This is a genomic window from Anoxybacillus ayderensis (genome assembly GCF_000833605.1).
GTDB lineage: Bacteria > Bacillota > Bacilli > Bacillales > Anoxybacillaceae > Anoxybacillus > Anoxybacillus ayderensis.
This window is the reverse complement of record NZ_JXTG01000002.1, coordinates 115,344-230,686: the sequence shown is the minus strand read 5'-3', so window position 1 is coordinate 230,686 and position 115,343 is coordinate 115,344. Positions and strand designations below refer to the sequence as shown.

122 protein-coding genes, 1 other RNA gene, 1 CRISPR repeat array and 1 other annotated feature (2 of these 125 cut by a window edge) are annotated in these 115,343 nt (G+C 42.2%); of the genes, 15 read left to right on the top strand and 108 right to left on the bottom strand.

What is annotated here, in order from left to right; genetic code table 11:
* The 25 genes from recO to gpr all read right to left on the bottom strand — a co-directional run.
* A protein-coding gene (gene recO / locus JV16_RS03435) for a DNA repair protein RecO (RefSeq protein WP_021095104.1) crosses the window boundary here: on the bottom strand, nucleotides 1–521 show its 5' portion. 241 nt of this gene lie to the left of the window's left edge; 521 of the gene's 762 nt are visible here — the first part of the coding sequence; its start codon is at nucleotides 519–521; the stop codon falls past the left edge of the window.
* A 19-nt stretch (nucleotides 522–540) separates the two neighbouring features.
* Nucleotides 541–684, bottom strand: coding sequence for a YqzL family protein (locus tag JV16_RS15095; protein WP_021095105.1), 144 nt, complete (start codon nucleotides 682–684; stop codon nucleotides 541–543).
* A gap of 99 nt (nucleotides 685–783) precedes the next feature.
* Nucleotides 784–1,692, bottom strand: coding sequence for a GTPase Era (gene era / locus JV16_RS03430; protein WP_042534255.1), 909 nt, complete (start codon nucleotides 1,690–1,692; stop codon nucleotides 784–786).
* Nucleotides 1,693–1,758: 66 nt separating this feature from the next.
* A complete protein-coding gene (locus JV16_RS03425; protein ID WP_042534253.1) occupies nucleotides 1,759–2,145 on the bottom strand; it encodes a diacylglycerol kinase family protein in 387 nt (128 codons plus the stop codon).
* Nucleotides 2,146–2,151: 6 nt separating this feature from the next.
* Nucleotides 2,152–2,619: an rRNA maturation RNase YbeY gene (gene ybeY, locus JV16_RS03420; protein WP_021095107.1), complete on the bottom strand. Its 468-nt coding sequence runs from the start codon at nucleotides 2,617–2,619 to the stop codon at nucleotides 2,152–2,154.
* A 60-nt stretch (nucleotides 2,620–2,679) separates the two neighbouring features.
* Nucleotides 2,680–3,642 (bottom strand): PhoH family protein, encoded by a 963-nt coding sequence (locus tag JV16_RS03415; RefSeq protein ID WP_042534251.1) that lies wholly within the window; start codon nucleotides 3,640–3,642, stop codon nucleotides 2,680–2,682.
* Between the two features lie 3 nt (nucleotides 3,643–3,645).
* A complete protein-coding gene (gene yqfD, locus JV16_RS03410) occupies nucleotides 3,646–4,833 on the bottom strand; it encodes a sporulation protein YqfD (RefSeq protein WP_042534249.1) in 1,188 nt (395 codons plus the stop codon).
* An 11-nt stretch (nucleotides 4,834–4,844) separates the two neighbouring features.
* The gene (gene yqfC, locus JV16_RS03405; RefSeq protein WP_021095110.1) at nucleotides 4,845–5,129 is read right to left on the bottom strand and encodes a sporulation protein YqfC; all 285 of its coding nucleotides are present in this window, start codon (nucleotides 5,127–5,129) and stop codon (nucleotides 4,845–4,847) included.
* Nucleotides 5,130–5,182: 53 nt separating this feature from the next.
* Nucleotides 5,183–5,515 (bottom strand): hypothetical protein, encoded by a 333-nt coding sequence (locus tag JV16_RS03400; RefSeq protein WP_035063273.1) that lies wholly within the window; start codon nucleotides 5,513–5,515, stop codon nucleotides 5,183–5,185.
* 7 nt (nucleotides 5,516–5,522) lie between these two features.
* Complete coding sequence (gene floA / locus JV16_RS03395; RefSeq protein WP_042534247.1) at nucleotides 5,523–6,512, bottom strand: flotillin-like protein FloA; 990 nt, start codon at nucleotides 6,510–6,512, stop codon at nucleotides 5,523–5,525.
* On the bottom strand, nucleotides 6,509–7,171 hold the full coding sequence (locus JV16_RS03390; RefSeq protein WP_021095113.1) for an NfeD family protein: 663 nt from the start codon (nucleotides 7,169–7,171) through the stop codon (nucleotides 6,509–6,511). The genes floA and JV16_RS03390 overlap by 4 nt, the downstream gene beginning before the upstream one ends.
* Before the next feature lie 92 nt (nucleotides 7,172–7,263).
* Nucleotides 7,264–7,707, bottom strand: a complete 444-nt coding sequence (locus JV16_RS03385; protein ID WP_003393899.1) for a GatB/YqeY domain-containing protein — start codon at nucleotides 7,705–7,707, stop codon at nucleotides 7,264–7,266.
* A gap of 14 nt (nucleotides 7,708–7,721) precedes the next feature.
* Nucleotides 7,722–7,895, bottom strand: coding sequence for a 30S ribosomal protein S21 (gene rpsU / locus JV16_RS03380; protein ID WP_003393897.1), 174 nt, complete (start codon nucleotides 7,893–7,895; stop codon nucleotides 7,722–7,724).
* Nucleotides 7,896–7,994: 99 nt separating this feature from the next.
* Entirely contained in the window at nucleotides 7,995–9,347 is a 1,353-nt protein-coding gene (gene mtaB / locus JV16_RS03375) for a tRNA (N(6)-L-threonylcarbamoyladenosine(37)-C(2))-methylthiotransferase MtaB (RefSeq protein WP_021095114.1), read from the bottom strand.
* 10 nt (nucleotides 9,348–9,357) lie between these two features.
* Nucleotides 9,358–10,107, bottom strand: coding sequence for a 16S rRNA (uracil(1498)-N(3))-methyltransferase (locus JV16_RS03370; RefSeq protein ID WP_042534245.1), 750 nt, complete (start codon nucleotides 10,105–10,107; stop codon nucleotides 9,358–9,360).
* 14 nt (nucleotides 10,108–10,121) lie between these two features.
* Nucleotides 10,122–11,060 (bottom strand): 50S ribosomal protein L11 methyltransferase, encoded by a 939-nt coding sequence (prmA, locus tag JV16_RS03365; RefSeq protein WP_021095116.1) that lies wholly within the window; start codon nucleotides 11,058–11,060, stop codon nucleotides 10,122–10,124.
* Between the two features lie 23 nt (nucleotides 11,061–11,083).
* Entirely contained in the window at nucleotides 11,084–12,205 is a 1,122-nt protein-coding gene (gene dnaJ / locus JV16_RS03360) for a molecular chaperone DnaJ (RefSeq protein WP_021095117.1), read from the bottom strand.
* A 131-nt stretch (nucleotides 12,206–12,336) separates the two neighbouring features.
* Nucleotides 12,337–14,154 (bottom strand): molecular chaperone DnaK, encoded by a 1,818-nt coding sequence (dnaK, locus tag JV16_RS03355; RefSeq protein WP_019416888.1) that lies wholly within the window; start codon nucleotides 14,152–14,154, stop codon nucleotides 12,337–12,339.
* Between the two features lie 13 nt (nucleotides 14,155–14,167).
* Nucleotides 14,168–14,749 carry a nucleotide exchange factor GrpE gene (gene grpE, locus JV16_RS03350; RefSeq protein WP_042534243.1) on the bottom strand — a complete coding sequence of 194 codons (582 nt, stop codon included), beginning with the start codon at nucleotides 14,747–14,749 and terminating at the stop codon, nucleotides 14,168–14,170.
* A gap of 66 nt (nucleotides 14,750–14,815) precedes the next feature.
* The gene (gene hrcA / locus JV16_RS03345) at nucleotides 14,816–15,850 is read right to left on the bottom strand and encodes a heat-inducible transcriptional repressor HrcA (RefSeq protein WP_021095119.1); all 1,035 of its coding nucleotides are present in this window, start codon (nucleotides 15,848–15,850) and stop codon (nucleotides 14,816–14,818) included.
* Between the two features lie 77 nt (nucleotides 15,851–15,927).
* Nucleotides 15,928–17,070, bottom strand: coding sequence for a radical SAM family heme chaperone HemW (gene hemW / locus JV16_RS03340; RefSeq protein ID WP_021095120.1), 1,143 nt, complete (start codon nucleotides 17,068–17,070; stop codon nucleotides 15,928–15,930).
* A 47-nt stretch (nucleotides 17,071–17,117) separates the two neighbouring features.
* Nucleotides 17,118–18,944, bottom strand: coding sequence for a translation elongation factor 4 (gene lepA, locus JV16_RS03335; protein WP_021095121.1), 1,827 nt, complete (start codon nucleotides 18,942–18,944; stop codon nucleotides 17,118–17,120).
* A 95-nt stretch (nucleotides 18,945–19,039) separates the two neighbouring features.
* The gene (locus tag JV16_RS03330; protein WP_021095122.1) at nucleotides 19,040–19,345 is read right to left on the bottom strand and encodes a YqxA family protein; all 306 of its coding nucleotides are present in this window, start codon (nucleotides 19,343–19,345) and stop codon (nucleotides 19,040–19,042) included.
* 9 nt (nucleotides 19,346–19,354) lie between these two features.
* Entirely contained in the window at nucleotides 19,355–20,524 is a 1,170-nt protein-coding gene (gene spoIIP / locus JV16_RS03325; protein WP_021095123.1) for a stage II sporulation protein P, read from the bottom strand.
* A 64-nt stretch (nucleotides 20,525–20,588) separates the two neighbouring features.
* Nucleotides 20,589–21,692 (bottom strand): GPR endopeptidase, encoded by a 1,104-nt coding sequence (gpr, locus tag JV16_RS03320; RefSeq protein WP_021095124.1) that lies wholly within the window; start codon nucleotides 21,690–21,692, stop codon nucleotides 20,589–20,591.
* A gap of 191 nt (nucleotides 21,693–21,883) precedes the next feature.
* Between gpr and rpsT the strand changes: the two genes are divergently transcribed.
* Entirely contained in the window at nucleotides 21,884–22,150 is a 267-nt protein-coding gene (rpsT, locus tag JV16_RS03315; RefSeq protein ID WP_021095125.1) for a 30S ribosomal protein S20, read from the top strand.
* Nucleotides 22,151–22,294: 144 nt separating this feature from the next.
* On the opposite strand, the gene holA is transcribed toward rpsT, so the two are convergent.
* Nucleotides 22,295–23,275, bottom strand: coding sequence for a DNA polymerase III subunit delta (holA, locus tag JV16_RS03310; protein ID WP_035063275.1), 981 nt, complete (start codon nucleotides 23,273–23,275; stop codon nucleotides 22,295–22,297).
* A 239-nt stretch (nucleotides 23,276–23,514) separates the two neighbouring features.
* On the opposite strand from holA, the gene JV16_RS15090 reads away from it, so the two are divergent.
* Nucleotides 23,515–23,649, top strand: coding sequence for a YqzM family protein (locus JV16_RS15090; RefSeq protein ID WP_003393868.1), 135 nt, complete (start codon nucleotides 23,515–23,517; stop codon nucleotides 23,647–23,649).
* A 48-nt stretch (nucleotides 23,650–23,697) separates the two neighbouring features.
* Here the strand turns inward: JV16_RS15090 and JV16_RS03300 are convergent, their stop codons facing one another.
* Genes JV16_RS03300 through JV16_RS03290 form a run of 3 tightly spaced genes read right to left on the bottom strand, consistent with a single transcriptional unit; the run spans nucleotide 23,698 to nucleotide 27,049 of the window.
* The gene (locus JV16_RS03300) at nucleotides 23,698–25,926 is read right to left on the bottom strand and encodes a DNA internalization-related competence protein ComEC/Rec2 (protein ID WP_042534239.1); all 2,229 of its coding nucleotides are present in this window, start codon (nucleotides 25,924–25,926) and stop codon (nucleotides 23,698–23,700) included.
* Between the two features lie 18 nt (nucleotides 25,927–25,944).
* Entirely contained in the window at nucleotides 25,945–26,412 is a 468-nt protein-coding gene (locus JV16_RS03295; protein WP_021095129.1) for a ComE operon protein 2, read from the bottom strand.
* A gap of 46 nt (nucleotides 26,413–26,458) precedes the next feature.
* Entirely contained in the window at nucleotides 26,459–27,049 is a 591-nt protein-coding gene (locus JV16_RS03290) for a helix-hairpin-helix domain-containing protein (RefSeq protein ID WP_042534237.1), read from the bottom strand.
* Between the two features lie 77 nt (nucleotides 27,050–27,126).
* Here JV16_RS03290 and comER point away from each other — a divergent pair, with 77 nt between their 5' ends.
* A complete protein-coding gene (gene comER / locus JV16_RS03285; protein ID WP_042534235.1) occupies nucleotides 27,127–27,957 on the top strand; it encodes a late competence protein ComER in 831 nt (276 codons plus the stop codon).
* Between the two features lie 52 nt (nucleotides 27,958–28,009).
* Here the strand turns inward: comER and JV16_RS03280 are convergent, their stop codons facing one another.
* The 8 genes from JV16_RS03280 to JV16_RS03245 are packed head-to-tail and all read right to left on the bottom strand — an operon-like array spanning nucleotide 28,010 to nucleotide 32,998.
* On the bottom strand, nucleotides 28,010–28,750 hold the full coding sequence (locus JV16_RS03280; protein WP_042534233.1) for a class I SAM-dependent DNA methyltransferase: 741 nt from the start codon (nucleotides 28,748–28,750) through the stop codon (nucleotides 28,010–28,012).
* Nucleotides 28,747–29,103 (bottom strand): ribosome silencing factor, encoded by a 357-nt coding sequence (gene rsfS, locus JV16_RS03275; protein WP_021095133.1) that lies wholly within the window; start codon nucleotides 29,101–29,103, stop codon nucleotides 28,747–28,749. The genes JV16_RS03280 and rsfS overlap by 4 nt, the downstream gene beginning before the upstream one ends.
* Nucleotides 29,100–29,675 (bottom strand): bis(5'-nucleosyl)-tetraphosphatase (symmetrical) YqeK, encoded by a 576-nt coding sequence (gene yqeK, locus JV16_RS03270; RefSeq protein ID WP_009374066.1) that lies wholly within the window; start codon nucleotides 29,673–29,675, stop codon nucleotides 29,100–29,102. Before yqeK ends, rsfS begins: the two co-directional genes overlap by 4 nt.
* Nucleotides 29,665–30,231 (bottom strand): nicotinate-nucleotide adenylyltransferase, encoded by a 567-nt coding sequence (locus JV16_RS03265; protein WP_042534231.1) that lies wholly within the window; start codon nucleotides 30,229–30,231, stop codon nucleotides 29,665–29,667. The genes yqeK and JV16_RS03265 overlap by 11 nt, the downstream gene beginning before the upstream one ends.
* Nucleotides 30,232–30,241: 10 nt before the next feature.
* Nucleotides 30,242–30,535, bottom strand: a complete 294-nt coding sequence (gene yhbY, locus JV16_RS03260; RefSeq protein ID WP_021095136.1) for a ribosome assembly RNA-binding protein YhbY — start codon at nucleotides 30,533–30,535, stop codon at nucleotides 30,242–30,244.
* Nucleotides 30,529–31,356, bottom strand: coding sequence for a shikimate dehydrogenase (gene aroE, locus JV16_RS03255; protein ID WP_021095137.1), 828 nt, complete (start codon nucleotides 31,354–31,356; stop codon nucleotides 30,529–30,531). The genes yhbY and aroE overlap by 7 nt, the downstream gene beginning before the upstream one ends.
* 20 nt (nucleotides 31,357–31,376) lie before the next feature.
* On the bottom strand, nucleotides 31,377–32,480 hold the full coding sequence (gene yqeH, locus JV16_RS03250) for a ribosome biogenesis GTPase YqeH (protein WP_042534395.1): 1,104 nt from the start codon (nucleotides 32,478–32,480) through the stop codon (nucleotides 31,377–31,379).
* 5 nt (nucleotides 32,481–32,485) lie between these two features.
* Nucleotides 32,486–32,998 carry a YqeG family HAD IIIA-type phosphatase gene (locus JV16_RS03245; RefSeq protein ID WP_021095139.1) on the bottom strand — a complete coding sequence of 171 codons (513 nt, stop codon included), beginning with the start codon at nucleotides 32,996–32,998 and terminating at the stop codon, nucleotides 32,486–32,488.
* 279 nt (nucleotides 32,999–33,277) lie between these two features.
* Here JV16_RS03245 and sda point away from each other — a divergent pair, with 279 nt between their 5' ends.
* Entirely contained in the window at nucleotides 33,278–33,418 is a 141-nt protein-coding gene (gene sda / locus JV16_RS03240; RefSeq protein ID WP_021095140.1) for a sporulation histidine kinase inhibitor Sda, read from the top strand.
* Between the two features lie 11 nt (nucleotides 33,419–33,429).
* Here sda and JV16_RS03235 read toward each other — a convergent pair whose 3' ends face one another.
* On the bottom strand, nucleotides 33,430–34,227 hold the full coding sequence (locus JV16_RS03235) for a phosphatidylserine decarboxylase (RefSeq protein WP_042534230.1): 798 nt from the start codon (nucleotides 34,225–34,227) through the stop codon (nucleotides 33,430–33,432).
* 124 nt (nucleotides 34,228–34,351) lie between these two features.
* Between JV16_RS03235 and pssA the strand changes: the two genes are divergently transcribed.
* The 3 genes from pssA (at nucleotide 34,352) to motB (ending at nucleotide 36,551) form a co-directional block, all read left to right on the top strand.
* On the top strand, nucleotides 34,352–34,891 hold the full coding sequence (gene pssA / locus JV16_RS03230; RefSeq protein WP_021095142.1) for a CDP-diacylglycerol--serine O-phosphatidyltransferase: 540 nt from the start codon (nucleotides 34,352–34,354) through the stop codon (nucleotides 34,889–34,891).
* Between the two features lie 120 nt (nucleotides 34,892–35,011).
* Entirely contained in the window at nucleotides 35,012–35,812 is an 801-nt protein-coding gene (gene motA, locus JV16_RS03225; protein WP_021095143.1) for a flagellar motor stator protein MotA, read from the top strand.
* Nucleotides 35,796–36,551 (top strand): flagellar motor protein MotB, encoded by a 756-nt coding sequence (gene motB, locus JV16_RS03220; RefSeq protein ID WP_009374083.1) that lies wholly within the window; start codon nucleotides 35,796–35,798, stop codon nucleotides 36,549–36,551. Before motA ends, motB begins: the two co-directional genes overlap by 17 nt.
* A 26-nt stretch (nucleotides 36,552–36,577) precedes the next feature.
* Here the strand turns inward: motB and JV16_RS03215 are convergent, their stop codons facing one another.
* Nucleotides 36,578–37,891, bottom strand: coding sequence for a TrkH family potassium uptake protein (locus tag JV16_RS03215; protein ID WP_042534227.1), 1,314 nt, complete (start codon nucleotides 37,889–37,891; stop codon nucleotides 36,578–36,580).
* A 178-nt stretch (nucleotides 37,892–38,069) separates the two neighbouring features.
* Here JV16_RS03215 and sigK point away from each other — a divergent pair, with 178 nt between their 5' ends.
* A complete protein-coding gene (sigK, locus tag JV16_RS03210) occupies nucleotides 38,070–38,783 on the top strand; it encodes an RNA polymerase sporulation sigma factor SigK (RefSeq protein ID WP_042534225.1) in 714 nt (237 codons plus the stop codon).
* Nucleotides 38,784–38,813: 30 nt separating this feature from the next.
* Here sigK and JV16_RS03205 read toward each other — a convergent pair whose 3' ends face one another.
* From JV16_RS03205 to cas6, 9 genes are all read right to left on the bottom strand, one after another.
* Entirely contained in the window at nucleotides 38,814–39,599 is a 786-nt protein-coding gene (locus JV16_RS03205) for a DUF4405 domain-containing protein (protein ID WP_042534223.1), read from the bottom strand.
* A gap of 143 nt (nucleotides 39,600–39,742) precedes the next feature.
* A CRISPR array of direct repeats spans nucleotides 39,743–41,762; the repeat unit is 29 nt; unit sequence CTTTACATCCCACTACGTTCAGATAAAAC.
* A 185-nt stretch (nucleotides 41,763–41,947) separates the two neighbouring features.
* Entirely contained in the window at nucleotides 41,948–42,211 is a 264-nt protein-coding gene (cas2, locus tag JV16_RS03200) for a CRISPR-associated endonuclease Cas2 (protein WP_012574449.1), read from the bottom strand.
* Between the two features lie 2 nt (nucleotides 42,212–42,213).
* Complete coding sequence (gene cas1b / locus JV16_RS03195; protein WP_042534220.1) at nucleotides 42,214–43,197, bottom strand: type I-B CRISPR-associated endonuclease Cas1b; 984 nt, start codon at nucleotides 43,195–43,197, stop codon at nucleotides 42,214–42,216.
* Nucleotides 43,198–43,695 carry a CRISPR-associated protein Cas4 gene (gene cas4 / locus JV16_RS03190; protein WP_042534218.1) on the bottom strand — a complete coding sequence of 166 codons (498 nt, stop codon included), beginning with the start codon at nucleotides 43,693–43,695 and terminating at the stop codon, nucleotides 43,198–43,200.
* A gap of 16 nt (nucleotides 43,696–43,711) precedes the next feature.
* Complete coding sequence (locus JV16_RS03185) at nucleotides 43,712–45,889, bottom strand: CRISPR-associated helicase/endonuclease Cas3 (RefSeq protein WP_042534216.1); 2,178 nt, start codon at nucleotides 45,887–45,889, stop codon at nucleotides 43,712–43,714.
* Nucleotides 45,889–46,605, bottom strand: a complete 717-nt coding sequence (gene cas5b / locus JV16_RS03180; protein WP_042534214.1) for a type I-B CRISPR-associated protein Cas5b — start codon at nucleotides 46,603–46,605, stop codon at nucleotides 45,889–45,891. Before cas5b ends, JV16_RS03185 begins: the two co-directional genes overlap by 1 nt.
* A gap of 2 nt (nucleotides 46,606–46,607) precedes the next feature.
* Nucleotides 46,608–47,513 carry a type I-B CRISPR-associated protein Cas7/Cst2/DevR gene (gene cas7i, locus JV16_RS03175; protein ID WP_042534212.1) on the bottom strand — a complete coding sequence of 302 codons (906 nt, stop codon included), beginning with the start codon at nucleotides 47,511–47,513 and terminating at the stop codon, nucleotides 46,608–46,610.
* On the bottom strand, nucleotides 47,510–49,288 hold the full coding sequence (gene cas8a1 / locus JV16_RS03170) for a type I-B CRISPR-associated protein Cas8b1/Cst1 (protein ID WP_042534210.1): 1,779 nt from the start codon (nucleotides 49,286–49,288) through the stop codon (nucleotides 47,510–47,512). The genes cas7i and cas8a1 overlap by 4 nt, the downstream gene beginning before the upstream one ends.
* The gene (cas6, locus tag JV16_RS03165) at nucleotides 49,285–50,010 is read right to left on the bottom strand and encodes a CRISPR-associated endoribonuclease Cas6 (protein ID WP_042534208.1); all 726 of its coding nucleotides are present in this window, start codon (nucleotides 50,008–50,010) and stop codon (nucleotides 49,285–49,287) included. Before cas6 ends, cas8a1 begins: the two co-directional genes overlap by 4 nt.
* A 248-nt stretch (nucleotides 50,011–50,258) precedes the next feature.
* Here cas6 and JV16_RS03160 point away from each other — a divergent pair, with 248 nt between their 5' ends.
* Entirely contained in the window at nucleotides 50,259–50,882 is a 624-nt protein-coding gene (locus JV16_RS03160; protein WP_042534206.1) for a thermonuclease family protein, read from the top strand.
* 507 nt (nucleotides 50,883–51,389) lie between these two features.
* Here JV16_RS03160 and JV16_RS03155 read toward each other — a convergent pair.
* From JV16_RS03155 to JV16_RS03135, 5 genes are all read right to left on the bottom strand, one after another.
* Nucleotides 51,390–51,620: a YrhC family protein gene (locus JV16_RS03155; RefSeq protein WP_042534204.1), complete on the bottom strand. Its 231-nt coding sequence runs from the start codon at nucleotides 51,618–51,620 to the stop codon at nucleotides 51,390–51,392.
* A 62-nt stretch (nucleotides 51,621–51,682) separates the two neighbouring features.
* Entirely contained in the window at nucleotides 51,683–52,816 is a 1,134-nt protein-coding gene (locus tag JV16_RS03150) for a bifunctional cystathionine gamma-lyase/homocysteine desulfhydrase (RefSeq protein ID WP_042534202.1), read from the bottom strand.
* Between the two features lies 1 nt (nucleotide 52,817).
* Entirely contained in the window at nucleotides 52,818–53,741 is a 924-nt protein-coding gene (locus JV16_RS03145) for a PLP-dependent cysteine synthase family protein (protein WP_042534200.1), read from the bottom strand.
* Nucleotides 53,742–53,785: 44 nt separating this feature from the next.
* A complete protein-coding gene (mtnN, locus tag JV16_RS03140) occupies nucleotides 53,786–54,484 on the bottom strand; it encodes a 5'-methylthioadenosine/S-adenosylhomocysteine nucleosidase (RefSeq protein WP_042534198.1) in 699 nt (232 codons plus the stop codon).
* A gap of 18 nt (nucleotides 54,485–54,502) precedes the next feature.
* The gene (locus JV16_RS03135; protein ID WP_021093759.1) at nucleotides 54,503–55,141 is read right to left on the bottom strand and encodes a class I SAM-dependent methyltransferase; all 639 of its coding nucleotides are present in this window, start codon (nucleotides 55,139–55,141) and stop codon (nucleotides 54,503–54,505) included.
* Between the two features lie 135 nt (nucleotides 55,142–55,276).
* Here JV16_RS03135 and JV16_RS03130 point away from each other — a divergent pair, with 135 nt between their 5' ends.
* Complete coding sequence (locus JV16_RS03130; RefSeq protein ID WP_021093932.1) at nucleotides 55,277–55,480, top strand: DUF2536 family protein; 204 nt, start codon at nucleotides 55,277–55,279, stop codon at nucleotides 55,478–55,480.
* A gap of 4 nt (nucleotides 55,481–55,484) precedes the next feature.
* Here JV16_RS03130 and JV16_RS03125 read toward each other — a convergent pair whose 3' ends face one another.
* The 28 genes from JV16_RS03125 to JV16_RS03000 all read right to left on the bottom strand — a co-directional run bounded on the left by JV16_RS03125 (nucleotide 55,485) and on the right by JV16_RS03000 (nucleotide 85,898).
* Nucleotides 55,485–56,087, bottom strand: coding sequence for a YrrS family protein (locus JV16_RS03125; RefSeq protein ID WP_021093931.1), 603 nt, complete (start codon nucleotides 56,085–56,087; stop codon nucleotides 55,485–55,487).
* Nucleotides 56,084–57,832: a peptidoglycan D,D-transpeptidase FtsI family protein gene (locus JV16_RS03120; RefSeq protein WP_021093930.1), complete on the bottom strand. Its 1,749-nt coding sequence runs from the start codon at nucleotides 57,830–57,832 to the stop codon at nucleotides 56,084–56,086. The genes JV16_RS03125 and JV16_RS03120 overlap by 4 nt, the downstream gene beginning before the upstream one ends.
* A 47-nt stretch (nucleotides 57,833–57,879) precedes the next feature.
* Complete coding sequence (greA, locus tag JV16_RS03115; RefSeq protein ID WP_009361671.1) at nucleotides 57,880–58,356, bottom strand: transcription elongation factor GreA; 477 nt, start codon at nucleotides 58,354–58,356, stop codon at nucleotides 57,880–57,882.
* A gap of 93 nt (nucleotides 58,357–58,449) precedes the next feature.
* Nucleotides 58,450–59,085, bottom strand: coding sequence for a uridine kinase (gene udk / locus JV16_RS03110; protein ID WP_006320548.1), 636 nt, complete (start codon nucleotides 59,083–59,085; stop codon nucleotides 58,450–58,452).
* Between the two features lies 1 nt (nucleotide 59,086).
* Nucleotides 59,087–60,340, bottom strand: coding sequence for a peptidase U32 family protein (locus tag JV16_RS03105; protein ID WP_021093929.1), 1,254 nt, complete (start codon nucleotides 60,338–60,340; stop codon nucleotides 59,087–59,089).
* A 19-nt stretch (nucleotides 60,341–60,359) separates the two neighbouring features.
* Nucleotides 60,360–61,289: a peptidase U32 family protein gene (locus JV16_RS03100; protein ID WP_021093928.1), complete on the bottom strand. Its 930-nt coding sequence runs from the start codon at nucleotides 61,287–61,289 to the stop codon at nucleotides 60,360–60,362.
* Nucleotide 61,290: 1 nt separating this feature from the next.
* Nucleotides 61,291–61,938: an O-methyltransferase gene (locus JV16_RS03095; RefSeq protein WP_021093927.1), complete on the bottom strand. Its 648-nt coding sequence runs from the start codon at nucleotides 61,936–61,938 to the stop codon at nucleotides 61,291–61,293.
* Between the two features lie 109 nt (nucleotides 61,939–62,047).
* Nucleotides 62,048–63,130 carry an endolytic transglycosylase MltG gene (gene mltG, locus JV16_RS03090; RefSeq protein WP_021093926.1) on the bottom strand — a complete coding sequence of 361 codons (1,083 nt, stop codon included), beginning with the start codon at nucleotides 63,128–63,130 and terminating at the stop codon, nucleotides 62,048–62,050.
* An 89-nt stretch (nucleotides 63,131–63,219) separates the two neighbouring features.
* Nucleotides 63,220–63,564 (bottom strand): DUF1292 domain-containing protein, encoded by a 345-nt coding sequence (locus JV16_RS03085; RefSeq protein ID WP_042534194.1) that lies wholly within the window; start codon nucleotides 63,562–63,564, stop codon nucleotides 63,220–63,222.
* A gap of 5 nt (nucleotides 63,565–63,569) precedes the next feature.
* Nucleotides 63,570–63,992, bottom strand: coding sequence for a Holliday junction resolvase RuvX (gene ruvX, locus JV16_RS03080; RefSeq protein WP_021093924.1), 423 nt, complete (start codon nucleotides 63,990–63,992; stop codon nucleotides 63,570–63,572).
* 4 nt (nucleotides 63,993–63,996) lie between these two features.
* On the bottom strand, nucleotides 63,997–64,263 hold the full coding sequence (locus JV16_RS03075) for an IreB family regulatory phosphoprotein (RefSeq protein ID WP_026011524.1): 267 nt from the start codon (nucleotides 64,261–64,263) through the stop codon (nucleotides 63,997–63,999).
* An 81-nt stretch (nucleotides 64,264–64,344) separates the two neighbouring features.
* Entirely contained in the window at nucleotides 64,345–66,978 is a 2,634-nt protein-coding gene (gene alaS, locus JV16_RS03070; protein ID WP_021093922.1) for an alanine--tRNA ligase, read from the bottom strand.
* Between the two features lie 307 nt (nucleotides 66,979–67,285).
* Complete coding sequence (locus JV16_RS03065) at nucleotides 67,286–68,350, bottom strand: AI-2E family transporter (RefSeq protein ID WP_084220257.1); 1,065 nt, start codon at nucleotides 68,348–68,350, stop codon at nucleotides 67,286–67,288.
* 88 nt (nucleotides 68,351–68,438) lie between these two features.
* The gene (locus tag JV16_RS15085; RefSeq protein WP_080730253.1) at nucleotides 68,439–68,579 is read right to left on the bottom strand and encodes a YrzQ family protein; all 141 of its coding nucleotides are present in this window, start codon (nucleotides 68,577–68,579) and stop codon (nucleotides 68,439–68,441) included.
* A gap of 10 nt (nucleotides 68,580–68,589) precedes the next feature.
* Nucleotides 68,590–68,781 (bottom strand): hypothetical protein, encoded by a 192-nt coding sequence (locus JV16_RS03060; protein WP_021093919.1) that lies wholly within the window; start codon nucleotides 68,779–68,781, stop codon nucleotides 68,590–68,592.
* A gap of 101 nt (nucleotides 68,782–68,882) precedes the next feature.
* A complete protein-coding gene (gene recD2, locus JV16_RS03055) occupies nucleotides 68,883–71,237 on the bottom strand; it encodes an SF1B family DNA helicase RecD2 (protein ID WP_021093918.1) in 2,355 nt (784 codons plus the stop codon).
* Nucleotides 71,238–71,248: 11 nt separating this feature from the next.
* On the bottom strand, nucleotides 71,249–71,905 hold the full coding sequence (locus tag JV16_RS03050; protein WP_021093917.1) for a tetratricopeptide repeat protein: 657 nt from the start codon (nucleotides 71,903–71,905) through the stop codon (nucleotides 71,249–71,251).
* Nucleotides 71,906–71,967: 62 nt separating this feature from the next.
* Nucleotides 71,968–73,083 carry a tRNA 2-thiouridine(34) synthase MnmA gene (gene mnmA, locus JV16_RS03045; protein ID WP_035062885.1) on the bottom strand — a complete coding sequence of 372 codons (1,116 nt, stop codon included), beginning with the start codon at nucleotides 73,081–73,083 and terminating at the stop codon, nucleotides 71,968–71,970.
* Nucleotides 73,080–74,225, bottom strand: a complete 1,146-nt coding sequence (locus tag JV16_RS03040) for a cysteine desulfurase family protein (RefSeq protein WP_021093915.1) — start codon at nucleotides 74,223–74,225, stop codon at nucleotides 73,080–73,082. Before JV16_RS03040 ends, mnmA begins: the two co-directional genes overlap by 4 nt.
* Before the next feature lie 15 nt (nucleotides 74,226–74,240).
* The gene (cymR, locus tag JV16_RS03035; protein ID WP_009361688.1) at nucleotides 74,241–74,657 is read right to left on the bottom strand and encodes a cysteine metabolism transcriptional regulator CymR; all 417 of its coding nucleotides are present in this window, start codon (nucleotides 74,655–74,657) and stop codon (nucleotides 74,241–74,243) included.
* A gap of 73 nt (nucleotides 74,658–74,730) precedes the next feature.
* On the bottom strand, nucleotides 74,731–75,978 hold the full coding sequence (locus JV16_RS03030; RefSeq protein ID WP_035062896.1) for a replication-associated recombination protein A: 1,248 nt from the start codon (nucleotides 75,976–75,978) through the stop codon (nucleotides 74,731–74,733).
* 41 nt (nucleotides 75,979–76,019) lie between these two features.
* Complete coding sequence (locus JV16_RS03025; protein WP_021093913.1) at nucleotides 76,020–76,829, bottom strand: TetR/AcrR family transcriptional regulator; 810 nt, start codon at nucleotides 76,827–76,829, stop codon at nucleotides 76,020–76,022.
* 76 nt (nucleotides 76,830–76,905) lie between these two features.
* On the bottom strand, nucleotides 76,906–79,965 hold the full coding sequence (locus JV16_RS03020) for an efflux RND transporter permease subunit (protein ID WP_021093912.1): 3,060 nt from the start codon (nucleotides 79,963–79,965) through the stop codon (nucleotides 76,906–76,908).
* Nucleotides 79,966–80,109: 144 nt separating this feature from the next.
* Complete coding sequence (locus JV16_RS03015) at nucleotides 80,110–80,874, bottom strand: tRNA threonylcarbamoyladenosine dehydratase (protein WP_021093911.1); 765 nt, start codon at nucleotides 80,872–80,874, stop codon at nucleotides 80,110–80,112.
* 112 nt (nucleotides 80,875–80,986) lie between these two features.
* Nucleotides 80,987–81,179, bottom strand: a non-coding RNA gene (gene ssrS, locus JV16_RS15080) — 6S RNA.
* Between the two features lie 50 nt (nucleotides 81,180–81,229).
* A complete protein-coding gene (gene aspS / locus JV16_RS03010) occupies nucleotides 81,230–83,008 on the bottom strand; it encodes an aspartate--tRNA ligase (protein WP_021093910.1) in 1,779 nt (592 codons plus the stop codon).
* Nucleotides 83,009–83,019: 11 nt separating this feature from the next.
* Nucleotides 83,020–84,291: a histidine--tRNA ligase gene (gene hisS / locus JV16_RS03005; protein WP_021093909.1), complete on the bottom strand. Its 1,272-nt coding sequence runs from the start codon at nucleotides 84,289–84,291 to the stop codon at nucleotides 83,020–83,022.
* Nucleotides 84,292–84,343: 52 nt separating this feature from the next.
* Nucleotides 84,344–84,573, bottom strand: a binding site (T-box leader).
* 53 nt (nucleotides 84,574–84,626) lie between these two features.
* Nucleotides 84,627–85,898, bottom strand: coding sequence for an N-acetylmuramoyl-L-alanine amidase family protein (locus JV16_RS03000; protein WP_021093908.1), 1,272 nt, complete (start codon nucleotides 85,896–85,898; stop codon nucleotides 84,627–84,629).
* 131 nt (nucleotides 85,899–86,029) lie between these two features.
* Between JV16_RS03000 and JV16_RS15740 the strand changes: the two genes are divergently transcribed.
* Nucleotides 86,030–86,203: a hypothetical protein gene (locus JV16_RS15740; RefSeq protein WP_009361696.1), complete on the top strand. Its 174-nt coding sequence runs from the start codon at nucleotides 86,030–86,032 to the stop codon at nucleotides 86,201–86,203.
* A 189-nt stretch (nucleotides 86,204–86,392) separates the two neighbouring features.
* Here the strand turns inward: JV16_RS15740 and dtd are convergent, their stop codons facing one another.
* The 7 genes from dtd to JV16_RS02960 all read right to left on the bottom strand — a co-directional run bounded on the left by dtd (nucleotide 86,393) and on the right by JV16_RS02960 (nucleotide 95,633).
* A complete protein-coding gene (dtd, locus tag JV16_RS02990; RefSeq protein ID WP_021093907.1) occupies nucleotides 86,393–86,833 on the bottom strand; it encodes a D-aminoacyl-tRNA deacylase in 441 nt (146 codons plus the stop codon).
* Between the two features lie 14 nt (nucleotides 86,834–86,847).
* Nucleotides 86,848–89,046: a RelA/SpoT family protein gene (locus JV16_RS02985; RefSeq protein ID WP_021093906.1), complete on the bottom strand. Its 2,199-nt coding sequence runs from the start codon at nucleotides 89,044–89,046 to the stop codon at nucleotides 86,848–86,850.
* A gap of 106 nt (nucleotides 89,047–89,152) precedes the next feature.
* Nucleotides 89,153–89,665: an adenine phosphoribosyltransferase gene (locus JV16_RS02980; RefSeq protein WP_003396235.1), complete on the bottom strand. Its 513-nt coding sequence runs from the start codon at nucleotides 89,663–89,665 to the stop codon at nucleotides 89,153–89,155.
* Nucleotides 89,631–91,991, bottom strand: a complete 2,361-nt coding sequence (gene recJ, locus JV16_RS02975) for a single-stranded-DNA-specific exonuclease RecJ (protein ID WP_042534189.1) — start codon at nucleotides 91,989–91,991, stop codon at nucleotides 89,631–89,633. The genes JV16_RS02980 and recJ overlap by 35 nt, the downstream gene beginning before the upstream one ends.
* 41 nt (nucleotides 91,992–92,032) lie before the next feature.
* On the bottom strand, nucleotides 92,033–92,935 hold the full coding sequence (locus tag JV16_RS02970) for a cation diffusion facilitator family transporter (protein ID WP_021093904.1): 903 nt from the start codon (nucleotides 92,933–92,935) through the stop codon (nucleotides 92,033–92,035).
* An 83-nt stretch (nucleotides 92,936–93,018) separates the two neighbouring features.
* Nucleotides 93,019–95,265 carry a protein translocase subunit SecDF gene (secDF, locus tag JV16_RS02965; protein ID WP_021093903.1) on the bottom strand — a complete coding sequence of 749 codons (2,247 nt, stop codon included), beginning with the start codon at nucleotides 95,263–95,265 and terminating at the stop codon, nucleotides 93,019–93,021.
* A 95-nt stretch (nucleotides 95,266–95,360) separates the two neighbouring features.
* Nucleotides 95,361–95,633: a post-transcriptional regulator gene (locus JV16_RS02960; protein WP_021093902.1), complete on the bottom strand. Its 273-nt coding sequence runs from the start codon at nucleotides 95,631–95,633 to the stop codon at nucleotides 95,361–95,363.
* A 91-nt stretch (nucleotides 95,634–95,724) separates the two neighbouring features.
* Here JV16_RS02960 and spoVB point away from each other — a divergent pair, with 91 nt between their 5' ends.
* On the top strand, nucleotides 95,725–97,248 hold the full coding sequence (gene spoVB, locus JV16_RS02955; protein WP_021093901.1) for a stage V sporulation protein B: 1,524 nt from the start codon (nucleotides 95,725–95,727) through the stop codon (nucleotides 97,246–97,248).
* Here the strand turns inward: spoVB and JV16_RS02950 are convergent, their stop codons facing one another.
* A complete protein-coding gene (locus JV16_RS02950; protein ID WP_420864981.1) occupies nucleotides 97,249–97,902 on the bottom strand; it encodes a DUF421 domain-containing protein in 654 nt (217 codons plus the stop codon).
* Between the two features lie 84 nt (nucleotides 97,903–97,986).
* Between JV16_RS02950 and JV16_RS02945 the strand changes: the two genes are divergently transcribed.
* The gene (locus tag JV16_RS02945) at nucleotides 97,987–98,361 is read left to right on the top strand and encodes a TIGR04086 family membrane protein (protein ID WP_021093899.1); all 375 of its coding nucleotides are present in this window, start codon (nucleotides 97,987–97,989) and stop codon (nucleotides 98,359–98,361) included.
* 24 nt (nucleotides 98,362–98,385) lie between these two features.
* On the opposite strand, the gene yajC is transcribed toward JV16_RS02945, so the two are convergent.
* The 14 genes from yajC to nadB form a co-directional block, all read right to left on the bottom strand.
* A complete protein-coding gene (gene yajC / locus JV16_RS02940; protein WP_009361707.1) occupies nucleotides 98,386–98,649 on the bottom strand; it encodes a preprotein translocase subunit YajC in 264 nt (87 codons plus the stop codon).
* Nucleotides 98,650–98,663: 14 nt separating this feature from the next.
* Nucleotides 98,664–99,803 carry a tRNA guanosine(34) transglycosylase Tgt gene (gene tgt, locus JV16_RS02935; protein WP_021093898.1) on the bottom strand — a complete coding sequence of 380 codons (1,140 nt, stop codon included), beginning with the start codon at nucleotides 99,801–99,803 and terminating at the stop codon, nucleotides 98,664–98,666.
* Nucleotides 99,804–99,822: 19 nt separating this feature from the next.
* Entirely contained in the window at nucleotides 99,823–100,854 is a 1,032-nt protein-coding gene (gene queA, locus JV16_RS02930; RefSeq protein ID WP_021093897.1) for a tRNA preQ1(34) S-adenosylmethionine ribosyltransferase-isomerase QueA, read from the bottom strand.
* A 26-nt stretch (nucleotides 100,855–100,880) separates the two neighbouring features.
* Nucleotides 100,881–101,087: a DUF2905 domain-containing protein gene (locus JV16_RS02925; RefSeq protein WP_021093896.1), complete on the bottom strand. Its 207-nt coding sequence runs from the start codon at nucleotides 101,085–101,087 to the stop codon at nucleotides 100,881–100,883.
* Entirely contained in the window at nucleotides 101,084–102,082 is a 999-nt protein-coding gene (gene ruvB / locus JV16_RS02920) for a Holliday junction branch migration DNA helicase RuvB (protein ID WP_021093895.1), read from the bottom strand. Before ruvB ends, JV16_RS02925 begins: the two co-directional genes overlap by 4 nt.
* Before the next feature lie 13 nt (nucleotides 102,083–102,095).
* Nucleotides 102,096–102,689, bottom strand: a complete 594-nt coding sequence (gene ruvA, locus JV16_RS02915) for a Holliday junction branch migration protein RuvA (RefSeq protein ID WP_021093894.1) — start codon at nucleotides 102,687–102,689, stop codon at nucleotides 102,096–102,098.
* Between the two features lie 100 nt (nucleotides 102,690–102,789).
* Nucleotides 102,790–103,245 carry an intercompartmental signaling factor BofC gene (locus JV16_RS02910; RefSeq protein ID WP_021093893.1) on the bottom strand — a complete coding sequence of 152 codons (456 nt, stop codon included), beginning with the start codon at nucleotides 103,243–103,245 and terminating at the stop codon, nucleotides 102,790–102,792.
* A gap of 64 nt (nucleotides 103,246–103,309) precedes the next feature.
* Nucleotides 103,310–104,047, bottom strand: coding sequence for a YebC/PmpR family DNA-binding transcriptional regulator (locus JV16_RS02905; RefSeq protein WP_009361714.1), 738 nt, complete (start codon nucleotides 104,045–104,047; stop codon nucleotides 103,310–103,312).
* Between the two features lie 84 nt (nucleotides 104,048–104,131).
* On the bottom strand, nucleotides 104,132–104,827 hold the full coding sequence (locus JV16_RS02900; RefSeq protein WP_042534184.1) for a YhcN/YlaJ family sporulation lipoprotein: 696 nt from the start codon (nucleotides 104,825–104,827) through the stop codon (nucleotides 104,132–104,134).
* Between the two features lie 79 nt (nucleotides 104,828–104,906).
* Nucleotides 104,907–105,647, bottom strand: coding sequence for an NAD(+) synthase (nadE, locus tag JV16_RS02895; RefSeq protein ID WP_042534183.1), 741 nt, complete (start codon nucleotides 105,645–105,647; stop codon nucleotides 104,907–104,909).
* A 75-nt stretch (nucleotides 105,648–105,722) separates the two neighbouring features.
* Nucleotides 105,723–106,658 (bottom strand): LysM peptidoglycan-binding domain-containing protein, encoded by a 936-nt coding sequence (locus JV16_RS02890; RefSeq protein WP_042534181.1) that lies wholly within the window; start codon nucleotides 106,656–106,658, stop codon nucleotides 105,723–105,725.
* Between the two features lie 138 nt (nucleotides 106,659–106,796).
* Entirely contained in the window at nucleotides 106,797–107,900 is a 1,104-nt protein-coding gene (gene nadA / locus JV16_RS02885; RefSeq protein ID WP_042534180.1) for a quinolinate synthase NadA, read from the bottom strand.
* A gap of 12 nt (nucleotides 107,901–107,912) precedes the next feature.
* Complete coding sequence (gene nadC, locus JV16_RS02880) at nucleotides 107,913–108,743, bottom strand: carboxylating nicotinate-nucleotide diphosphorylase (RefSeq protein ID WP_042534178.1); 831 nt, start codon at nucleotides 108,741–108,743, stop codon at nucleotides 107,913–107,915.
* Nucleotides 108,740–110,272, bottom strand: coding sequence for an L-aspartate oxidase (nadB, locus tag JV16_RS02875; RefSeq protein ID WP_042534176.1), 1,533 nt, complete (start codon nucleotides 110,270–110,272; stop codon nucleotides 108,740–108,742). Before nadB ends, nadC begins: the two co-directional genes overlap by 4 nt.
* A gap of 92 nt (nucleotides 110,273–110,364) precedes the next feature.
* Between nadB and JV16_RS02870 the strand changes: the two genes are divergently transcribed.
* Nucleotides 110,365–111,501 (top strand): IscS subfamily cysteine desulfurase, encoded by a 1,137-nt coding sequence (locus tag JV16_RS02870; protein ID WP_042534174.1) that lies wholly within the window; start codon nucleotides 110,365–110,367, stop codon nucleotides 111,499–111,501.
* Nucleotides 111,498–112,031 (top strand): transcription repressor NadR, encoded by a 534-nt coding sequence (locus JV16_RS02865; RefSeq protein ID WP_021093886.1) that lies wholly within the window; start codon nucleotides 111,498–111,500, stop codon nucleotides 112,029–112,031. The genes JV16_RS02870 and JV16_RS02865 overlap by 4 nt, the downstream gene beginning before the upstream one ends.
* A gap of 12 nt (nucleotides 112,032–112,043) precedes the next feature.
* Here the strand turns inward: JV16_RS02865 and pheA are convergent, their stop codons facing one another.
* From pheA to rpmA, 5 genes are all read right to left on the bottom strand, one after another.
* Nucleotides 112,044–112,907, bottom strand: a complete 864-nt coding sequence (gene pheA, locus JV16_RS02860; RefSeq protein ID WP_042534172.1) for a prephenate dehydratase — start codon at nucleotides 112,905–112,907, stop codon at nucleotides 112,044–112,046.
* Nucleotides 112,908–112,921: 14 nt separating this feature from the next.
* Complete coding sequence (locus JV16_RS02855) at nucleotides 112,922–113,362, bottom strand: ACT domain-containing protein (RefSeq protein WP_042534170.1); 441 nt, start codon at nucleotides 113,360–113,362, stop codon at nucleotides 112,922–112,924.
* Between the two features lie 22 nt (nucleotides 113,363–113,384).
* Complete coding sequence (gene obgE / locus JV16_RS02850) at nucleotides 113,385–114,671, bottom strand: GTPase ObgE (protein WP_042534168.1); 1,287 nt, start codon at nucleotides 114,669–114,671, stop codon at nucleotides 113,385–113,387.
* Nucleotides 114,672–114,699: 28 nt separating this feature from the next.
* Complete coding sequence (locus tag JV16_RS02845; RefSeq protein ID WP_084220256.1) at nucleotides 114,700–115,248, bottom strand: Spo0B C-terminal domain-containing protein; 549 nt, start codon at nucleotides 115,246–115,248, stop codon at nucleotides 114,700–114,702.
* 89 nt (nucleotides 115,249–115,337) lie between these two features.
* Nucleotides 115,338–115,343, bottom strand: partial view of a 50S ribosomal protein L27 gene (gene rpmA, locus JV16_RS02840; RefSeq protein ID WP_003396301.1) — the 3' end only. It continues 285 nt past the right edge of the window; only the last 6 of its 291 coding nucleotides appear in the window; the start codon falls outside the window, past its right edge — the gene reads right to left on this strand; it ends in the stop codon at nucleotides 115,338–115,340.

The following is a 115,343-nucleotide window of genomic DNA, read 5'->3' as shown; positions in this document are numbered from 1 at the left end:
TGACAAAGAAATCCTCCGTGTGCAATCGAAAAGGCAAACGTTCCTTCTTTTTCCCCACAAATAGCACAGCCATCTAACTTCGGATACAGTCCGAATGCCGGAAGCAATTTCATTTCATATATGTACGTTAATACTTCGGCATCGAGCCCTTCATTCATATACGTCAATGTTTGTAAAAGAAGTTCAAACAAATACGGATTTGGTCGTCTTTCTTCCGTTGCTTTATCTGTCAATTCAACAACGTATGAGGCGTATGCTGTTAAAAAAATGTCTTCGCGTATATGGCGCATCGTTGAAAGCAATTCCCCTTGATGTAAGCTTCCGACACCGCGACTTTTTTGAACGAGATATACGCCGTATGTAAATATTTGCGTAACAGAAGAAAGGCGGCTGCTTGGCTTTTTCGCTCCTCGTGCCATCGCAGCAACCTTTCCCCATTCGCGCGTAAATATCGTCACAATTTTATTCGTCTCTCCATAGTCAATCGTTCGAATAACAATGCCTTCACATTTTTCAAACATATAACATAACCTTCCAAAGTTAAAGGACGTGATAATCTCTTTCCGTTATATGATACGTGGAATCGTTGGCTTGCTCTTGCGTTTCGCGTTCTAGCTCCTTAAACAAAAGATACGTGTCAATATTCCCTGTTTGGCTGAACAGTTTCCAGGTAAAATCGAGCATCGAACCACACCTTTCTCTCGTTAGTTGACGGTGATTGAGCAGCTCACTTGTAGTTTGCCCTTTTTGCGCTGTCGCAATGTCTTTTAAAATTTTACAGCATTAATACTCATCTTCACGATAGCCAAGGTCTCGCAACTGTGCCATTTTATTGCGCCAATCTTTTTGTACTTTTACCCATAATTCTAAAAACACTTTTGAACCGAGTAGCGCCTCAATATCAGCGCGCGCACGTTGACCAATTTCCTTCAACATTTGACCGCGCTTGCCGATAATAATTCCCTTTTGCGAATCACGCTCAACGATAATGGTCGCTGCAACATATACCGTATCGCCATTTTCGCGCCGTTCAATCGAATCAATTACAACCGCAATCGAATGTGGCACTTCTTCTCGCGTCAAATGGAGCGCTTTTTCGCGAATGAACTCAGCAATAATAAATCGTTCAGGGTGATCCGTTATTTGATGCGCTGGATAATATTGCGGTCCTTCTGGCAAGTAATGTTTAATTTTCTGCAACAACGTTTCTACATTGTTGCCTTGCAACGCTGAAATAGGGATGACTTCGGCAAATGAATGGAGCGAGCGATATTGCTCAATGAGCGGCAATAAATCGTCCGGGTGCACTTCGTCAATTTTATTAATGACTAAAAACACCGGTGTTTGCACTTGTTTTAAACGTTCAATAATAAACTCATCACCGCGACCGAGCCCCTCGACAGCATTCACCATAAATAAAATTAAATCAACTTCTTGCAACGCGCTTTGCGCTACTTTTACCATAAAATCGCCAAGCTTATGTTTCGGTTTATGAATGCCCGGCGTATCAATAAAAACGATTTGCGCGTCATCTGTTGTGTACACACCTTGAATTTTATTGCGCGTCGTTTGCGGCTTATCGCTCATAATTGCAATTTTTTGACCGATGACGCGATTTAAAAATGTAGATTTTCCTACATTCGGTCTTCCGATAATTGCTACGAATCCTGATTTATATCCTTCTCGAACCATAAAAACCTCCATCGCATAAAATATGCTTGCTTTTTATTTTACCAAAATATGAGCGCAATTTCACTACTATTTATGAAAATGTAAAGAATTTTTAAAAAATACATACAGATAAGGAAGGAAAATGGAAAGCCCTATGATCACCGATATAAAAGCAAACACGAGTACAGCGCCAGCGGCTAAATCTTTCGCTTCTTTTGCTAACGGCCGATACTCATCTGTTACTAAATCAACCGCCCGCTCTATTGCGCTATTGACGATTTCTAAACTCATGACTGCTCCAATCGTCAAAAGCAACACGAGCCATTCCATTTTCGAGATACGAAACATCGCTGCAGCAACGATAACAGCAACCGTTGCCACGAGATGAATGCGCATATTTCGTTCATGGCAAACGGCAAGACGAATGCCATTTAGAGCATATAATACGCTAGCGACAAACCGCTTCCAACGCATCATCAATCATCTCGTTAAGCCAAATTGTTGTAATAGTTGTTCTTGTTTCGTAAACATCTCTTTTTCTTCTTCTTCTGTTTCATGATCATAGCCAAGCAAATGTAAAAAACCGTGTACAGCTAAAAAACCGAGTTCACGCATAAATGAATGACCGTATTGCTCCGCTTGCTCGCGTGCTTTCGGCACAGAAATAATAATATCCCCGAGCACAGGTGGAACATCTACACCGACAATTTCAATCTCTTCTTCGCCCATTTCTTCAAGGGCGAACGAAATGACATCTGTCGGCTGATCTTTTCCACGATAATCGCGATTTATTTCGCGAATTTTTTCATTGTCAACAAACGTAACGCTCACCTCTGCGCCATCTGGCACACGTTCTTCCTTTGCCGCATGTTGCAATAGTTTTTCAATCAGTTCTACTTGTTCTTCGGTCATCTCATTTGTTTCATCCATAAAATCAATCACTAACATAAAATCTCCCTCTTTCTTTTGTTAAAGTGCAAAAAGGACCCACATCAACATGGGTCACATTTACATTCCAGCATCTTCGTATGCAGCGATAATTTTGCCGACGAGTGGATGGCGTACAACATCAGCTTGCTCCAAAAAGACGAATGAAATTCCGCTTACATTCGTCAAAATGTCTTTTGCAATCGCAAGCCCAGAACGAACTCCTTTCGGTAAATCGACTTGTGAAATATCTCCCGTAATCACCATTTTCGAGCCGAAACCGAGACGTGTTAAAAACATTTTCATTTGCGAAGGCGTCGTATTTTGCGCCTCATCTAAAATGACAAACGCATCATCTAACGTTCGCCCGCGCATATATGCAAGCGGAGCAATTTCAATCGCACCGCGCTCAATTAATCGTTGGGTATGTTCATGACCAAGCACGTCATGAAGCGCATCATAAAGTGGGCGTAAATACGGATCGACTTTTTCCTTTAAATCCCCCGGCAAAAAGCCTAAATTTTCCCCTGCTTCCACAGCTGGACGCGTCAAAATAATTCGCTTAACTTGTCCGTTTTTTAACGCTTGTACAGCCATCACAACCGCTAAATACGTTTTTCCTGTTCCTGCTGGTCCAATGCCGAAAATTAAATCATGGCGCTGGATAGCGGAAACGTATTGACGCTGACCGAGCGTTTTAACACGAATCGCTTTCCCTTTTGCATTTTTTCCGATTTCTTCATTGTACAGTTCAATAAAGTAAGAAATCGTTCCATTTTTAGCCATTTGTAGCGCATAAAGCACATCACGCTCGCTAATGACAATGCCTTTGCGAATAACAAGCAACAAATGACGCAACAACTCATCAACAAGCTCAATATGTTGTTTGTTTCCTGACACGCTTACCGATTCGCCACGCGTCACAATCGAAACACCAAGTTCTTGTTCAATGCGTTTTAAATGAACATCGTGCGTACCGAACAAAGCGAGCGCTTCATCTGCATTTTGTACGTTAAGGTGAATCGTGACAAACTGTTCCGACATTCCTCAGTCTCCTTGAATAATTGGTTGTGGTATCGCAATGTTTTCAATGACTTGGTAATGCATTTCTACTTTTACTTTACCATTCTCCTTCGCCTCATGCAAAACTTTTTCACCTTGAATGTTCGCATCCGCAGGTAGTTGTCGCTGTAACTGCTCGCGCGCAATTTGTTTCGCTACCGCTTTTGCTTGTTCGTACGAATACTCACGAACAGCTACTTCTTTTTCACGCCACACGACTTTTTCATAAACAATCGGTAACGTCCATGTGAAAAAGCGAAACGTTTTTTCATCTACTTGTTTTTCAAATTGTGAAAACTGCTCTTCATGATCCCAAAAAATCGGAATTTTCCACGACCAAAAACGAACGTAATGTGTTTCACGCTTTTTTCCCGTCAACATATAAAACGTCGTTTTCATCGGAACAGCAACAGTAGACTTGTACCATGTCTCGCCTAAAATTTGACCGCGCGCTGGCACGATCTCTGTTTGCCCTTCTTTTCCAATAAAACCGGAAACGAGCAATTGCCCCGGAACGACATGATCATTCACTTCTACAACCGCCTGACCTTGTTCAACAAACATGTACGTAATGACTGCTTTTTTCTTCGCAACAAGATGCTGGGGGGTATTCGATTTCGTTTCTGTTGGCCGCTTTTTTTCAACGACTTGACAATATAACGTCGTTCCACGCCACTCCACACCAATCCACGTAATCGCGTCTATATTGTTCATTACCGTTCGCTGAATCGTCTCAGGAGACGGAATGACAAATTGCAATGCACCGCGCTCAACCCCTATTTTTTTCAACTGCTGCCTAACAGTATGTTCGACTTCTGGATTCGCCCCTGTGACTTCAATACGCCAAATCATGTTAGATAATATAAACACGATACATATAAATGTAACGACTCCGACAACGATACCGCTATTTTTCCACGATGCTTTTAACCAAAACGGCGCACCTCGTCGATCGAGAACATATAATTTACAACCGCTTTTTCTCATCGCTCCTCGCACATGATGAATATCGCGAAGGAGCATATGGCATGTTAGCGAATCGTCCCGCTCTCGCCTGACGTTCCATACATATATCCCACGGCGTGTAAATTCATTTAATAACCGCTCTAATCCTTTTCCAACGATACGTACCCGTAAATTTCCAGTTAACTGATACATCCATTCGTTTTTCACACCCGCCCCCCCTATTCTTCCAAATATAAAACTTGACTAATTTTCCCCTCGAGCAAAATTTCTTCTGGCAAAATAGTTTTAATGGTAAACGATTCCCCTTTGACAAGCAACTGCCCGTTTTTCAGCAACAAGCGCAATTCGCGATCTGTAAACAAAAGCAAACCGCGATGATTTTCTATGTAGATATGAATATGTCCAATCATCGTAATACGGGGGAGGTCAGCGACAACATCCGCAGGCAGTTCCATTTGATTCGTTAGCCATTGTCGCATTTTGTTTTTCCATTTTCTGATCATAAACAAAACCCCCTTTCATCTCATATGTATGAGTGAAATGGGGGTTATAGCACTTATTTTCTACCGAACGGACGCTTTGCCCGCGGTGGACCGAGCACTTCTGAAAAAATTACACCTTGTACGAGCGGGTGTTTAGGTAATTGTTTCCTCTCCACTCGTTGCTCTTCCGTTCGTTGTGACACAATCATTTGCTCTTTTTCTTTCTTCACTGGGCGTCTTGTTCGTGGTTCCTCTTCGGTCATAACGACTGTCGGCTTTTGTTCTTGTTGTTGTTTTTCAACTGTTTCTTCTGTCATTTTTATTCGTTTTCCAACCCACGAAACAAACGCCGCGAAAACAAAGACAAAAAATATGTTATTAAGGAGCCACTCAATTAGCGCCATCATGTATTCCTCACTTTTTCTCGTCATCCGGATGTTTTGTCAATTTCCCAATGGAATCACGCATGTTCGTATCTGCCATAATGTTTTTTAAGTTCATGTAATCCATCACACCAAGTTTACCGGAACGGAGCGCTTCCGCCATCGCAAGCGGCACTTGCGCTTCCGCTTCCACAACTTTCGCCTGCATTTCTTGCACGCGCGCTTTCATTTCTTGTTCAAGCGCAACTGCCATCGCCCGACGTTCTTCCGCTTTCGCTTGGGCAATCTTTTTATCTGCTTCCGCTTGGTCTGTTTGCAATTCAGCACCAATGTTTTTCCCGATATCAATATCAGCAATGTCGATGGATAAAATCTCAAACGCCGTTCCTGAGTCTAGCCCTTTTGCTAATACGGTTTGTGAAATCATATCTGGATTTTCAAGTACTTTTTTATGATCGTCCTGGGACCCGATCGTAGAAACAATCCCTTCCCCTACACGTGCAATAATCGTTTCTTCTCCCGCACCACCAACTAATCGATCAATATTCGCACGTACAGTGATGCGTGCTTTCGCTTTCACTTCAATACCGTCCATCGCTACACCAGAAATAAACGGTGTTTCAATGACTTTTGGATTGACGCTCATTTGTACCGCTTCTAATACGTTTCGACCAGCTAAATCAATTGCCGCACAACGTTCAAACGTTAAATTAATATTCGCTCGCTGCGCAGCAATTAACGCATTAACGACACGGTCGACATTTCCTCCCGCTAAATAATGGCTTTCTAATTGGTTCGTTGTGACATCAAGCCCTGCTTTTTTTGCCTTAATTAACGGATTAATGACACGCGATGGAATGACGCGACGCAACCGCATCCCAATGAGGGTAAAAATGCTAATTGGCACACCCGAAGCAAGTGCGGAAATCCAAAGCATAACGGGAACGAACGAAAAAAATACAGCTAGCAACACAAGCCCTAACGCAAGCGCAATAATAAATAAAAGTTGATCCGGTGTCATACGATTTCCTCCTCTTTTTTACATTCTCGAACGACAACTTTTAACCCATCTACATCAACAACTTCAATCGGACGATGTCGTTCAATATATTCCCCTTCTGTGACGACATCTACACGTTCGTCATCAATGAGCGCCGTTCCTGCTGGCCGCAATACAGTGATTGCCACTCCGCACTTTCCGATTAAATCAACGCGCGCTTCATGAGACACATACCCTTCTTCATTCCGTTGTTCATCAGTAAGCACGATTTTTTCAAAAAGCGCCATCTTTTTTTTGCTCACTCGACTGAGCCATATGCCCATCATAATCGCACTCACGACAGCTACGGCTAATGACACTGTAACGAACGGGGAATGTTTTGCGGCTAAAAATAAGCTCCAGACGAGCGTACCAAGCCCGAAAAAGCCAATGACTCCTCCCGGCACAAACAACTCAATGACTAACAAAATAAGGCCAATCGCAAACAACATCATCGCCCCAACGGTTGTTAAACCAGCTACTAAATGCGATGAGAAAAAAAGTAAAAAACAAATGATGCTTACAGTTCCTTTCCATCCCCAACGCGCATCGTACAGTTGCCAAACGAACGTGACGCTGCCGGCAATTAACAAAAGCGCGGCGAGAAATGGATGGGTGAAAACAACAATTGGACCGGCCATGCTTTTTCCTCCCTTCACACTTATTATGTACGTATGAAAGAAGAAAAAGTTTCAAAAATCAAAAAAACACCTTACGATATCGTAAGGTGTTTTTAGCTTAAATGTTGTTGAACAAGCTTGTTGACGAGCGAGCCGTCCGCTTTTCCTTTCACTTTCGGCATGATCGCTCCCATTACTTTACCCATATCCGCTTTTGAGGAAGCGCCGACTTCGGCAATCGTTTCTTTGACGATTTGCACTAGCTCTTCTTCGCTCAACTGCTTCGGCATGTAAAGTTCAAGAACCGTAATCTCTTCCTTGACTTTATCAACAAGGTCTGTGCGACCAGCTTTTTCAAATTCTTGGAGGGAGTCTTTACGCTGTTTTAATTCGCGAGAAAGTACGGTTAATTCTTCATCTTCGGTCAACGTTTTGCCAAGTTTAATCGCTTCGTTTTGCAAAGCGGATTTCACCATGCGAATGACCGACAATTTGTCCTTCTCTTTGTTTTTCATCGCTTGCTTCATATCATTGTTCAAACGTTCGAGAAGACTCATAAATACACCCTCTTTTAATATTTGCGCTTTCTAGCCGCTTCAGACTTTTTCTTACGTCTTACGCTTGGCTTTTCATAGAATTCGCGCTTTCTTGCTTCTTGCAACGTACCTGTTTTTGAAACCGCACGTTTGAAGCGACGAAGAGCATCTTCAAGCGACTCGTTTTTACGAACGATCGTTTTCGACATCCTACTTCCCTCCCTCCGAACAAAACCGCTAATCCTTGGTACATGTGGAACATGTACTTTCAAAGTATAATATAACCAAGTTCATAAGTCAACTTCTTTTTATGAGCTTAACCGAACGATCTCATGATGATCATTTATCACGCGCACAAATTCCCCTTCATTATACGGATAACCTGCTTTTGTAATTTTCACTTTAACAAGTTGACCGACCATCTCTTCTGTTGCTGGGAATTTTACTTTTAAGTAGTTGTCCGTATAGCCAACATATAAGCCGCTTGTTGGATCTTCTTTGTACAGCTCTTCTGGAATAACTTCAAGCACTTGTCCTTCAAACTTCGATGCATACTCTTTCGCTAGCTGATCAGAAAGTGTAATTAAGCGATGAACGCGCTCATTTTTCACTTCCTCATCTACTTGATCTGGCATTCTTGCTGCTGGCGTGCCTGTCCGCTTCGAATATGGGAAAACATGCAATTCAGAAAAACGTTGTTCACGAATAAACGTATATGTCTCCATAAATTCTTCTTCCGTCTCACTCGGGAAGCCGACAATGACGTCGGACGTAACAGCTAAATCTGGAAATACTTCACGCAAACGCGCTAACCGTTCCGCAAAAAATTCCGTTGTATATTTGCGACGCATCCGCTTCAATACCGTATTTGAACCCGATTGCAACGGAATGTGTAAATGGCGGACAATTTTATCAGATTGTTTCAATACCTCGATCACTTCATCGGTAATTTGGCTCGCTTCAATCGACGAAATACGCAATCGTTTTAATCCTTTCACTTGCTCATCAATATCGCGCAACAACATGGCGAAATTATAGTCTTTCATATCTTCACCATATCCGCCTGTATGAATGCCTGTTAGGACAATTTCTTTATAGCCTGCGTCAACGAGTTGTTGCGCTTGGCGAATGACTTCTTTCGGATCGCGTGAACGCATTAAGCCACGCGCCCATGGAATAATACAAAATGTACAAAAGTTATTGCATCCTTCTTGGATTTTAAGCGATGCGCGCGTTCGATCTGTAAATGCAGGCACATCCAATTCTTCATATACGCGCGTTTTCATAATGTTGCGCACACCGTTAATCGGCTCACGCTGTTGTTTAAACTGCTCGATGTACTCTAAAATTTTTCCGCGATCTTGTGTGCCGATGACGATATCGACACCTGGAATAGCCATCACTTCCGCTGGAGAAGTTTGCGCATAACAACCTGTTACACAAACGACCGCATCTGGATTGCGACGCACTGCACGCCGAATGACTTGGCGGCTTTTTTTATCGCCTGTATTCGTGACTGTACATGTATTAATAACATATACATCGGCATGGCTTTCAAAATCTTTTCGCTCATATCCTGCTTGTTTAAACAATTGCCAAATCGCTTCTGTTTCGTAATGATTTACTTTGCATCCTAACGTATGAAATGCAACCGTTGGCATATATATCACCTCACTTAAGTTCCCATTCATAAGACGCCGCTGACAACGCATATAACGGTGCCGTTTCCGCTCGTAAAATGCGCGGTCCAAGACTACATGTCATGAAACTATGTTGTTTTAATAACGTCACTTCTTGCTCGGATAAACCGCCTTCTGGTCCAAAAACAAGAAGAAGTGACTCACCTTCATTCATCGTTTGAAGAAGGTGGGCAAGTACACTGTGCCTTCCTTCTTTCGCTTCTTCTTCGTAAGCGATACATGTATAATCCATGTCGTTCGCCCACGCAATGAGTTCACGAATCGTCATCGGAGCATAAACAGACGGCATATATGCCCGGTGAGATTGTTCAGCTGCTTCTTTCACAATTTTTTGCCAACGTTCCACTTTTTTATCGCCTTTTTTCTCGTCCCATTTGACAATCGAACGGGATGTGATGAGCGGAAGGAAGCCTCTCGCTCCAAGCTCTGTTCCTTTTTGTAAAACGAGTTCGTATTTATCTCCTTTTAACAGTCCGCTTGCGACATAAATGTGCACAGGCAGTTCAACATTTGCCTCTATCCATTGTATAATACGGCATCGGACAAAATCATTGGAAATTTGTTCGATCTCACAAAGCATCGTTTCACTACGCTCATTACAACAAAGAAGACGATCACCTTCATTCATGCGCATGACCCGCCCAATATGATGGACGTCGTCGCCAGAAATCATGATGTGATCGCCAACGATTTGCTCGTTACGTACGAAATATCGTTGCAACGCGAACACCCTTTTTATTGTTTTTTCGCAATAAATGCGATCCAATCTTCCATCGTTAACGTTTCTTCAATTGTGAAACCAGCGCGAAGAAGACCTTCTTTCACTTCTTGTTTTTTCGTTTGAATAATGCCCGATGTAATAAATACGCCTCCCGAACGCAACAAACGATACGCATCATCGACAAAACGAAGAATAATTTCAGCTAAAATGTTCGCAACGATGACATCTGCTTGCTCATCGACTCGATCAAGTAAATTGTTTTGCGAAACGGCGACGACATCGTGCACTTTATTTAACTTCACGTTCAATTTTGCACTTTCTACTGCGACAGGATCTAAATCGAGCGCATGAACGCGTTTCGCTCCTAACATCGCAGCAGCAATACTTAAAATGCCTGAACCCGTACCGACATCGACGACCGTATCGCCTTCTTTGACCGTCTTTTCAAGCGCTTGAATACACATTACTGTCGTCGGGTGCGTCCCTGTGCCGAACGCCATGCCTGGATCTAATTCAATAATTAATTCGTCGCTTGAAACGGGTTCATACGTTTCCCATGTCGGAACGATCGTAAATCGCTCAGAAATTTTGACCGGATTGTAATACTTTTTCCACGCTGTCGCCCATTCCTCTTCGTTCACTTCGCTAATCGTAATTTTGTTTCGTCCAATATCGATGTTATATAACATTAAATTGTTAATCGCCTGTTTAATTTCTTCGACTGTTTCACCTAAAAAGCTATTTACCGGCAAATACGCTTTAATAATAACTCCTTCTTCGGGGTAATCGTCAGGATTGAGTTGGTAGATTTCCCCGTAAGTCGTTTCTCGTTCTTTCGTTAATTCAAACGGATCTTCAATGACGACGCCACCCGCACCTGCTTCGTGTAAAATATTTGAAATCGCCTCGACCGCTTCGTGTGTTGTATGAATGCTTATTTCAGACCATTTCATGATCTACCAACTCCTCCTTCACGTTACTCCCCTTTAAATGCTCGCTTCACTTTCGCAAAAAAACTATCTTCTTGTCCATTCCCTTGACTGAGTTGTTCAAACTCACGCAACAATTGTTTTTGACGTTCGGTTAACTTCGTTGGTGTGACAACACGAACGCGAATATGTTGGTCTCCTTTTCCATATCCATGCACATTCGGTACGCCTTTTCCTTTTAAACGGAATTTCGTACCTGTTTGCGTACCTGCTGGAATTTTCAATTTCACTTTTCCATACAACGTCGGTACTTCAATATCCGCACCAAGCGCGGCTTGCGTAAACGTAATTGGCATTTCACAATAAATATCATCGCCATCACGTTCAAAAAACTCATGCGGTTCGACATAGAAAACGATGTACAAATCTCCAGGCGGTCCACCGTTTATTCCTCGTTCACCTTGACCTGCTAAGCGCAATTGTTGACCGTCATCGACACCGGCAGGAATTTTGACGTGAATTTTTTTCCGTTTTTTCACACGACCTGTTCCATGACATGTCGAACATTTTTCTTTAATAAAGTGTCCTGTGCCACCGCAATGATGACACGGGCGACGATTTACGATGCGACCAAACGGCGTCGCTTGTTCAATCGTTAATTGACCTGTACCGTGACAATGTGCGCACGTTTCTTTTTTCGTTCCTGGCTTCGCTCCAGAACCATGGCACGTATCGCACGTGTCTTCACGTGGAATTTCAATGTCCGTTTCTTTTCCAAAAACCGCTTCTTCAAATGTAAGTCTCATCGTATATTGCAAATCTGCCCCTGCACGCGGCGCGTTCGGATCACGTCGACGCCCACCGCCAAAAAAGCTACTAAAAATATCTTCAAAGCCGCCAAACCCACCGAAGTCAAAATCAGCCCCGCCAAATCCACCAAACTGTTGATTCGGATCCGTATGGCCGAATTGATCATAGTGGGCACGCTTTTGGTCATCGCTTAACACTTCGTATGCTTCTTTAATTTCTTTAAACTTTTCAGCTGCATCGGGCGCTTTGTTAATATCTGGATGATACTGTTTTGATAACTTTCGATATGCTTTTTTAATTTCTTCTTTTGTTGCGTTTTTACTCACGCCGAGCACTTCATAGTAGTCTCGTTTACTCATGATCACCCACTCCCGACTCGTTCACATGAACGTAATTTTATCATTGTCTGAACTTGTTGCGCAATATATTTGATGTTTCCATAGCAAAAAAGTCAAAGCCAAGGCAGGCCTGACTTTGACTTTTTGTTTGTTTACTTATCTTCTTTCACTTCTTCAAATTCCGCATCGACGACGTTGTCGTCTTTTTTGCCTTCGCTTTGTTGTGCTTGCGCTTGTTTAGCCGCTTGCTCGTATAGCTTAACAGAAAGCTGTTGCACAACTTCTTGCAACGCGTTTTTCTTCGCGCGAATGTCTTCGATATCTTTGCCCTCAAGCGCTGCTTTTAATGCATCTTTTGCTTCTTGCGCTTTTTTCACATCCGCTTCGTCTACTTTTCCTTCTAATTCTTTTAGCGTTTTTTCTGTTGTGAAAATGAGATGGTCTGCTTCGTTGCGAAGTTCCACTTCTTCTTTTCGCTTCCGGTCTGCTTCTGCATTTTCCTCTGCTTCTTTAATCATGCGTTGAATTTCTTCTTCAGACAAACCAGAAGAAGATTTAATTGTAATCGATTGCTCTTTATTTGTACCTAAGTCTTTCGCGCGCACATGCACAATACCGTTTGCGTCAATGTCAAATGTCACTTCAATTTGCGGTACACCGCGCGGAGCTGGCGGAATGTCTGTTAATTGGAAGCGACCGAGCGTTTTGTTATCGGCAGCCATCGGACGTTCACCTTGTAAAACGTGAATGTCTACAGCCGTTTGGTTATCTGCTGCCGTTGTGAAAATTTGCGACTTGCTTGTCGGAATAGTTGTATTGCGTTCAATTAATTTTGTAAAGACGCCACCCATCGTTTCAATACCGAGCGAAAGTGGTGTCACGTCTAATAATACGACGTCTTTTACGTCCCCTGCGATTACTCCACCTTGAATCGCTGCACCGATCGCAACAACTTCATCTGGGTTTACCCCTTTATGAGGCTCTTTGCCAATTTCTTTTTTAATCGCTTCTTGAACAGCCGGGATGCGCGTTGAACCACCAACAAGAATGACTTTGTCGATATCTGCAGGCGTCAATCCAGCGTCTTTTAACGCTTGACGAACAGGTCCCATCGTGCGCTCAACTAAGTGCGCCGATAATTCTTCAAATTTTGCGCGCGTTAACGTCATTTCTAAGTGAAGTGGACCGTTTTCATTTGCGCTAATAAACGGCAATGAAATTTGCGTTTGCATCACGCCAGAAAGCTCTTTTTTCGCTTTTTCTGCCGCGTCTTTTAAACGTTGCAACGCCATTTTATCTTTTGATAAATCGATGCCATGTTCTTTTTTGAACTCCTCAACTAAATAATCAATAATGACTTGGTCAAAGTCGTCACCACCGAGGTGGTTGTCACCAGCCGTCGCTTTGACTTCGAATACGCCATCACCTAACTCAAGAATCGATACGTCAAACGTACCTCCACCAAGGTCGTATACGAGAATCGTTTGATCTTCGTCCATTTTATCTAATCCGTATGCTAACGCAGCCGCTGTTGGCTCGTTAATGATGCGCTCGACTTCTAAACCAGCGATGCGGCCAGCATCTTTTGTCGCTTGACGTTGCGCATCGTTAAAGTAAGCTGGAACAGTAATCACGGCACGTGTGACAGGTTCACCTAAGTACGCTTCCGCATATGATTTTAAGTATTGCAAAATCATCGCAGAAATTTGTTGTGGTGTATATTCTTTTCCTTCTACTTGTACTTTATAGTCTGTACCCATATGGCGTTTAATCGAAATGATTGTGTTTGGGTTCGTAATCGCTTGACGTTTTGCGACTTCGCCGACTAAACGCTCACCGTTTTTAAACGCAACGACAGATGGTGTCGTGCGACCTCCTTCTGGGTTTGGAATAACTTTTGGCTCGCCGCCTTCTAACACAGCGACGCAAGAGTTTGTTGTGCCTAAGTCAATGCCGATAATTTTGCTCATACGTAATCCCTCCTCATTGATTTACTTTGACCATTGCTGGACGAATGACACGATCTTTTAATTTGTAGCCTTTTTGGAATTCTTCCACAACTGTATTTGGCTCATAATTTTGATCATCCACTTGCATCACTGCTTGGTGCACATGCGGGTCGAACGGTTTTCCAACCGATTCAATGACTTCGACCCCTTCTTTTTTGAGCGCTTCAACTAATGAGCGATAAACCATTTCCATTCCTTGCAATAACGACTTTGCTTTTTCATCTTCTACTTGCACTTGTAACGCGCGTTCAAAGTTATCTAAAATCGGCAACAAATCGGAAACTAAACTTTGCGCGCGGTATTTTTCAGCAGCTTCCATATCTAAACGCACACGGCGACGATAGTTGTCAAAATCGGCATGCAGGCGAAGTAAACGATTTTCTGTTTCTGCTAACTTCGCTTCCAATTGAGCAATTTTTTCATATGCAAGCGCTAGCTCATCTTGCTCTTCTTGTTGTGTTTCTTCACTTTGCGCTTGCTCCTCTTGCGCTTGCTCGTCTTGTACGTCTTCCAATTGTTCAACCGTTTCATCATATGTACGCTGTTCTTTCTCCATCTTCTCACCTCCCTCAAGCACTTGAAAAGCGGATGGGGAAATTCCCCATCCATAATATTGACATCGCTAATCTTTTTGATACCACACCGATAACACCTTCGACAAATCCGTCGCAACAAGGTTTAATAGTGAAATGACGCGCGAATATTCCATACGAGTCGGTCCAAGAACAGCAATCGTACCAAGCTTTTCTCCATCGACAGAATATGTCGCTGTAATTAAACTGCAGTTTTCCATTCCTTCTACATCGTTTTCTGTGCCGATTTTCACTTGAATGCCTTGTTGCTTATGCTTTCTTAACAAACGATAAAACTCTTTTTCTTGTTCAATGACATTCAGCAATGCGCGAAGCTTATCGATGTCGCTAAACTCCGGTTGACGAAGCATGTTCATTTTTCCGCTTAAAAACATTTGCGCAGGCGCGTTTAAATCTAAAGAAGACGAAATCATTCGCAACATGTGGTCGTAGCTTTGGATATGTTCGCGAAGCACGTGCGCAACTTCTGTTTGAATTTTATCTGTTAAATCTTCTAAAGGTACACCTGTCAACCGCTCGTTTAAAATGTTAACCATCTTTTCGACGTCTGATGGCGGAATAGACGGTGGGAGCGTCACGACGTGCTTTTCTACATACCCCGTATCCGTCACAATAATGGCAACGGCTGTTTCTGCATTTAGCGGAACGATTTGAATCGTTTTTAATTTATGTTCTTTCACCGAAGGACCGAGAACAACGGTTGTATAGTTCGTCAAGTCCGATAAAATTTGCGCCGATTTTTCAATGAGCTTTTCTAATTCATATATTTGTTCATGGAAAATGGACTGGATCGTTTGTACATCTTTTTGTGTTAACTGGACAGGTCGCAATAAATGGTCAACGTAATAACGATATCCTTTTTGAGAAGGAACGCGACCAGAGGAAATATGCGTCTTTTCAATAAAACCTAGCTCCTCTAAGTCCGCCATCTCGTTACGAATCGTTGCTGAACTAAACGTAATTTGCTCTTTTTTCGATAACGTTCGTGAACCAACAGGTTGCCCAGAACGAATAAAATCATCGACAATAATTTTTAAAATTAACAATTGGCGATCTGTTAGCAACGCTCATCACCTCTGTTAGCACTCTAATGAAGCGAGTGCTAAATCTACTATTAAGGTATCAAATTGCACTTGTCGTGTCAAGATGAAACGCCAAGAAACGATTGAAATACTTCATTTCCAAGCAATTTGCCGCGATGAGTAAGGAAAATTGCTTCCTCTGTCTCTTCAAGCAATCCGTTTTGTTTTTGCAAGGCAATGGCTTCACCGAACACGTCATGCACCGTTTTTCCATATCGCATGAAAAATTCATTTTTATTAACCCCTTCGATTTTTCGTAAACCAAGAAACATATGCTCTTCCATTTGCTCTTCTTTTGACACAACATGCGTGTCCACATGTGGCAACTGCCCGTGCTCAATGAGCTGTATATATTTTTTAATCGGTCCAGCGTTTACATGTCTTATGCCGTTCATATAGCTATGAGCACCTGCGCCAAATCCGTAGTAATCGTCGTTATTCCAATATGTCATATTATGACGGCTATCAAACCCTTTTTGAGCATAATTACTTAGTTCATATTGTTTATATCCATGTTGCTCCATCTGTTCCATAATCATTTCATACATATATGCTTCTTCTTCTTGACTTGGCAACGGCAACGTCTGTCTTTTCATTAAGTTGTAAAATACTGTTTTTGGCTCAATAATGAGCGAGTAGGCAGACACATGTTGAATCGGCAGCGAAAACGTCACACGTAACGTTTCTTTTAGATGGTCGATCGTTTGTGTCGGCAATCCGTACATTAAATCGATATTTATATTATGAAAGCCGAGCTTGCGCGCGCGCTCAATCGTCTCGATCGCTGTTTCTTTCGTATGGGTACGTCCGATGCGTTGGAGCAGTTCACGATCGAACGTTTGCACGCCAAAACTGAGGCGGTTCACTCCCCACTGCTTAAGCACGTATAACTGTTCATCGCTCACTTCATCCGGATTCGCTTCAACGGTGAACTCGACATCAGAAGCGAGCGAAACGATGCGGTGAATGGCACGCAATAATCGATCGAGCTGTTTGGTGGTCAGCGACGTCGGTGTTCCTCCTCCGATAAATACCGTTTGCAATTGCGATGTCGGAACACGTTCAAACGTCCGTTCCATTTCGATAATTAACGCATCGATATAAGCGTCAACCGGTTGCTGATGTAAAAATACTTTATTGAAATCACAATAATGACAAATGTGCGTACAAAACGGAATATGAATATATGCTGCTTGAATCATTTGCTTCACCCTTTTCTATGCAAAAAACCGCAGAAACATTCTGCGGTTTATTTTTGATCGTCCATCTTTAACACAGCCATAAACGCTTCTTGCGGCACTTCAACGGAGCCGACTTGTTTCATGCGCTTTTTCCCTTCTTTTTGCTTCTCAAGCAACTTTCGCTTACGAGAAATGTCTCCACCGTAACATTTCGCTAATACGTTTTTGCGCAACGCTTTAATTGTTGAACGCGCAATAATTTTATTGCCGATGGCAGCTTGCACAGGTACTTCGAACTGTTGGCGCGGAATTAAATCTTTTAACTTTTCAACGATAACTTTTCCGCGATCGTATGCTGAGTCGCGATGGACGATAAACGATAAAGCGTCGACTTTTTCACCGTTTAATAAAATGTCCATTTTTACAAGTTTAGACGGCTTATAGCCAATCAACTCGTAGTCAAACGATGCGTATCCTTTCGTGCTCGATTTTAAAATGTCAAAGAAGTCGTATACAATTTCAGCAAGCGGCAATTCATATGTGAGCGTCACGCGCCGCTCGTCTAAATATTGCATATCGCCAAAAATGCCGCGTTTCTTTTGGCATAGTTCCATGACAGGACCGACGAAATCGTTCGGTACCATAATCGTTGCTCTCACGTACGGCTCTTCGACGCGGTCAATTTTTTGTGGATCTGGCATGTTTGACGGGTTATCGACCGCTAACTCTGTTCCGTCCGTTAAATACACTTTATAGATAACGCTTGGCGCTGTCGCAATAATATCAATGTTAAACTCGCGCTCTAAACGCTCTTGAATAATTTCCATATGCAAAAGACCTAAAAAGCCGCATCGGAAACCGAAACCGAGCGCTTGGGACGTCTCTGGTTCAAACTGCAACGCCGCATCGTTTAACTGAAGCTTTTCTAACGCCTCGCGCAAATCGTTGTACCGTGCTGTATCGATTGGATACAAGCCGCAAAACACCATCGGATTTAAACGACGATATCCTGGAAGCGGTTCGCTTGCCGGATTGTCCGCATGCGTAATCGTATCCCCGACGCGCGTATCACTTACGTTTTTAATCGATGCCGTTAAGTAGCCCACATCGCCAACGGTCAATTCGTCAACGATTTTCGCCTTCGGTGTAAATACCCCAACTTCAACGACTTCAAATTCTTTTCCTGTCGCCATCATTTTAATTTTTTGGCCCGCTTTCACCGTTCCTTCGACAACGCGGATGTATGCGACAACGCCGCGATACGGGTCATAAAGCGAGTCGAAAATAAGCGCTTTAAGCGGGGCATCTGGATCTCCAGATGGGGCAGGAATTTTTTGAACGATTTGCTCTAAAATTTCATCAATTCCAATGCCAACCTTCGCTGATGCTAATACAGCTTCTGATGCGTCAAGACCGATCACATCTTCAATTTCTTGGCGAACACGCTCAGGGTCCGCACTCGGTAAGTCAATTTTATTAATGACCGGCAAAATTTCTAAATTGTTATCAATCGCTAAATATACGTTAGCAAGCGTTTGTGCTTCAATGCCTTGCGCCGCGTCAACGACTAAAATCGCTCCTTCACACGCCGCTAAACTACGCGACACTTCGTACGTAAAGTCGACGTGACCAGGTGTATCAATTAAATGTAAAATGTAATCTTCTCCATCTTTCGCTTTGTAATGAAGTTGAACTGCATTTAATTTAATCGTAATGCCGCGCTCGCGCTCTAACTCCATCGAATCGAGCGCTTGTTCTTTCATTTCGCGTTCAGATAGCGCACCCGTCTTTTCAAGAATGCGGTCGGCAAGCGTAGATTTGCCATGGTCGATATGTGCAATAATCGAAAAGTTGCGAATGCGATCCCTTCTTTTTAATCTTTCTTCACGATTCATCTATGTTCCACTCCTATAATTTCCGAAATACGCTAGCTTTGATTATAGCAACAACGTTTGCAATATTCAACGCAAAATGAAGAAAAGGCGGATCGTTATCCTGCCTTTTGCATAAACGAAAGCATATGTTCAACGAGTGAATGAACGAATGTCGCAAGTTTTTGTCCTGCCTTTGAAAACATGTTAAATGCCTCAATTTGTTGTAATTTTTCTTTTTTTTCTTCAATCGATTGCCCGAGCACGATCGTTTCGTCTTTTGATACGTGTATGACCCGCTCAAGCGACGGATCGTTATACCCTTTCATTTTCCGCATTCCTTCGTTCGCTTGCTGCATGCCGAGCAATACACCTACTAAAAAAATGACGGCGATGAGTAAACTTTGAATCGTAAATTTCACCATCTTACCCACCTACTTTTTTTCTGCCGGTTGTGTCGCATTTACTTTTTCTGCTTGCCAATAATATTCGCTAAATACATCTGCCACAGCTGATGCCGTTCGATACAATTCTTGAAACGTATTATCGACTCCGCCAAACTCGATTAAAATCGCGTTCTCCGATAAATCTTGATTAAACTTTCCATTTGTTCCGACCCCTTTTTTCTCAAATGTTCCGCGGCTTAACCCAGGATATTTTTTTTCAAGCAGTTCGTGCAATTTTGTCACAAGCTGTAAGTTTTTTTCATACTTTGCGTTCTCCCCACCGATAATAAACGACACTCTCGCATAGTCAACGCCGTTAATCGTCACGGTCGTATCATTGCGACGCCGGGAATCACGGTGAATGTCAATGAGATATTGAACGTCTCGATTGTTTGCCATCGCTTCGACAACTGTTTTACGCGACATATCATACGCTTGATAATATTGCATATTATTTTTTAACAACTTCCCGATAAAATCGGTCGTATCAACGACAGCACCGATGCCGCGCTTTTCCAATTCTTCCCCTAATTTTTTTCCGACTTTCGTTACATTCACCGTCGGATGATGCGCAAAGTTTGGATTCGTCACCCCTTTTAACGCTGGCAAGTACGATTCTTGTGTATGTGTATGATAAATGTAGACAACTTTCTTTCCTCCTGTCGTTTGGGAAGGAGCAGGAGCAGGAGGTGTTTCTTCCTCTTGAAGCTGCTCTTGTGCCGCTTCTCGCTCAGCAAGCAACACTTCTAAAGGAGGGGGCGACTCGTACGGAATGTTCGTAAAGTTCGTTCCTTCACCAGCTAAAATAATTTCGCTATCATACAGTGAAAAGCCGGGCAACTCCCGTCCTAACAAACTGCGCGGATCTTGAAAATTCACGCTTGTTGTCATTTGAAAAAAATATGTAGAATACGGCAGTTGCTGTTTTTCTTTTGGTAGCATTTCGCGAAAATACACATTTTCAAATGAAAGTACATATACGAGCGACTCCGTCGAAAAACGATTCGTCATTTCATGAACAGAAGAAGAGGAAAGGCGATATGTTGACGTCGCTGTCATTGTCGCGACAACTGTTATCGTACTAATAAACGTAAACAAAATGAATATGATCCACTTTTTTATACTTGTTCCGTGAACGGTCACCATCATTTTCTTCACTTCACCCTTTCAAAGCTTGTCTACTCTATCAATATGACAACGCTTTGAAAGGTAGAACGAAAAACTAATGCGTATATGCCCCAACGTTTTCTTGATCAATGCGATGATGTAGGGCAGCATTCAACCCGCCTGCTAATATGTTTGCCATTTCCTCAATAAATACATCAACCTCTTTTGGCGTAACCATTAAATTATGGCCGATCGGGGCGAGCACTTCGTAAATTAACTTCCGTTTTTCTTCTTCATTAAGCATGCCGACCATCCCTAAAAAAGTAGAACGATCCGATTCGCTCGGTAAATCTTCTTCCGTCAACTTTTTTTTCTTTCCGAATACGAGACTCGCCGGGGCAAGAGCACGGGCAGGTTGATTGCCTTCTTTCATCTCGCGACCGAGATGTTTTAACAATAAGTCAATCGTGTCACTTGCAATTGACACAGCATCAACAACCGTCGGCACACCAATCGCAATGACAGGAATACCTAACGTTTGTTTACTAAGTTCTTTTCGTTTATTTCCCACTCCTGATCCCGGGTGAATGCCTGTATCAGAAATTTGAATGGTAGCATTTACTCGTTCAATCGAACGCGCAGCTAACGCATCAATGGCAATAATAAAATCCGGTTGAATTTTTTCAACAATACCGGCAATGACGTCGCTCGTTTCAATGCCTGTCATCCCCATGACCCCTGGAGCGAGCGCACTGACCGACCGAAATCCGTCTTGAACGCTTTCTGGTTGCAGTTGAAATAAATGGCGCGTCACGACTAAATTCGATACAGCTAACGGACCGAGCGCATCAGGGGTTACTTCCGCATTCCCTAATCCGACAACAAGACAACTTGCTTCTTTCGAAATGCCAAGCTGCTGTAAAAAGGCATGAAAATGTTTTGCGAATAATTTTTCCACTTTTTGCTGCAAATCGGTATCTTGTGTTCGAATGCCTTGCGCCTCTATCGTCAAATATTTTCCAGCTTTCTTCCCTAACGTTTTTGCACCTTCCTCTGTCACTTCGACAAACGAAAAATGAATGCCATCTTCTTCCCAATCGCGAATGAATACCCCTTCCAGCGACGTTTGTTTTTCGTTTTGCAATCGTTCTTCAATGGCTATTTCGTGCGCTTCAATGGCTAAATCCGTTCGTACGCTATACGGTCGTAAATCAATCATACGGTCTCCTCCATGTATTTTTTATCATTTGTTTTATCCATTTTCCTCCTTTTTCATACAATCGCACTTTTCCGGCTTTGCCCTATTGCATAATTAAGAGCAGTTTGGTAGAATATCACTTGTTCTTATTGTTCATCGAACTGTCGCGTATTGAACGTATATATTTGCGATCGGTTAACGGAGGTGAAAAAATGGCAAACATTAAATCTGCAATTAAACGTGCAAAAACAAGCGAAAAGCGCCGCGCTCATAACGCAGCTATGAAATCAGCAATGCGCACAGCAATCAAAAAGTTTGAAGCGCTTGTTGAGTTAAAAGACGTGGAAAAAGCAAAAGAAGCTTTCGCATTTGCAACGAAAAAAATTGACAAAGCAGCTAGCAAAGGCTTAATCCACAAAAATGCTGCAAATCGCTATAAATCACGTTTAGCGAAAAAATTAAACAGCATTACAGCATAATGAAAAAACAGCTTGTCATACGCGGCAAGCTGTTTTTTCATTTTGGGAGGGGAGATATATGTTTCATTGGGTAAAACAACAGTTAAAAACGATTTCGTTATTTTTTCAATTGCCTAATGAAGAATGAAGCGGTAGATAAAATCTCTACCGCTGCAACTTTAAGAAAAACAACTGCAATAACAACTGTTTATCCATTGCGCTACTTTTTAGCGCATAGTCGGTTTCTGCTAAATCGTATAAAATGCTCATGAGCTGTTGTTCTGAAAATCCGCTCGCATAACTTGCCGCTACTTTCACACGAAACGGATGAACACCTAACATCGAGGCGATTTGTTGTTGACCGTACCCTGTTTTCATCAGTTCCTTCACTTCATAAATAAGCCGAAATTGGCTTGCTAATAGAGCAACAAGCTTAATTGGTTCTTCATTTTGGCGCAACAAATCTTGAAGCGTTTGCAACGCAGCTGGGACGTCTCGCTTTGCCATTTGTTCAACGAGGGTAAATACGTTCTGTTCAAGCGTGCGCGACACAAGTAACCGAACATCGCTTGCTGTAATGGAACGATGTTCAGCAAAAAGCATAAGCTTTTCAATTTCATTCGCTAATGTCGCTAAATCTGTGCCAGCTAATGTAAGTAACACATCGATCGCATCATCGTCGATTTGGCATTGTCCTTTTACCCATTGTTTTAATTCTTTTTCGTTGAGCGGTTTGGCAACGATCACATGCGCTTTTTTTAATAACGCTTTCGTTACTTTTTTCCGTTCATCCAACTTTTCATACGTTCCAACGAAGATGACGCTAGAAAACGGTGCGGGCTTTTCAATATAAGCTTCTAACCGTTTTATATCGTGTTCCACTTTTTCTTTCCCTTTTTCCGCCGTTAAAAAATACGGTTGCTTCACGATGACGATTTTGCGCTCACCGAAAAACGGAAGCGTTTCCGCATCTTCAAGCGCCACTTCAATTGGTGTTTCTTCACAATCGTATGTACTAACATTCCATTCACGTTCTTCATCTGACAACGCCCGGCGAACAATTTGTTCATACGCTTGCTTCATTAAAAAATGCTCCGTGCCATATATGACATATAGTTGTTCCATGTTCTCTTCCCCATTCTTCATCCATTTTCTTTAAAGAACATACAACGTTTCGGAGCATTTTACAAGGGAGTTAGCAGATGAAAATCGCCAACTCCCATTTATTTAAACGTTGGAAAACAAGCCCTAGGAACTCATTTGTCCAACGGGTATCCTTATCTTTTCCGATCTCGCACGAACTATTTGTGACAACTGTTGTCAACGATGTAGATTTTCTCTCTTTTTTCCCTTATACTAATGGTGAGAAAATAGGAGGGATGGTCATGAACGAATTTGAAAAAAACGTTCAATGTACGCGCAACGATGCCGTTGACTCGGCTGTTGGCTTCATCGTATCATTCGGCTTTTTTGCCACTATGTTCATTATTGCTACACTTGTAAAATTTTTCGGCGCATAATGAACACCCGAAAGAGATTGCACGTTGCAGTCTCTTTTTTCTTGCATTTTATGGCGAAAAGGTTTGAATGGTGCTTATTTGTTTCGAAAAACGAATGACGATCGCACCATGTTCATCCGTACGAAACGTACGAACGTGATAGTCACGCAAACGGTCGATCACTTCACGATGCGGATGACCGTATCGATTGCGACGTCCGACTGAAATAAGCGCCACTTTCGGACGAATATGTCGTAAAAATGGCTCAGATGTCGATGTGTTACTTCCGTGATGCCCGACTTTTAATATGTCAACGGGCAATGAGCGGTACATCGTGATGAGTTGTTGTTCTCCTTTTTCTTCTAAATCACCTGTAAATAGCCAATATGCTCCTCCCATAAACGCATACAGCACAATCGAACCGTCATTTGTCGTCTCTTCATTTCCAAATGGAGAAAGAATGTGAAATTGCGCTTTCCCAACCGTCCAACGATCGCCGCTTTTCACCATTTGGACATGCGTCCCTTTATTGATCGCATGTGCCATGACCGTTTGCAGCAAATCATTTTTGTGCATACCGACAAACAATTTTCGCACACGGACAGCATTTAATACATCGCTTGCATCCCCAATATGATCGAAATCACCATGTGTCACAATGAGCGCATCAAGTGTCCGAACCCCCTTTGCTTTCAAAAACGGAACGATGACATCTTCACCGACACGAAACGATTGCTTCCTTTTTCTCCACGGCTCATCGCCAAATGACATCGTTCCACCCGTATCAATCATGTAAATCGCCTTTCGATACGGCAGTTCAATATATATACTATCTCCTTGTCCAACATCTAACATGACGACTTCACCGCTCGGACGAAAAAACGGCCAAACGAAATGAACGATGATCACAAAAAGAAACGAAAAGCGAAAGATGATTTGTTTATACTCAAACGAAAGAAAAAAGAGAGCAATCGAGATGATATAAGCGATCAATAGCCATGTTGGCGGACGACCGAGGGTGAGCAAAAACGAATCTGCTAATGAAGTGACAAGCTTGTTTGTATGTTCAATTACAAACGTCAATACATATGTGATGATCGGGCTAACAAACGGCATAAAGACGTGGATAAACCATGCGAGAAATGAGAGCGGCAAAATGACAAAAGAATAAAGCGGAACAAACATGATGTTTAATGGAATCGATAAAATGGAAACTTCATAAAAATGGTAAAGCAAAATCGGTAATGCCCCTATTTGTGCAATAAACGACGTCATAAACAACTGACGAATCATTGAACGTTCGTTTTGAATAAACGAAGAACAAATGATTAACGCGAAACAAACGAGAAAAGATAATTGAAAACCGAGATGAAATATCATATATGGATCTTTTAGTAGTAAAAGAAGACAAGCGACGCTTAATGCATCAAGCGTACGAAGACGAGAGGAAAAGAGAAGAAAACAACTTGTCATCACTGCTGCGCGCATCACTGACGGAGCGGCCCCTGATAAAATGACGTATAAAGGAATACAACATAATAAAATCACGGTTGCTCGTTCCCTTGTGATCCCGAAGCGAATGAATAAATAAAAACAACCACCAGCAAGCAATGTCATATGCAAACCTGAAATCGCTAGCAAATGAATAAGCCCTAACTTTTGATAGCTCGCAAGAACGGTTGGCTCTATATCGCTTCGTTCACCATAAATTAGCGCCTGCATAAACGCCCCTACGTCATGAGGAAAATGGCTTTGAATGTAGCGAATGCCTTGTTGACGAATGATTTGTAATCGTTCCACCCATGTCACATGTGTGCGCATGCACCGTTCAAGCGAAGTAGGGCGAACGATCCAATGGATACGATGATAAAACAAATATTGGCGATAATTGAACGCATACGGATTCGTCGGTAAAGATGGACGTTCAAGCGCTCCTTTCACCAAACAGGCCGTACCAATTTGAAGCGCATCCCATTCTTGTTTTTCTTCTTCCGTACGAAGGCGATAAATAAGCTGTAAACGTTCTTGTTTCCATTGTACAACCGTTTTTATTCGATCCCCATCGATATAAATCGGAGCAACAAATCGCACGAAAAACGCTGTTTCATGTCCTGAAAGTGTCGTCACGTTATGACGATCGATCCAATGGCTCCATAACGAAAAAAACAAATAACCGCTAGCACAAACGAAAAAGAACGCCCGCTTCCGCCAAAACAAAAACAAATGATACGCAACCGAGAGCACAAAGCAAACAACCGATTTCGTCAATATAGACAGGACGGCCAAAACGGCCGCCATCGCTACATAAACGATACATCATCTCCCCTTCGCATGTAAAAATGTCGGAATAGATTCCACATCAAACGGGACGTGCTTGACCGTTACTCCTGCTTGTTCAAACAATTGCAAAGCAAACGGATGATTTTTATAGTCATTCGCATAATAAACAGCTTTTATCCCGCTTTGAATAATCGCTTTACAACATTGTAAACAAGGAAAATGGGTGACGTATATTTCCGCCCCTTCTGTTGGCACACCAAACTTCGCGCATTGTAAAATGGCGTTCATTTCCGCATGAATCGTACGCACACAATGGTTATCGATGACATAACACCCTTCGTCTATACAATGCGCCCCGCCTGCGATTGAGCCGTTATATCCCCCTGCAATGATACGTTTATCGCGCACGATCGTTGCGCCGACCGCCAGCCTTGTGCACGTGCTACGTAACGCTAATAAATGGCTTTGTGCCATGAAATATTGATCCCATGTAATTCGGTTCATATCGCTTCTCCCCCTTGTCCATTATGCCTTTAGTTTATCGCCAATTTTAACGGACGACAATTTGTTCTTTTATTTTTTCAAGCGATTTTTGCCCAATTCCGCTCACATTCAACAAATCTTCCGCCTTTTGAAACGGTCCGTGCTCTTCGCGATACGCAATAATGGCAGCGGCTTTCGCAGGCCCGATACCTTGTAACGTTTGCAGTTGCTCTGCTGTGGCTGTATTAATGTTTACTTTTCCGTTTGATCCGTCTGTCGTCGTATGCGTGTCTGCTAATTCGCTTATTTCTTCGCCTTTTTTCGGCACGTAAATGACCATTTCATCCCGCACTTTCATCGCCAAATTCACTTTCGTTTCATCCGCTTCTTCTGTTAATCCTCCTGCTATTTCAATGACATCTCGAATACGGCTTGTCGGTGCGACTTCATATACTCCAGCTCGCTTGACCGCTCCTTTCACATCGACGAAAACAGACGTTTGCTCTTCTTGTTTCTCCGCCTGTTCTACTTGTTGTTCATTTTGTTCTAACGGCAACGGTTGTATCGTCGTTTCTTCTCGTTGCGTCACCCAAATGATCGCTCCAACGACAAGTGCCCCAATATATATCCAACGCTCATACGTTTTTATCCACTTCATACGTTCACCCTTTCATAAAACGTGTCATCGTCGCATACATATGACATATAGTGGTGACGGATAAGGGGGGAGTACCGTTGAATATAGGGTTTATCGGAACAGGAAACATGGGAACGATTTTAATTGAATCGTTTATTAACAGCAATGCTGTAAAGCAAGAACAACTATTTATTACGAATCGGACGCTTGAAAAAGCGTACAGTATACAACAACGTTACCCAAACGTTCATGTCATACAAACGAACGAAGAAATAGCAAAACATGCAACGATTATTTTCATTTGCACAAAGCCGTTACATATGCCTGCTGTTTTAAAGCAACTACGTCCACATTTAACAGATGATCATTGCATCGTATCGATTACGAGCCCGGTCTCTGTTCAACAGCTCGAATCGCTCGTGCCATGCCACGTCATTCGCGTCATTCCGAGCATCACAAACCGCGCGCTCGCAGGGAGCTCTTTAATTACCGTCAGCGAACGTTGCGCAGATGCATATCGGACAACAGTTGAACAGCTGTTTCGTTCCATTTCTCGTCCAATATACATAGACGAGCCTATTACGCGCATCGCTTCTGATTTAACGAGCTGCGGACCTGCCTTTTTTAGCTACTTAATTCAAAAATTTATCGATGCAGCTGTGCAACAAACGTCCATTACAAAAGAACAAGCAACGATGTTAGCGACAGAAATGATGATCGGGCTAGGTGCCTTGCTTGAACAACAATTGTATACGTTGCCGACATTGCAGGAGAAAGTGTGCGTCAAAGGTGGCATTACAGGGGCTGGCATTGACGTGTTAGAAAAAGAAGTCGGAGACTTGTTCGTTCACATTTTTCAAAAAACACATGAAAAATTTGACGAAGAAAAAGAAAAGGTGCGCCAACAAATCGATTATATTCGCGATTAATAAAAAAAATCCTGCTAAATAAAACGTCCCAAAAGCAAACACTTTTGGGACGTTATTTTTGCGCAATGAAAAAAATGCGCTCGCTTTCATTTGTCGGCTGTTGTTCTGTAAAATCCGCCCATATGTGCAACAAGCGAAAACCAGCTTGCTTTAACCACGTCACGTATCGTTCAACATCGTACGTTCGCTGCACATGCATTTCATCAACTCGCTCATATACCCCTTCGTCTAATCGGACAAAAAACGTCAATTCATGTTCGACGCTATGTGGCCACGAGCCCGGATAACAGTTCCATATATAGCTCACTTCGTCATCATTGCTCGCAAACGTCCCATGTTGTAAAAAGACGTTTTCCATTTTAAATAAAGAATGAACGTCAAATAAAAACAATCCACCTGACTTCAATTGATCATATACGCGCGAAAACGTAGCGACCACATCTTCTTCCTGCAATAAATAATTGAGTGAATCGCAAAAAATGACGATCGTATCAAACGGCTCAAACGGACCAAAATCCCGCATATCTTGCTGAAAAAACGAAAGATCGACTCCGCGTTCTTGCGCTTTCATTTGCGCAATCGCCAACATTTGTTCCGATACATCCACACCTGTCACGTCAAATCCTTTTTCAGCTAAACGAAGGGCAAGCTCTCCTGTGCCGCATCCGAGATCAAGCATTCGCTTTCCTGTCTGGTAAGATGAGACCGCTCGTTCGACGAGCGCACACCATTGATCATACGGAGCATCGCTCATTAATTGATCATACCAACTCGCAAACCGTTCGTACGTCATGCCCGAAGATCACTCTCAATTTGTTCAAGCGGCGCATCGCCCCATAACCGTTCGAGATTGTAATATTCCCGGTCTTCTTTATGAAACACGTGGACGACGACATCTCCTAAATCAACTAAAATCCAACGCGCTTCGTCAAATCCTTCCACACGTTTGACTACAACATCATGTTCTTCAGCTTTTTCTTTAATTTCACGCGCAATCGCCTGCACTTGTTTATCTGAATTGCCGTGGCAAATCATAAAATAATCGGCAACGAGCGAAATGCCTTTCATATTCAATGCTACAATGTTTTCTGCCTTTTTCTCATCTGCTGCTTTGACTGCGATGCGTAAAATATCTCGTTCTGTCACGATGAAACCCCCTTTAATTTTTTTGCTATATCATTATACGTATGAAACGTATCTGGGTAAATGGGCTCGCGTTTGTCCATTAAAAATTGAATCGTATTTTGAAGCGCACGGAAAAGCGCATGATCTAAATGTTCTCGCGCTAGCGCCCGCACTTCATCAACGCCTGGAAACGAACGATTCGGCTCAATATAATCGGCGATATACACAATTTTTTCAAGCAATGTCATGTTTGGTCGCCCTGATGTATGATAACGAATCGCCTGCAAAATTTCTTCATCTTGAATGCCGACTTCCGTTTGTACTAAATATGCCCCAACAGGCGCATGCCATAATTCCGGACTATATGCTAACAAGTCTTGTGGCATTTGTTGTTCTACAATGATGCGCTTCATTTCTTCTTTCGTACGGAATTTCGCGTAGTCGTGAAAAATGGCAGCTAATTCCGCCTTTTGCACATCAGCTCCGTATAATTTCGCTAGCTCAATAGCTGTTTCCATCACACCTACCGTATGAACGTACCGCTGTTCTTTTAATTGCTTGCGCACGATAGCTAACGCTTCTTCACGTTTCATACAACCGATTCTCCTTTATATATAATTGAACCGCTTCTGGCAACAAATACGTCACACTTTTCCCGGCTTGAATGCGTTCGCGAATGAGCGAAGAAGAAACCGCAAACGTCGGCACGTCCACTTCTATAATGGGATACGGTGTACAAAGGGAATAGCCCGGACGTTTCACGCCGACAAATTGAATGAGCTGAACGAGTTCGTCAATGCGATACCAATGCGGCAAATATTCGACCATGTCTCCGCCAATAATGAAGTAAAATGCCGTATGCGGATATCTTTTTTTTAACAAAACGATCGTGTCGTACGTATACGATTGCTCTTTCCGTTCTAATTCAATCGTTTCAACGCGAAAGTGTGGTTGATTGGCAATTGCCATACGCAACATATTGACACGATGCACATGATCGGTCACCTGTTTATCTTTATGCGGCGGAATGTAGTTTGGCATAAACCATATTTCATCGAGCTTTAATTCCGTTCGCACATCATCTGCAATTAATAAATGCCCATAATGAGGCGGGTCAAACGTCCCACCTAAAATGCCTACTTTTTTCACTGCATCGCTCCTATTTTGGTAACACAATTTGCTTTCGTTCACGAGACTCTTTGTATAACACAATCGTATGACCGATCAGTTGAACGACTTCCGCCCCTGCTCCGCTCGCTAACTGCTCGGCAATCACTTCTTTTTCTTCCTCGCAGTTTTTTAATACACTCACTTTAATGAGCTCTCTCGCTTCGAGGGCATCAACAATTTGTTTAATCATATTGTCGTTCACGCCGCCCTTTCCGACTTGAAAAATTGGCGTTAAATGATGGGCTAAAGAACGTAAAAATCGCTTTTGTTTTCCTGTTAACATGTTTTTCCTCCTAACTGTTGCATCACAACTTGTTCCATTCGTTTTGTATTCGGAAAGATCCCTGTCCATTTTTCAAACGCTAGTGCACCTTGGTAGACGAACATGCCGACGCCGTTTTGCACGCGCGCTCCCTTCTCTTTTGCTTCTTGCAGCCATTTTGTCATCAGCGGATTATAAATAATATCGCTGACGATCGTCCCTTTTTTTAACGTTTGAAGAGAAATAGGCATCGCATCGACATGTGGATACATGCCGACAGACGTTGTATTAATAATAATATCATACTCCCCTAAACGTTCCTCTGCTTCCTCAAGCGAGTAAACAGAAGATGTTTGTTTTGCAATAAACGTCTCCGCCTTTCCTGCCGTGCGATTACATACATCCACAGCAGACACACGATGTTTCAAAAGAGTAAAATAAATGCCGCGCGCCGCTCCCCCTGCACCAACAAGCAAAATGCGCGCACCCGATAAGTCGATGTTCATTTGCTCACATAACGCTCGGACAAACCCTTCACCATCTGTATTATAACCAATCCACTTCCCATTTTCATTGACGACTGTATTGACGGCTCCCATTTGTTTTGCCGTTTCATCAAGTTCATCCATATACGCCATCACCGCTGTTTTATGTGGAATCGTCACATTAAACCCTGCACATTGTAACGCTTTTAACCCTTGCACTGCCTCTTTTAACAGGTGAGGTTCAACATGAAACGCATGATAATGCGCATCGATACGTAACGATTGAAACGCATCGTTATGCATAAGCGGTGATAAGGAATGATGAACAGGACAGCCGATTAGCGCAAATAATTTCAAGTTCCTCTCCCCCTCTTCTGTTAAATGAGCGATCGGCGCAACATGACACCGACACCTTTTGGCGCATACGCAACGACATGAGCGCCAGGTTCATGACATGTCACCCAACCGAGCCCTGAAAAAACAATATCTGTTTTCGGTTCTTTTAATGTGAAATGATGGGCAACAAGCGGTGGCAATTGCTCGCAATAGCTTTTGCGCGGCGGCTGCAACAATTCCCCAAGATGTTTCTCATACAACTCATCCGCATGGTCACGCTTCGTTCGATGAATAAACAATTCATTTGACATATAACATACAAATGGACGTCTTCCACCGCTTACATAATCTAACCGAGCTAGCCCTCCGAAAAATAACGTTTGTTGTTCATTTAATTGATACACTTTCGGTTTAATTTCTTTCTTTGGCGTAATGACTTTTAAATCTTTTTTATCGACGAAATGCGCCATTTGATGATGGTTAATAATTCCCGGCGTATCATAAAGGGCCGAGCCGTCATCAAGCGGTATTTCAATCATATCAAGCGTCGTTCCTGGGAAATACGATGTCGTAATGACATTGCCCTTTCCTGTCGCTTCTTTAATGATGCGATTAATAAACGTTGATTTCCCAACGTTCGTGCAACCAACGACATACACGTCTTTTTCGTTGCGGTATTCATCAATCGCTGCCATCACTTCTTTTATTCCATATCCTTTATTGGCGCTCACTAAAAAGACGTCGCGCGGCTGTAAACCGAGCTCGCGAGCGGATTGTTTCATCCATCGCGTTACTTTTTCATATTTTACTGATTTTGGCAATAAATCAACTTTATTTCCGACAAGAAGTACATCTTTTTTCCCGACAAATCGGTGTAGTCCCGGCAGCCAGCTGCCGTTAAAATCAAAAATATCGACGATTTTCACGACTAATCCGTCCGCTTGTCCGATGCCGTGCAAAATGTTTAAAAAGTCGTCATCCGTTAACGACACGTCTTGCACTTCGTTGTAATGTTTTAATCGAAAACAGCGTTGGCAAATAATTGGATCTTTCTCTAGCGCTGAAGGGGGCGCATATCCGATTTTCGTTTCATCTTCCGTTTGAATTGTGCCTCCACATCCAATGCAAATCATTTGTTCACTCATTTTCATCACTCCCAATGAATCATACCTTTTTTTCGCATCATATTTAAGATTTTTCGTTCAATGTTTCGGTTAATTCGAGTAAAAAAACCGTCTGTTTGTGCAACAGGAACGACTAAAATCGTATGTAGCCCAAGCCGATTGCCACCAAATACATCGGTGAGAAGTTGATCGCCAATGACGACAACTTCTTCTTTTTTCAATTTCATGTCGCGCAACGCTTGTTGAAACGCTCGCGTCAACGGCTTGCGCGCCTCGAAAATGAACGGAATGCCAAGCGGCTTAGCGAACGCTTCCACTCGCTTTTTATTGTTATTAGATACGACGGTGACTTGAATGCCGCTTTGTTTCATTTGTTCAAACCACCGAACAACGTCAGGCGTCGCAAGCGGACGATCCCATTCAATTAACGTGTTATCTAAATCTGTAATAATTCCTTTTATTCCTTTTTGTTGTAAATGTTCTGGGGTAATTTCAAAAATACTTTTCGCATGTTCGTTCGGCAAAAAATATTTTAACATACGTCCTCATTCCTTCTCTCTTTTTTACATAAATAAACAAATTGTAAAATTTTTCGACAAAATCCGACGTTTTTCACATCGTGTGGATAACTTTATACACATGATCCACATTCATTTTTCAACATTTCTTCATCGTTATAAACAACAAATCCACAACTTATCCACCAACATATGTGGATAATTAGAACAATTGTTCTTATGTTTGATTTATGGTAAAGTAAAGATAAACCTACCATTATATGTATACATCTTTCCATGTATACCGAGGAGGCGAAAAAAATGAAATGTTTGCCTGACGACTTGTTAATTGAGTCATACTACAAAGCGAAAGAATTACAATTAAGTAAAGAATTTATTCAACTCATTGAACGTGAAATTTTCCGTCGCCATTTGGACCATAAAATTAAACAGTCTTCATAACGAGCCCTTAGTTACTGGCTCTTTTTCTTTTGCGCAAAAAAGCCGAGACGTTGCCCCATTTTTACTTCAAGTGGCGGAATAATTTGTTCATCTAGCGTAAAGGCGCCTTTTTCAAACAATAACACAACGGTTGAACCGAACGAAAAATATCCGATTTCTTCCCCTTTGTTCACATAGTCATGTTCATGTGTTAATTCAATGCTGTTGACAAACATCGCTCCGACTTTCACAATGGCTGTATGCATGCCATTTGTACACAGTTCAGTAATTCTTCTGTAATTTTTAGAAAGTGGATCTTTGCCATACTTTAATCCGAGGCGGTTGACAGGGTATGACTTGCCGCCGAGCGTCCATTGCTTCACAACTTCCCCACATATTGGGCTATGAATGCGATGATAATGGCTTGGACTTAAATACAAAATAATAAACGTTCCATGCAAATACTTTTCAGCTATGTGGTCATCACCGAGCATTTCACGAATGGAATACGTTTTTCCTTTGACGATTATTTCTTTCTTGTCCGTAATGATGCCAACATCTTCGATCACCGCATCGACAGGACTTACGACACTATCTGGATGTTCATCGATCGGACGAAGTCCTTCTTTTAAGGAGCGAACGAACAATTGTTGAAGCGTTTCATATTCGTGCAACTTTTTTTCCATTTCTTCTTCATTGACTTTATATACTTTCGCATAAGATGGAATAACTAAGCGACTCCATTTTGAGCGCGTAAACGAAGCGAGCCACTTCGATGTCAAAGGATGATTTGTTAATTCAATAAAGAGGCGATATAGCCATTTAACCAACGATTTTCCCTCCTAAAGTAAAGAATATCCTTTACTAGTTTGCTTATTATCAATAAAATATTAGTAACCGAGTGATATTTTTGGCAAGTGGGTCGGCACGATTTTAATAAAGGAGTGAACGTGTATGTTTTTATCTGATTATATTGATCATACCATCAAAAAACTTAAAGCGCATACGGCAAACGTATTGACGTTGACAAATTTAAGCTTAGGTGGCTTTGCCATTTTATTTGCGGTGAAAGGCCAGCTAAACGTATCTGTATTGTTTATTTTTTTAGCGGCACTTGCCGATCGTTTTGACGGAACAGTCGCTCGGAAAATGAACATTGAATCTGACTTAGGGAAGCAATTAGACTCAATGAGTGATATTATATCATTTGGAGTAGCGCCTGCACTATTACTTTATCAAGGATTATTGCACGAATTTGGTGCACCCGGCTCATTTTTTACGATTTTTTATATCGGTTGCGGCGCTTTTCGCCTAGCACGATTTAACGTTACGGAAAGCAACGGATATTTTACCGGTTTGCCGATCACAGCAGCAGGTTGTTTATTGACGCTTAGTTATTTAACGATTCACTATTTTCCACCTTACGTCTTTATTTTTATTATTTTTACGCTTTCGCTTTTAATGGTCGGCTCATTCCGATTAAAGAAAATGTAACCCTTGAAGTTTCCCACTTCAAGGGTTTTTTTCGTACAAATTTCCCTTTTCAAACATTCGGATAAGTTATATGATAAACTTGGATTTATTTTTCATTCTACAACAACTAGAGGTGATAACATGGACCGTACGTCCTTAATCGGGCTCATTCTTGGCATTATCGCTGTCGGTGTCGGAATGGTGTTTAAAGGGGTAAGCCCGGCCGTGCTCATTAACCCCGCTGCGATTTTAATCATTTTATTAGGGACAGCGGCCGCCGTCACAATCGCCTTTCCAACGAAAGAAATTGCAAAAGTCCCAAAGTTATTCGGGGTCCTTTTTAAAGAGTCAAAAACGCCAAAAATTGAAGAGCTCATTCCGCTGTTCGTTGAGTGGGCAAACATCGCTCGCCGCGAAGGGTTGTTAGCGTTAGAAGCAAAAGTAGCTGAAATCGATGACCCATTTTTACGTAACGGATTAAGTTTAGCGATTGACGGACAATCACAAGAATTTATTCGCGATGTCATGACTGAAGAAATTGAAGCGATGGAAGAACGCCATTTAGCGAATGCAACAATTTTTACGCAAGCAGGAACGTATGCTCCAACGCTTGGGGTACTTGGTGCCGTCGTCGGATTGATCGCTGCCCTTCAAGATATGTCCGATATCGAACGTCTTGGTCACGCAATTAGTGCAGCGTTCGTTGCGACGCTCATGGGAATTTTTACAGGATACGTGCTTTGGCATCCATTTGCGAACAAGCTAAAACGCAAATCGAAAGAAGAAATTAAAGTGCGGCAAGTGATGGTTGAAGGCGTGCTTTCGATCATTGAAGGACAAGCACCGCGGGCGATTGAACAAAAATTAGCTTCTTATTTACCGATGAGCGAACGTCAAAAACTTTTAGGACAAGGAGCTCAAAATAATGGCGAAAAAGCATAAAAAACATCATCATGAGGAACATGTCGATGAAAGCTGGTTAATTCCGTACGCCGACTTATTAACGTTGTTGCTTGCGCTATTTATCGTTTTATTCGCAAGTAGTCAAATTGACTCAAAAAAATTTATGGAAATTGCACGTGCGTTTAATAGCGTATTTACAGGTGGGACAGGGGCACTACAATATTTAAGTCCCGTTGAACGAGAAGAAATGGACTCGATTATTAAAGATTCGCCAAATCAAAAACCGTATGTCAAAATTTCAAAAGAAGAATACGAGGAATTAAAAAAGATTCAAAGTAAATTTAACGAATACGTCAAAACGAATCAACTAAGTGGAGAATTGTCTGTCGCGATGACAGAAGAAGGATTGCTTGTGACGATTGCAAACGATGTGTTGTTCGACTCAGGCAGCGCTGATATTAAACCGCAATATCGCGATGTCGCAAAAAAAATATCGAACTTGCTTGTCATGAATCCGCCGCGCAATATTGTCATTAGCGGACATACCGACAACGTGCCAATCAACAATGCGAAATTTGCTTCGAACTGGGAATTAAGTGTTATGCGCGCCGTCAACTTTATGAAACTATTGCTTGAAAATACAAGGTTAAACCCGCAGTTATTTAGCGCAAAAGGGTATGGAGAGTTTAAACCGATCGCCTCAAATGCGACACCTGAAGGACGCGCGAAAAACCGACGGGTCGAAATTTTAATTATGCCTCAAGAACCAGCCCAATAAAAGCGAGGGAGTCTCCCTCGCTTTTTTCATCCTGTCAATATATCGCCATTCGGATAACGAATGTTTGTCTTTTTCGGCTTCGCAATCGAATATACGAGCGTTAACGGGCCTAATTTCCCAAACAACATGACGCAAATAATGAGCACTTTTCCGATCGTTGATAAATGCATCGTCATATTCATCGACAGTCCAACTGTGCCAAATGCGGATACAACTTCAAATAAAAGCGCAAGAAGCGAAGCATCTTCCGTAAGTGTCAATATCATCGTCATAACAAAAATAAACAACATGCTCATGGACGCGATGGCCAATGCTCGTAAAATAATCGTATGGCGAATCGTTCGCATCCAAACGACCGTTTCTTCTTTTCCTTTTAAAAAACTTATCACCGCAAAAATAATGACCGCAAACGTCGTCAGCTTAATTCCTCCGCCTGTCGACGTGCTTCCTGCTCCGATAAACATAAGGAAAATCATAAGCATCGCCGTCGGTTGTTCAAGTGAACCGATATCAATCGTATTAAATCCCGCTGTTCTCGGCGTAATGCCTTGAAAATACGATGCCCATAGTTGTTCACGAAGCGAAAGAGAGCCAAGCGTTTTTGGGTTGTTATGTTCGAATAGAAAGAAGGAAATGATCGCTACAATGTTCACAACAAGCGTCATGACTAACATCAGCTTCGTATGAATAGATAACTTTCTCCAACGGCGTTGATACAATACGTCAAATACGACGGTAAAACCGAGCCCGCCGATGATAACTAATAACGTGACCGTCACATTGACGATCGGATCACCGACGAAACGCGATAAATTATCAGGCCATAACGCAAATCCAGCATTATTGAACGATGCAATGGTATGAAAAAGGCTGTAATATAACCCTTTCGCCCAGCCCATTTTCGGAACCCAATCGATTGCCAACAACGCCGCCCCGACGAGTTCCATAAATAAAGAAAACAACAGTAAATTGCGCGCCAAACGAATGACACCACCGAGCGATGGCTGATTTAACGCCTCTTGCATCAACATGCGTTGCTTCATCCCGATTTTTTTTCCGAGCACAATGACGACAAGCACTGCAAATGTCATAATACCGAGCCCACCAACTTGAATAAGCACCATTAAAACAACTTCTCCAAATACAGTAAATGTCGAACCGGGATCAATCGGTGCTAAGCCGGTTACGGTTGCTGCGGATGTCGATAAAAAGAACGCATCGAGCCAACTAATTTCCTTCTCTGTTGCAATCGGCAACTTCAACAACACTCCACCGACAACGACAAGAAAAAGAAACATGCTAGCTAACAATTGAGGTGGGGTGAGCTTTAACGGTTTCATCATTGCCCTTCTCACGCTTCATCCTTCTTTCGTATGTATGTTACATGTTCCGATTATACAAGATTTTCTGTTCACAAACAAAGGGGAAAAAAGAAAAATGATGTGTCCAAACACGAACAAGTTTTCTAATGCATATACATACATAAGCAACAAAAGACCACCTGCGAGGTGAACGATGATGGGTACCATTTTTTCTGCGCTTGCTTTGTTTATAAAGGAGCTCGTCTTTTTCGTATCTTATGTGAAAAACAACGCCTTTCCACAACCGCTTGATGCAAAAGAAGAAGCGATGTATTTAAAACAAATGGCAAAAGGGGATGAATACGCACGCAACAAGCTCATCGAACACAATTTGCGCCTCGTTGCGCACATTGTAAAGAAGTTCGAAAACACCGGAGAAGATCCGGAAGATTTAATTTCCATCGGCACAATCGGCTTAATTAAAGCGATCGAAAGCTATTCAACAGGAAAAGGGACGAAACTAGCGACATATGCTGCTCGTTGTATTGAGAATGAAATTTTAATGCACCTTCGTTCACTGAAAAAAACGAGGAAAGACGTTTCTTTGCACGATCCGATCGGGCAAGATCGCGACGGAAATGAAATTAGTCTACTCGATGTATTAAAGTCAGAAGATGAAGACATTATCGACATGATTGAAAAAAATAATGAGCTTGAAAATATCGCTCAACATTTACACGTCCTTGACGATCGTGAACGACAAGTCATCGTTAGCCGCTTCGGCTTAAACATGCAACCTGAACGCACCCAGCGCGAAATCGCTAAAGAACTTGGCATTTCCCGCAGCTACGTTTCACGCATCGAAAAACGGGCATTAATGAAGCTATATCACGAATGTTATAAGCACGATAAAGGAAAAAAAGGATCATAAAACAGGTGTCCCAACATCACGGGACACCTTTCATACGCTAAGTTTTCGTTTCTTGCGCATTCGTTTTTCGATGTAGTATGTGGGAACGATCATCACTGCCCAAATGGTAAAGTAGTAAAGCAAGACAAGCAGCGGGTTGTTTGTGCCGTGTTCTTTAAGGAATTTTTCATGGCGAAACGCTCCGTCCGGTGGGGTTGGCAGTGTGCCAACCGTCTTTCCAGCAAAGGATGGTGCGTTTTGTTCGGCAAATTTCGGTTTGAACTCTCCTTCGCTTGGCTTGACATATTGCGAACTCCAATACATCCCGCCAGCTAAAAGCGCAAATGTCAACACGCTAGAAATGAACGCTCCTTTCCGCCACGTTCCGTCCTTTGCTTTGAACACTTTTTTACTAACACCCATGATCCATTGCCAATGCAAGCCGAGATGAAGGCCGACTAAAGCAAGCGTTGTGTTGGCGAAAAGGTCGTGAATTTCCCGTACAAAATGGTTCCCCTCTAGTGCGACGTTCGAAAACAAAACACGCGAAATCAAAATCCCCGATACAATGACCGCTGCCATCGAAACAAGCAACAAGATGTTTAAGGCAAAGCTGATCCTCGTTTTCTTCGGAAGTTCGGAAGAAAATATTTTTTTCGTCGTGTTGATTACCCAACGATAGTTCAATCCGATATGAACAAGAATCGCCACTCCGATTACAGTTCCAGCAATTTCATGAAACGGCAATCCATTAAACACTCTCGGATTCATTAACAACACAAACGTAATCGCCATTGAGACGTCCAATATGATTTTTACGATGTTTTTCTTCAACACATATCCCCCTGATTCACCATATCATGTACTGTATACCGTAAGTGTACGAGTGAATGGTGAAAATTAGGTGAAAGGGGGATATTTCACCTACGTTTAGATAAAACATCACCTACCGTTTTAAAAAACGTTATGACCACTACTAGCTTTACATCCCACTACGTTCAGATAAAACAGTAAAAGGCTCACGCGGCTCGAAAAAGTCGAAAACAACTTTACATCCCACTACGTTCAGATAAAACTCATACAAATCTTTGTTTCGTACGCTGTTGTATCCGAACTTTACATCCCACTACGTTCAGATAAAACCCGCTGACACGCGAAATGATTGAAAAAATGAGTCCAGCTTTACATCCCACTACGTTCAGATAAAACTGAACCAAAAACCGCGTCAAATGCCCGACCAATGTCCCACTTTACATCCCACTACGTTCAGATAAAACGGAAATGAGAAATTTAAAATCATTATCGACAGATGTATCTTTACATCCCACTACGTTCAGATAAAACCTACTATTAGGGAACACGCAAGATGATGAAATGCTCGCTTTACATCCCACTACGTTCAGATAAAACTCTGCGTTCATTTTTCATCCAACCTTTGCACCCAAAACTTTACATCCCACTACGTTCAGATAAAACACAGTTAACGATTTAAAAATTTACGCAAAAGTAATACTTTACATCCCACTACGTTCAGATAAAACACTGAGTATTGGCATAAAAAGATCAATGACGCAGACGCCTTTACATCCCACTACGTTCAGATAAAACCGCGTTTTAGGCTCCGTTCTTTGCAATAGACCACGCTTTACATCCCACTACGTTCAGATAAAACAAGTCCTCTTTCTTTGTTCGCTTTATCCCACGCAAATTCACTTTACATCCCACTACGTTCAGATAAAACAAGTCCTCTTTCTTTGTTCGCTTTATCCCACGCAAATTCACTTTACATCCCACTACGTTCAGATAAAACCGAGATATTCCGTTCTTTTCAGCAATCATATATTCTTCCTTTACATCCCACTACGTTCAGATAAAACAGGGAAAAGTCAAAGAAGAAAATACTTTTTCCGTTCCAATCTTTACATCCCACTACGTTCAGATAAAACCTAAAATATAATCAGAATCAAAAGACTTCTTTTTTGACTTTACATCCCACTACGTTCAGATAAAACTTAAACCCCCACGACCAAAATTTCCGCCTAACTCGGCTTTACATCCCACTACGTTCAGATAAAACAGAGAGAAAAAATGATAAAATTTATGTACAAAAGTTCTTTACATCCCACTACGTTCAGATAAAACAGAGTTCACACTACCGATTACATCTGAAACAGTAAACTTTACATCCCACTACGTTCAGATAAAACTTTTCGTCACTTATCAACCTCTATTTGTTTCAGCAGCCTTTACATCCCACTACGTTCAGATAAAACACCTGCGCCAACCGCACTATCAACGTATTGACGAACAACTTTACATCCCACTACGTTCAGATAAAACAATCCAGGGACGATAGAACGATACACGAACATTCGCCTTTACATCCCACTACGTTCAGATAAAACGCGCTCGAAGCCTTATTGCCAGGCAAAAAGAAAACCGCTTTACATCCCACTACGTTCAGATAAAACGCCGAAGACAATCGACGTTTCCGCCCTAACAAAAGAGCCTTTACATCCCACTACGTTCAGATAAAACCCTTTATTTTTAGCAGATAATCCTGCAAGCAAACCAACCTTTACATCCCACTACGTTCAGATAAAACAATTATTAGCTGTCTCATAAGAAACTATCACGATTTTCTTTACATCCCACTACGTTCAGATAAAACCATCTTGTATTCCTGCCATGAATTCATCCCATTGTTGTCTTTACATCCCACTACGTTCAGATAAAACTAAAATCGGGGTTGTGATTACCGCCCATGTAGATAGCTTTACATCCCACTACGTTCAGATAAAACAATCGCAAGACAATGCGATCAATACGGTCATATGTCTTTACATCCCACTACGTTCAGATAAAACCGCCTTTATACTCGAATGAATATATTTCGAACAATTCTTTACATCCCACTACGTTCAGATAAAACTCGCATTCCTGCTCTTTTTCTGTCAACAGCTTATGCGCGCTTTACATCCCACTACGTTCAGATAAAACCCCTCAAATCTAAAAGCACAAAGTGCTGTCATATCAACGATTTTGGAGAATGGTTGATATGACAAGTTTCTACTTTTTGCAGTGAAGCGTCAGTCGTGTTTTTTCTTATCCTAAAACTACCGCATTTCTTGTTGATATATCAAGCATTTTTTCCGTTTTTTCAAATTAGAGGTTCACTGCAAATGTTAAAGAAAAAGTTCATCAAAGTTTTTCTCCTGTCCAAATACTTGCTTCTTGATGTTCTTCGGATTAGCCACTTCGTAAATATAAATGGAATCCTCATCTTCATCGATAATTTGATCGATTTCGTTTAAGCATTTCATTAACAAACTTTTAGTAATTTCCCCCTCGAACACAGAGTTCTGTGTCCATGTTAAGTACTCTCTTAACTTTTTACACACTTTATTTACGCGCTTTTCCCCAACATCGTACGTAATAATTACAAACATAACTACCACCATGCTTTCAATGGTTTATAAGGCTCATCGCCAATGAAATGTTTAATGAGTTTGTAACATTCCAGACGAATAAAATACCGATAACTTACTTTTCTCTTCAGTTTCCGATGTTGTACCGTTGTTGATAGCTTCTCATCCCACTCTTTAATAAAACGCTTTTTTCCTTCCTCACTTAGCAACACCATTCCATCGAGGAAATCGAAATGCTTCTGGGTGATGATGCGATTATTAATGCACGAAATAATCACAACGTCAACAAGTAGTGGCTTGAAAATCTCCGCTAAATCTAGACATAAAGAAAATCTCTTCGTTGATGGCTCATGCAAAAAGCTAATAGTCGGATCTAATTGTGTTTTATAAATTTCCGACAAAACCACCGTATAACAAAGCGAATTGCCAAACGAAATAAGGGCATTCAATGGATCTTGGGGTGGCTGTTTCGTTCGTTTTTCAAAGATAAAATCTTGCTTCAAAATTGCATTAAATGACTGATAATAATGTTGGCGAATGCGTCCCTCTAACCCCATTAGCTCTTGAATTGTCGTAGCACTATCCATCTTTTTCGCTTCTTCTTCGATGTCTTTTACATATTGCTCCGTTTTTTCTTTGTATCGTCGAATATTCCGTAGCATATGATGCACGGCACTTTGCAAAAACAACCTCGCCATATGTAGTCGTTTCTCGTGATCGAGATAATGGGCACTTTGTTGTACCACAGTAAATCCTGAAACTTTTTTATTTCGCGGACAAAACGTTCCTGCATAAAAACCATAGTAATTAAATACATGAAGATGAACATCATGCTGGCTCAATAGGTTCAATAACGACGAGTTTAAATCTACTTCTCCAAATACATATAAATTATCCGTTTGATGAACAGGAAGGCTCTTTTTATTTTCTTGTTCATCCAAAAAGTATAGCGTATTATCTTTTCTTTTCAATCTGCCGTTAGAAAAAATATAGTGATCTCGTAACATTTAATCATCACCTTCTAGCGCAAAACAAAATTCATAATATGCGCATTTTGTACAGTAAGGAAGTTTTTTTAACCGTGGTGGAAAAGGAGATTGTAAAATGACATAAATCTCCTTTATCGCCTTTTCAATCACACTCTCATCTTTTTCTGTCAGTTCTACCTCTTCTGTTTTCCGCTCCTTCGTATAGCTAATCAATCCCTTCTTCGTAATGCCCCGTTTCTTTAGCTCATATAAGTAATACAACATTTGAAATCGATCGGCTTCTGACATTTTGCTAGAGATCTTAATTTCGCGAACATACTCCTTATCTAAAGCATCTAACTTGAATGTATCATCAACCAAAATTTCCCTATCTTCCAAACGTGGATAAGCCCGCTCGTGTAAAATCTTTCCCTCAATGACACGTTCATGTTCATTTTCCATCGCAATTCCTTTTGAAAACAACCATAGTTTCCGCTTACACACTTTGTAATACTGCATTTGCACACCACTAACCATGAATATAAACTCCCTCTTAATGTTGATTGGATGAAGGTTTGTCCAATAAAATGCCTTTTCCTTTCAACTGTTCACGATTAAAGTCATATTGAACATAGGCAATATATATGTGGTCAAATGGCTTTGGCAACCGCTCCGACACATATTTTTCCGCTACATATCGCTGGACGCTAACTGTTTTCTTTTCAATTTCCATTCGTAATTTCAACCGCTTTCTCCATTCTCTTTCTTTTTTATATTGCTCGAATAGATGCTCAATTTGATCATACATTTGCCGCGTAATAACTTGGATGTTTTGAATATCACGCAGTTTTTGTTGCGCCTCACGTTTATCCATTCCGTATGGATCGAGATTGTCAAACATATATAAGGCATCTTCAAACTCTTTCAAAAATGATGTGCCCTTTAATTGTTTTCGATCATATAGCTGCTTTACCATTTCTACCTTGGCACGTTCGTCAACAATTTGGTAATCGTATTGCTCTAACAGCCGAATGCTCTCATTTACAAGATGTTCGTTATATACTCTTGGAATGCCAGAGATCTTTTCAGTAAAAATGTGAATATTGCAATGGTCATGGTCTAGTGCTCTTTTACGGTAACAACGTCCGAAACGTTGAAACAAGCTATCTAACGTTGACATTTCGGTAAACAAATAATCAAAATCAATGTCAATACTCGCCTCGACGAGTTGCGTCGTAATCCAAATTCCTCGTTCATTTTTTTCGTTAAATTGTTTAATGCGCTTTTCCAACAACTGACGATCTTCTTGTGTGAATTGCGAATGGAGTAAGTAGATAGGGACTTGTGTATCACAGTCTAAAAATTTATCATAAAGACTCATTGCCTTACGAACAGTATTGACAATGACAAGCACTTGTGACGTTTCGCCCAGTTCTAACATTTCTCCGATTGTTTCCTCAATCCCCTCCGCACGCATGCGAATACGGTGACGGTGTACGCTTGTATCGATGAACTCCCCAACTACAATCTGGTCGTTGTCAATCACATTTCGCTGTTTTAGCTCATCCAAATATAAAGTTGGAAGTGTGGCAGTCATAATCATAAATTTCCCACCTACACGATGGATCATTTCTAATGCTTTGATTAACATCGCTGCAATTCTCGGCTCATATGCTTGTATCTCGTCGATTACTATTTTTGCATTCGCCATCGCTGCTAGTTCCTTTTCAAAACCTTTATAATAAAACGGGAACTTTAAAATTTGATCAATGGTTGTAAGCAATAACTTCTTCGCATAATGTTCAGACTGCTGTTTTAATTCTTCCCAATTTTCCTCCTTGTCTACTAAATAATGCACGCTCGTGGAGTGTAACAACCCAACCGCGTCATAGCCCATTTTTTCTTTTATTCTGTCGTATATCGCATTAATGCTCACTCGAAGTGGCAATGTAAAAAATGCTTTATCATCTCGAATCCATAAAAGGGCTGCTTCCGTTTTACCCATTCCCGTTTGTGCGATCGCGATCACATGCTTATCATGATGTTGTTCAGCAAATTGTTGCAAATCGTTTTTATAAAATCCTTGTTTTTGCATATATTCATTTACATTTATGTAAATTGATTTTTCTACATCTCTTTCGACATCCATATGAGCAGATGCCGCATGGTCTAAACGATGTAGCAATCCTTTAATCATGACATATTTCCAAAACTCTTCTCCGTCATGATACGTATATCGCTTTAACAATCGATCAACGAATCGATATGAAAATTTTTCTGTCATAGGTAATCCCATATGTTCACTTAGTTGTGGTAACTGTTGCTTTATATCGTTTTCTAAAATATGACGAATCATTTCTTTTTCTGGAAATTGCTCACGCTCATGGTGATAACCGACTGCGTGAATAAGCAGTCGCTCTTCTTCTTTCGTGAAGTCTAGCTGTTTTAGCGGGATACATCCTACTGATAAATAATTGTGAGGCACATTTGTTTCTACATCTGTTTCTAACACGGATTCATGAATTACTTGACGAATTTTGTTTTGAAATACCGTATTTGCTTTGCCAACATCATGATATTGCACAGCTATTTCTAACAGCTTCCACATTCGCTCGTCCATTAACATGAATTTGTAACCGTAAGCATTTTTTAACAAGTTTAAATTATGAAGGAGACGATCCGTATGTTCACGAATCGTCTCTTTTCCCTCCGATTTTGCATAAAAAGTCATCATTGCCCCTCCTGCAGATGATAAAAAACTAGTTCCCCATCTTCATCAATCCATACTCCCTCTGGAGCCTCAATTCCTTTTTGAACATAACCAACATGAATTTTTTCCCACTGCCGAATTCCATTAACAATTTCATATTTCCAATTCAGCTGATAAGGAATACTTTTTGTTTCTGGATCAAGAAGATGTCTTGGAATATAAGCATCTCGCTGCAAAGTCTCCCCTTCTTCTTCAAGCTCTTGGACTTCTACGAGCTTATATTCATCAATCCGAACTAAATCTTCCCACCGCCCAAGGCTATAATGAGTGGTACTATGCTCGATAGCATGAATGATTTGTTCTAAGATGTGTTGCTCTGCTTCGACATGGATTAATAAATGGACGTTGTGCAACAAATGCGTGTACATTGGCATCGTTGTGATTTCGTTTTTATCGTAGGAAAATTCCATTCGTGCTAACCCATCTAGTACAAGCGGAAAGCTTGATAGTTCTTTCTTTTTGAAAAAATAATATCGCTGATAATCAAGCAACTTCGCTTCATACGTCCCTTGTACACTTAGACGCATCGGAATGAATTGGTTTGCATCAAGCAAAGCGTGAATCATTCCTTTTACGGTTGAATATGGCGGAAGCGGATACGTTTCCGCCACTTTGGAAGCAAACGGCTTTTTGTAGCACGCTGTTTCTTGAAATAACTTTAATCGTAATGCCTTCATATTTAAACACCGTAATACGCTTGAATTTGTTTTGAAACATATTGGAAAAACAGCTCGACAGGCATCACTTGCTCGTTGAATACATCGTACAACTCTCCTTCATTTGCAAAAACACCGCTCAATATACCGATGCGTGTATCCTTGCCGATCGCTTCTCCAGCAAATGTTTGTTCCATCGTTTCTTTAATTGGCTTCGTTTGAATGGCCCATCCGTTCCCTGTTACACTTAGTTGCATGCGCCCGAGGAAAAACGGATTGGCGACATTGTACATTCCACCGATGACAAAAAGAGGAGATAAATTTTCTTGTCGTCCGCGAATGTTACGGTTTAGCACTTTTAACACTTCAAGCAACTGAAGGACACGGTTCGCTTTTTCTTCGCTTGGAAGTTCAATCTCCCCATCTACACCGACATGGTTTAAATCGATGGTAATCGTATATGTGTAAAAACTATGATGTTGTTCAATATTGGCCAAGTTAGCATCTTGTCCAATGCGACTTGCGAGCCCCATGTTGTTTAAAAATTCCAAGTCACTTTTGTATGGCTCAAGCGAAATCGCATGGCTTAGACGAACAACAGCAGGACGTTTTTCTCCTCCTTCACCTTTTTTTGTTTTTAAATATCCAAATAAATCCATCTCTACTGAATCTCTAATTGAAATATCTTTTTTGAATTGAACGACGCTTTTTCCCCCATCGCTCGCCTTTGTAACAGTATCTAAATTCCACCCAAACAGTTCGTTCCCGAGCCGAACAATATCGTAACGGATACTTTGTCGCGATGCGTACGTATATACTTCGCCATCGCCGCGATGAAATTTTTTCAACTCTGAAATATTAGCAATACCTTCTCCATAGTTTAATGAGTTTGCTTGAAAAATCGCGGTCATCGTTAACGCTTTTTTCATGCTTGAACTTCCTCCTGTTCTTCTTTATATTGATTTGCTAGTAATCCAGCAATAAACGCATTCGCCACTGTCGCAAAATCTAAATCCCGTTCATGTAGCGCATTTAAGAAAATGGGAGAAATCGGGCGATCCGCCGACATGTAAATACGCAAAAGCGTATCCATAAAACTTTTTCGATTTCCGGCTTTTGCAGCGTTTAATAAACGGTAAGCAATGCTTGTTACTTTTTTCTCCGAACCGCTTGAACGGATGATCGCATCGCGAATTTCTCGCCCTTGCATAAACAATGCGCTTACTTTTTTATCTGTCGTGGCCATATCTCTCACTCCTTTTTTAAACTGCAAAATTCGATTCCGCTCCCGCACAGCAATGTACGGGCCGTTCGTACTTCTTTCATTTTTGATGCAATCGCGCAAATAGTGATAGATGACATGAATTGGATCCGCGCCGCGCAATACATATTGCACAAACTGCTCGCGATAGTCGTATGGTTTGATGGAATCAAGCCCGTCAGCATATTGTTTGAAATAATGGGCTAAGTACATAGGAAGGTGGTAATAATGCAAGTGTGTTTTTTTACTGTCGTAGTCCGAAAAGAATTCTAAGAAAAACAAATGATCGACTGTATATTCCGATTCTTTTTTTACACTTTGAACAAGCTGACTAACGATCTTGTTAAAAGGCTCTCTTTTTTTCTTTAACTCCCTAAAATGATTGTTTTTCTGTAAAACCTCCGCAAAAGTGGCGTCCGTCTGAACAAACCCTGCATACAATCGTCGTTCTGTTTGTTCATTTATTCCTTCGTTTTTGTAATAAATGGTCGATCCAATTGGTGCGAATAAAAGCACAAGTTTAGCTAATGAAGACAATGGTCGAGGTTGCTTACTATCAAAATGCCAACTAAAGTTAAACGCTTCATCTTTCGCAACCCCTATCGGAGAAAACACCATTTCTTCGAAGTTGCAAAAAGCAAGACGTTCATTGAAGAGCAGACACTTATTTATTTTTGTCTTGATGTATTCTTGTACTTCTTCTAACGTTTTTTTCTTCCATGCCCGTTTTAATTGTTTAAACGGTTGATAATCACTCTGTTTTTCTAACAAAGAACTTATCGCTTCCATAGAGTGACTATTATTAATGACAGATTCCAAGTATAAATCGTTCACTACAGGAAAAACATATCTATTGTAAAATTCTTCTACGTGACCTTCAAAATCTAAATTATTTTTTGACACATTTAAAAATGAAACTTGCCCAAAAAATAATGGTTTAAGTATAGCATATTTAAAATAATTAAAAGTTAATTTTTCATTGATTTTCGGTTCACTATACACTTGCTTTAAAGTACGTATATGCTCTTCCAGCTGATGTACTTGCTCATATTTCTTTATTTCTTTTATCTGTTTTAATGTATTTTCCAATGTTTCATGAGTGAAATATTTAAGTATTTTAGTTCCTGTATCTGATATAGATTTTTTTAAAGTATTTATATTACTTTTAAATTGTTTTTCATTTGTCACTTGCTCTATGTAAGCATCTAATCTTTCGCATTCCCTTCTAGCAACACTATACTCCTCCAACAAATACAAGAAATATGCCCGTGGCAATTGTGGAAGCACATCGGTATCCAATTCAATTCCCCATGGTTTAACTGTCACGCTATGTTTTTGTTCTTCGCTAATTATTTCGTGTTTTCGTCCGTATTCAAACACACGATATAGCCCGACAAGTCCCATATTAATCATCCATTCCCCCATGTGCAATTCAACCTTCATTCCTTCACCTCCTCCACTTCAAGCATGCCAAATCCTTGATTACGCCGTTTTGATAAACCGAGTTGATAAAGCAATTGTAAATCGGCAGGTTCTCCACTTACCTTAAATAAGCCATGATACGCAGTGAAGTATAAATGCTGTTGTTCCCCATACTTTTCAGTAAATTGATGATTAGATTCTTTTATGACCGTCTTTTTAAATCGAATCGGTCGCACCGTCAACGGTCTATATAATCCCTTCTCACGATATTCATATAAAATCGTATCGGCTAAGTAATTGATATGTTTTTCATAATTTGGATCATCTGGAGCAATGGGAATTTTCTTTTCATCTTCTATTAACAAAGGAGAAAGCGTTCGAAATATGACGGCAGATGATGTAATCTTTTTTTCCTCTCCCATTACTATTTTTCTTCGAATAAATTCGTATCCTTTGTATTCAAACCTTTTTTTACTTTGCAAACCATTATACAAATGAAGCAAAAATTCATAATCAGGTGAACTAACAATAACGCGTAATTCATCTAGCTCAATTTCATCACCTTTTAAACAGAAGTTTTTTAAAAAAGGTGAGAAAACGAAAGGTTTTGTTTTTTGATTCATGTACAACTTTTCGTAATATTCCTCGCTAGATGCCCGTATACTTTCTTTCATGATCGACACAATTGCCATTCGATAATGAAGTGGGAGTTTTTTCACTTGGAATGAACAAATAACTCTCATAAGACACCTCCTTTTGCTTCATTTTATCGAAAAAGAAAAGAAAATGTTGTCGTTTTTTGTCACATAAAAAGAAAATTCAATAAAATTTAACAATTTAAAACATACCATATTCAGTCATTATATTAATAAATTCGAAATCAAAAAACTCGCAAATATCCATCTATCTTCTACACTTTCTTGACATAATATTTAAATATACAAATAATAGGGAAGGGAGCAAAAACATAAGGACTTGGGAGGGATCGATATTGTTAAGGGTTCTATTATCGCTTGTTACAGCTTTCACTCTTTTCTTTACTTCTTCTGTATATGCTCATCCTGGGAAAACAGATGCAAACGGGGGGCATACTTGTCGAACAAATTGCGAAAAATGGGGACTAAAATCTGGAGAATATCATTATCACGATAAAAATGGCAATATCATTCGTCAAACAAATAAAACTATTCATCCTCCTGTCGTTCGTGTTAATTCAAAACATGTCGTAAAAGTTATTCGTGTAGTAGATGGCGACACAATCGATGTTCGTTTTTCTAACGGCGCAACATCACGAGTTCGTTTCATTGGCGTTAATACGCCAGAAACTGTTCATCCTCAAAAACCAGTAGAGAAATATGGAAAAGAAGCGTCTAATTATACAAAAAAACGATTAACCAATCAAACGGTTACACTTGAGTTTGATGTAGGAGTGAAAGACAAGTACGGCCGTTTTCTAGCGTATGTTTGGGTCGGAAAAGAGCTGTATAACGAAACGCTTGTCCAAGACGGATATGCACGAGTGATGACAATTCAACCAAACGTCAAATATCAACAACGCTTTATTACAGCTGAACGAAAAGCACGTCAACAAAAGAAAGGGCTATGGCAATCATAACAACATAAAAGCTGTTCCGAAAAACACCTCGGAACAGCTTTTTCAATCCTTATAGGTACGATACAAACTCGACGGTTTTCATTGAACCTTGATGTTGCGGAAATTTTGTTTCAATTCCTCATAGGTACGATACAAACCCCAAAAAGTGTTGATGTATCAACACATGGAAAAGCTATACAATGTCATTATACACACATTTGAAAATTCAGTCAATAGCCTGTATTCCTTGTTACATATGCAAAAATCCCGAAAAAAAACTTGTCGTCGATCCCCTAGGATTTTTGCAAGATTGGAGGTCGACGACGGTTGTGAAGTTTTTCACAACCTTTGTGTAAAAAACAGCCTCCGATTCGGAGACTGTTTTATGCTTCCGCGTTCACTTCCGCAATAATAACAAAGCCAATGACGGCTGTGATGACTAAGCCTGTGATCATCCACATCATCGTGCATTCCCCCTTTGCCCATTTTCTTTTATTTTACACGTTTTTTCTTTGTTCGAAAATGGGTTTATGCGTCTTCTTCTATTTTTCGTGCGTATGCGTGCGAACGGTGAGTGAAAAAGATCGAGGCGAGCATGAGAACGAATACTGTGCCGAGCACAAGTGGACGCTTTTCACCGTCGATTGCGCTTGGGATGAGTGTACCGACATATAAAAACGCACTAAGCGCAAATAAAACGAGACTGTATGCTTTATAGTCACGCGCTTTTCCTAACCAATTTCGCTTTTGTTCATCCAAAATAACCGTCCCCCTTCCTTCTTTCAATGTATCATAGAAAAGAAAAAAGGGGGCGATGTAATTTATGCCAACGCTTGTGCTAAATCTTCTATTAAATCGTCAACATCTTCTAATCCGACAGAAATGCGAATGAGCCCGTCCGTAATGCCCAATTCGTCGCGACGCTCTTTCGGAATAGAGGCGTGCGTCATTTTTGCTGGGAGTGAAATTAAACTTTCTACTGCACCTAAGCTTTCCGCAAGTGTAAAATAACGGACGCGGGTTAATACTTGTTCTGCCTTTTCGCCGCTGCCGACGTCAAATGAAACCATGCCGCCAAAGCCACGCATTTGTTTTTTCGCTACGTCATAGTTTGGATGAGACGGAAGACCTGGGTAGTATACGCGTGTGACAGCTGGATGGTTGATTAAAAATTCAACGATTTTGCGCGTATTTTGTTCGTGTTCTTCCATGCGAATGCCGAGCGTTTTCATGCCGCGCATTAATAGCCATGAATCTTGTGGGCCGAGAATGCCACCTGTTGAGTTTTGAATAAAATGTACATCTTGCGCAAGCTGTTCGTTATTGACGACGACAAGCCCTGCGACGACATCGCTATGTCCGCCTAAATATTTTGTGGCGCTATGAATGACGATGTCTGCGCCAAATGCGATCGGCGTTTGCCAATATGGCGTGCTAAACGTGTTGTCGACAATCATCAATAGTCCATGGCGTTTCGCAATTTCTGATGCACCTTGTAAATCAGTAATTTTTAAAAGCGGATTTGTCGGCGTTTCGATATAAATCGCTTTCGTGTTTGGTTGAATGTGTGCTTCAATATTCGCTAAGTCGCTCGTATCGACAAACGTTGATGCAATGCCCAAGCGGTTTAATACTTTCGTCATGACGCGATATGTGCCACCGTATACGTCGTCCGTTAAAATGACGTGGTCGCCACTATTGAACAACATCATGACTGCGGTAATCGCTGCCATACCTGAACTAAACGCAAAACCTGCATATCCTTCTTCCACATCTTTAATGAGCTCCTCTAACGCATGGCGCGTCGGATTGCCTGTGCGCGAATATTCATATCCTTTATGCACCCCGACTGCCTCTTGTTTATACGTGCTCACTTGATAAATCGGAACGGATACAGCACCTGTATGGGCATCTCCCGCAATGCCGCCATGAATGAGTTTCGTTTTTCTTCTCACGTTACATCCCACCTTCGTAAATGTTTTTACTTAAATATCGTTCGCTACTATCTGGGAAAATGACGACGATGTTCGTTCCTTCTTTCGCTTGTTCCGCCTCTAGCAACGCCGCATGAAACGCTGCCCCAGATGAGCTGCCGACAAGCAATCCTTCTTTTAGGGCAAGTTCTTTGACGCGACGAAATGCATCGTCATCGAGAATTGTATAAATCGCATCAAAATAGCTTTCATCCATATATGGTGGTAAACTTTCCATCCCGATGCCTTCCGTTCGATGCGGGCCCGGTTTTCCGCCGTTTAAAATCGAGCCTTCAGGTTCAACGATGACCGTTTTAATACTTGCATTTTTTTCTTTCAAAAATTTAGCCGTTCCCATAAATGTGCCCCCTGATCCGGCACCGGCGACAAATACGTCAATTCGTCCGTTCAGTTGTTCCCAAATTTCTGGTCCAAGCGTTTTGTAGTACGTGCGTGGGTTCGCTGGATTTTCAAACTGTTGTGGGCAATAAGCGTTCGGAATTTCCGCAGCAAGCTCTTTCGCTTTGCGAATCGCTCCCGCCATCCCTTCGCTCGTTGGGGTGTTAATTACCGTTGCGCCAAGCGCGCGCATCAGTTGTTGTTTTTCGATGCTAAATTTTTCTGGAACGCAAAAAATGACGCGAATATTTTTCCCGATCGCTGCAAGCGCAAGACCAATTCCTGTATTTCCTGCCGTCGGTTCAATAATCGTTCCGCCTTCTTTAAGCTTTCCTGTCGCTAGTGCATCGTTTAGCAGCTCTTGACCGAGACGATCTTTCACGCTTCCACCCGGATTCAAATATTCGAGCTTCGCAAATAAACGTACTCCTTTTGGAAGCGGAAACTGTGTAATTTCAACGATCGGCGTATGACCGATTAATTCATGCACGTTTTTCGCTACTTTCATGTTGTGACCTCCCGAAAGATAAAAAGAAGGAGAGGAAAACTCTCCTATTTGTTTAACTCGTTCACCATTAATTGAACAAGCTCAGATGAATGAAGGGCTGCTTTTTGTAAAAATTGTTCAAACGATACGTTCGACTCTTTGCCAGCGATGTCTGATAATGCACGAATGACGACAAACGGCACGCCAAACTGATGGCATACTTGCGCAATCGCGGCCGCTTCCATTTCCACAGCATATAAATCAGGAAATTGTGTGCGCACAAAATCAACGCGCGCAGGATCGTGCATAAATGAATCGCCTGTCGCAATTAATCCTTTCGCCACTTGGATGTCACGAATGTGCGCTGCGCTCGTTTCAGCCGCTTGTACTAATTGTTCATCTGCCTTATAGCGCGCTGGCATGCCTGGCACTTGACCGTATGCATAGCCGAATGCGGTGACGTCGACATCGTGATGAACAACTTCGGTCGAAATGACGATATCTCCAACGTTTAATGATGGCGCAAAACCGCCAGCTGAACCTGTGTTAATAACGACATCTGGGGCAAAACGTTCAAGTAAAATCGTCGTCGACATCGCTGCATTCACTTTACCGATGCCTGATTTTAATAAAACGACGTCTGCCCCATCTAACGTGCCGCTATAAAAAGAACAATTCGCTACCGTCGTTTCTGTTCGATCGGCAATTTTTTCGCGCAAAATCGCCACTTCTTCTTCCATCGCTCCAATGATTGCTATTTTCATCGTTTCAACCTCTTTCACTTATTGTTTCACAGCCTCCATCAACCAGACGAAACGATTCATTGGCGTAAATGTGACGGTAAAACCGTGCGTTGTAAACATATGCTCAAGAGCAGGAATCGTCGTGTAATATTCCCGTTGTAAATCTTCGGCTAAATCGTCGAATCCTTTTTGTTTCGCTTCTGCAATCATCGCCTCGTGCGCTTCGCGGTCGATAAACGCTGTATCAGCAAACACTATTTTACCACCTTTACGAAGAAGTGCGCTATATTTGCCGATCGCTTCTTCTTTTTCCGTATCTGTTAAATGGTGAAACGCATACGTGCTCACGATCGTATCGATCTGTTCATTCGGCAACAGAAATTGTAAAAAGTCACCGTCCTCAACGGACACATCTCCAAGTTTTTCTTTCGCCAGCTCGCGCATCGGGGCAGACGGCTCGATGCCGTACACTATTTTTTTCGCCTCGATAAGCTTTTTCGTTAAATTTCCTGTGCCAACGCCGAACTCTAGCACGACATCGCCACTTTTTTCAACGACTGTATTTAAAATCGTCTCATATCCGTCAAATACGTCACGATATTGTTCATCGTGTCCGTATACAGACGAATCGTACGACTGCGCCCACGTTTCAAAGATGTCTAAAAATTCACGTCCCATGATGTCACACTCCATAATTATAATAATTCCTATAAGTATAGTATGAATTTAATGTATTGCTGTTCTCAATCTACCATATTTTTTTTAGATGTTCAATGGAAATGTGTTAAACTACGTGTAGAAAGGAGGAAGACGATGATTACGTTTGATCTCATTCAAGATAAAGTGGAGTTTTTTGAAGCGACAGATTTAAAAACATTGGAAAAGAAAATTAATGAACAAATTGAACATAACAAAGCGATTATGCTTGAAGTGCATCATGTGTCGTATGACGTACAGCTGTTAGAAAACGGACAACGTCTATACAGTGCGATGGTGCATTTTAAAGCAAAAAAATAGAGCGTCACGGACGGCGCTCTATTTCTTTTAGTTGTTGCACTTTTGTCGGCTTCCAGCCTTCATTGGTCACCCATTCGATAAACACTTTATAATGTTCTGTTTTATCTTTTTTTGAGACGGTGGCAACGGCGTGGTTCGGACTGCCGCCATTCCCGATAAACCAGACGATCAGATCAGAAGAAGAAATGCCTGTCGCATAACTAATGGCATCGAGCATTTCTTTCCAATCAACAGAGTTTTTATCATATTGTGTCACATGCGGCTCCGATTGGGTTGTACCGATCGGCTGCCATGACGGGTTAACAATTTCGCGAATGACGTTTGAATTTGGATCTTCAACAACCGTTTCTTGTACGTTGTCGTTCGGCTGTTGTTCATTTGTTTCTGTTTCCGTTTCAGATGGTGGCTCATCGTTTGACGGCTCATTTGTTTCCACTTCAACTGGTGCTAATTGCGGAGAAGCGTTCGTTTCCTTGACGGAACGGTCGTTAGCGAACAACCATTTCCATCCGAAAAATAAAATAAGCGCAAACACAATCGCAATGAACGTATTCAATACACGATTCACTTTTCTTTGTTTTGAACGTTTTGCAAAACGGCTGCTCACTCTTGGTACCTTCCTTTCTGTTCCAACTCGTATGTGGCATGAACGATATCGGCAAATATACTGTTCGTGACGGCGGCAGAGGACGTTGTTTCTAATTGTACCACAACGAGCGCATATTTTGGACGGTCAGCTGGAAAATAACCTGCAAACCATTTGTTCACTACGTCATTTTTTCCTGTTTGCGCTGTTCCTGATTTTCCTGCTACAGCGTAAGGCAACGATTGAAACGAACGGCCCGTCCCTTCTGGGTGCGTCACAACAAGTTGTAACAGTTGTTGCAGTTCGTCTACCGTCTCTTTGCGCAATGAATCCATCGTTAATCGCTTCTCATCAAATGCAAAAAACGTCGTTCCGTCTTTATACATCATTTTTTGAACGATGCGCACTTGTTTTGCTTCACCGCCCCGAGCAATCGTTGCCATCATATTCGCGACCGCAAGCGGTGAAACGCGCACATCTTTTTGTCCAATGGACGTTTGCGCGACAGCAAGCGGAATATGTTTATCCCGTTCATCCCCCCAAATGTTCCCTTTTTTCTCTTCATGAAGCGGGCGAAACGATGGAAAGTGATATACATCTCCCTCCCAACCAACGCGCGGCAACAATCCAAGTTTTTGAGCATATGTCTCAAACACATTTTTATCTATCGCAATCAATTGTTTTCCTAGCTCTCCAAACGTCCTGTTGCAACTGATCGCAAAACTATCTTCAAACGTGCGCATTCCTCTCTTTTTTTCTTCTGGCTCACCGTTAATTTTTTGATCACAGTTAAACGTCTGTCCGTGAATGAGTCCATGTTCAAGCGCAGCAGCTGCAACGACGACTTTAAAAACAGATCCCGGCACTTGAGGAAGAAGCGCTTTATTTTCCATCGCTCCATCTTTGTACGGATCTCGTTCATCGATGGCTGGAGCGCTCGCTAAAGCGAGGACGTCATTTGTTTTGACATCAAGTAAAACGACAGCCCCTTTTTGCATGCCATGTTGCGCTACAATTTGTTCAACACGCTGTTGAAGGGTGCGATCAATCGTCGTTTGTACCGTAATCGGATAAAACGGATTCGCCTGCTCCGTATATTTCACATCCATCCCAAACAGCGGCTCACCGCGAGCATCTACGTGATACAATAACTTCGTTTCCCCATCAGGAATTAAAAATTCATCAAACGAACTTTGTAAGCCAGACACGCCTATTTTTGTTTTTTGTGATAATTTGCGGTCGCCATATCGCTCCTTTAGCAACTTTTCGTTTTCTCCAAGTAAGCCGATGACATGTTGCGCATATTTTTGTTTGAGTTCGTACTGTTTGTGAACGGCGATCACACCTGGGATGCACAAATCATTAATCCGTTCCATTTGCCAAGGTTGCAGTTGAATTGGTTGTTGTCCATCGTGCAAAATGATCGGACCTTTCGCCGTTTCAAGCTGCCGTTTTATCGTTTCTTTTCGTATGGAAACAATCGTTGCGATTTGATCAATGGGCCAGTCCATTTTTTTTAAAAAAGGAAATAACACGAGCGTCGGAATGTATTCATATGTGAGCGGCTCGCCGTTTCGTGCGACGAACATGCCGCGTCCGTTATCAATCACAAGCTGTTCCGTCCGCTGTGCAACGCTTGCTTCAATTAAATTCACCCCATGAAACGACTCGGTGCTAACAAGTTGTAGTTGAACGAGTCGCCCTGCGAGCGCAAGTATTCCTAATTGTATCATCGTTAAGATAATGATGATTCGTTTCTTTATCATAAAAAACACCTCGTCTTCATTGTCGACGAGGTGTCACATTTTAAAACCTATTTTACCGCGACGATTTTTACAACCATATCGCCACCAGGCGTATGAACCGTCACTTCTTCGCCAACGCGACGACCGATAAGAGATTTAGCAATTGGGGAGTCGTTTGAAATTTTTCCTTCAAACGGATCCGCTTCTGCACTACCGACGATCGTATACGATTCTTCTTCCCCATCTGGAAGCTCGATAAATGTCACCGTTCTTCCGAGCGATACGACGTCTGTGCTTTCTAAATCTTCTTCGATAATTTTCGCATTGCGAATCATATTTTCAAGCATTTGGATGCGTGATTCAACGAACGCTTGCTCATCTTTTGCTGCATCGTACTCCGAGTTTTCGGATAAATCACCGAAACTGCGCGCGATTTGAATGCGCTCTACCACTTCTTTTCGCTTCACCGTTTTTAAATATTCAAGTTCTTGCTCGAGTTTCTCCTTCCCAGCTTTCGTCATTGGGTATTCTTTTTCCATTGACATGTGACTCACTCCTTTTTATTTATGTATGGAAAATGTACGAACGAGCTGTTCGTACAAAAGACAAAAAGTTTACATATTATCTATGCTATGGTATTACAAAATAGAATTTTGTTCAAGAATCGTTTGAATTTTTGTAACCATTAAATCAATGGCTACGTGATTATGGCCACCTTCTGGAATAATAATGTCGGCATACCGTTTCGTCGGCTCGATAAATTGATTGTGCATCGGACGCACGACGTTTACATATTGTTCAATGACCGATTCAAGCGTGCGGCCACGCTCTTTAATGTCACGCAACAAGCGACGAATAATACGAATGTCCGCATCTGTATCGACGTACACTTTAATATCCATTAAGTTGCGCAATCGTTCATCTTCTAATACAAGAATGCCTTCTAAAATAATGACATCTTTCGGCTCGACGCGAATGACTTCGTTTGAACGTGTATGAAGCGTGTAGTCGTATACAGGCTTATCGATCGGTTCATAATTTAAAAGCTTATGAATATGCTCGATTAATAAATCATTGTCAAAAGCGAGCGGATGATCGTAGTTTGTTTTTAATCGTTCTTCAAACGGTAAATGACTTTGGTCTTTATAATAAAAATCTTGTTCAAGCATTAAGATAGAATGTCCTTGAAAATGTTCATAAATTGCTTTTGTGACGGTCGTTTTCCCCGAACCAGAGCCGCCTGCGACTCCGATCACAACCGGTTTCTTCCTCATGTTAGTGCCCCTTTCTCATCATGTTGTATGGGAAAACTTCTCGATCGACTTTAAAACGAACGATTTGGAGCGGATGGCGAGCAGCGTCAAGCTCGTTTCCTTCTTCATCCCAAATCGTTTCAATAACTTGTGTAAAGTTTTCAATTTCAGGTCCGAAAAATTCTACTTCATCGCCTGGTTTAAAGAAGTTGCGTTGTTGCAACGTCACGATGCCTGTGTCTTTATCATAGTCTAGCACGAGACCGACGAAATCGTACGTCGTCTTTTTACTATGCACCCCAAACATTTGCTCTTTATAGCCAGGAACACCTTCAAAAAAGGCTGGCGCTGTATCACGGTTCGCACATTTATCGAGTTCATCTAACCACTCTTTACGAATGACAAAGTTGTCTGGATCAGCACAGTAGGCGTCAATCACTTTTCGATAGACGCTAACGACAGTAGCGACGTAGTGAATCGACTTCATGCGACCTTCAATTTTTAAACTATCGATGCCGAGTTCAATCATTTTTGGAATGGACTGAATTAAGTTTAAATCTTTCGGGCTCATCGCAAACGGGTCGTCTTGTTCATCAAACAACGCCACCGCTTCATCGCCTTCAAGCTTGTACAAATCGTAATCCCAACGGCACGATTGACAGCAACCACCGCGGTTTGAATCGCGCGCAGTCATATGGTTGCTTAATACGCAACGACCAGAATAGGCGATACACATCGCACCGTGAATAAACGTTTCAATTTCAATATCCACTTTTTCTTTAATTTCACGAATTTCTTCCGCGCTTGTTTCCCGCGCTAAAACAACACGTTCTAGCCCTTCTTCTTTCCAAAATTGCACCGCTTTCCAGTTCGTGAGCGATTGTTGTGTACTTAAGTGCACTTCTAATTTCGGTGCCACGCGGCGTGCTGTTTCAATAATGAGCGGGTCGGCAACGATAATGCCGTGCACGCCAACGCTCTCTAGGCCGCGCAAATATTCTTCTAACCCTGGAATGTTTTCATTATGAGCGTAAATGTTTGTCGTGACGTAAATTTTTGCTCCATATTGCTTTGCAAATTGTACACCTTCTGCCATTTCTTCAAGCGTAAAGTTGTCGGCATTTGAACGAAGGCCGTATTCTTGTCCACCGATAAAAACAGCATCCGCTCCGTAATGCACAGCTACTTTGAGCTTTTCTAAGTTGCCGGCTGGCGCAAGCAACTCAGGTTTTTTTACAATGACGCGCTTGCCGTTGATGATTTGTGATATGCTCATACGTCTCCCTCCTTTTCGTTTAATATACAGTTTCTTTAAAGAAAAAGCCGGTATCTAACGGACGATGTGTTGGTTGAATCGCTTCAATGCGCGCAAACAACTCGCCTTTTTCTTCCTCGTATTGCTCGCGATTTTCTGCGCACAAATCGATCGCACGACGATATAATTTCGTCACTTCTGTAATATACTCTGGCTCATGAAGCACGCCGTCAATTTTAAAGCTATCGATGCCCGCATCGATCATGTCTTCAAGTTCATCGATAATGCAAATGTCATTTGGACTCATAATATGCGTACCGTTTTCATCTTCAAAAATCGGATATTTATTGTCGCGCTCTTTATCGTATAAAAAGAGCCCTTTCGCATATTTCATTTGTTGTACTTCCATAAACTTGCCTTGATATTCAAAATAGTTGCCGATGAGGGACCGCTTCGACTGAAACATGCACGTCATGCCGTGTACTTGCACTTCAATTTCCACTTCTGCATGATTTTTAATATCAATAATTTCTTCCATATTTAACTCTCGCGCTAAGACGGCACGTTTCGCTCCTTTTCGTCCCCAATAGTTGCACGCATACCAGTTTGTCGCTGTCGTTTCTGTGTTCCAATGCAGTTTCATATGCGGTGCGACTTCTCGTACGGTCATTAACACCGCTGGATCGCCAAATACGATGGCATCCACTTGTTGTTCGGATAAAAAGCGAACGTAATCACTTAGTTCATCTACTTTGTCGTTATGAAAAAGCGCGTTCATCGCAACATATACGCGCACCCCGTACTTTCGTGCCACTTGCATGGCATCGATGATATGTTGCCTTGAAAACTCGCCTGCTAAGCGTAAGCCGTACCGTTGTTCACCGATCATTACAGCATTTGCTCCCGCTTGGGCAAGTTGTTCCATATGCGCAACGCTCGTTGGTGTAACAAGCAATTCTGGTTTTTTCATGTTATTCACCTCTTTTTCTCGATATCGCTATTCCATCCCCGATCGGAATGATGACCGTTTCATAGCGCGGATGCGCCATTAGCCATTCGTTATATGCTTGAATTTTTTTAATCAGCTGGCGAATGCGTTTTTGTTCAATCGGTTCATGTGTAGCGACAAGCCCTTTAAACAATACGTTATCTGTTATAATGATTCCCCGCTCGCTTAGTAGCGGCTCGTACAACTCAAAAAAGCGGCGATATTGTCCTTTTGCCGCGTCAATAAATAATACGTCAAAAGGGGCATGCTTTTTCACTTCGTCGCCCATATCAAGCGCATCACCAAACAATAACGTTATTTGCTCTTTTGTATTCGTTTGCTCTACATAAACGAGCGCCTGTTTATAGCGCTCTTCATCGCGTTCGATCGTGACAATGTGTACATGCGGCAACGCTTTTGCCATCCGAATGGCAGAGTAGCCAATGGCCGTGCCAATTTCTAAAATACGCATCGGTTGCACGAGTTTTAACATGTGCAACATCGTTTCGATGCTAAGCGCATCCATAATCGGAACGTTATGTTCACGCGCATATCGTTCCATCGCTACGATCGCTTCTTCTTTTTTTGGTAGTAATCGTTCTACATATTGAATCATTTCCTCATTTACCAACGAACTGTCCTCCTCGCAAAAACAAGAGTTCAAACGAATTGAACTCTTGTTTCATCACGATCCATAACTTTATATATACTACCATAAATCAAAATAAAAAGCGAACGTTTTATTGCTTTCCGATATATTTTGCTTTTTCACGATTATGTTCGTCAAGCGTTTTTGTAAAAATGACATCGCCTGCTGGTGTTGCTAAAAAGTAAAAGTAGTCCGTTTCGGCTGGATGAAGCGCCGCATGAATCGACATTTCTCCCGCATTTGCAATTGGCCCTGGTGGAAGTCCTTTATGCATATACGTGTTGTACGGTGAGTTTACTTCCAAGTCTTTGTAATATACACGTTGTTTATGCTTTCCGAGCGCATATAAAACCGTTGGGTCCGTTTGAAGCGGCATTCCTTTTTCCAATCGATTGTAAAACACACTAGCAATTTTTTCGCGATCCGCTTTTTCCGTCGCTTCTTCTTCAATAAGTGACGCCATCGTTAACAATTGATGAACTGTCATGCCGCGCGCTTCCATATCTTCCGTATATTTTGCCAATATTTCTTCCGTTTTGGCGATCATCGTTTCAATCATTTCTTCAAGTGGCGGTTTTTCTTCCGTAAATGAATAGGTTGCTGGGAATAAATATCCTTCCAACGCATAACGAATGTTTTTATTTAAAATATCCGCTGTTAAAACAGAAGGATATTTTTTCATTAACTCTTCAATGTACGTGCGATTTGTTAATTTCGCCATAATGTCTTCTGTAGAATAGCCCGTCTTTTGTGACATAATCGTCGCAATTTGCGTCAACTGTTTTCCTTCTGGAATCGTTATTTTTAATTTCGCTTCTTTGACGATTTTTCCTGTTTTTAGCTGTTTTACAATTTGTTCAAATGTCATTGCTTTTGTAAACGTATAATTGCCAGCTTGAAAGTCCGCATGGTTTTTAAATTTTACGTAATAGCGAAAAATCGTTGCATCTTTTACGACACCGTTTTTTTCTAATATATTTGCGATTGTATACACCGATGAACCGATCGGAATTTCCACTTGAATCGGTGTTTTGTCGTTCGGATCAACCGGTTGCAAAGCGGAACGAATGTATACAAATAAACCAATGCATGCAGCAACCATGAACAATAACAAAGGTGCAGTAATATATAAAACAATTTTTCGCACCGTTTTCGCTTCGTGTTCTTGTAACATAAGCTATCCTCCCCTCACTTCTGACATTATACTACAAACCACGACATGACATAAATAAAAAAGAAGCTGACGCACAGTCAGCCCCTTTTTTATCTTCTTCCTCTTCTCTGTTCTTCACTGAGGAATGAGCCTTCTTCCTCTTCTTCCTCGTCTTCTTCCTCTTCACCGAGGAATGTGTTTAACATTTCTTCGATCATTTCCCATTCTTCTTCTGTTTCGATCGGCTGCAATTCTCCGGCTTGCCCATCTTCTCCTGGGATAAAGGAAGATGCGTGAATTTCGATTTCTTCGTTGTCATCTTCTTCTGCACCAATTGGGTAGTACAAAACATAAGATTTTCCAAATTCCTCAGATTCAAACGTAAATAATACTTCACAAAGTTGCTCGTTGCCGTTGTCATCAACGACTGTAATGTGTTTTTCACCGTGTTCCATCATGTTCACCTCAATTGTTTATGGTCCAAATACGATTGTAAAATCATCACTGCGGCCATTTTGTCGATCACTTTCTTTCGCTTTTTTCGACTGACGTCCGCAGCGATCAACATGCGCTCTGCCGCCATGGTAGACAACCTTTCGTCCCACAAGACGACAGGAAGTGAAAACGTTTGTTTCACTTGTTCTGCAAAGCGTTTTGTCGCTTCACCGCGCGGTCCGATCGTGCCGTTCATGTTTTTCGGAAACCCGACGACGATTTCTTCGACCGCATATTGCTCGATCAGTTGCCGCAAACGGTCAAAACCATATTCGCCATGTTCTTCATCGATACGAATCGTCTCGATGCCTTGAGCCGTCCATCCTAATTCGTCGCTTACAGCAACGCCGAGCGTTTTCGTTCCAACGTCTAATCCTAAAATACGCATATGGCTATTCCTCGCGATGTGTTCGTAAATAGAATTTCACTAATTCTTCAATTAATTCGTCACGATCAACTTTTCGAATTAAGTTTCTGGCATCTTTATGGCGAGGGATGTAAGCTGGATCACCAGACAATAAGTAGCCGACAATTTGGTTAATCGGGTTATATCCTTTTTCTTGCAACGCGTCGTATACAGTAAGCAATACTTCTCGAACATCGACGTTCATCGGCTCTTCCGAGAAGTTAAATTGCATTGTATTATCAAACGAACTCATCGTTTTTGCACCCCACTCTCACGTTCCGAGAAATCTGGCATATCCATCCTTACATCCATTGTACACGATTTCCACCGTTTATTAAACAGATTTTACCCACTGCTCGACAAATTTCAATGCTTCGTCTACTTTATTCGCATCTTTTCCGCCTGCTTGTGCCATATCTGCTCGGCCGCCACCGCCACCGCCGCAACGCGTCGCCACTTCTTTAATGAGTTTTCCAGCGTGATAACCGCGGTCGATTAAGTCGTTTGTGACACCGACAATTAAGTTTACTTTATTTTGTTGTACAGAAGCAAGCACAATGATTGCTGATCCTAATTTTTGTTTTAAATCGTCGACCATTGCACGTAAGCTGTTCATATCAGCGTTATTTACTTTGCTTACAACAAGTTGAACGCCGTTGATTTCTTTCGTTTGGTTGACTAAGTTTTCTGCTTCCATATGGCTTAAACGGGCAGCAAGCGATTCGTTTTCACGTTGCAATTCACGCATGTCATTCATAAGCGTATCGATGCGCGTGAGCACATCTTTCGGGTTCGTTTTTAATTTTTCCGCTACTTCTTTTAACAATGCAATTTGATCGTTCATTAAACGATACGCTGCTTTTCCTGTGACCGCTTCAATGCGGCGTGTGCCTGCGCCAATACCTGATTCAGAAACGATTTTAAACAAGCCGATTTCCGCCGTATTTGTGACATGGCAACCACCACAAAGCTCTAAGCTATAGTCGCCTACTTGCACAACGCGCACGATGTCACCATACTTTTCGCCAAACAGCGCCATCGCTCCCATCGCTTTCGCTTCATCAAGCGGCTTATAGTCGATGTTTACAGGAAGATTTCTCCAAATTTGTTCGTTGACGATCGCCTCAATTTGTTCAAGTTCTTCTTGTTTCACTTGACCGAAATGAGTGAAGTCAAAGCGTAAACGATCAGGCGCAACAAGCGAGCCTGCTTGGTTTACATGCACGCCAAGCACATCTTTTAACGCTTGATGTAACAAATGCGTCGCTGTATGGTTTTTCACGATATCGACGCGCGCTGCTTCATCGACATGTGCTGTATATGTGCCGTTTGTTTGAATGACACCGTGTTCGACAACGATATGATGTAAATGTTGACCGTTTGGCGCTTTTTGTACGTCTTTGACGTACGCTTTTCCTGTTTCTCCTTCGATCCAGCCACGGTCGGCAATTTGTCCACCGCTTTCTGCATAAAACGGCGTTTCACGTAAAATGACTTGTGCTTCTTCCCCTGCGCGTACTTCATTGACAAGTTGACCGTCTTTGACGATCACTTCCACGACAGAGGAAACAGAAAGTTGTTCGTAGCCGACAAACGTGCTTTCCACTTTAATGTCACCTAATACGCCGCCTTGAACTTGCATCGAATCAACATCTTGACGCGCAGCACGTGCTCGCTCACGTTGTCGCTCCATTTCACGTTCAAAACCGTCGTGATCCACTTTCATTCCTTCTTCCGCCGCATACTCTTCCGTTAATTCAACCGGGAAGCCGTATGTATCGTACAAACGGAATACATCTTCACCGCTAATCATGTCACTACCACGTTGTTTTTCTTTTTCAATGACGCTCGCTAAAATCGCAAGACCTTCATTTAATGTTTCATGGAAGCGCTCTTCTTCGTTTTTAATTACTTTTTGAATAAATTGTGCTTTTTCTTTCACTTCCGGATAATAGTCGACCATAATTTCGCCGACAACCGGAACGAGCTCATACATAAATGGACGTTGAATGTTTAATTGTTTTGCATAGCGAACCGCACGGCGCAATAAGCGACGTAAGACGTAGCCGCGTCCTTCGTTTGATGGAAGCGCTCCGTCGCCAATGGCAAACGTGACCGTACGAATATGGTCGGCAATAACTTTAAATGCGACATCTTTTTCTGCATCGGTGCGATATGTTTCACCTGAAATTTGTTCCGTCGCTCGAATGATCGGCATAAATAAGTCGGTATCAAAGTTTGTTGGCACGTCTTGTAAAATCGAGCACATCCGCTCTAATCCCATCCCTGTATCAATGTTTTTCTTCGGAAGCGGCGTATACGTGCCGTCAGGGTTATGGTTAAATTGAGAAAAGACAAGGTTCCATACTTCTAAATAACGTTCGTTTTCTCCGCCAGGATATAATTCGGGATCGTTCGGATCGTTACCAAATTGTTCCCCGCGATCGTAGAAAATTTCTGTATTTGGGCCGCTCGGACCTTCCCCGATATCCCAGAAGTTTCCTTCTAAACGAATAATTCGTTCTTCTGGCAAACCAATTTCGTTATGCCAAATGTCAAACGCTTCTTCATCTTCTGGGTGAATCGTCACAGAAAGACGGTTCGGGTCAAAGCCGATCCATTTTTCGCTCGTTAAAAACTCCCATGCCCAGTGAATGGCTTCTCGTTTAAAATAATCACCGATTGAAAAGTTTCCGAGCATTTCAAAAAACGTATGATGGCGCGCCGTTTTTCCGACGTTTTCAATATCGTTTGTACGAATCGACTTTTGCGCGTTACAAATGCGCGGATTGTCCGGAATGACACGGCCATCAAAATATTTTTTTAACGTTGCAACACCGCTGTTAATCCATAACAATGACGGGTCGTCAATTGGAATAAGCGATGCGCTCGGCTCAACGGCGTGACCTTTTTCTTTAAAAAAGTCTAAAAACATTTGACGTACTTGAGCAGATGTTAGCTTTTTCACGTTTCCTTCCTCCCTTAAAAATATAAAAAACTCCCATCCCTGCTCAGGGACGAGAGCTTGCTCGCGGTACCACCCTGTTTATGGACAAAACGTCCATCACCTCAACCGCCGTAACGTGGCTTCGTCGGCAGGGTTTGCCTGCACTCCGGATTAGCGTTCTGTTACCCTTCATCTGGAATTTCTTTCAGCCGCGGAAATTCCTCTCTGTGCGCCGAAAGCGCTTTAAGATGGACTGTAACATACTCGATCCTTCATCGTTTTTTATGTATTACTCTTGTGAAAATTATAGACAAGCCCCTTTTTTTTGTCAATGCACCGTTGTTTTCAACGCACGAATGTGCATAAATGTCTCCTTTACGATCGCAACAATTGGAACCGCGACAATTAAACCGAGCACTCCACCTATTTCCCCACCGACAAATAACGAAAACATAATGATGAGCGGATGTAAATGTAAACTTTTCCCTACGATCAAAGGGGATAAAATGTTCCCTTCAATAAATTGCAATAAAAAGACGATGCCAACGGTCAAAAACAACATATTTACTGAAACGGTAGCGGCGATAATGGCGGCTGGAATCGCGCCAATAATCGGCCCGAAATAAGGAATAACATTTGTTGCGCCGACGATGATGCCGAGCAACAGCGGATATTTCATGCCGATGAGCCAAAACGCAAGTGCGGCGGCTGTTCCGATCAATAAGCAAACGAACAATTGTCCACGAATATAGCCACCGAGCGCCCGATCGACATCACGCAAAAATTGAACACCTTCATTTCGCCATTTTTTCGGTGTTAAATCCCACGCGGCTTTTTTCATGAGCTCCACATCTTTTAACATGTAGAAAGCGATAAACGGGATAATAAAAAGAACGATAACCCGATTAATCAACTGTTTCAAGCCAATAATCGTCCCTGTAACCGCCTCGCTAATAAATGACTCGGCTTCCGCTATCATGGCTTCAATTCGTTGATGAACATCATAAGGCCACGTTGCCGTTTGTTCATGAATGACGTTCGTCCATTGTTCATACGTACGAACAAACATCGGCAAACTTTTATTTAAGTCTTCCAACTGAGCGATAAATAACGGTGTCCCTTTATAAACAGCAAAACCGATTCCGCCGAAAAATATGGCGTAAATCAAAAGAATAGCGAACGCCCTCGGCATGCCACGTTGATGAACGTATTCAACGACAGGATGCAGCAAGTATGTAATAAATGCAGCGATAAAAAAAGGGGTCGAAATTTTTATAAATAAGTGCAAAAACGGAAGCCATACAGACTTCAGCTTTACGATAAAATATAAACAAACTAAAACAACTAACAATTTCGTTAAACGAACGAAAAAATGAAGATGTGAATGTTCCAAGATGATCCCTCCTCTTTTCATAGTGTGAGGTCAAAAGAAGGATGTTATACAAAAACCGGCAACCTCAGATGAGATTGCCGGTTTTTCGTTACATAAATGGACGTAACATTTGTTTGCCGACTTTTCGCATGTTGCGCATGTTCATGCCACCGTTTCGTTGCGCTAATTGATACGCGGCTACTCCTGCACCGATCGCAATTAAAGAAGCGATTGTTCGATTCATCGTCATTCTCCTTTCATTACGAAAACAAAGTTCGTTCTTGTTCACTAAACAAATCATCGAGCGAGCTGAGCGTTCCGTCTTCTTCAACTTGGTGCGTATAAATCATTCCTTTTTGAACGGTTAGCTCAATAAAGCAGTTCCAACAATAATACTGATTAACACCGATTTTCCCTAAATCTTTACTTTGACAATTCGGACACTTTAACATAAAAGGACACGCTCCTTTTTATTTTTTCTTCTATCTTTGTCATTTTTTTACGCAAACATACGTCCCGGAAAGAAGGAGCGTGCCAAGATGTGTGTCCGTCATTATGTTGTGTCATTTTCCATAAAGTCATACGGGGTAACACCTTCCATTCCGATGTTTGCATCTTCCATCGGAAGTAGTTGTTGTTCTGGTGAAATAGTAGCAATTAATTTTTCGTATAATGTCGTCTGTCTCGTTCCGTCTTCTGTTCGCATCACCCCGAGTTGGAACGCTTCTTCTTCACCGCATAAAATTAAATATTGCTTACTGCGCGTAATGGCTGTGTATAGTAAATTCCGCCGAAGCATACGATAGTAGCTTTTTACAACAGGTAAAATGACGATCGGAAATTCACTTCCTTGTGATTTATGAATCGAACAACAATATGCGTGCGTAATTTGATGCAATTCTTGTTTTGGGTATGTCACTTCATTCCCATCAAATGAAACGACGACAAGGTCTTGTTTTTCTACATTTTCGTTTGCGTAAAAAATGGCAACGATCTCACCAATGTCGCCGTTAAATACGTTTTCATCTGGCTGATTGACGAGTTGCAACACCTTATCACCCACGCGATAAACGACATCACCAAAAACGAGTTCACGTTTACTGTCGCATTTCGGATTAAATAGTTGTTGAAGCGTCTCGTTAAGCCGATCAATTCCTGCGTGACCGCGATACATCGGCGCAAGCACTTGCACATCTTTTGCGCGATATCCTTTTTGCTTCGCATTTTCCGCCACTTTTTTTACGACGTCAACGACTTGTCCGCTCGTACAACGAATAAACGAACGATCTTTTTGTGGAACCGTCAAATCGTGAGGAATGTTTCCATCTTTAATTGCATGGGCAAGCGAAATAATCGATGAACCTTCCGCTTGCCGATAAATGTCTGTTAGCCGAACGGTCGGAATGACGTTTGCGCGAAGCAAATCTTTTAATACTTGTCCCGGACCGACAGAAGGCAATTGATCTTCGTCGCCAACAAAAATGACTTGCATCGTAGCTGGGACAGACTTTAACAACTGATTGGCTAACCACGTATCAACCATCGACATTTCATCAACGATTAACAGCTTTCCGCAAATCGGCTCATCTTCTCCGCGCTGAAATCCATCACCACTCCAACCGAGCAAACGGTGAATCGTCATCGCAGGCAAGCCTGTCGATTCCGTCATTCGCTTCGCTGCACGTCCTGTTGGAGCAGCAAGCAAAATAGGAAATGGCTCTTCCGTATCATAACTCGTCGGATCAAGCGATAGCCCATGCAATTTCGCAAACAAATGAACGATGCCGTTAATAACCGTCGTTTTTCCTGTGCCCGGTCCGCCCGTTAAAATAAATAAAGGGGAACAAAGCGCTTGTTGAATCGCTTCTTTTTGCTTCTGCGAGTATTGAATGTTTGCCTCTTCTTCCCATTCCCCGAGCGCAAGTAAAAATTCGGCTTCAGAACATGTCAACGTGTCCGTTTGTTTAAGCAGTCGCTTTATGTTTGACACAATACCTTTTTCGGCAAAATATAGCGAAGGGATATAAAAGCGATCTTCTTCGGCGATTAACTTTCCTTCTTCAGATAAATGAACGATTTCGCGGGAAATACAACCGACATCGACAAGCTCTTGACGTTTCGCCTCTAATAGTTGTTTCACTTCCGTAAGCAGTTGTTCATACGTCATGTAGACGTGCCCTTCTTGCATGCAATGTTGTTCAATGACGTATAAACAACCTGCGCGAATGCGATCAGGATGATTGCCCGAAATGCCAAGTTGCAAGCCGAGATCGTCTGCGCGGCCGAATCCGATCCCTTCAACGTCTTCTACAAGTTGATACGGATTCGTGCGAATGATTTGTAACGTTTCATCTTTGTACACTTGATAAATTTTCATCGACAACTGCGGACCGAATCCGAATTGTGACAAGGCGATCATAATTTGTTCTAATCCTTCATGTTCGCGCAACGTTTCATATAGTTGCTTCGCTTTTGCTTTTGTCAGTTTCGGTACGTTCGCGAGCACATCGGGGTCTTCTAATATTTTAGAAATGGCTCTCTCGCCTAAAGTTTCTACGATGGCGGCTGCTGTTTTTTTCCCGATTCCTTTAAACATGCCACCTGATAAATATTGAATGACTCCTTTTTTTGTTTCAGGAAACTCTTTCCGAAAATGCTCGACAACATATTGTTTCCCAAAGCGTGGATGTTCTTTAAATGAGCCGAAAAACGTATATGTGTCATACTCTCCGAGCAAAGGGAAATAGCCTGTTACAACAACGTCTTTTTCTATATGCGCTTCATTTGTCTCTTCCACGCGTACACGAATGACAGAATATAAATTGTCTTCGTTATGAAAAATCGTGCCAATATGGACGCCTTTAATAAACGATCGTCCGTCTAGATCTAGCTGTTGTTGCAACTCCATCTCCCCCTCTTTTATTGCAACGCTCGTTCCATTAGCTTTTTCCCATGTCCTGCGAGTAAATGATCTGGTTGAATAGCAAGCGCTTGTTCGAACATCTCATGCGCTGTTTTTGGATCGTCTTTGTATGCGTAGGCGACACCTAAATTGTAGTAAGCATCGGCATGTTGATTGTTTAATTGCACAGTGCGTTCAAAATAAGTCATCGCCTCATCGACAAACTGCAGTTGTGCTAAACAAAGCCCAAGTTGAAACATCGCTTCCACATCGCGCTCGTTTAGTTCTACCGCCCGTTGTAAATACGGCATCGCTAAGCGCGGTTGCTCTAAGTACATGAGCGACATACCGAGCATAAAAAATACATCGCCATCTGTTAACCCAGCTTGAATAGCACGTTCAAATTGCTCTTTCGCACGTTCGAACTGTTGCTTGTTGTAATAAATGGATCCGAGTCCGTAATACGCTGTCGCTGCTTTTTCATCAAGTTCAAGCGCTTTTTTGAAAAAACGGATCGCTTTTTCTTCTTCACCAACCGCTGCCAACACGTTCCCAAAATTAATGTAACCAACAGGATCGTTCGGGTTTTGTTCAATTGCTTCATGAAAACATTTGACCGCTTCTTCATATTTACGTTGCTGCATATATTGAATGCCTTGTGCGTTGTAATCCATCTACCTCACCTCATATGCATATTATAACAAAAAAGCCTTCAACTCGTCTGTTGAGTTGAAGGTTAGCCAACGTATGTGAGTCGGTTGCCGTCGCGAAATACTTGATCAATCGTACCGCCACCGAGACATTGTTCACCGTGATAAAATACAACTGCTTGTCCCGGCGTCACTGCGCGCACGCGTTGGCTAAATGATACACGCGCTGTCGTCTCATCAATCATTTCTACAGTAACCGGCACATCTGGTTGACGATAACGGAATTTCGCCGTACATGAAATCGGTTCGTGCGGCTTCCGATCACTTACCCAATTGACATTCGTCGCAATAATGGCATCAGAATAAAGCAATTCGTTATCAAATCCTTGTGCGACGTACAACACGTTTTCTTTCAAATTTTTCCCGACAACAAACCAAGGCTCTCCGCTTCCGCCAATGCCAAGCCCGTGGCGCTGTCCGATCGTATAATACATGAGCCCATCATGCGTACCTTTTATTTCTCCATCGAGCGTTTGCATCTTGCCCGGTTGCGCAGGCAAATAATTGCTTAAAAACTGTTTAAAATTGCGCTCACCGATAAAACAAATGCCTGTGCTATCTTTTTTTCCTGCTGTTGCAAGCCCCGCCTCTTTCGCTATTTCACGCACTTGCGATTTTTGCAATTCCCCGATTGGAAACAGCACTTTCGACAATTGCGCTTGTCCGAGCTGATTTAAAAAATACGTTTGATCTTTATTTGCATCTAATCCGCGCAACAATTGATATTCACCATCGCGATAAGCGACGCGCGCATAATGCCCTGTCGCTAAATAGTCAGCTCCAAGCGCCATCGCATGTTCTAAAAATGCTTTAAATTTAATTTCTTTATTGCACATCACATCTGGATTCGGTGTACGCCCCGCTTTATATTCATCTAAAAAGTACGTAAATACTTTTTCCCAATATTGCTTTTCGAAGTTCACCGCATAATACGGAATACCAATTTGGTTGCATACACGCACGACATCTTCGTAATCTTCCGTTGCCGTACATACCCCGTTTTCATCTGTATCATCCCAGTTTTTCATGAAAATGCCGATGACATCGTATCCTTGTTGTTTTAACAATAGCGCTGCGACAGATGAGTCGACACCGCCAGACATCCCAACAACTACCCTTGCCATTCTTCTCCCTCCTTTCATACTTTTGTTAGTCGCTTCACTATTTTGACAATGTCATATGCTGCTCGTTCTACTTGTTCCAACGTATTTCCATACCCAAAACTAAACCGAACAGATGAGCGAATGCGCTCTGATTCATTTCCGTACATCGCTACTAACACGTGCGACGGATCAATCGAACCAGCCGTACATGCTGATCCACTTGATGCGGCAATGCCTGCTAAGTCTAAATTGACAAGCAATGCTTCGACATTCGTTCCGAAAAACGAAACATTTAACACATGTGGCAAGCGACATGTTTCATGACCATTGATTGCGTAATGAATCCCTTCTTGCGCGAACGTCGTTAACATGACTTTTTGAAACTGTTCATATAACGCTCGTTTTTCGGCCATCGTTTGTTGAGCAAGCTCTGCCGCTTTTTGCAATCCGACAATACCGGGTACGTTTTCTGTTCCCGCACGCCGTTTTCGTTCTTGTTCTCCTCCGTATATGTGCGGGGTAAGACGAACGCCTTCACGCACATATAAAAAGCCGACTCCTTTTGGCCCGTTAATTTTATGGCTAGATACGGAAAGTAAATCAATGCCAAGTTCACGAACGTCAATTGGAACTAAACCGTACGCTTGAACCGCATCTGTATGAAAATAAGCACCATGGTCACGAAGCAATTGACCGATGTCATGAATCGGTTGCAATACGCCGGTTTCATTGTTGCCAAACATCACAGATACGATAATCGTATCATCGCGCAACGCGCTTTTTAGCTGTTCAACCGAAATGATCCCATGTTCATCAACAGGTAAATACGTCACATCGAATCCTTGTTTTTGTAAATATTTGCACGTATTTAATACGGCGTGGTGCTCGATAGACGTCGTAATAATATGGCGACCTTCATCGCGATTCGCCATCGCTACGCCCACCAACGCTAAATTATCCGCTTCTGTTCCGCCGCTTGTAAAAATGATTTCGTTTCCTTTTGCCCCAATTGTTTTCGCGATTGTCTCCCTCGCTTCATCAAGCGCGCGTCGACTTTCACGGCCGAACGAATGAATGCTTGATGGATTCCCAAAATATGTCGTCATATACGGAATCATTGCCTCAACAACTTGTGGATGAACAGGAGACGTCGCTGCATGATCGAAATAAATGCGCTCCAAATATATTCTCCTTTCTTAAATGTAAAACATATATGCGTCACCGTGATCGTCAGTATGGCTTGCTAAATCTTCAAGCGTCGTGCTATCTAACACCTCTTTTACCGCATCGCGAATGCGCATCCATAATTCACGCTTCGCTGGTTCTTCGTCTTCTAGCTCCTCAACGACTTGCAACGGACCTTCTAATACACGAATGACATCGCCTGCTGTAATTTTCGACGGTTCATTTGCTAAAATGTAGCCGCCATACGCGCCGCGAATGCTTTTTACTAAACCAGCGTTTCGCAATGGGGAAATGAGTTGTTCTAAATAATGTTCCGATAAATTGTTCATTTGAGCAATCGACTTTAACGAAATTGGTCCCTCTCCATAACGCTTAGCCAATTCAATCATAATCGTTAAGCCGTATCGACCTTTCGTAGATATTTTCAAACGAATCATCCCCTTATTTACTATCAAAAGAAACACAAGCCATTATAACATAAAAGTGCAGAACAAAGGAACGTTACTGTTTTTTTCGCTCATTGAGCCGCTCATAGACGGAAGCAAGCTGCTTTTCTTCTCCGTTTCGTTTCGGTTCATAATATTGCACACCGATTAAATCATCAGGCAAGTATTGTTGTGCCACCCAACTGTACGGATAATCGTGTGGATATTTATACCCTATTCCGCGTCCAAGATGTTTCGCCCCCGCATAGTGAGCGTCTTGCAGATGGAGCGGAATTGACTGCCCTTTTCCGCTTCGCACATCCGCAAGCGCTTGATCTATTGCTTCATATGCGCTATTTGATTTCGGTGATAAACACATTTCAATCGTCACAACCGAAAGCGGAATGCGCGCTTCTGGCATCCCGAGACGCTCCGCTGCTTCGATCGCGCTCATGACCTTCACACCAATGAGCGGATTCGCTAATCCAATATCTTCATAAGCGATAACCGCGAGGCGACGGCACACTGCGGTAAGGTCTCCTCCTTCAAGAAGCCGCGCTAAATAATGAAGCGCAGCATTTACATCGCTTCCGCGAACACTTTTCTGAAAAGCCGAAAGCAAAGAATAGTACGTATCTCCTTGTTTATCATACGTCAACGCCATTTTTTCTACACAAAATGAAACGGTATGTGTATCAACAATGGCACTCTGATCGCCTTGTTTCGTTGCATATACCGCTTCTTCTAAAATCGTTAATGCCATGCGCGCATCCCCGTTCGCTCCTTCGGCAATGATGGAAAGCGCCTCGTCGCTAATATCAATATGCCAATTTCCTAATCCGCGTTCACGATCGGTTAAAGCGCGGTGCAGTAATTCGATCGTTTTCTCTTTTGTTAATGGCTGTAATTGTTTCATTTGTCCTAAGCGGCTCCGCACAGCAGGGTTAATCGAATGAAACGGGTTTTCTGTCGTCGCCCCAATGAGTGTAATGAGTCCATTTTCAACATGCGGCAATAAATAATCTTGCTGCGCTTTTGTAAACCGATGAATTTCATCAATAAATAAAATAACGTTCCCTTCAAAACGAGCATCTGCCACAATTTCTTCGATTTCTTTTTTCCCTGCCGTCGTTGCATTTAACGCATAAAACGGGCGTTTCATCGTTCCAGCAATCGCATAAGCGAGCGATGTTTTACCGACGCCCGGCTGTCCGTAAAGTAACAGGGATGGAACATATCCATTTTTAATCATTCGATATAATGCTGTATGTGGACCGATGACATCGTCTTGTCCGACGACTTCGTCGATTGTGCGTGGACGCATACGATAGGCAAGCGGTTCTTGAGCAAACACTGTTTTTCACCTCACAACGCGAGCGCCGCACGTAAGGCAGGAACGAACTGACGCATGTCGCTTTGTTGTAAATATAAAAGAAACGCTTCAACAATCGCTTTTCTCGGTTCATCTCGCTCCATTTCTTCTTTCAATTGTTTCAACAAATCCATCGTATGATAATCACGTGCTTCTTCAATCATCTCATCAATGAGGGCAAGTGCGCGCGCTTTTTCTGCTTTTGCATCGTGGCAAATGAGCGGCATGTCGTGCTGTAAACTATCGACAAGCGCATCTAGTCGCTCCATTAAAAAAGGAGCTAAACGTTGAAAAGAAAACGACTGTTTTTCAAACAAAGCAAAAAATAAATATTCTTTTAACATCCCATTTAACATAATGGCACAATCAAGTACAAATGGACGAATACGCTCCCCGTACATATCGATGAATGACTGAATGTACCAATCAAATAAATGAGAACGGATGCGCAAAACGAGCGCATGAACGTCTTCACTTACTTTTTGCGCATGGTCTCCCATATGCATTTGCACAATTTCTTTATGTTGTTCAAACGCTTCAATTTGTAAAGAAAGTTGTTTTAAAAATTTTTCTCTTGCCGTCAGCGAACGATCTGAAGCGATGCGCGCAAATTGTTGAAACAACTGATCGTAATGATATTGAAAAATCGACAAAACAATTTCTTCTTTTGACTTAAAGTAGTTGTATAGCGACCCTTTCGCTAAATGACTATGTTCAGCAATTTCTTGCATCGATGTCGCGTGATACCCTTTTTCCGCAAATAGTTTCATCGCGACTTCAATAATTTGCTCTTTTCTGCTCATGCGGCCTCATCCTTATTGTTTTCTCGTTTTATTATAACATAACAGGCTGACCGAATTTCAGCCAGCCTGTCATCAATTATGCTTGTCGTTCTTTTTTCGCTTGACGGAAGAAAAATAGTTCATACACAACAGGAACGAGAATTAACGTCAGCAATGTAGATGATGTCAATCCGCCGATGACCGTAATCGCTAATCCTTTCGAAATGAGCGTTCCTGATGATTTCGTGAGCGCAAGCGGAATGAGTGCGGCAACTGTCGCAAATGCGGTCATTAAAATTGGGCGTAGCCGCGTTTTTCCTGCTTCAATGAGCGCGTGACGAATCGTCATTCCTTTTTGCTCACGATTTTGTCCGATGCGGTCAACGAGAACGATCGCGTTTGTTGTGACAATTCCAATGAGCATGAGTAAACCGATCATGACGCTGACAGACATCGGTTCATTTGCGATAAATAAACCGAGCAAAGAACCAATTGGGACGAATATGAGCGACGATAAAATGATGAACGGAATACGCGCTTTTCCAAACGTAATGAGCATTGTAATATATACAAGCCCAATCGCAACAGCCATCGCTAAGCCGAGCTGCTGGAACGTTTCGACCGTTTCATCGCTTCCACCGCCACCTTCCAGTGAGACGTCTTCTGGTAACTGTACGTCTTGTTTGACGCCATTAATGACGTCTTGTGTCACTTTTTGAATGTTATCGCCTACGATTTGGGCAGAAACGCGAGCAAACACTTTTCCATCTAGTTTTTGAATCGATGTAAACGTATCTACTTCTTTTACGTCTGCTAACTGTTTTACTGGAACAGGGCCAAACTTTGTGAAAATAAGCGTATTTTCTAGCTGTTCCATCGACGTCATTTGTTCGTTATATGACAATTGAACCATCCGCTCTTCATCGTCGAGTTTTAACGTTCCAACTTGCACCGGACGAGTTTGATCAGCGATCGTGCCGAGAATTTGGAAGCCAGAAACTCCGTATTGTGCTGCTTTTTGCGGATCAATGTTTACGATCACTTGCTTTTGTTTATCTGCAAAGTTGTTTGTGACATATTTTAAATCGTAACGCTTTTTCAAATAAAGCTCTACATCTTTCGCTGCTTGTTGTAACGCTGTTAAGTTTGTCGAGTATAAGTCAATGTTCACGTTATTGTTAGACGGCGGTCCACCCGATTGCAATTCTTGGACGCCAACTTTCGCTGCTTTTACTTCAGCTTGGGCAATGTCTTCCATTTCTTTTTCAAGCTCTTTAATAAATTGCGAAACGTTTACGTTTTCTTCTAACGTAATGAAATAGTTCGCTTGATTTTTTCGTTTTAAGCCGCTTCGGAAGTCGCGCGTACCAATTCCAGCTGTCACTTCTTTAATTTCTTTCTTTTCATCAAACATTTTCTCGACTTGGAGCGACACTTCATTCGTTTTTTCTAACGGCGTCGAAGAAGGAAGCTCAATGGCAGCAATGAGCGTTTTTTGTTCTTCGTTTGGAATAAATGTAAAGCCTAACTTCGGCACAATAGCAAACGAACTACCGAGCAATACAACAGACAGGAATAACACCGTTTTTTTATGATCAAGCGCCCATTCAATCGTTTTTCCGTAAGCTCGTTGCAACGCTCCTTCTTTTTCTTCTGGCGGCACCTTTTTAAACGAGAACTTCGCTAAAATTGGAACGATCGTAATGGCAACAACAAGCGACATTAAAAGCGAAAATACGATCGTTAACGCAAATGGTAGGAAAAACTCACCTGTTACACCGCCAACAAGACCGAGCGGTAAAAAGACAACGACTGTCGTAATGGTCGATGATGTAATCGCCTTTAAAATTTCTTTTGTTGAATCTTGGACAAGTTCATCTGTCATCCCTGTCTTTGACTTACGAACGCGGCGGAAAATGTTTTCGATAACGACGATGCTATCGTCAACGACACGTCCGACAGCAACCGCCATTCCACCGAGCGTCATAATGTTTAAAGAAATATCCATTCGTTGTAAGAAAATTGATGCCACTAAGAGCGAAAGCGGAATGGAAATGATTGCGATAATCGTTGCACGCACGTTTCGTAAAAAGACGAGCACCGCGATAGATGCAAACAATGCCCCAAGCAATCCTTCACGCACAAGTGTTTCAACTGACTTTTTAATTCCCTCTGCTGAATCAAATCCGATTGCATAATCAATTTTGTCTTTATATTTGTCAAGCACGTTTAGCACTTTTTCTGCCACTTCAACCGTATTGGCATCTTGCTTTTTTGTAATGGCCATCGACAGTGCAGCGTTTAAATTGTAGCGCGTGATTTCTCCTTGTTCTGTGACAGGTTCAATCGTTGCGACATCTTTTAATGTAATCGTTGTCGGTGCTTCTTGCCCGCTTGCCGGCGCACCTGGTGATGCATTCATGATCGGAGAAGATAATGGTAAATTTTCAAGCTGTTTTATCGTTTCAATTTTTTGTTGAACGCGAATCGGAATTTGTACCGTTTCTGTTTGAACGTTTCCAGCTGGGAATGCTAAAAACTTTTCGTTAATTTGTTCTTTAATTTGCGTTAAGCTTAAGCCGTATTGCAACGCTTTTTGTTTGTCTACTGTAATTTGAATTAATTTTTCTTCCATTCCACCGACGGAAATGGAGTTAATTCCGTTAATTTTTTTCAGCTCTGGAATAATTGTCTCATCTAAAAGCTGCTGTGCGTTCGTATCTCCTTTAGCGAATACAGAAATGTTATAAATCGGGAACGTACCAAACGAGAAACGATTCACTTTCGTCTGCACGTTTTCTGGTAAATTCGCTTCTTTGACAAGCGATTCAACTTGTCGTTCGACTTCTTCCATATCTGTGTTAAATGGAAATTCTAAATTCACGATGGCGATGCTTTCAAATGAAGAACTTTGAATCTTCTTTACTCCTTCAATTGCTTTAAATTTTTCTTCTAACTTCGCCGTCACTTGCTCATTCATATCTTCTGGTGAAGCACCCGGATAAATGACTTCCACAGACAATTGTGGAAACTCAATATTTGGAAGTAAATCCACTTTTAAAGAAGAAAATGAATATAGTCCGCCTAATATAAGTAAAAATGAAATGATGAACACGGCGACTGCGTTTTTTAAACTAAACCTTGTTAAAAAGTTCATCCCGCTCTTCCTTTCTTTCCTGAAATATGACCGATCGGTCGTTTGATTACGACCGAACAGTCATACTTTCACTATAATTCAATTTTTGTTTATTTGCAACTAATAATGTGCGATAAGAAAAGCGCAAAGGATTTCCCCTTGCGCTTATTGTTGATCAACACGTTGAATCGGGATGTCTTTTAATAACTGTTGCACGACATGTGCCGCCATAATGAGACCAGCGACAGATGGAACGAACGCATTCGATGACGGCGGCATTTTTGCCTTACGAATCGTCGCTTCATCGTTTCCTACTTCTTTTCGCACATCTTCGCGAATGACGATTGGACTTTCATCTGAAAAAACAACCGTAATACCTTTTTTAATTCCTTCTTTTCGTAATTTTGTACGAATGACTTTCGCAATCGGATCTGTATGCGTTTTTGAAATATCAGCAATACGGAAACGAGTCGGATCCATTTTATTTGCAGCTCCCATACTTGAAATGATCGGAATGTTGCGTTCTAAACATTGTTTCATTAAATGAATTTTATATGAAATCGTATCCGATGCATCGATGACATAGTCAATGTCATACGAAAAAATTTGTTCATACGTCTCTTCTGTATAAAACATTTTTAACGCAATCACTTCGCACGCTCGGTTAATGTCAGCGATCCGCTCCTTCATCACTTCCACTTTCGGACGCCCGACAGTGGATAACAACGCATGGATTTGGCGATTGACATTTGTAATATCAATATCGTCTTTATCGATTAAAATGAGGCGCCCGACGCCTGAGCGAGCTAGCGCTTCTACTGCAAACGATCCGACACCGCCAATGCCGAGAACGGCAACTGTACTTTCGCTTAATCGTTTCAATCCTTCTTTCCCGATTGCTAATTCGTTACGAGAAAATTGATGTAACATATTGCTCCTCCCATATGTAAGTATTTCAATCGGATATACATGCATTATGGCACAAAAAAAGCCCCAACGTAAAGCATGTTCTTTACGTTAAGGCTTTATTCGTTTTTGTTTCTTAAGTCCCAATCGTGCCGTCGCTGATGGCCTTTGTTTTGAACCCGCTCTCTCACAGGTGGGTGCCCTGTTTCAAGCTTATGTACGTCCTCTCTATGTAAATGAGGCATGTACGCCACCTGAAAACCCGGGCTCCCGTATCACACATTGTTCGGTCAAAACAATAGGTGATACGACAAACACATCAGGACTTGTTGTTATTTGTATGTTAGCACACTTCGTATGCATTTGCAACGTTACAAATTTAGTCTACTTTTTGAACGTCCTTCACTGACAAATGCAATTCGTCTAATTGCGCTTCGCTTACTGCACTCGGCGCTTCTGTTAGCAAGCAGCTTGCGCTCGCTGTTTTCGGGAAGGCAATCGTATCGCGTAAGTTGGAACGGCCCGCAAGCAACATAACAAGTCGATCCAATCCGAGCGCGATGCCGCCATGCGGAGGAGTGCCGTATTCAAACGCCTCAAGCAAAAACCCAAACTGTTCGCGCGCTTGTTCTTCAGTAAAGCCAAGCGTCTTAAACATTTTTTCTTGTATGTCGCGTTCAAAAATACGGAGCGATCCTCCACCTAACTCATACCCGTTTAAAACAAGATCGTATGCTTGTGCGCGGACGCTTGCTGGATCTGTTTCAAATTTCGGGACATCTTCGCGCACAGGCATTGTAAACGGATGGTGCGCTGCATAGTAACGACCTTCTTCCTCATCGTATTCAAAAAGTGGCCAATCTGTAATCCATAAGAAATGAAACGCGGATTCGTCAATCAACTTCAAATCTTTCCCTAATTTTAAACGCAACGCGCCAAGTGAGTCTGCAACGACACATTTTTTATCGGCTACAAATAACAACAAATCGCCGACTTCCGCTTCAAGCGTTTGCATCATTTGTTTTTGCTCGTCTTCGTTAAAAAACTTCGCAATCGGCCCTTTTAATCCGTCATCTTCCACTTTCAACCATGCTAACCCTTTTGCCCCGTAGCGAGCCACATATTCCGTCAACGCATCAATGTCTTTGCGCGAATATTTATCCGCAGCTCCTTTCACGTTGATCGCTTTTACTTGTCCACCGTTTTGCACTGCGCTAGCGAACACTTTAAAGCCACAATCTTTCACTTGCTCAGATAAATCGACAAGCTCAAGTCCAAAACGCGTGTCTGGCTTGTCCGAACCGAAGCGTGCGATCGCCTCGTCATATGACATGCGCGGGAATGGAATAGGGATGTCGATCCCTTTTGCGATTTTCATGACGCGTGCCATCATCCGTTCAATCATCGCTAAAATATCATCTTGGCTCATAAACGATGTTTCAATATCGACTTGCGTAAATTCCGGTTGGCGATCGGCACGTAAATCTTCATCGCGGAAACAGCGGGCAATTTGATAGTACCGTTCAAAACCAGCGACCATTAATAATTGTTTAAAAATTTGAGGCGATTGTGGCAACGCATAAAACTCTCCTGGATGGACGCGACTCGGTACTAAATAGTCACGTGCTCCCTCTGGCGTGCTTTTCGTTAAAATTGGCGTTTCTACCTCTAAAAAACCTTCTTCATCTAAAAAGTCGCGAATCGCTTTCGTCACTTGATGGCGCAATTGAAACGTTTGAAACATCACCGGGCGACGTAAATCTAAATAACGATATTTTAACCGAACATCTTCGGATACGTCCGTTTTATCCGAAATCGGAAACGGCGGTGTTTTCGCTTCACTTAAAATCGTTACGTGCGTCGCATGCACTTCGACTGTTCCTGTCGGTAAATTCGGATTGACTTGTCCTTCCTCGCGCTGAACGACTTTTCCTTCTACGTCTAACACGTACTCGCTACGAATCGTTTCTGCTACTTGCAATGCTTCTTTCGATACATCTGGACTAAATACAATTTGAACGATGCCTGTTCGATCGCGCAAATCAATGAAAATAAGTCCTCCTAAATCGCGACGTTTTTGCACCCATCCTTTTAAACGAACCGTTTGACCAATCGCTTGATCCGTTACTTCTCCACAATAATGCGTCCTTCCGAACATAATTTCCCCTCCTATTGCAATACGTTTTTCATATGTGAAACAAATGTATGAAGCGATACTTCTTGCTGTTCTCCTGTTGCCATATGTTTGACGTTAATAACTCCTTTTTGAAGTTCATCTTCCCCTAAAATAGCAACGTATGTCGCATGCAAACGATCGGCTGCTTTCAGCTGTGCTTTCACTTTTCGATCTTGATAATCTTTTTCTGCTGCGATGCCTTCTTGACGAAGGGCAGCAACGAGAGCAACCGCCTCTTCTTTCGCTTGTTCCCCTAACGCAACAACGTAACAGTCGATTCCTTCTGAAATTGGTAGCGAAATACTTTCTGCTTCTAATGCTGCAAGCAAGCGCTCAATGCTTAAAGCAAATCCGATACCTGGCGTTTCAGGTCCGCCAATTTCTTGAACGAGACCGTTGTAGCGACCGCCTCCACATAACGTCGTAATCGCGCCAAATCCTTCTGCCTCGCTCATAATTTCAAACGCGGTATGATTGTAATAATCTAAACCGCGCACAAGCCGCGGGTCGACTTCAAAGGGGATACCGAGCTTTTGTAAATACATTTGCACTTTTTCAAAATATGTGCGCGACTGTTCATTTAAGTAATCAAGAATAGACGGAGCCGTGCGCATCAGCTCGTGATTACGGTCTTTTTTACAGTCTAAAATGCGCATCGGGTTTTTATGTAACCGCGCTTGGCAATCATCGCAAAACTCGTGAATGCGATGTTGGAAATGATCAATTAACGCTTGTCTATGCGCCTTTCTACTTTCAACGTCACCTAAACTATTGATGACAAGTTTCAGCTTTTTCAATCCGAGCGTGCGATATATGTCCATCGCTAAAGCAATGACTTCGGCATCAATGGCCGGATCATTGCTTCCGAGCGCTTCGACACCAAATTGAACGAACTGACGAAAACGCCCTGCTTGCGGACGTTCGTAACGAAACATCGGTCCCATGTAATAAAGTTTGACCGGCTGATTCGGATATCCGTACATTTTATTTTCAACAAATGAGCGAACGACCGCTGCCGTTCCTTCTGGACGAAGCGTCAAACTGCGACCGCCACGATCTTCAAATGTGTACATTTCTTTTTGAACAATGTCGGTCGTATCGCCGACACCGCGTAAAAATAGTTCGGTATGTTCAAAAATAGGGGTGCGAATTTCTTGGTAATTGTAACGACGACAAAGCTCGCGCGCTATTTGTTCAATATATTGCCATTTTGCTGCTTGTTCTGGCAATATATCTTGCGTCCCGCGCGGAATTTGAAATGACATATATTTCCCTCCTTTAGTTTTTATGCAAACAAAAATCTCCCATCCCTAATAAATTAGGGACGAGAGACGAATTCCCGTGGTGCCACCCTAGTTGAAGCGCATGCTTCCACTTTTATCCGATAACGCTCGGAAAGCGTTCTCTCCTACTAGCAATCGCGCGTTCAAAGAGAAACCTACGGAGTGTTCGTTCGTTAAGTCATCATGGAGAAATGCTTCCAGCCTACGGCATTTCCTCTCTGGCCATGTGTACTCTTAACTACTTTTCTCCATCATCGGCGAGATGTTGAATTTTCTTTTTATATTACGTACGAACAAACCATTTGTCAAGATGACCGTTATTTTCCGAAGTAGCGAACTAATCCGTTACAAATCGCCTCTGTCACGGCTTGTTGATATGTTGGCGACACAACGAACATCTCCTCACTCGGATTGCTTAAATAGCCAAGCTCTAGCAACACAGAAGGGCGGCTATTTTCACGCAACACATGATAATTTCCTAAACGAACTCCGCGTTGTTGAATGCCTGTTAATCGACTGAGGGGATCAAAAAGCGCATCCGCAAGCGAACGGTCGATTTGCTTATAGTAATATACTGTTAAACCGCTGGCGGTACGGTTTAATGCACTATCGTAATGAATGCTAACGAACGCATCGGCTTTATTTTTTCCAGCTATTTGTACTCGCTCACTTAACGATAAAAACCGATCGTTTTCGCGCGTTAAAATGACATTAGCGCCCGTTTGTTTTAGCTTTTCACTTAGCAACAATGCGGTTTGTAACGTTAACATTTTTTCGATCGTTCCATTCACACCTGTCGTACCGTAATCTTTGCCACCATGTCCGGCATCAATGACAATCGTTTTCCCTACGAGCGATTGCGGTTGAGAAGGAGACGGTTGGTTACTTACTTGAACGACCCATTCTGCTACATATCCAATTGTTTGCGCATCAACTTGAATAACGTACCATTGCCCTTCTTTACGAATGACCGAAAACTGATCGCCACGCTTTGCTTTTGCAACGACAGGCGATTGGGTAGAAGGAGCAGAACGAATATTTGTATTGTCGTATAACATTTGGACGTATGTATGTTGTTCATTATTTTGTTGATTATTTTGTTCATTTTGTTCAACATTCGCTACATATGACCGATGCACCCATCCTTCTTTTCCGTCCCAACGTACGTACACCCACTCCCCTTGGGCGATCGTTGCCATTCCTTTTTCATTGCGATTGACATATCCGATGACCGAAAAAGTCGTCCCCGGACCTTTTCGAATTCGCAAACCGTCGACTTGACAGACGACAAGTTGTTGTATTTGTTTTTTCGTTTCATTCGCTTCATTTTGTATTTGAACATATTTTCCATGCACCCAGCCAGTTCGGTTCGATGCGAGCCGAATTTGTAGCCATTCGCCTCGCTTTTGGACGACAGCATATTGCTTTCCTTTTGCTACTTTTTCTTGCACCGCAAACGTCAATCCTGGACCGGTGCGGACGTTCAATCGGTCAACAACGATGCGCACGTTCATTGCTGCTGATGCTGTTTGAACGATCAGCAACAAACAACAAAACATGAACAATGACGCGATAAGCGATTTTTTCATGTTGCAAATCCTCCTACGTTGTCAATAGTCGCTACTTTATTTCTTCATAAATAAAAAAAATCCTTCTTTGAATGGAAAGGTAGAAAAATTGGGAATAATACGAACGACATGGACACGAAAGGAGATTTGTCATGCGCCATAGTGAAAAAGGAGAGTTTATCCATTCACAATCCCCGCTTATGCACGTTGATTTTCACTCATTTATTCAAAAAGAAAACGAGCTCACATCGTTTGAACTCGCTTCTGAATTCGGGCTCACTCTTCGTGACGTACAAAAACTAAAAAAACATTTAGCGCGAGGATAAGAAAAGCGCAAAGCGCCCGCCTATCGGCGAAGAGCGCACAAGCCCCACCGAGGAGGCTGTCGCCGCCGCAGTGTGGGGCGGAGCGACTCGAGCCGATGGCGCTTGGAGCTAGACAGCTCCCCAAGTCTGAAATTTTATACTTTCTTATCTTGTAAAAAAACCGAGCTCGTCCATATGCGAGCGCGGTTTTTATTTGCTTTCCACGATGAGCGTCACCGGTCCGACGTTCGTTAACGTCACATCCATCATCGCACCAAATACGCCTGTTTCCACACGAATCCCTTTTTGACGCAGTTGCTCATTCAACGCTTCATACATTTGTTTCGCATGTTCCGGTCTAGCTGCGTCCATAAAGTTTGGTCTTCTTCCTTTCCGACAGTCCCCGTACAGCGTAAATTGCGAGATGGATAAAATTGACCCACCAACATCTAAAAGCGACACGTTCATTTTTCCATGCTCATCTTCAAATATGCGCAAATGAGCAATTTTGTCTGCAACAAACGCCGCATCTTCCTCTGTATCATCATGAGTAATACCAACTAGCAACACAAGCCCAAAATCAATTTCCCCAACGACTTCGCCAGCTACTGTGACTTTTGCATCTTTTGCGCGCTGAACGACAACTCTCATTCCGACAACCCTTTCTAGTTCATTATCCGTCTCACTGAATAAATATCTGGAATTTGTTTAATGCGCTCAACAACTTTTTGTAAATGGCTTACGTTATGAATAAAAATCGTCATATGAATCGTCGCCATTTTATTTCGATGATCTGTTCTCCCAGATACAGCCGAAATATTCGTTTTCGTTTCATTTACAGCTTGCAATACTTCATTAAGCAAGCCGCGTCGATCGTAACCAGTAATTTCGATATCGACTGTATATTCTCGTTGACAATTTGCACTGCTCTCCCATTGAACAGGAATGAGCCGCTCTTTTGCTTCTTCTGCAAGTACATTCGGACAATCGGCACGATGCACGGAAACGCCACGCCCTTTTGTAATAAAACCGATAATTTCATCGCCCGGAACCGGATTGCAACAGCGCGACAAACGAATGAGCAAATTGTCCACACCTTCGACGCATACGCCAAAATCGCGCTTTTTCATCGGTGCAATCGTTTTTGCTTCTTGCAGCATGTCCGACAGGCGTTTCGCTTGCTCTTCTAAGTCGCGTTGTTTGCGCCATTTTTCTGTTAAGCGGTGAGCCACTTGAGCAGCGGTAATGCCGTTATAGCCAACAGCGGCATACATGTCTTCTTCGCTGGCGAAATTAAATTTTTCCGCAACACGTTTCGTGTTTTCTGCAGTAAGCACTTCTTTTACGTCAAAACCCATGTTGCGAATTTCTTTTTCAACGAGCTCTTTTCCTTTTTCAACATTTTCTTCGCGGCGTTGTTTTTTGAAAAATTGTCGAATTTTATTTTTTGCATGCGACGTTTGCGCAATTTTTAACCAGTCTTGACTTGGACCGTATGAATGGTTAGACGTTAAAATTTCAACAATATCTCCCGTTTGAAGCGGATGATCGAGCGGCACCATTTTTCCGTTTACTTTTGCACCGATCGTTTTATTTCCGATTTCTGAATGAATGCGATATGCAAAATCAATCGGCACCGAACCAGCTGGAAGTTCAATGACGTCGCCTTTTGGTGTAAAAACGAACACCATGTCGGAAAATAAATCCATCTTCAACGTCTCTACAAACTCTTCCGCGTTGTTCGTTTCGTTTTGCCATTCGACAATTTCACGAAACCATGATAGTTTTTCTTCAAACGTATTTGGGCGAATCGTCTTTCCTTCTTTGTATGCCCAATGGGCAGCAATTCCAAATTCCGCAATATGATGCATGTCAAACGTCCGAATTTGCACTTCAAGCGGCTCACCTTTTGGGCCGACAACCGTCGTATGAAGCGATTGATACATATTCGGCTTCGGCATGGCAATATAATCTTTAAAGCGACCTGGCATCGGCTTCCAACATGTATGAATGATGCCAAGAACCGCATAACAGTCTTTAATGCTTTCAACGATAATGCGCACAGCAAGCAAATCATAAATTTCGTTAAATTGTTTATTTTGCAAAACCATTTTTCGATAAATGCTATAAATATGCTTCGGACGTCCAGAAATTTCAGCTTCAATGCCGACTTCGTTTAACCGTTCGCGCATTTCTCGAATGACTTCTTCTAAATATTGCTCACGTTCTGCACGCTTTTTTTTCATTAAGTTGACAATCCGATAATATTGTTGTGGATTTAAATAGCGGAGCGCTGTATCTTCGAGCTCCCATTTAATTTTTGAAATTCCGAGACGATGCGCAAGCGGTGCGAAAATTTCAAGCGTCTCATTTGCGATACGGCGCTGCTTTTCTAACGGCAAATGTTTTAACGTGCGCATATTGTGCAAACGGTCCGCTAACTTAATTAAAATTACCCGTATATCTTGCGCCATTGCTAAAAACATTTTTCGATGGTTTTCCGCTTGCTGTTCTTCATGTGATTTATATTTAATTTTCCCAAGCTTCGTCACGCCATCAACGAGCATCGCTACTTCTTTGCCAAACTCTTTTTCTAAATCTTCTTTCGTCACAGCTGTATCTTCCACAACATCATGTAAAAATCCCGCCGCAATTGTTGCAGGATCCATTTCCAAATCGACTAAAATACCCGCCACTTGAATCGGATGAATAATGTACGGTTCTCCAGACTTTCGGTATTGCTCGCGATGCGCTTCTTTCGCAAACTCATATGCCCGTTCGATAAACTGTACGTCGTCTTTCGACAAATAACGGCTCGCCTTTTCAATGACTTGTTCCGCCGTTAATACTTGTTCATTTGCCATGCAATCACCTTTTTTATTTTAAACGTATTGACAATATTATCATGAAAATTTTTTTAAATGTAAAGAGCAACGATGTGAAAAAGAGGAGCGTTTTGCCCCTCCTTCCTTAAAATTGCATTAACGTTAAAATATCGTATCCTTTTAACTTCTCGCGACCTTCTAAATACGTTAATTCAATTAAAAACGCAATACCTGCGACAACGCCGCCAAGTTGTTCAACGAGCTTAATCGTTGCTTCAATCGTTCCACCTGTCGCTAATAAATCGTCTGTAATGAGAACGCGTTGCCCTGGCTTAATCGCGTCTTTATGCATCGTTAATACGTCCTTGCCGTACTCTAAGCCATATTCCACGCGAATGACTTCGCGAGGTAGTTTTCCTTCTTTCCGAACAGGAACAAATCCAACACCGAGCGCGTAAGCAACCGGGCAGCCGATAATAAATCCGCGCGCCTCTGGTCCAACGACGACATCAATTTTCTTTTCTCGTGCATAATTGACGATTTGATCCGTCGCGTATTTATATACTTCCCCTTTATCCATAATCGTTGTAATATCTTTAAATTGAATACCTGGTTTTGGGAAATCAGGAACAATCGTGACGTATTGTTTTAAATCCATTGACTTTTTCCTCCTCATACAATGAATCAAACCAACGTTTTAGTTGGGCATAAGATGAATATAAAAACATATGTTCAAGCTCTGCTTGCGCTTGTTTCAGCCGGTAAGACGGTGATTCCGTTAAATCCCGCTTTTGTACATTACGTGCTAAAGAAACGATCCCGTTTTCGACTGTAATGAAACCAAGCTCTCTAAACACTTGAATCATAAACAAAATCGTTTCTTTCGTCCATCCGCGCGAGCGAGCTAAATCGTCTGCGTAACGCCGCACATCAAACGGGCTACGCTTATGCAAAAAAGAATACAGCCACTTAAAATGTTCGCGCGTCGGCAACACGCTGAAGAAGTGACTCTCCCTTTGATAGAATAACGCATAAATGCGTTCAGGTAAACTACAACTTAATAAAACTTTAACGATTTGTTGCGACGGAGGTAAGTCAAGAAGGACGACATACTTTCCACTCACATCGATCGCCGCTTCTTGTTCGCTTTGCACATAAACAATTTCATTCGCGTATGCGGACAATTGCAACGTATCTGCAGTGTCGCGATGAAAAGCAATAAACAACCGCTTTTCTTTCGGAAGCGATGCCATGAACTTGCTCGGATGACGAATATGACGGACATCAAACAGCTGCCACTCATTGACAGCTATATCTTGAATCATTAATTGCGGTTTGCGAAAGTTATTCCATTCGTTAATAGACAGCTCTCCCACGACAGAAAGACGAGCGTTCGGTGCAATTTCATCGCCAATATGTCCAAAGCCAAATCCGATCGCTTCTAACGTTTTTCCATCTTCAACTAACAACAGCTTCAAATGACTTTGATCTGTTCCAATTTTTCGTAACGTATCAAGCTGCACACGTTCGAGAAGAACACGCGGTTTCGGATTCCCCATGCCAAACGGTGCAAGCCGATTCATTTGTTCAATTAATTCAAGTGAAACGTCCGAGATCGAACAACATACATCGACATGCGTGACAGGAACGAAATGTTCAGGAGTTAGCTGTTGCTTCGCCGCCTCGTTTAGACGGTGACGTAATTCATGTACATCATGTAAAGAAAGCGTCATCCCCGCAGCCATCGGATGTCCACCAAAATGCGGTAAAATGTCGCGGCAGTTTGACAAATTGGCAAATAAATCGAACCCCTCAATGCTGCGCGCTGATCCTTTCGCAACTCCCTTTTCTTGATCTATACTTAAAACGATCGTCGGGCGGTAAAATCGTTCCACTAATCGGGAGGCAACAATGCCAATGACGCCGACATTCCATCCTTCTTTCGCTACAACTAACACGCGGTCGTCGGCATAATGTTGTTCAACGAGTTGAATCGCTTCTTCTGTTATGTCGTTTACAAGTTGTTGACGCTCGCGATTCATCATATCAATTTGTTCAGCGAGCATGTCCGCCTCATGCACATCTGTCGTCAACAACAACTGCACAGCAGGATCGGCGCAATCGAGACGTCCGGCCGCATTAATACGTGGACCGATCATAAACGCAATCGTATCTTCTGTCACCGCCGTATGAGATACGCCACATTGTTTACAAAGCGCCTGTAAGCCGAGGCGGTTCGTTTGCCGAAATTGTTCAATGCCTAGCCGAGCAAATAAGTGATTTTCATCTTGAAGCGGAACGAGATCGGCGATCGTCCCGATCGCGACGACGTCCAGCCATTCATACGGCACGCGCCCGATAAGCGCATGGGCGAGTTTAAATGCTACACCGACGCCGGCTAAATGTTTAAACGGATAATTTGGACTAATTTTCGGATGGATCGTCGCATACGATTCAGGAAGCACAGGACCCGGTTCGTGATGATCGGTAATAATTAAATCGATGCCAAGCTGTTTTGCTACGTTCGCTTCATGCAAAGCGGAAATGCCTGTATCGACTGTAATAATTAGTGAGACACCTTGTTCTTTCGCAAGTCGAAACGCTTGTTCATTCGGACCGTATCCTTCTAAAAAGCGGTTCGGAATGTAAAAGGAAACATTCGCTCCTTTTTCCCGTAACGCACTTACCATCACGACTGTGCTACTTACCCCATCGGCATCATAATCGCCAAAAACGAGAATATGTTCACCGTTTGTAATCGCTTTCTCTATTCGCTCAACCGCTTTTTCCATATCGTTTAACAAAAATGGCGAGTGAAACGATTGCTTTTGCTCAAAAAAAGAACGAGCGGCTTCAACGGTATCGTAGCCGCGGCTGACGAGCAATGTAGCAACGAGCGGAGCTATATGTAACGCTTGCGCAATCATTTGCACTTGCTGTTCGTTTACTTGTTTCATGTTCCAGCGGGTTTTCGATGCTAACATGTCATTCACCCCTCAACCTTTTTATTATACAAAACAATAGGCTAAGGGGCAATTGATTCATCGTATGGATTAATATGCACCATCACATTATGCACTTGTGGAAATGACAATAACTTTTCTTTCACTTTTTTTCCGATATCATGCGCCTCTAAAACCGTTAAATGTGGCGACACAGCAATTTTTAAGTCAACAACAACATAATGACCATGTTGACGAGCATAAAGCGAGTCAATGCGCTTCACTTCTGAAAATGACAAAACGGCTTCGCGCAAACTCATCGTTTCTTCCTCATGCCACACGTGGTCAAGCGCATGATGAATCGATTCCGCTCCTAACTTCCACGCCATTTTTAAGACGAGAAGTGAAACAAACAATCCAGCGACAGGGTCAGCGTAAATAAGCCAATCGATGTCCGTTTTTTGTCCAACGATCGCTGCGACGATGCCGATGAGAGCTGCAAGCGACGAAAAAACGTCTGAACGATGTTCATACGCGTTCACGATAATGGCATCGCTTTTAATTTTTTTCCCTAACGCATACTTGTAGCGAAACATCGCTTCTTTCACGACGATCGATAAAATAACGGCATATACAGCAATCATTTTCGGCGGTTCAATCGGATGAAAAAATGAAGAAAAAGAAGATGTTCCAATTTCTATTCCGACGAGAAAAAGCAAAACCGCGACAATAATGGCAGCAATTGATTCGGCCTTCCCGTGTCCATACGGATGATCGTCATCCGGCGGCTGCTTCGCCGCACGCAAGCCAATCCATACGGCAAATGATCCTGCCACATCAGATGCGGAATGTACCGCATCGGCAATAAGTGCCTTACTGTTTGCGATCATTCCGATCCACCCTTTAATTACCGCCAGAATAATGTTGCCGACAACACCAACCATAGCGGCAAATTGAGCTTGTTGAAAACGCGTTTGTTCATTCACCCCATTCGCTCCCTTTCTCTTTTGTTTTTTTTAGTGTATCCTATTCACTTCACGAAAAAACGTCGCGGCATGCGCCACGACGTTTATACTTCCGGTTCTGCTTCCCACTGTTCGCGTTTTTGCTTTCCTTTTTTCAATTGTTTCGATTTCCAAATGAGCCATAATTGTGCCGCGATAAAGAGCGAAGAATATGTGCCGGAAATTAAGCCAGCAAGCAACGCAAATGAGAAATTGCGAATCGCTTCACTACCGAACAATAAAAGGGCGACAACGGTAAACACGACGGTTAATACCGTATTAATTGAACGACCAAATGTTTGTTGCAATGCTTTGTTGACGACATCTTTTAAATCATCGACCGTTTTTACTGTCCGCTTTTTCATTAAATAACGAATGCGGTCAAACGTCACGATAGTATCATTAATCGAATAACCGACGATCGTTAACACAGCGGCAATAAACGTTAAGTCGACTTCTAAACGCGTCAAACTAAAGAAAGCAATGATGAAAAACGCATCGTGCAATAGCGCAACAATGGCCGCAATCGCCATATACATCTCAAAGCGAACGGTAACGTAAATAATGATCCCGATCGACGCAATGAGTACAGAAATAAACGCATTGCGCGCTAGTTCTTTTCCGACCGTTGGCGATACCGTGCTTACGTTTGGCTCGATGCCATATTTTTCTTTAAAATGCGATTTCAACTGTGAAATTTCTTTTTGATCAAGTACGCCGAGAAAACGTACAATCGCCATCTCGTTGTTGTTGCCTGACAGAACAACATCTTTCGGCTTAAGACGTAATTCACTTAATTCTCTCTTCACTTCTTCTGTTGTGAGCGGTTTTTCACTCATTAAATCGACGCGCGTTCCGCTTGAAAAATCAATGCCTAAATTTAATTTAGCGGTCAATAATAACACGAGTCCAATAACGACCATCGCTCCTGAAATCATGAAAAATAGTTTGCTTCGTTTAACAAAATCAAGACGTGCAAATTTTGTCGGAACGTCTGTATCATCTGTTACTTTCGCAATATCTAATATATCTTTCGAATTGACGCCAAAATAATGCGGTTTTTTATCGAATAAGCGGCTCTTCACGAGCAAGCCGAGCAGAAGACGAGTACCATATACTGCTGTAATAAAGCTCGCTAAAATGCTAATGATGAGCATCGTTGCAAATCCTTTTACAGAGCTCGTCCCGTATACAAACAAAACAACGCCAGCAATGATCGTTGTAATGTTCGCGTCCAAAATCGTTCCAAAAGAACCACGATTTCCGATGCGGTACGCTGACATAAGCGATTTTCCGAGCTTTAATTCATCTTTTATTCGCTCGTATGTAATAATATTTGCATCGACTGCCATCCCAACCCCAAGAATGAGCGCAGCAATTCCCGGTAGCGTTAGCACACCGTTCATCCAATCAAAGACGAGCAAAATAAGGTAAATATATACGCTTAATGTGACGACTGCAACAATCCCAGGCAAGCGATAAAAAACGAGCATAAATAAAAAGACGAGCGCAATACCAATGATTCCTGCAAAAATCGTTTTTTGTAATGCTTGTTCCCCAAACTGTGCACCTACTGATGTTGAATAAATTTCTTTTAATTCCACAGGAAGAGCCCCTGCATTTAGTAAATCGGCTAATTGTTTCGCTTCTTCAACGGTAAAGTTTCCAACGATAGAAACGTCCGTCTGGTTGAACACTTCATTGACTTGGGCGGCCGAAATAAATTTCGGATGCTCTTTTCCTACTTCTTTTGCGTATGAGTCAACGCCTTCCTCAAAATCAAGCCAAATGACGAGCACATTATTTGGTGCCATGCTTAATACTTTTTGTGTCACTTCTTTAAATTTGTTTGCATCTTTTAATTGAATCGCAACGCTCGGTTTTCCTTTATCATCAAACGTTTGTTTCGCGCCTCCTTCAACGAGGTCGCTTCCATCCATCAATACGTTATCATGCACGTCGCGAAACGTTAATTTCGCCTCTGTAGATAAAATTTCGCGCGCTTTATTTTGATCTTTTACCCCTGCTAACTGAACGCGAATGCGATCGTTTCCTTCTACATCAATGCGCGGTTCGCTTACGCCAAGCACGTTAATGCGTTTATTTAATGCGCTTACCGTGCTAAGCAATACATCTTTCGTAATTTTTTCTCCTTCTTTTGTCGGCTTCACTTCGTATAAAATTTCAAAACCACCTTGCAAGTCTAAGCCGAGTTTAATATTTTTGACAATTTTCTCTGCTGTCGTTCCCATCATGCCGCCTAGTAAAACGACAAGAAGGAAAAAAGCAATGATGCGACTACGTTTTACCATAAAAATCCTCCTCTATTCTGGACGCTGCCAGAATTTTTACCAACAAAACAAATTATGAATGACAGTACACTTTCTGTCAATTTCCAAACGAACAATTAAAACAATTGTTCTAACTCCGAAAACCCTTCTTCCGTAAACCATCGATCGTGCTTTTGTTCCTTTGTGACAATATACGCCATATAGTCGCTTGCCCGCAATGATAAAACGTCGTTCACAAGCTCAAATAGACGCTTTTCTTCTTTGTTTTTTTTCCATTTTTTCATCATTAAACAATTCCATACGTCTTCAATCGTCGCTTGTTCATAGCCGAGCAACTTTAACTCATCCACTTTACTTTGTAACGCTGGCATTAATTGTTCGCGATCCATATTCGTCTCCCCCATTTTGTCATGCTTGGCCAACATGTGCATATATTTCATTGTATAAAAGATGACCTCATTTGAGAAGGTAGGGAGGAACATGTCCAAATTTTTGAAAGGGACGATAATTTTAATTGTTGCTGGATTGTTGACGCGCATACTTGGCTTTATTAATCGCATCGTCGTTGCTCGTCTCATCGGTGAAGAAGGGGTAGGTTTATATATGATGGCTGTGCCGACGCTCGTATTAGCGATTACAATTACGCAGTTCGGCCTCCCAGTCGCCATTTCAAAGCTCGTTGCTGAAGCGGAAGCGGTAGGCGATAAACGAAAAGTGAAAAAAATATTAGTTGTATCTTTATCTATTACCGTCGTTTTAAGTTTCATCTTTTTCCCAGCACTACTAGCCATTGCACCAATTCTTTCTAACACGTTATTTACAGATGCGCGCGTATATTATCCGCTCGTTGCGATTGCACCGGTCGTCCCGATTGTCGCTGTTTCTTCTGTCTTACGTGGCTATTTTCAAGGAAGGCAGCAAATGAAACCGTATGCGTATTCTCAATTGCTTGAACAAGCGGTACGCATTACGCTCATCGCTGCTTTTACAACCGCTTTTTTGCCTTACGGTATCGAATATGCCGCAGCGGGAGCGATGATTTCTGCCGTCGTTGGCGAGCTTGTATCTCTTATTTATTTGTTTATTACGTTTAAACGAAAAAAGCCGATTCGCATTCGATATCGTTTTTTTACGTACGTCAAACAAGGGAAAGATACGTTTGCTTCGCTGATGCGCATCGCCGTCCCAACTCTCGGAAGCCGAATGATTGGATCGATTGCATGGTTTTTTGAACCGATCGTCGTCGCACAAAGTTTAGCGCTCGCCGGCATCACTGCAACCCATGCGACAAAACAATATGGGGAGCTGACCGGATACGCACTGCCCCTTTTAATGCTTCCATCGTTTATTACATACGCGCTCGCCACTTCGCTCGTTCCAGCAATTAGCGAAGCCGCTGCCCAAAAGCAACATCGTTTAATTGAATATCGGTTACATCAAGCGGTACGGTTGTCGCTTTTCGCTGGGGGATTGTCCATTGTCGTGTTGTACGTATTAGCAGAAGAAATCATGCACCTCATGTATGGGGCTAATCAAGCAGCAATCTTTGTCAAAGTCATGGCTCCGTTTTTTATCTTTTACTACTTGCAAGGGCCGTTGCAAGCTGTATTGCAAGCGCTTGATTTAGCAAAAGAAGCGATGACAAATAGTCTCATCGGTGCCGTCGTAAAAACAGCGCTTATTTTTTGGCTCGCTTCACAACCGTCGCTCGGCATTATGGGGGCTGCGCTAGCCATTACGGTCGGCATCATGATTGTCACGTTATTACATGCTGCTACAATCGTTAAAGCGATTTCGCTTACTTTATATGTCAAACAATATGTTGCTCATTTCGTCGTTATCGTTTCTGTTGCAGCAATTGGACATATACTCGTTCCGATTTTGCCGTTTTCATTGCTTACGAAAACGATTGTTGTCATCGTCATCATGACGGTCATCTATCTCGTTCTTGCACAATCGTTTCGTTTAATTGAAAAAGATGAATTTCGCCAATTGTTTCGTTAGTTATTCATCTTTTTCATCAATATAGAACGTCCCATTTTCATATGTACAATAAGAAATATGTTCAATTCGTTCATATCCGCGCTTTTTTAGTTGCTTGATTAACCATGTGGGCGTTTGATCGATCAATGTTAAATGTTCTTCTTGAATGACACCGTCTTTAATGAGAGGCAAGGCTAAAGACGGTGTTTTCTTTTTTCCTTTTTCTTTTTCAAATACGGACAGTTTGCCAGACGGCTCTAAAATGGCAAATTCAACGTCCGCAATGTTTTTAATATTTTTTTCACGCAATTGAATAAGCAAATCATCAAAATTGTACCGTTGCTTTCGCATCGCTTTTTCATCAATTTTTCCGTTTTTAATAATGACAGTCGGGGAGCCATCAACGAGACGCCGAAACACTTCGCTTTTTAAAGAAAAAAATGCAAAAGCAATTTGGGCGATTGTCAATACAATCATCGGAACGAGCGTATGAAAAATCGGATCTTTCGGTTGCTCGATCGCAATGACCGCCATTTCCCCAATCATAATAAAAACAACTAAGTCTAAAATGCTCAACTCCCCAATTTCCCTTTTCCCCATCATGCGAAAAATAAATAAAATAGCTCCATACAACAGTAACGTTCGCAAAATAATCGTGACGTACTCCACCTTTATTCCTCCTCGTTTGTTCTACGTTTTTATTCTAAACAAATGGACAATGGAATATGTTTGTACTAAATGTAGTAAGGAGGGATAAGAATGATTCGCGCTATTTTGCACGGGGTCATAACAATTTTTATAAGCGCCATCATATGCAGTTTTATATTTGCGCTTTTATTGAAGTTGACAAGTTATGATGAAACGTCATTGCAATGGGTCATGCACGGTCTCGCATTTTTATCATTATTTTTCGGTGGGTTTATTGCAGGTGGAAAAGGGAAAGAACGCGGCTGGATGCTTGGTGGAGCAACGGGCATCATCTTTACAACTATCATTTTTTTATTTCAATTTCTCGGAATGGATCGAACGTTTTCGATTGAACAGTGGGGATACCACGTCGGTTTTCTCATCACTGCCATGATCGGTGGCATCATTGGTGTCAATGTCGCCACATCTCGTTCACGAAGCGCATAAAAATAAGACAGGCAGCAACCTGTCTTATTTTTCATTCACGACTTCACGAACGGCCGCACGGTCGTATGTAAGACGCGAACCGTCACCCGCGCGAATGACGACCGTATTTTCATCGAGCGAATCGATGATGCCGTGCAATCCGCCAATTGTAATGACTTTATCTCCTTTTTGCAAGTTCGCCTGCATTTGTTGAACAGCTTTTTGGCGTTTTTGTTGCGGGCGAATAAGCAAAAAGTAAAAAATCGCAAAGAATAAAATAAGCGGTAGTAAGCTTGCTAACGTTTCCATGTTTTCACCCCTTTCTAAAAGTTTTTTGCATTCGGTCCATGAAAGCCGTATTGTTCAAAAAACTGCTCGCGGAAATCACCGAGACGATCTTCGCGAATCGCTTGTCGAACTTGCTCCATTAATTTTATCAAAAAGTAGACGTTATGGTAAGACGTAAGACGAATACCAAACGTTTCATCACATTTAATTAAATGGCGAATGTACGCACGCGTGTAATTTCGGCACGTATAACAGTCACAGTTCGGGTCAAGCGGTGAAAAATCGCGCGCATATTTTGCGTTTTTAATGACGACGCGGCCTTCGCTTGTCATGACCGTTCCGTTGCGACCGATGCGCGTTGGCAACACGCAGTCAAACATGTCAATGCCGCGGATCGCCCCGTCAATAAGCGAATCTGGTGAACCGACACCCATTAAATAACGCGGCTTATTCGCTGGCAATAACGGCGTTGTAAATTCTAATACGCGATTCATCACATCTTTCGGCTCGCCAACAGACAAGCCGCCGACTGCGTATCCTGGAAAATCGAGCGACACTAAATCTTGCGCACTTTGTTTGCGCAAATCTTCAAACTCTCCACCTTGCACGATGCCAAATAAACCTTGCTCATTCGGTCGCTGATGTGCTTTTAAGCATCGCTCTGCCCATCGGCTTGTCCGTTCGACAGATTGCTTCATATACTCATACGTCGCAGGATACGGTGGACATTCATCAAACGCCATCATAATATCAGACCCGAGCGCATTTTGAATTTCCATCGCTTTTTCTGGCGATAAAAATAATTTATCTCCATTTAAATGATTTCGGAAATATACGCCTTCTTCTTCAATGCGACGAAACTCGCTTAAACTAAACACTTGGAACCCGCCAGAATCCGTTAAAATCCCGCGATCCCAATTCATAAATGAATGAAGACCGCCCGCTTCTTTGACGATGTCATGTCCTGGTCGAAGCCATAAATGATATGTGTTGCTTAAAATGACGCCTGCTCCCATTTCTTTTAATTCTTCAGGCGAAAGCGTCTTTACTGTCGCAAGTGTACCGACAGGCATAAACATCGGTGTTTCAAACGACCCGTGTGGCGTATGAAGAATACCGAGACGCGCCCCTGTTTGTTTACATGTTTTAATTAGTTCGTAACGAATTGGTGTCACGTATAGTCCCCTTTCTTAATTATATAATGAGCATCGCATCGCCAAAACTGAAAAATCGGTAACGCTCTTTTACCGCTTCTTCATAAGCTCGCAACACATGCTCCCGACCAGCTAGCGCGCTCACGAGCATAATGAGCGTTGACTTTGGTAAATGAAAATTTGTAATCATTCCATCAATCGCTCGAAACGTATAGCCAGGATAAATAAAAATATCCGTCCAACCGCTTTCAGCGACAAACGTACCATCGTGACGAGAGGCGATCGTTTCAAGCGTGCGTGTCGATGTCGTCCCAACGGCAATGATGCGCCCTCCTTTTGCTTTGACATCGTTTAGCAAGTTCGCTGTTTCCTCTGTCATTTGATAAAACTCGGCATGCATATCATGTTCTTCAATATTTTCTACGTTCACAGGGCGAAACGTACCTAAACCGACATGCAACGTAATAAAGGCAAGATGCACTCCTTTTTTCTTCACATCTTCAAGAAGTTGTTCTGTAAAATGTAACCCAGCCGTCGGTGCTGCAGCTGATCCAGCTTCGCGAGCATAGACGGTTTGATATCGCTCTCGGTCATCGAGCTGTTCTTTAATGTATGGCGGAAGCGGCATTTCGCCAAGCGACTCAAGTACTTCAAGAAAAATGCCATCATATGAAAACGAAAGAATGCGCCCACCGTGCTCCAGCTCAGCTACACATTCCGCGCGTAAACGTCCATCACCGAACGAAAGCGTCGTTCCGACTTTCACACGTTTAGCGGGCTTAACAAGCGTTTCCCATTGATCTCCACTAAGCTGTTTTAATAAAAGTACTTCAATGTGCGCCCCTGTTCCTTCTTTTTCCCCATACAATCGCGCTGGCAATACGCGCGTATCGTTTAAAACGAGGCAGTCCCCCTCTTTCAAGTACGATAAAATGGAACGAAACGTTGGTTCATGCGTCACTTCCCCCGTTTGTTTATGAAGTACCATCAGACGTGATGCTTCACGATTAGGCAATGGGGTTTGCGCAATGAGCTCTTCTGGTAAATAAAAATCAAACAAATCTATTTTCATATCCACACGTCCCTTTCTTTATTTTATTAACGAAAACGACCAATCATATAAAAAATAAGCGATAAAACGACGCTTAAAATGATTGACGTCATAATCGGAAAATAAAAAGTTGCATTTTCTTTTTTAATAACGATATCTCCAGGTAAACGACCAAGCTTAATAAATTGCATCAAAAAACCGACAATAATAAGAACGACACCAAGAAGCATAATTGTTTTTGGCACATTCATCATCGTGGCACCTCCAAACCGAAATGGTTGTACGCAAGTGGCGTAACGATTCGCCCGCGCGGTGTTCGCTGTAAAAAGCCGATTTGTAGCAAATACGGTTCATATACATCTTCAATCGTTTGCGCTTCTTCCCCAATCGTTGCGGCAATTGTTTCTAATCCGACTGGTCCACCTCGGAATTTTTCCATCATGCTTTTTAATAGTTTATGGTCCAGATGGTCTAATCCTAAACGGTCGACTTGTAATTGTTCTAGCGCTTCATTCGCTAAAATAAACGTAATCGTTCCATTCCCACGCACTTGAGCAAAATCGCGCACGCGGCGCAACAATCGGTTGGCGATTCGCGGTGTGCCACGCGAACGCCGTGCAATTTCAAACGCTGCTTCTTCTTCGATTTCGACAGCAAAAATGTGGGCGGTTCGCTTCACAATATGAGCGAGCTCTTCAGGGGTATAATATTCTAAACGGCTTAACACACCGAAACGGTCGCGAAGCGGAGCAGAGAGTGCTCCGGATCTTGTTGTTGCTCCTACGAGCGTAAATGGCGGCAAATCGAGGCGGACAGAACGGGCAGCCGGTCCTTTGCCGATGACGATATCTAAACAAAAGTCTTCCATTGCCGGATACAACACTTCTTCCACTGCTCGTGGCAAGCGATGTATTTCATCAATGAATAGGACATCACCCGGTTCAAGCGTCGTTAAAATTGCCGCCAAGTCCCCCGGACGCTCAATCGCTGGTCCAGCTGTCGTGCGCAATTGAACGCCCATCTCGTTGGCAATAATGGCGGCCAGCGTCGTTTTTCCAAGCCCTGGTGGTCCATATAACAATACGTGATCAAGCGTCTCTCCCCGCATTTTCGCCGCTTCAATAAATACAGTTAAGTTTTCCTTTACTTTTTGTTGCCCGATATATTCTCGCAACTGCTTTGGGCGAAGACTGTATTCAAGCGAGGCATCGTCGTAATCGGCCGCGCTTGAAATGAGACGCTCTTCCATCATGCATCCTCCCTTACTTTAATAGTTTTTGTAAAGCGAGCTTAATATATCCTTCTGTCGATAACTGCTCTTGTTTTAATATAGGCACCACTTTTTGAATTTCTTTCTCAGCATAGCCGAGCGCCTTCAACGCTTCAAGCGCTTCAGAAAGCGGGTTCGTTTCTTCAATCGGCTCCGTAAATAAATTCGGAAAAGCGTCTGGGACAACTGCTTGCAATTTTCCTTTTAAATCTAAAATCATTTGTCGTGCTGTTTTCTTTCCTACTCCTGGAAACTTACATAAAAACTTATCATCTTCCGCTTCGATCGCTTCCACAAGCTGTTCAAGTTGACCAGCAGCTAAAATGGCAAGCGCCCCTTTTGGTCCGATTCCCGACACTTGTAATAATTTAGAAAATAACGATCGCTCTTGGCGCGTATGAAATCCATAAAGGGCGAGGACATCTTCACGCACATACTGATATGTATATACAACGATTTGTTGTTGTTTATTCATTTGGAACGAAAACGGATTAGGGGTAAAAACTTGATAGCCTATTCCGTTATTTTCAATAACAATATATTCCGGACAAACGTAATTCACATAGCCACGAATAAATTCAATCAAAGCCCCGTCCTCCTTTTCTCACGCCTCTCATTTTAGCATAAGATGAGGAAAGCGGAAAGCGCAAGTCACTCATAAAAAAAGTCCGCTGTTATGCGCGGACTTATTTTCCGAATGGCTCATACGCTTCGATGACGCGTTCAAAATTTCTTTTTGAACGAACAGAAATACCTTTTTTCAGCTTTTCTCGTTCGTGACTTTCGAGTTTTTTTACATCAATTTGAAAAAACGACTGAATGACGCGAGATGACTCACCTGGTTTTCCTTCAAAAATAGAAAGCGTGCCATCTTCAGTAAGACCGAAATACCCTGCTTTCGTTAATGGCGAAAGGTCATCAACGTAACGTTGGAAAACAATTTGTTCGTCATCCATATTGATAAGCTGCCAATCTTTATATTTGTTCCAAATGTCTTTCATCGATATCACTGTTTCTTCTCTTATTTCCTCGCTCACCTCTCCATCCATATATACCGTTTCTAAAATGACTGTCATCTGTACAGGAGATGTGTGTTGTGTCAAAAATAAACTAAGGCATAGTGTAAGTACAATATTCATCATTCTCACCTCATTCATATGTTGACCATTTTCGCCAAAAATAAACGGTCTTGCCATCGCAAGACCGTTATTCTAACATCGATTCATCTAAATTGTGGTAAATTTCTTGTACATCGTCATCATCTTCAAGCATATCAATAAGCTTTAACATTTTCGTTAAATCGTCGCCTGTTAATGTTGTGTACGTTTGCGGAATCATTGTGATTTCAGCCGTCGCAAACGTAAACCCTTGCGCAGCTAACGTATTTTTTACTTGCTCAAACTGTTCAGGGGATGTGTAAATTTCAAACGAATCTTCCGTCGTTTCCATTTCATCCGCCCCTGCTTCGATCGCTTGTAACAACATGTCATCTTCATCGATGTTTAAATCTTCACGAGCGATGACAATGAGCCCTTTCCGATCAAATAAATACGACACGCATCCCGTTTCTCCTAAGTTTCCACCGTTTTTCGAAAACGCGACACGAACGTTAGATGCGGTACGGTTTTTATTATCTGTTAAACAAATGACCATGACCGCTACGCCACCCGGTCCATATCCTTCATAACGAATTTCTTCGTAATGTGTATGTTCTTGGTTGCCTGTTGCTTTTTTAATCGCACGTTCAATGTTTTCATTCGGCATGTTCGCTGATTTTGCTTTTTCAATCGCAAGACGCAACGTAGCGTTTGTCGTCGGATCGCCTCCGCCCATTTTGGCAGCTACATAAATTTCTTTTGCAAGCTTCATAAACAATTTTCCGCGTTTCGCATCTTGTGCATTTTTGCGCCGTTGAATATTTTTCCACTTGGAATGTCCTGCCATTCGGATCCCCTCTCATATGTGAAAAATGTCCATAAAAACTATACCAAAAATAAATAAAAAAGAACAGGGGCTCACCCCTGTTCTTTACCCACGATTCATAAATGGACGTTCCATCATATCACCCATGTCATTAAATATGTCGCGAATATCACGCTCTAGTTGATCCATTGGACCACCGTCGCGAATATCGTTATCGAGCGTGCGGATGCGGTTATACATGCTTTCATTTGCCACAACGCGAACCGTTTTCCCCGCTGTATATGGGGCGATCGCCTGCCGAACGAGACGCTCAATGCGCGTTGTATTTTTCTCTGTCGTCGATACAGCAACGACGACACGATCTCCTGAGACAACGGCGCGTGCATCTTTTACGTTGGCAACGTTCGCTGCACGTTTTGCAATTTTTTCAGCTAACGCCCCGTTATAGTTACGGTAATACGATGGGCGTGTTCGTTCATCCATCGCATTCAAATGTCCATGATAGTTGCGATCGGCACGACTAAAATTGCGATCGACTTGCGGTGTTCGCGTTGTTCGATCCATGCCCCGATCAAGCATTTCTGTAATCGATCCGTCGTTATCCCGCACTGGACGAACGTTTCCGTTTAAACGTTCCGTCCCGTAACGACCGTATTGAAAACCGGTCATATCATTTTCATTTGAGTAATATCCGATCGGACGTGTACGATCGGTATAACGTGTATCAAACGCTTGGTTATTACAAGCTGCTAAGCCACTAAGCGCAATGACTGCACCGAGAGCGACGATTCGTTTCCGCAAAGGAAAAACCCCCTTTTTGCTTTTGTAGACGATCAGTCTACATCATTAGCTTGGCGCAAAAAAAGGGGTTTTATCGCTGTTAAAATTTTGGCGGAGCGATCGCTAATTGCCGTTTATGGTGGGAACGTTCATGAAGTCGCTCAATAATCTCACGGTCTCGTTCTGGAACGGGCTCACCTTTTAAATATTTGTCAATCATATCGTACGTTGTTCCCATTTCGTTTTCGTCTGTTTGTCCTTCCCAAAGACCTGCGCTTGGCGCTTTTGTAATAATTTCTTCAGGTACACCGAGAATGCGTGCCATTTCGCGCACTTCGCCTTTTGTGAAATGAACGAGTGGCACTAAATCGACGCCACCGTCACCGTATTTTGTAAAATACCCTGTATGCCATTCCGCCGCATTATCCGTTCCGACAACGAGATAACCGTAATTGTTCGCCACAGCATACAACGTCGTCATGCGCAAACGCGCACGTGTATTTGCATCGCCAAGGCGAGCCGCTTGCTCGTTCCATTGCCCTTTTTCTTTTAATTGCTTTTCAATTTCCCCAAATAGTACGCGATGCGTTTCTGTTAAGTCAATGATATGGTAATCAACCCCACAACTTTGGACAACTTTTAATGCGTCTTCTTTATCTTTCGGATTGCTTTTACATGGCATAATTAACCCTAACGAGTTGTTAGGAAACGCTCGTTTAATTAAATGGGCAACGACAGCAGAATCGATTCCGCCACTAATGCCGACGATCGCCCCATTCATTCCAGCTTCTTGTACTCGTTCACGAAGCCATGTAATTAGTTTTTCAATTTTTTGTTCCATATATGTACATCCCTTTCTTTTTACATCATCATGTTCATTTTATCACACAAAAAACAAAAAGAAAAAGAGGCGACATTATTGCCCCTCTTCTTCCTCACGATAAGGAACTGAAAAATACGGATTTATATACGGTTGCCCCGGCCATCCTTGTTGCCATCCGTACGGACCATACGGCATAGCTTGTGGCATATACATCGGCTGTTGCATCATTGGCACATTTTCACCATACATTTGTTGTGGATACGGTGCTTGTTGCGGTTGCTGTGAATATCCCCCTGCACCTGTTGGCATTTGCGGCATCATCGGTTGCGACTGTTGAGCATATTCACCTGTTGGCATTTGTGGCATATATGGTGTCGGTTGTAACTGCTCACCGCATCCGCAATCATCGTTATTCATCGCACCCTGTGGATACGTCCATGGCATAACAGGATACATCGGTGGGAACCATGGATAAAAACCGTATCCCGGCATAATCGGCGAAACAGGAACGCACGGCATTGGCATTGGCATCGGCACAGGCATTGGAACAGGCTGCGGCTGCATCGGTTGTTGTGGTTGTTCTTCCATGACTGGCGCCTCTGTCGTTGGAATCGGTGGAATGTCTGGAAACGGTGGCATTGGTATCTCTTCTTCAGGCTCCATCATATTTGGCATAATATTTGGTGGCTTCGGTGGTAAAAGCGGCGTTTCTTGTTTCGGTTGTTCTTTTTTCTCTTGTTCTTTTGCAATTGGAATTTCTTTTGCAATTGGTTCAACATTCACCGGCTGTTGTAACTGTTGTTCCTTTTTGTTTACGTGAATGTCGACATCAACAGAAATATTTTGTGTTTCTTTTTTGACAGGTTTTACTGGAGCTACTGGCGTCGGTACTTTAATTTTCATACCTGGCATAATGTAGTTTGGATCACTTAAATGAGCATTCATTTTTTTTAACTCTTCAAAATCAACTCCATATTTTTGCGCAATTTTCCAAAGGGTATCTCCTTTTTGAACGATATGGATTTTCACGTGTTTCCCCCTCCTATACTCAGACGTGACGTGTATGTCATGTTCAGCTTGTCGCTACTAGGCTTCAACATAACTTATGAACGGAAAGCTTTTTTTATGATAAAAATAAAAAAGACCGGCAAAAAAATGCCGATCCGTTTATGCTCGCGCTAACATGCGCTCAAGCGCTAACATCGCTCCTTCAGCTACATCTTTCGGAACAGTAATGCGATTGACAACTTTCCCTTCAAGCAATGATTCAAGCGCCCAAAGCAAATGTGGTAAATCAATGCGATTCATCGTTAAACATGGACACATATACGGGTTTAACGACACAATTTCTTTATCTGGATGTTGCTGAATAATCCGATTAACTAAATTCATTTCTGTTCCGATTGCCCATTTACTTCCTGACGGTGCTTGAGCGATCGTTTCAATAATATATTTTGTCGAACCTGCATCATCTGCTTGTTGAACAACTTCCCAGCTACATTCTGGATGAACAATAATTTTCATATCCGGCTTTGTTTTTCGAATATGTTCAATATGTTTTACTGTAAAATTTTCATGGACAGAACAATGTCCTTTCCATAAAATCACTTTAATTTGCTGAACGTCACCGTCGTATTGAAGTGTATTTGTCGCTGGATCCCATACAGCCATTTGTTCAAGTGGAACGCCAAGATCGTAAGCTGTATTTCTTCCTAAATGTTGATCAGGCAAAAAGAAAATGCGTTCCTTTTGTGTAAACGCCCAAGCGACCATTTTTTTCGCGTTTGATGATGTCACCGTCGCCCCGCCGTGTAAGCCGACAAACGCTTTAATCGCAGCGGTCGAGTTAACATACGTTAACGGTAAAATCGTATCTCCAAACATTTGTTGTAATATTGGCCATGCTCGCTCCACTTGTTCAATTTCCGCCATATCTGCCATCGAACATCCGGCACGCATATCTGGCAAAATGACGACTTGTTCATCGCTTGTTAAAATATCAGCTGTTTCCGCCATAAAATGCACGCCGCAAAATACAATATATTCAGCTTCTTTATTTTTCGCTGCTACTTGTGCAAGCTGCAATGAATCACCTGTCGCATCTGCAAATTGGATGACTTCATCTTTTTGATAATGATGTCCTGGAATAAATAAACGCGTACCAAGCTCTCGTTTGACACGAGCAACGCGCTGTTCCATTTCCTCGACCGACAACTGTTTATACGTCTCTGGCATCGCATCTTGTTGTTGCATGAGTTGTAATACGTTCATCGCTCATTCCTCCTACTGCACGTTTAAACTAATATCTAACGCTTTCGCTGAATGCGTCAACATGCCTAACGAAATATAGTCCACACCTGTATCCCGATACTGTGCAATATTTTCAAGAGTAATTCCGCCGGAAGCTTCCGTAATGATCGATGGTGGGACGAGTTGAACAAATTCACGAATTTCTTCAGGCGTACGATTATCAAACATAATGACATCCGCCCCTGCCTCAACCGCTTCCATCACTTGTTGTTTCGTCTCTGTTTCCACTTCAATTTTTACCATATGACCAAGCTGCGAGCGGACGCGTTCGACTGCTTTTGTAATGGAACCACAAAACGCAATATGATTATCCTTAATCATCACTCCATCATATAAACCGAAACGATGGTTGTATCCACCGCCACACGTTACCGCATATTTCTCTAACATCCGCAGGCCCGGCGTCGTTTTTCGCGTATCACAAATGCGTGTATGGTTGCTGTTTAACGCTCGAACAGCTCGATTTGTCAACGTAGCAATCCCGCTCATGCGCTGGAGTATATTTAAAATGACGCGCTCACCTGATAAAATCGGGATGGTCGGACCTGAAACGACGGCGATAACCTCTCCTTTTTTTACGCTTTCCCCGTCTCTTTTATATAATTGACATGTGATCGATGGGTGCAATAGCTTATATCCGATATCAATAATCGATACCCCTGCGATAATTCCATCTTCTTTGGCAACAAATATCGCTCTTCCTTCATCCTCACGAGAAAAGATCATTTCGCTTGTTATATCGCGTTCTCCGATATCTTCTAAAAAAAACTGCTTAAGCAACTCTTTTAGCTTTAGCTCATTCAACGGAATCCCTCCTTCATGAGATGTTCTTCTTTCGTGCGGACGATGCGCCGCTTTTCCCAATACGTTCTTTCAAATGGCTCGTCACTTCGATAATGAGCCCCTCGGCTTTCTCTTCTTTGCAAAGCTGAAGTCGTCACAAGCCAGCCAACAATCAACATGTATATAATCGTCCGCTCCTCGTCATCATACTCTGGTGACATGTTGACAAGCTCATCAATCGAATATTGTTCAAACCATTGTTTCGCGTAAAACAGTTGATCATAATCGCGCACAATGCCGACATATTGCGTCATGATATGCTGAATGTCCTCTTTTGTCGGTAACGCAATATGTACGTTATTTTCTTTTCTTTCGCTTTTCTTTAACATCAAACGTTGCTCCGTTTTGTTCAACAGATGGAAAGCAACACGTCGACTAAAGACGAGCGCCTCAAGCAGTGAGTTGCTTGCTAAACGGTTCGCTCCGTGCACACCTGTACATGCTGCTTCCCCAACGGCATACAGTCCCGGTAATGTCGTTTCACCATCGACATTCACAACGATGCCACCCATTAAAAAGTGAGCACCTGGGACAACAGGAAGGAAACCGTTGCGCCAATCGACTTGATAGCGCTCACAAAGCGATGTAATCGTCGGAAAACGGGATGAAAAATGCGGAATCATCGAGATATCTAAAAAAACAAAATGACCGTTTTTCATTTCGCGCTCAATGGCCCGAGATACGACGTCGCGCGGCGCTAAATCTTTTTGTGGATGCACTCCGTCCATGACGCGCCGACCGTCATCGGTCAATAAAATCGCTCCTTCTCCACGAACCGCTTCCGAAATGAGACCGACAGCTTTTCCGTCCACATAAAGCATCGTTGGATGAAATTGCACAAATTCCATATCTGCTACAGCAGCACCTGCTCGGTATGCCATCGCAATGCCATCGCCCGTTGCCGTTTCTGCGTTTGATGTAAACGTATATAACTGTCCAATCCCGCCTGTCGCAATCACGATCGCGTTCGCTGTATACGTTCCATTTTTCGTTTGTACACCTACGCAACGTCCATCGGAAACGAGCAAATCAATGACCGGATCGTTTTCAATAAACGTCACACGGCTAGAAAGCTTTTCAAATAAAAATGAAACCATGTTTTTTCCTGTCGCGTCGCCCCCCGCATGTAAAATGCGTCTCATACGGTGCGCCCCTTCTTGCCCGAAAAGCAATTGGCCATGCTCATCAACATCAAATGAAAAACCGAGGTTCATAAACTGTTGAATGACCTCGCGTCCTTCTTGAACTAAAATGCGTACCGCTTCCTCGTCATTATGCTCACATCCGGCAATTATCGTATCCGTATAATGAGTTAACCAATGATCGTCAGGATGAATGGCAGCCGCGACGCCCCCTTGAGCAAGCCAAGAGTTGCTCGTCTCTTTATTCGACTTCGTGAAAATAATCACATTTTTATGCTCACATAAATGATAGGCAACCATTAACGCTGCAAGGCCGCTACCAACGATAATCACATCCGCTTCACGCATGGATGTTCCTCCATTTCATACTGTCTTGACACCTATATTGACATATATTTAAACTGATGACAAGACTTTTGTTTTTGGAAGTGGTGAACGAGATGATTTATTTAGATTACGCCGCAACAACACCAATGAGTGAAGAAGCTTTAGCGGTTTATGTAGAAAGTGCGAGAACATATTTTGGAAATGCAAGCAGCCTCCATGATGTCGGAACAGCTGCAAACGAATTGCTTACGATTTGTCGAAAACAACTCGCTCAACTCATTCGTGGCGAGGAAAAAGGAATATATTTTACAAGCGGAGGAACAGAAGCGAACGTTCTCGCTATTCGTTCGCTCGCTTACGCCCATCGTCATAAAGGAAAACACATTATTACATCAAGCGTCGAGCACGCTTCCGTTCACGCTGTATGCGCGCAACTCGAACAAGAAGGATTTACCGTGACGTACGTGCCAGTCGACCGCTTCGGGCAAGTGGATATCGAAGCGCTTGAACAGGCATTAACGGACGAAACGATTCTCGTCTCTGTTCAACATGCCAATTCTGAAATTGGTACGATTCAACCGTTGCAACAAATCGGTGAATTATTAAAAGAAAAACAAATTGTCTTTCATAGCGATTGTGTACAAACTTTTGGTAAAATACCGATAGATGTGAAACAACTTCACCTCGATAGCATATCGATTGCTAGCCATAAAATTTATGGTCCAAAAGGGGTCGGGGCTGTGTATGTGAATCCGAGCGTACGTTGGCATATGTGGCTGCCAAACACAACACATGAAAGCGGATTTCGTCCCGGAACGGTGAACGTCCCTGGCATCGCTTCGTTCACAACCGCAGCGCTTGAAGCGGAAAAAAAACGAGAAACGGTTCAACAAAACATAACCGAATTGCGTCGTTATTTTGTTGAACAAATCGTGAAAAAACAATTGCCAATCACTGTTTTCGAACATCCGACAGATCAACTACCGAATATTGTTGGCTGTCTCGTTCACGGCTTTGAAGGACAATATGTGATGTTGCATTGCAATCGTCACGGGATTGCGATTTCTACCGGAAGCGCATGTCAAATCGGCAAGCAAGCACCATCAAAAACGATGATCGCCATCGGCAAAGAAGAAGACGAAGCAAAACAATTCATTCGCCTATCATTTGGCATGCATACGACAAAAAGCGAGGTCGAAGCCGTTGTTTCCGCACTTGAACAGCTTCAAAAAGAAAGGATGTCACGATGAAAAAAGAGAGAAAACTACTAGGGGAAGAACGTCGAACGCTCATTTTGCAATGGTTAAAAGAAACGAAACGCCCGATGACAGGAACGGAGTTGGCTAATAAAACGAACGTGAGCCGCCAAGTGATCGTTCAAGATATTTCGCTATTAAAAGCAAAAAACGAACCGATTATTGCAACAAGCCAAGGGTACTTATATTTATCTCCTTCTTCTACTCATATGTATACGCGCGTCATCGCTTGTTGCCACACGCCAGAACAGACGAAAGACGAACTATATACAATCGTCGATCATGGCGTCACAGTAAAAGACGTGAAAATTGAGCATCCGGTATACGGAGATTTAACAGCGTCCATTATGGTTAGCAATCGGTTAGAAGTTGATGAATTTATTCAAAAAATTAACGAAACGAAATCTGCCTACTTGTCTCAACTGACCGATGGCGTCCATCTGCATACACTCGAAGCAGATTCCATAGAAAAACTTGATGAAGCATGCGCTGCATTAAAACAAGCACGGTTTTTGATTGAGTAAAAAAACATCCCTTTACACGAGGGATGTTTTTTTTACCGTATAGTATGGATAGCTACCTAATATTTGCACCGTGCAGCCGAGCGCTTCCAATTCTGCAATCGCTCCTGGAATTAAAACGTCGTCCATTTTTTGATCAATATCAATAATAAAAAAGTAGTTCCCTAACCCTGTTTTCGCTGGGCGGGATTCAATTTTTGTCAAGTTAAGCTTTCGCCACGCGAACGCTGATAACACTTGATGAAGCGCTCCTGCCTGATCTTTTGGCAACATGACCATTAACGTCGTTTTAAACCCATCTTCTTTATCTGTAACAGGCAACAAATCGCGCTCGCGATGCAAAACAATGAAGCGCGTATGGTTGTAGTCATAGTCATGAATGTTTTCTTTCGCAATCGCTAAGCCGTATTGTTTCGCTGCAAGACGATTGCCGATCGCCGCGATCTTTTCTTCTGGATGCTCGCTCACATATTTTGCTGCTGCGCTTGTTGATGTGACGTATTCATACGTGGCGTGCTTTAAATGACGATGTAAAAACTTATGGCATTGAGCAATCGCATGCGAATGAGAATAAATGCGTTCAACATGCATCCAATCGTCCAATTGAGATGGATGTACGAGCAAATGTTGCTCAATTGGTGCAATAATTTCTCCAACAATCGGTAAATTGCATTCATGAATTAAATAATCGATCGTCAAATTTACAGAACCTTCTAGTGCATTTTCTAGTGGGACAACGGCTAGCTCGACTTCTCCATCGCGGACAGCGTCCATACATTGTGGAATCGTATGATATGGAACGTTTCGTATATGAGGGAAAATCGCTTCAACAGCCGCATGCGTAAACGTCCCTTCTGGTCCTAAATATCCTATTTTCACAATCCTTCCCCTCTCTACGCCCCTGAACCGAGAATTTCTACTTTTTCAACAAAAGGCAACTGTTTTAATTGCGAAAGTAACTCATCGATCGTTATCGCCATCTCGCTCGTACTAACGGACAACGTGACATTCGCCCGCCCTTGAAGCGGAATCGTTTGGTGAATCGTAAGAACGTTGCAATTTGCCGAGGCAACGACGCTTAATAGCTTCGAAAGGGTGCCTGAGCGGTCTTCTAAATGGAAAAAAAGCGTAATAATTTGTTCCCGAACCATCGTATGAAACGGGAAAACCGCGTCACGATATTTATAAAAAACGCTTCGGCTGACATCGACAAGTTGCACAGCATCGGCAACAGAATCGACTTTTTTTCGTTCAATTAATTCTTTTGCCGCCAACACTTTTTTCATTGCTTCAGGCAATACATCTTCCCGCACTAAATAAAATTTTTTATCCACCGCACAAGCTCCCCCTTTCGCATTAGTCGACAAATTCAAATTCGTAATTCAACAGCTTTACAATATCCCCATCTTTTGCTCCGCGAGCGCGCAGCGCATCATCGACGCCAAGCGAACGCAATTGACGTGCAAAGCGACGCACCGACTCTTCCCGTGAAAAATCGGTCATTTTAAACAGCTTTTCAATTTTTTCTCCTGACAAAATAAACGTTCCATCATCATCACGCGTAATATGAAACGGTGCTTCCTCTTTTTCCAATTTGTAAACGACGCGATGAATCGCTTCTTCCTCTTGTGGATAAAGCGGAAATTCTGGTGTCGTTTCAAGCAGATCAGCAATCGCAAATAATAGTTCGCGCAACCCTTGACGTGTCACTGCTGAAATCGGGAAAATCGGCACATCGTCCTTTAACTTTTGTTTAAATTCACGCAAATGTTGTTCCGCGTTTGGCATATCCATTTTATTCGCAACAATAATTTGTGGCCGCTCTGTTAGACGCAAATTGTACTGTTTTAATTCTTCGTTAATGACTAAATAATCTTCATACGGATCTCGGCCTTCTATGGCAGCCATGTCAATGACGTGAACGATGACGCGCGTCCGCTCAATATGGCGCAAAAATTGATGCCCAAGCCCGACACCTTGATGCGCTCCTTCAATAAGCCCCGGCAAATCAGCCATAACAAAACTGCGGCCGTCTTCTGTTTCAACGACACCTAAATTCGGAACGATCGTTGTAAAATGATAGTCTGCAATTTTCGGCTTTGCCGCTGAAACGACGGATAATAACGTTGATTTCCCAACGCTCGGAAAACCAACAAGTCCAACGTCCGCGAGCAATTTCAATTCTAGCGTCACGTATCGTTCTTGCCCTGGCTCGCCATTTTCAGCAATTTCCGGAGCCGGATTTGATGCAGTCGCAAAGCGAGTATTTCCACGTCCACCTCGTCCGCCTTTTGCTACGACAAATCGTTGTCCATGCTCTGTTAAATCAGCAATCACTTCTTTCGTTTCATCATCAATGACAACTGTCCCTGGTGGCACTTTTACAATTAAATCTTCTGCATTTTTCCCGTGTTGATTTTTTGACATGCCATGTTCGCCACGCGGCGCTTTAAAATGGCGTTGATAGCGAAAATCCATTAACGTGCGCAACCCTTCATCAACAACAAAGACGACATCGCCACCTTTTCCACCGTCTCCTCCAGCAGGTCCGCCTTTCGGTACGTATTTTTCGCGTCGAAACGCGACCATTCCGTTTCCACCGTCGCCACCTTTCACATATATTTTCACTTGATCAACAAACATCGTTTTTCTCCTCCGATCTTTTCATCTTTTACTCAACAAGATGAATCATTGCACATATGGTTAGTTCATGTTCATGAATCGCATGTTCACAAAGCGTGAACGCATCATATTGACTATGCTTTTGAATCCATTGTTTTACCATCTCAAGTTCATGAAGCATACCACGATAATCAAAAAAGAGCCGCACGTCGTTTTCTGTTAAGTCAATCGTAATCGTTACATAGTTTTCAACATGTGGAGAAGAACATTCCTCAAGCATATGTAAAAATCGTTGACACCACGTAGCGAGCATATGATCATATGCATGTAATGAACGTGGCTCCCCTAACACTTCATACTCTAGTTGAATATGACGTGCTTGCCAATGGTACGTCATGAGCAGTTCAGCAAACCGTTCTGTTTGTAAATTCGTGAGCTTCGCTTCATTTTCTGCTTCAATGATAATTTGTTGAATTATTTCATTGACGCGATCGATACGCTGTAAAGATAAATTTCCTTTAATTAATTGGATTTTATTGAGCCAATCGTGTCGGGAATGACGCAATGCCTCTACAATCGTCCACCGCTTCTCCATCATTCATTCTCCCATAAACAGTTTGACTATAATTATAACATACGCCAACAAAAAGAAAACCCTAACCAAGTCGGTTAGAGTTTTCCACTTCCTTATGC

Coding starts and splice junctions, on each gene's coding strand:
- JV16_RS03100 (WP_021093928.1), bottom strand. CDS start 61,289: ATGAAAAAACCAGAATTGCTTGTTACACCAACGAGCGTTGCGCATATG.
- JV16_RS02845 (WP_084220256.1), bottom strand. CDS start 115,248: ATGATGGAGAAGCGGTGGACGATTGTAGAGGCATTGCGTCATTCCCGA.
- obgE (WP_042534168.1), bottom strand. CDS start 114,671: ATGTTTGTTGATCAAGTGAAAATATATGTGAAAGGTGGCGACGGTGGA.
- secDF (WP_021093903.1), bottom strand. CDS start 95,265: ATGGTAAAACGTAGTCGCATCATTGCTTTTTTCCTTCTTGTCGTTTTA.
- sda (WP_021095140.1), top strand. CDS start 33,278: ATGAAATGTTTGCCTGACGACTTGTTAATTGAGTCATACTACAAAGCG.
- JV16_RS02925 (WP_021093896.1), bottom strand. CDS start 101,087: ATGATGAATGTGCCAAAAACAATTATGCTTCTTGGTGTCGTTCTTATT.
- cas8a1 (WP_042534210.1), bottom strand. CDS start 49,288: ATGAAGGTTGAATTGCACATGGGGGAATGGATGATTAATATGGGACTT.
- ruvB (WP_021093895.1), bottom strand. CDS start 102,082: ATGGAAGAGCGTCTCATTTCAAGCGCGGCCGATTACGACGATGCCTCG.
- era (WP_042534255.1), bottom strand. CDS start 1,692: ATGGTTCGAGAAGGATATAAATCAGGATTCGTAGCAATTATCGGAAGA.
- JV16_RS02960 (WP_021093902.1), bottom strand. CDS start 95,633: ATGGATCGCGAACAATTAATGCCAGCGTTACAAAGTAAAGTGGATGAG.
- JV16_RS02865 (WP_021093886.1), top strand. CDS start 111,498: ATGAAAAAAGAGAGAAAACTACTAGGGGAAGAACGTCGAACGCTCATT.
- JV16_RS03425 (WP_042534253.1), bottom strand. CDS start 2,145: ATGCGTTGGAAGCGGTTTGTCGCTAGCGTATTATATGCTCTAAATGGC.
- sigK (WP_042534225.1), top strand. CDS start 38,070: ATGGGTACCATTTTTTCTGCGCTTGCTTTGTTTATAAAGGAGCTCGTC.
- yqeH (WP_042534395.1), bottom strand. CDS start 32,480: ATGAGTGAACAAATGATTTGCATTGGATGTGGAGGCACAATTCAAACG.
- recJ (WP_042534189.1), bottom strand. CDS start 91,991: ATGTTAGCATCGAAAACCCGCTGGAACATGAAACAAGTAAACGAACAG.
- JV16_RS02980 (WP_003396235.1), bottom strand. CDS start 89,665: ATGGATTTAAAACAATACGTCACGATTGTTCCTGATTTCCCAAAACCA.
- pssA (WP_021095142.1), top strand. CDS start 34,352: ATGTTTTTATCTGATTATATTGATCATACCATCAAAAAACTTAAAGCG.
- JV16_RS03145 (WP_042534200.1), bottom strand. CDS start 53,741: ATGAAAGTAGCGAAAAACGTGCATGAATTAATCGGTCATACGCCGATC.
- rpsT (WP_021095125.1), top strand. CDS start 21,884: ATGGCAAACATTAAATCTGCAATTAAACGTGCAAAAACAAGCGAAAAG.
- JV16_RS15095 (WP_021095105.1), bottom strand. CDS start 684: ATGCTCGATTTTACCTGGAAACTGTTCAGCCAAACAGGGAATATTGAC.
- JV16_RS03385 (WP_003393899.1), bottom strand. CDS start 7,707: ATGAGTCTTCTCGAACGTTTGAACAATGATATGAAGCAAGCGATGAAA.
- JV16_RS03120 (WP_021093930.1), bottom strand. CDS start 57,832: ATGATAAAGAAACGAATCATCATTATCTTAACGATGATACAATTAGGA.
- motA (WP_021095143.1), top strand. CDS start 35,012: ATGGACCGTACGTCCTTAATCGGGCTCATTCTTGGCATTATCGCTGTC.
- dnaK (WP_019416888.1), bottom strand. CDS start 14,154: ATGAGCAAAATTATCGGCATTGACTTAGGCACAACAAACTCTTGCGTC.
- cas1b (WP_042534220.1), bottom strand. CDS start 43,197: ATGTTACGAGATCACTATATTTTTTCTAACGGCAGATTGAAAAGAAAA.
- JV16_RS15740 (WP_009361696.1), top strand. CDS start 86,030: ATGCGCCATAGTGAAAAAGGAGAGTTTATCCATTCACAATCCCCGCTT.
- cas5b (WP_042534214.1), bottom strand. CDS start 46,605: ATGAAGGCATTACGATTAAAGTTATTTCAAGAAACAGCGTGCTACAAA.
- ybeY (WP_021095107.1), bottom strand. CDS start 2,619: ATGTTAGTGATTGATTTTATGGATGAAACAAATGAGATGACCGAAGAA.
- JV16_RS03330 (WP_021095122.1), bottom strand. CDS start 19,345: ATGGTGAAATTTACGATTCAAAGTTTACTCATCGCCGTCATTTTTTTA.
- lepA (WP_021095121.1), bottom strand. CDS start 18,944: ATGAATCGTGAAGAAAGATTAAAAAGAAGGGATCGCATTCGCAACTTT.
- JV16_RS03300 (WP_042534239.1), bottom strand. CDS start 25,926: ATGGCGGCCGTTTTGGCCGTCCTGTCTATATTGACGAAATCGGTTGTT.
- JV16_RS15085 (WP_080730253.1), bottom strand. CDS start 68,579: ATGACGATGAATCGAACAATCGCTTCTTTAATTGCGATCGGTGCAGGA.
- JV16_RS03105 (WP_021093929.1), bottom strand. CDS start 60,340: ATGAGCATATCACAAATCATCAACGGCAAGCGCGTCATTGTAAAAAAA.
- cas6 (WP_042534208.1), bottom strand. CDS start 50,010: ATGAGAGTTATTTGTTCATTCCAAGTGAAAAAACTCCCACTTCATTAT.
- yqeK (WP_009374066.1), bottom strand. CDS start 29,675: ATGAAACGTGAAGAAGCGTTAGCTATCGTGCGCAAGCAATTAAAAGAA.
- dtd (WP_021093907.1), bottom strand. CDS start 86,833: ATGAGAGTTGTCGTTCAGCGCGCAAAAGATGCAAAAGTCACAGTAGCT.
- yajC (WP_009361707.1), bottom strand. CDS start 98,649: ATGGAAACGTTAGCAAGCTTACTACCGCTTATTTTATTCTTTGCGATT.
- JV16_RS03415 (WP_042534251.1), bottom strand. CDS start 3,642: ATGTCGGAACAGTTTGTCACGATTCACCTTAACGTACAAAATGCAGAT.
- JV16_RS03075 (WP_026011524.1), bottom strand. CDS start 64,263: ATGAGTTCGTTTGATAATACAATGCAATTTAACTTCTCGGAAGAGCCG.
- hisS (WP_021093909.1), bottom strand. CDS start 84,291: ATGTCATTTCAAATTCCGCGCGGGACGCAAGATATATTGCCAGAACAA.
- JV16_RS03130 (WP_021093932.1), top strand. CDS start 55,277: ATGATTACGTTTGATCTCATTCAAGATAAAGTGGAGTTTTTTGAAGCG.
- JV16_RS03295 (WP_021095129.1), bottom strand. CDS start 26,412: ATGAACCGAATTACATGGGATCAATATTTCATGGCACAAAGCCATTTA.
- JV16_RS02945 (WP_021093899.1), top strand. CDS start 97,987: ATGATTCGCGCTATTTTGCACGGGGTCATAACAATTTTTATAAGCGCC.
- ruvX (WP_021093924.1), bottom strand. CDS start 63,992: ATGCGTATTTTAGGATTAGACGTTGGAACGAAAACGCTCGGCGTTGCT.
- recD2 (WP_021093918.1), bottom strand. CDS start 71,237: ATGGAGTTGCAACAACAGCTAGATCTAGACGGACGATCGTTTATTAAA.
- mtnN (WP_042534198.1), bottom strand. CDS start 54,484: ATGAAAATAGCAATCATTGGAGCGATGGAAGAAGAAGTGGCGATTTTG.
- JV16_RS03185 (WP_042534216.1), bottom strand. CDS start 45,889: ATGACTTTTTATGCAAAATCGGAGGGAAAAGAGACGATTCGTGAACAT.
- JV16_RS02905 (WP_009361714.1), bottom strand. CDS start 104,047: ATGGCAGGACATTCCAAGTGGAAAAATATTCAACGGCGCAAAAATGCA.
- mtaB (WP_021095114.1), bottom strand. CDS start 9,347: ATGCCAACGGTTGCATTTCATACGTTAGGATGCAAAGTAAATCATTAC.
- JV16_RS03025 (WP_021093913.1), bottom strand. CDS start 76,829: ATGAGCAGAAAAGAGCAAATTATTGAAGTCGCGATGAAACTATTTGCG.
- motB (WP_009374083.1), top strand. CDS start 35,796: ATGGCGAAAAAGCATAAAAAACATCATCATGAGGAACATGTCGATGAA.
- JV16_RS03020 (WP_021093912.1), bottom strand. CDS start 79,965: ATGAACTTTTTAACAAGGTTTAGTTTAAAAAACGCAGTCGCCGTGTTC.
- nadE (WP_042534183.1), bottom strand. CDS start 105,647: ATGGAACAAAAAATTGAAAAACTAATTACATGGCTTCGTGAACGAGTA.
- yhbY (WP_021095136.1), bottom strand. CDS start 30,535: ATGTTAACAGGAAAACAAAAGCGATTTTTACGTTCTTTAGCCCATCAT.
- JV16_RS03060 (WP_021093919.1), bottom strand. CDS start 68,781: ATGTTAAAGTGTCCGAATTGTCAAAGTAAAGATTTAGGGAAAATCGGT.
- JV16_RS03015 (WP_021093911.1), bottom strand. CDS start 80,874: ATGTTACATCAATTTTCTCGTAACGAATTAGCAATCGGGAAAGAAGGA.
- udk (WP_006320548.1), bottom strand. CDS start 59,085: ATGAGGAAGAAACCGGTTGTGATCGGAGTCGCAGGCGGCTCTGGTTCG.
- holA (WP_035063275.1), bottom strand. CDS start 23,275: ATGAAGAATGGGGAAGAGAACATGGAACAACTATATGTCATATATGGC.
- mnmA (WP_035062885.1), bottom strand. CDS start 73,083: ATGAAAGGAGGGAGAAGAATGGCAAGGGTAGTTGTTGGGATGTCTGGC.
- aspS (WP_021093910.1), bottom strand. CDS start 83,008: ATGTTCGGAAGGACGCATTATTGTGGAGAAGTAACGGATCAAGCGATT.
- JV16_RS03290 (WP_042534237.1), bottom strand. CDS start 27,049: ATGAAGTGGATAAAAACGTATGAGCGTTGGATATATATTGGGGCACTT.
- JV16_RS03135 (WP_021093759.1), bottom strand. CDS start 55,141: ATGGGACGTGAATTTTTAGACATCTTTGAAACGTGGGCGCAGTCGTAC.
- mltG (WP_021093926.1), bottom strand. CDS start 63,130: ATGTTACAAGAACACGAAGCGAAAACGGTGCGAAAAATTGTTTTATAT.
- nadB (WP_042534176.1), bottom strand. CDS start 110,272: ATGCGTGAAGCGGATGTGATTATCGTTGGTAGCGGCCTTGCAGCGTTA.
- JV16_RS03085 (WP_042534194.1), bottom strand. CDS start 63,564: ATGGAACACGGTGAAAAACACATTACAGTCGTTGATGACAACGGCAAC.
- cas2 (WP_012574449.1), bottom strand. CDS start 42,211: ATGTTTGTAATTATTACGTACGATGTTGGGGAAAAGCGCGTAAATAAA.
- JV16_RS03245 (WP_021095139.1), bottom strand. CDS start 32,998: ATGTTAAAATATTTTTTGCCGAACGAACATGCGAAAAGTATTTTTGAA.
- cas7i (WP_042534212.1), bottom strand. CDS start 47,513: ATGAAAAAAGCGTTAACGATGACCGCGATTTTTCAAGCAAACTCATTA.
- grpE (WP_042534243.1), bottom strand. CDS start 14,749: ATGGAGAAAGAACAGCGTACATATGATGAAACGGTTGAACAATTGGAA.
- prmA (WP_021095116.1), bottom strand. CDS start 11,060: ATGAAATGGTCTGAAATAAGCATTCATACAACACACGAAGCGGTCGAG.
- nadA (WP_042534180.1), bottom strand. CDS start 107,900: ATGAACGTATTACAACTCATGCAACAACAAGATGCGATGCCAGAGACG.
- JV16_RS03030 (WP_035062896.1), bottom strand. CDS start 75,978: ATGCGTCCACGCACAATCGACGAAGTCGTCGGACAAGACGATGTCATC.
- JV16_RS02910 (WP_021093893.1), bottom strand. CDS start 103,245: ATGATGAATATTGTACTTACACTATGCCTTAGTTTATTTTTGACACAA.
- JV16_RS03050 (WP_021093917.1), bottom strand. CDS start 71,905: ATGGATTACAACGCACAAGGCATTCAATATATGCAGCAACGTAAATAT.
- yqfC (WP_021095110.1), bottom strand. CDS start 5,129: ATGATCAGAAAATGGAAAAACAAAATGCGACAATGGCTAACGAATCAA.
- JV16_RS03390 (WP_021095113.1), bottom strand. CDS start 7,171: ATGGCCGGTCCAATTGTTGTTTTCACCCATCCATTTCTCGCCGCGCTT.
- JV16_RS02870 (WP_042534174.1), top strand. CDS start 110,365: ATGATTTATTTAGATTACGCCGCAACAACACCAATGAGTGAAGAAGCT.
- floA (WP_042534247.1), bottom strand. CDS start 6,512: ATGACACCGGATCAACTTTTATTTATTATTGCGCTTGCGTTAGGGCTT.
- JV16_RS03215 (WP_042534227.1), bottom strand. CDS start 37,891: ATGAAACCGTTAAAGCTCACCCCACCTCAATTGTTAGCTAGCATGTTT.
- greA (WP_009361671.1), bottom strand. CDS start 58,356: ATGTCAATGGAAAAAGAATACCCAATGACGAAAGCTGGGAAGGAGAAA.
- JV16_RS03000 (WP_021093908.1), bottom strand. CDS start 85,898: ATGAAAAAATCGCTTATCGCGTCATTGTTCATGTTTTGTTGTTTGTTG.
- JV16_RS03400 (WP_035063273.1), bottom strand. CDS start 5,515: ATGATGGCGCTAATTGAGTGGCTCCTTAATAACATATTTTTTGTCTTT.
- cas4 (WP_042534218.1), bottom strand. CDS start 43,695: ATGGTTAGTGGTGTGCAAATGCAGTATTACAAAGTGTGTAAGCGGAAA.
- JV16_RS15090 (WP_003393868.1), top strand. CDS start 23,515: ATGAACGAATTTGAAAAAAACGTTCAATGTACGCGCAACGATGCCGTT.
- dnaJ (WP_021095117.1), bottom strand. CDS start 12,205: ATGAGTAAACGAGACTACTATGAAGTGCTCGGCGTGAGTAAAAACGCA.
- rpsU (WP_003393897.1), bottom strand. CDS start 7,895: ATGTCGAAAACGATCGTTCGTAAAAACGAGTCGCTTGAAGATGCTCTT.
- JV16_RS02985 (WP_021093906.1), bottom strand. CDS start 89,046: ATGGCAAATGAACAAGTATTAACGGCGGAACAAGTCATTGAAAAGGCG.
- JV16_RS03280 (WP_042534233.1), bottom strand. CDS start 28,750: ATGACGTACGAACGGTTTGCGAGTTGGTATGATCAATTAATGAGCGAT.
- hemW (WP_021095120.1), bottom strand. CDS start 17,070: ATGATTCAAGCAGCATATATTCATATTCCGTTTTGTACGCACATTTGT.
- queA (WP_021093897.1), bottom strand. CDS start 100,854: ATGAAAATAGATTTGTTTGATTTTTATTTACCAGAAGAGCTCATTGCG.
- gpr (WP_021095124.1), bottom strand. CDS start 21,692: ATGATTGATTTACGACCGTATAGCGTACGAACGGATTTAGCCATTGAA.
- spoVB (WP_021093901.1), top strand. CDS start 95,725: ATGTCCAAATTTTTGAAAGGGACGATAATTTTAATTGTTGCTGGATTG.